Annotated in this window: 85 protein-coding genes, 1 tRNA gene and 6 pseudogenes (2 of these 92 cut by a window edge); 42 read left to right on the forward strand and 50 right to left on the reverse strand. The window is 54.4% G+C overall.

Features of this window, described 5'->3' with window-relative positions:
* From Poly59_RS26940 to Poly59_RS26955, 4 genes are all read right to left on the reverse strand, one after another.
* A protein-coding gene (locus Poly59_RS26940) for a DUF1501 domain-containing protein (protein WP_146537201.1) crosses the window boundary here: on the reverse strand, positions 1 to 1,017 show its 5' portion. The gene continues 381 nt to the left of window position 1, outside the view; 1,017 of the gene's 1,398 nt are visible here — the first part of the coding sequence; its start codon is at positions 1,015 to 1,017; its stop codon lies beyond the left edge, outside the window.
* Positions 1,018 to 1,019: 2 nt separating this feature from the next.
* On the reverse strand, positions 1,020 to 3,731 hold the full coding sequence (locus tag Poly59_RS26945; protein WP_246151961.1) for a PSD1 and planctomycete cytochrome C domain-containing protein: 2,712 nt from the start codon (positions 3,729 to 3,731) through the stop codon (positions 1,020 to 1,022).
* Between the two features lie 122 nt (positions 3,732 to 3,853).
* On the reverse strand, positions 3,854 to 5,704 hold the full coding sequence (locus Poly59_RS26950; protein ID WP_146537202.1) for a hypothetical protein: 1,851 nt from the start codon (positions 5,702 to 5,704) through the stop codon (positions 3,854 to 3,856).
* Between the two features lie 9 nt (positions 5,705 to 5,713).
* Entirely contained in the window at positions 5,714 to 6,520 is an 807-nt protein-coding gene (locus Poly59_RS26955; protein ID WP_222436179.1) for a hypothetical protein, read from the reverse strand.
* Between the two features lie 446 nt (positions 6,521 to 6,966).
* Between Poly59_RS26955 and Poly59_RS26960 the strand changes: the two genes are divergently transcribed.
* Entirely contained in the window at positions 6,967 to 8,142 is a 1,176-nt protein-coding gene (locus tag Poly59_RS26960; protein WP_146537203.1) for an NAD(P)-dependent malic enzyme, read from the forward strand.
* Between the two features lie 80 nt (positions 8,143 to 8,222).
* On the opposite strand, the gene Poly59_RS26965 is transcribed toward Poly59_RS26960, so the two are convergent.
* Positions 8,223 to 9,017, reverse strand: a complete 795-nt coding sequence (locus Poly59_RS26965; protein WP_146537204.1) for a hypothetical protein — start codon at positions 9,015 to 9,017, stop codon at positions 8,223 to 8,225.
* Between the two features lie 645 nt (positions 9,018 to 9,662).
* Here Poly59_RS26965 and Poly59_RS26970 point away from each other — a divergent pair.
* Entirely contained in the window at positions 9,663 to 10,325 is a 663-nt protein-coding gene (locus Poly59_RS26970; RefSeq protein WP_246151962.1) for a hypothetical protein, read from the forward strand.
* A 24-nt stretch (positions 10,326 to 10,349) separates the two neighbouring features.
* Here the strand turns inward: Poly59_RS26970 and Poly59_RS26975 are convergent, their stop codons facing one another.
* The 7 genes from Poly59_RS26975 to Poly59_RS27005 all read right to left on the reverse strand — a co-directional run bounded on the left by Poly59_RS26975 (position 10,350) and on the right by Poly59_RS27005 (position 17,050).
* Positions 10,350 to 10,790: a response regulator gene (locus tag Poly59_RS26975; RefSeq protein ID WP_146537205.1), complete on the reverse strand. Its 441-nt coding sequence runs from the start codon at positions 10,788 to 10,790 to the stop codon at positions 10,350 to 10,352.
* Positions 10,790 to 12,193: a protein kinase domain-containing protein gene (locus tag Poly59_RS26980; protein WP_186776547.1), complete on the reverse strand. Its 1,404-nt coding sequence runs from the start codon at positions 12,191 to 12,193 to the stop codon at positions 10,790 to 10,792. Before Poly59_RS26980 ends, Poly59_RS26975 begins: the two co-directional genes overlap by 1 nt.
* A gap of 147 nt (positions 12,194 to 12,340) precedes the next feature.
* The gene (locus Poly59_RS26985) at positions 12,341 to 13,930 is read right to left on the reverse strand and encodes a sensor histidine kinase (RefSeq protein WP_146537207.1); all 1,590 of its coding nucleotides are present in this window, start codon (positions 13,928 to 13,930) and stop codon (positions 12,341 to 12,343) included.
* Positions 13,931 to 14,053: 123 nt separating this feature from the next.
* On the reverse strand, positions 14,054 to 14,476 hold the full coding sequence (locus tag Poly59_RS26990) for a TadE/TadG family type IV pilus assembly protein (protein ID WP_186776548.1): 423 nt from the start codon (positions 14,474 to 14,476) through the stop codon (positions 14,054 to 14,056).
* Between the two features lie 63 nt (positions 14,477 to 14,539).
* Entirely contained in the window at positions 14,540 to 15,685 is a 1,146-nt protein-coding gene (locus Poly59_RS26995; protein WP_186776549.1) for a TadG family pilus assembly protein, read from the reverse strand.
* A 26-nt stretch (positions 15,686 to 15,711) separates the two neighbouring features.
* A complete protein-coding gene (locus Poly59_RS27000) occupies positions 15,712 to 16,125 on the reverse strand; it encodes a TadE family protein (RefSeq protein WP_246151963.1) in 414 nt (137 codons plus the stop codon).
* A gap of 244 nt (positions 16,126 to 16,369) precedes the next feature.
* Positions 16,370 to 17,050, reverse strand: a complete 681-nt coding sequence (locus Poly59_RS27005) for a Crp/Fnr family transcriptional regulator (RefSeq protein WP_146537210.1) — start codon at positions 17,048 to 17,050, stop codon at positions 16,370 to 16,372.
* 147 nt (positions 17,051 to 17,197) lie between these two features.
* Between Poly59_RS27005 and nrfH the strand changes: the two genes are divergently transcribed.
* The gene (nrfH, locus tag Poly59_RS27010; RefSeq protein WP_246151964.1) at positions 17,198 to 17,767 is read left to right on the forward strand and encodes a cytochrome c nitrite reductase small subunit; all 570 of its coding nucleotides are present in this window, start codon (positions 17,198 to 17,200) and stop codon (positions 17,765 to 17,767) included.
* A gap of 66 nt (positions 17,768 to 17,833) precedes the next feature.
* Complete coding sequence (locus Poly59_RS27015) at positions 17,834 to 19,402, forward strand: ammonia-forming cytochrome c nitrite reductase subunit c552 (RefSeq protein WP_146537211.1); 1,569 nt, start codon at positions 17,834 to 17,836, stop codon at positions 19,400 to 19,402.
* A gap of 98 nt (positions 19,403 to 19,500) precedes the next feature.
* Here the strand turns inward: Poly59_RS27015 and Poly59_RS27020 are convergent, their stop codons facing one another.
* The 3 genes from Poly59_RS27020 to Poly59_RS27030 form a co-directional block, all read right to left on the reverse strand.
* The gene (locus tag Poly59_RS27020; RefSeq protein ID WP_246151965.1) at positions 19,501 to 20,775 is read right to left on the reverse strand and encodes a hypothetical protein; all 1,275 of its coding nucleotides are present in this window, start codon (positions 20,773 to 20,775) and stop codon (positions 19,501 to 19,503) included.
* Positions 20,776 to 20,833: 58 nt separating this feature from the next.
* Positions 20,834 to 22,147, reverse strand: a complete 1,314-nt coding sequence (locus Poly59_RS27025) for a hypothetical protein (protein ID WP_246151966.1) — start codon at positions 22,145 to 22,147, stop codon at positions 20,834 to 20,836.
* Between the two features lie 267 nt (positions 22,148 to 22,414).
* Positions 22,415 to 23,608 carry a phosphoglycerate kinase gene (locus Poly59_RS27030; RefSeq protein WP_146537212.1) on the reverse strand — a complete coding sequence of 398 codons (1,194 nt, stop codon included), beginning with the start codon at positions 23,606 to 23,608 and terminating at the stop codon, positions 22,415 to 22,417.
* Positions 23,609 to 23,936: 328 nt separating this feature from the next.
* Here Poly59_RS27030 and Poly59_RS27035 point away from each other — a divergent pair, with 328 nt between their 5' ends.
* Positions 23,937 to 24,800, forward strand: a complete 864-nt coding sequence (locus Poly59_RS27035) for a hypothetical protein (protein WP_146537213.1) — start codon at positions 23,937 to 23,939, stop codon at positions 24,798 to 24,800.
* Here Poly59_RS27035 and Poly59_RS27040 read toward each other — a convergent pair.
* A complete protein-coding gene (locus Poly59_RS27040; RefSeq protein WP_146537214.1) occupies positions 24,797 to 25,738 on the reverse strand; it encodes an RluA family pseudouridine synthase in 942 nt (313 codons plus the stop codon). The genes Poly59_RS27035 and Poly59_RS27040 overlap by 4 nt on opposite strands.
* A 356-nt stretch (positions 25,739 to 26,094) precedes the next feature.
* Positions 26,095 to 26,217 (reverse strand): hypothetical protein, encoded by a 123-nt coding sequence (locus tag Poly59_RS30485; RefSeq protein ID WP_261343564.1) that lies wholly within the window; start codon positions 26,215 to 26,217, stop codon positions 26,095 to 26,097.
* 145 nt (positions 26,218 to 26,362) lie between these two features.
* Here Poly59_RS30485 and glgX point away from each other — a divergent pair, with 145 nt between their 5' ends.
* The 4 genes from glgX to Poly59_RS29830 all read left to right on the forward strand — a co-directional run bounded on the left by glgX (position 26,363) and on the right by Poly59_RS29830 (position 30,293).
* Complete coding sequence (glgX, locus tag Poly59_RS27045; protein WP_186776550.1) at positions 26,363 to 28,444, forward strand: glycogen debranching protein GlgX; 2,082 nt, start codon at positions 26,363 to 26,365, stop codon at positions 28,442 to 28,444.
* Positions 28,445 to 28,800: 356 nt separating this feature from the next.
* Positions 28,801 to 29,439 carry a ClpP family protease gene (locus Poly59_RS27050; protein ID WP_146537216.1) on the forward strand — a complete coding sequence of 213 codons (639 nt, stop codon included), beginning with the start codon at positions 28,801 to 28,803 and terminating at the stop codon, positions 29,437 to 29,439.
* Between the two features lie 80 nt (positions 29,440 to 29,519).
* Positions 29,520 to 30,128 carry an ATP-dependent Clp endopeptidase proteolytic subunit ClpP gene (gene clpP / locus Poly59_RS27055; RefSeq protein WP_261343573.1) on the forward strand — a complete coding sequence of 203 codons (609 nt, stop codon included), beginning with the start codon at positions 29,520 to 29,522 and terminating at the stop codon, positions 30,126 to 30,128.
* Between the two features lie 90 nt (positions 30,129 to 30,218).
* Positions 30,219 to 30,293: transfer RNA gene (locus Poly59_RS29830), tRNA-OTHER, on the forward strand.
* Between the two features lie 63 nt (positions 30,294 to 30,356).
* Here the strand turns inward: Poly59_RS29830 and Poly59_RS27060 are convergent.
* Positions 30,357 to 31,055 carry an RsmE family RNA methyltransferase gene (locus tag Poly59_RS27060; protein ID WP_146537218.1) on the reverse strand — a complete coding sequence of 233 codons (699 nt, stop codon included), beginning with the start codon at positions 31,053 to 31,055 and terminating at the stop codon, positions 30,357 to 30,359.
* 146 nt (positions 31,056 to 31,201) lie between these two features.
* On the opposite strand from Poly59_RS27060, the gene Poly59_RS27065 reads away from it, so the two are divergent.
* The gene (locus tag Poly59_RS27065) at positions 31,202 to 32,068 is read left to right on the forward strand and encodes a hypothetical protein (RefSeq protein ID WP_146537219.1); all 867 of its coding nucleotides are present in this window, start codon (positions 31,202 to 31,204) and stop codon (positions 32,066 to 32,068) included.
* 12 nt (positions 32,069 to 32,080) lie between these two features.
* On the opposite strand, the gene Poly59_RS27070 is transcribed toward Poly59_RS27065, so the two are convergent.
* Entirely contained in the window at positions 32,081 to 32,365 is a 285-nt protein-coding gene (locus Poly59_RS27070; RefSeq protein WP_146537220.1) for a hypothetical protein, read from the reverse strand.
* Positions 32,366 to 32,725: 360 nt separating this feature from the next.
* Here Poly59_RS27070 and leuS point away from each other — a divergent pair, with 360 nt between their 5' ends.
* The gene (gene leuS, locus Poly59_RS27075) at positions 32,726 to 35,509 is read left to right on the forward strand and encodes a leucine--tRNA ligase (protein ID WP_146537221.1); all 2,784 of its coding nucleotides are present in this window, start codon (positions 32,726 to 32,728) and stop codon (positions 35,507 to 35,509) included.
* A gap of 68 nt (positions 35,510 to 35,577) precedes the next feature.
* Positions 35,578 to 36,621: a Gfo/Idh/MocA family protein gene (locus Poly59_RS27080; RefSeq protein ID WP_146537222.1), complete on the forward strand. Its 1,044-nt coding sequence runs from the start codon at positions 35,578 to 35,580 to the stop codon at positions 36,619 to 36,621.
* A gap of 30 nt (positions 36,622 to 36,651) precedes the next feature.
* On the opposite strand, the gene Poly59_RS27085 is transcribed toward Poly59_RS27080, so the two are convergent.
* Both Poly59_RS27085 and Poly59_RS27090 read right to left on the reverse strand, forming a co-directional pair.
* Entirely contained in the window at positions 36,652 to 37,710 is a 1,059-nt protein-coding gene (locus Poly59_RS27085) for a DMT family transporter (RefSeq protein WP_246151967.1), read from the reverse strand.
* Entirely contained in the window at positions 37,692 to 38,792 is a 1,101-nt protein-coding gene (locus tag Poly59_RS27090) for a glycoside hydrolase family 71/99-like protein (RefSeq protein WP_186776551.1), read from the reverse strand. Before Poly59_RS27090 ends, Poly59_RS27085 begins: the two co-directional genes overlap by 19 nt.
* Before the next feature lie 202 nt (positions 38,793 to 38,994).
* Between Poly59_RS27090 and Poly59_RS27095 the strand changes: the two genes are divergently transcribed.
* On the forward strand, positions 38,995 to 39,834 hold the full coding sequence (locus tag Poly59_RS27095) for an alpha/beta hydrolase (protein ID WP_146537224.1): 840 nt from the start codon (positions 38,995 to 38,997) through the stop codon (positions 39,832 to 39,834).
* Between the two features lie 802 nt (positions 39,835 to 40,636).
* On the opposite strand, the gene Poly59_RS27100 is transcribed toward Poly59_RS27095, so the two are convergent.
* Together Poly59_RS27100 and Poly59_RS27105 are read right to left on the reverse strand one after the other, a co-directional pair.
* Positions 40,637 to 41,743: a hypothetical protein gene (locus Poly59_RS27100; protein WP_146537225.1), complete on the reverse strand. Its 1,107-nt coding sequence runs from the start codon at positions 41,741 to 41,743 to the stop codon at positions 40,637 to 40,639.
* Positions 41,744 to 41,857: 114 nt separating this feature from the next.
* A complete protein-coding gene (locus tag Poly59_RS27105; protein ID WP_146537226.1) occupies positions 41,858 to 42,022 on the reverse strand; it encodes a Lacal_2735 family protein in 165 nt (54 codons plus the stop codon).
* Positions 42,023 to 42,196: 174 nt separating this feature from the next.
* On the opposite strand from Poly59_RS27105, the gene Poly59_RS27110 reads away from it, so the two are divergent.
* Positions 42,197 to 42,823 carry an SOUL family heme-binding protein gene (locus Poly59_RS27110; RefSeq protein WP_146537227.1) on the forward strand — a complete coding sequence of 209 codons (627 nt, stop codon included), beginning with the start codon at positions 42,197 to 42,199 and terminating at the stop codon, positions 42,821 to 42,823.
* 3 nt (positions 42,824 to 42,826) lie between these two features.
* Positions 42,827 to 43,240, forward strand: a complete 414-nt coding sequence (locus Poly59_RS27115) for a thiol-disulfide oxidoreductase DCC family protein (protein ID WP_146537228.1) — start codon at positions 42,827 to 42,829, stop codon at positions 43,238 to 43,240.
* Positions 43,241 to 43,316: 76 nt separating this feature from the next.
* Here the strand turns inward: Poly59_RS27115 and Poly59_RS27120 are convergent, their stop codons facing one another.
* The 3 genes and pseudogenes from Poly59_RS27120 to Poly59_RS27130 all read right to left on the reverse strand — a co-directional run bounded on the left by Poly59_RS27120 (position 43,317) and on the right by Poly59_RS27130 (position 46,190).
* A complete protein-coding gene (locus Poly59_RS27120) occupies positions 43,317 to 43,841 on the reverse strand; it encodes a thioredoxin family protein (protein WP_146537229.1) in 525 nt (174 codons plus the stop codon).
* Between the two features lie 306 nt (positions 43,842 to 44,147).
* Positions 44,148 to 44,510 (reverse strand): annotated as a pseudogene (locus Poly59_RS29835) (DUF1214 domain-containing protein); the annotation flags it as partial.
* Between the two features lie 210 nt (positions 44,511 to 44,720).
* The gene (locus tag Poly59_RS27130; protein WP_146537231.1) at positions 44,721 to 46,190 is read right to left on the reverse strand and encodes a hypothetical protein; all 1,470 of its coding nucleotides are present in this window, start codon (positions 46,188 to 46,190) and stop codon (positions 44,721 to 44,723) included.
* A gap of 212 nt (positions 46,191 to 46,402) precedes the next feature.
* On the opposite strand from Poly59_RS27130, the gene Poly59_RS27135 reads away from it, so the two are divergent.
* From Poly59_RS27135 to Poly59_RS27145, 3 genes are all read left to right on the forward strand, one after another.
* Entirely contained in the window at positions 46,403 to 46,873 is a 471-nt protein-coding gene (locus Poly59_RS27135; protein ID WP_246151968.1) for a MarR family winged helix-turn-helix transcriptional regulator, read from the forward strand.
* 70 nt (positions 46,874 to 46,943) lie between these two features.
* A complete protein-coding gene (locus Poly59_RS27140; RefSeq protein WP_246151969.1) occupies positions 46,944 to 47,744 on the forward strand; it encodes a pirin family protein in 801 nt (266 codons plus the stop codon).
* Between the two features lie 54 nt (positions 47,745 to 47,798).
* A complete protein-coding gene (locus Poly59_RS27145; RefSeq protein ID WP_146537233.1) occupies positions 47,799 to 48,422 on the forward strand; it encodes an FMN-dependent NADH-azoreductase in 624 nt (207 codons plus the stop codon).
* A gap of 171 nt (positions 48,423 to 48,593) precedes the next feature.
* Here Poly59_RS27145 and Poly59_RS29840 read toward each other — a convergent pair whose 3' ends face one another.
* Both Poly59_RS29840 and Poly59_RS29845 read right to left on the reverse strand, forming a co-directional pair.
* Positions 48,594 to 48,746, reverse strand: a complete 153-nt coding sequence (locus Poly59_RS29840; RefSeq protein WP_186776552.1) for a hypothetical protein — start codon at positions 48,744 to 48,746, stop codon at positions 48,594 to 48,596.
* A gap of 50 nt (positions 48,747 to 48,796) precedes the next feature.
* Entirely contained in the window at positions 48,797 to 48,964 is a 168-nt protein-coding gene (locus Poly59_RS29845) for a hypothetical protein (protein WP_186776553.1), read from the reverse strand.
* On the opposite strand from Poly59_RS29845, the gene Poly59_RS27155 reads away from it, so the two are divergent.
* Positions 48,963 to 49,421, forward strand: a complete 459-nt coding sequence (locus Poly59_RS27155) for a GNAT family N-acetyltransferase (protein ID WP_246151970.1) — start codon at positions 48,963 to 48,965, stop codon at positions 49,419 to 49,421. The genes Poly59_RS29845 and Poly59_RS27155 overlap by 2 nt on opposite strands.
* A gap of 264 nt (positions 49,422 to 49,685) precedes the next feature.
* Here Poly59_RS27155 and Poly59_RS27160 read toward each other — a convergent pair whose 3' ends face one another.
* Positions 49,686 to 50,891 carry a TolC family protein gene (locus Poly59_RS27160; RefSeq protein ID WP_246151971.1) on the reverse strand — a complete coding sequence of 402 codons (1,206 nt, stop codon included), beginning with the start codon at positions 50,889 to 50,891 and terminating at the stop codon, positions 49,686 to 49,688.
* Positions 50,892 to 51,653: 762 nt separating this feature from the next.
* On the opposite strand from Poly59_RS27160, the gene Poly59_RS27170 reads away from it, so the two are divergent.
* The 9 genes and pseudogenes from Poly59_RS27170 (at position 51,654) to Poly59_RS27210 (ending at position 62,319) form a co-directional block, all read left to right on the forward strand.
* Positions 51,654 to 51,833 carry a hypothetical protein gene (locus Poly59_RS27170; RefSeq protein ID WP_146537235.1) on the forward strand — a complete coding sequence of 60 codons (180 nt, stop codon included), beginning with the start codon at positions 51,654 to 51,656 and terminating at the stop codon, positions 51,831 to 51,833.
* 99 nt (positions 51,834 to 51,932) lie between these two features.
* The gene (locus tag Poly59_RS27175) at positions 51,933 to 52,298 is read left to right on the forward strand and encodes a hypothetical protein (RefSeq protein WP_246151972.1); all 366 of its coding nucleotides are present in this window, start codon (positions 51,933 to 51,935) and stop codon (positions 52,296 to 52,298) included.
* Between the two features lie 117 nt (positions 52,299 to 52,415).
* Positions 52,416 to 54,527: an efflux RND transporter periplasmic adaptor subunit gene (locus tag Poly59_RS27180; RefSeq protein ID WP_146537565.1), complete on the forward strand. Its 2,112-nt coding sequence runs from the start codon at positions 52,416 to 52,418 to the stop codon at positions 54,525 to 54,527.
* Between the two features lie 2 nt (positions 54,528 to 54,529).
* Complete coding sequence (locus Poly59_RS27185) at positions 54,530 to 58,033, forward strand: efflux RND transporter permease subunit (protein WP_146537236.1); 3,504 nt, start codon at positions 54,530 to 54,532, stop codon at positions 58,031 to 58,033.
* Positions 58,034 to 58,072: 39 nt separating this feature from the next.
* Entirely contained in the window at positions 58,073 to 59,203 is a 1,131-nt protein-coding gene (locus tag Poly59_RS30295; RefSeq protein ID WP_246151973.1) for a hypothetical protein, read from the forward strand.
* Between the two features lie 339 nt (positions 59,204 to 59,542).
* Positions 59,543 to 59,920 (forward strand): annotated as a pseudogene (locus Poly59_RS27195) (hypothetical protein).
* Positions 59,921 to 59,945: 25 nt separating this feature from the next.
* A pseudogene (locus tag Poly59_RS27200) lies at positions 59,946 to 60,359 on the forward strand (MarR family winged helix-turn-helix transcriptional regulator); the annotation flags it as partial.
* Positions 60,358 to 61,710: an alkyl/aryl-sulfatase gene (locus tag Poly59_RS27205; protein WP_246151974.1), complete on the forward strand. Its 1,353-nt coding sequence runs from the start codon at positions 60,358 to 60,360 to the stop codon at positions 61,708 to 61,710. The pseudogene Poly59_RS27200 and the gene Poly59_RS27205, both read left to right, overlap by 2 nt.
* A gap of 102 nt (positions 61,711 to 61,812) precedes the next feature.
* Positions 61,813 to 62,319 (forward strand): lactoylglutathione lyase family protein, encoded by a 507-nt coding sequence (locus tag Poly59_RS27210; protein WP_146537237.1) that lies wholly within the window; start codon positions 61,813 to 61,815, stop codon positions 62,317 to 62,319.
* A 234-nt stretch (positions 62,320 to 62,553) separates the two neighbouring features.
* On the opposite strand, the gene Poly59_RS30300 is transcribed toward Poly59_RS27210, so the two are convergent.
* The gene (locus Poly59_RS30300) at positions 62,554 to 62,838 is read right to left on the reverse strand and encodes an LbetaH domain-containing protein (RefSeq protein ID WP_246151975.1); all 285 of its coding nucleotides are present in this window, start codon (positions 62,836 to 62,838) and stop codon (positions 62,554 to 62,556) included.
* A 480-nt stretch (positions 62,839 to 63,318) separates the two neighbouring features.
* On the opposite strand from Poly59_RS30300, the gene Poly59_RS29850 reads away from it, so the two are divergent.
* Entirely contained in the window at positions 63,319 to 63,600 is a 282-nt protein-coding gene (locus Poly59_RS29850) for a hypothetical protein (protein WP_186776554.1), read from the forward strand.
* Positions 63,601 to 63,842: 242 nt separating this feature from the next.
* Positions 63,843 to 64,082 carry a hypothetical protein gene (locus Poly59_RS27220; protein ID WP_222436180.1) on the forward strand — a complete coding sequence of 80 codons (240 nt, stop codon included), beginning with the start codon at positions 63,843 to 63,845 and terminating at the stop codon, positions 64,080 to 64,082.
* Between the two features lie 213 nt (positions 64,083 to 64,295).
* Here Poly59_RS27220 and Poly59_RS27225 read toward each other — a convergent pair whose 3' ends face one another.
* The 5 genes from Poly59_RS27225 to Poly59_RS30750 all read right to left on the reverse strand — a co-directional run bounded on the left by Poly59_RS27225 (position 64,296) and on the right by Poly59_RS30750 (position 72,950).
* Positions 64,296 to 67,259 (reverse strand): WD40 domain-containing protein, encoded by a 2,964-nt coding sequence (locus tag Poly59_RS27225; protein ID WP_146537238.1) that lies wholly within the window; start codon positions 67,257 to 67,259, stop codon positions 64,296 to 64,298.
* Positions 67,256 to 68,707, reverse strand: coding sequence for a PPC domain-containing protein (locus Poly59_RS27230; RefSeq protein ID WP_246151976.1), 1,452 nt, complete (start codon positions 68,705 to 68,707; stop codon positions 67,256 to 67,258). The genes Poly59_RS27225 and Poly59_RS27230 overlap by 4 nt, the downstream gene beginning before the upstream one ends.
* A 260-nt stretch (positions 68,708 to 68,967) precedes the next feature.
* A complete protein-coding gene (locus Poly59_RS27235; protein ID WP_146537240.1) occupies positions 68,968 to 70,308 on the reverse strand; it encodes a DUF1501 domain-containing protein in 1,341 nt (446 codons plus the stop codon).
* A 6-nt stretch (positions 70,309 to 70,314) separates the two neighbouring features.
* A complete protein-coding gene (locus tag Poly59_RS27240; protein ID WP_146537241.1) occupies positions 70,315 to 72,570 on the reverse strand; it encodes a DUF1549 and DUF1553 domain-containing protein in 2,256 nt (751 codons plus the stop codon).
* On the reverse strand, positions 72,552 to 72,950 hold the full coding sequence (locus tag Poly59_RS30750) for an HAD family hydrolase (RefSeq protein WP_146537242.1): 399 nt from the start codon (positions 72,948 to 72,950) through the stop codon (positions 72,552 to 72,554). Before Poly59_RS30750 ends, Poly59_RS27240 begins: the two co-directional genes overlap by 19 nt.
* Before the next feature lie 332 nt (positions 72,951 to 73,282).
* Here Poly59_RS30750 and Poly59_RS27250 point away from each other — a divergent pair, with 332 nt between their 5' ends.
* A complete protein-coding gene (locus Poly59_RS27250) occupies positions 73,283 to 73,582 on the forward strand; it encodes an MTH1187 family thiamine-binding protein (RefSeq protein WP_146537243.1) in 300 nt (99 codons plus the stop codon).
* Between the two features lie 534 nt (positions 73,583 to 74,116).
* The gene (locus Poly59_RS27255; RefSeq protein WP_222436181.1) at positions 74,117 to 74,842 is read left to right on the forward strand and encodes a hypothetical protein; all 726 of its coding nucleotides are present in this window, start codon (positions 74,117 to 74,119) and stop codon (positions 74,840 to 74,842) included.
* Positions 74,843 to 75,093: 251 nt separating this feature from the next.
* On the opposite strand, the gene Poly59_RS27260 is transcribed toward Poly59_RS27255, so the two are convergent.
* Both Poly59_RS27260 and Poly59_RS30490 read right to left on the reverse strand, forming a co-directional pair.
* A complete protein-coding gene (locus Poly59_RS27260) occupies positions 75,094 to 75,345 on the reverse strand; it encodes a hypothetical protein (protein WP_146537245.1) in 252 nt (83 codons plus the stop codon).
* A gap of 90 nt (positions 75,346 to 75,435) precedes the next feature.
* Complete coding sequence (locus Poly59_RS30490) at positions 75,436 to 75,558, reverse strand: hypothetical protein (RefSeq protein WP_261343565.1); 123 nt, start codon at positions 75,556 to 75,558, stop codon at positions 75,436 to 75,438.
* A 79-nt stretch (positions 75,559 to 75,637) separates the two neighbouring features.
* On the opposite strand from Poly59_RS30490, the pseudogene Poly59_RS30305 reads away from it, so the two are divergent.
* A pseudogene (locus Poly59_RS30305) lies at positions 75,638 to 75,838 on the forward strand (CoA-binding protein); the annotation flags it as partial.
* Between the two features lie 109 nt (positions 75,839 to 75,947).
* On the opposite strand, the gene Poly59_RS27270 reads toward Poly59_RS30305, so the two are convergent.
* The 3 genes from Poly59_RS27270 to Poly59_RS27280 form a co-directional block, all read right to left on the reverse strand.
* Positions 75,948 to 79,850, reverse strand: a complete 3,903-nt coding sequence (locus Poly59_RS27270) for a protein kinase domain-containing protein (RefSeq protein WP_146537246.1) — start codon at positions 79,848 to 79,850, stop codon at positions 75,948 to 75,950.
* Positions 79,847 to 80,452: an ECF-type sigma factor gene (locus Poly59_RS27275; protein ID WP_146537247.1), complete on the reverse strand. Its 606-nt coding sequence runs from the start codon at positions 80,450 to 80,452 to the stop codon at positions 79,847 to 79,849. Before Poly59_RS27275 ends, Poly59_RS27270 begins: the two co-directional genes overlap by 4 nt.
* 153 nt (positions 80,453 to 80,605) lie before the next feature.
* The gene (locus Poly59_RS27280) at positions 80,606 to 94,441 is read right to left on the reverse strand and encodes a dockerin type I domain-containing protein (RefSeq protein WP_186776556.1); all 13,836 of its coding nucleotides are present in this window, start codon (positions 94,439 to 94,441) and stop codon (positions 80,606 to 80,608) included.
* A 1,004-nt stretch (positions 94,442 to 95,445) separates the two neighbouring features.
* Between Poly59_RS27280 and Poly59_RS27285 the strand changes: the two genes are divergently transcribed.
* The 4 genes and pseudogenes from Poly59_RS27285 to Poly59_RS27300 form a co-directional block, all read left to right on the forward strand.
* Positions 95,446 to 95,859: an RNA polymerase sigma factor gene (locus Poly59_RS27285; protein WP_146537249.1), complete on the forward strand. Its 414-nt coding sequence runs from the start codon at positions 95,446 to 95,448 to the stop codon at positions 95,857 to 95,859.
* On the forward strand, positions 95,856 to 96,452 hold the full coding sequence (locus Poly59_RS27290; RefSeq protein ID WP_186776557.1) for a hypothetical protein: 597 nt from the start codon (positions 95,856 to 95,858) through the stop codon (positions 96,450 to 96,452). The genes Poly59_RS27285 and Poly59_RS27290 overlap by 4 nt, the downstream gene beginning before the upstream one ends.
* The gene (locus Poly59_RS27295) at positions 96,422 to 97,237 is read left to right on the forward strand and encodes a hypothetical protein (protein WP_146537251.1); all 816 of its coding nucleotides are present in this window, start codon (positions 96,422 to 96,424) and stop codon (positions 97,235 to 97,237) included. Before Poly59_RS27290 ends, Poly59_RS27295 begins: the two co-directional genes overlap by 31 nt.
* Positions 97,238 to 97,300: 63 nt before the next feature.
* Positions 97,301 to 97,564: pseudogene (locus Poly59_RS27300) on the forward strand (sulfatase-like hydrolase/transferase); the annotation flags it as partial.
* 2 nt (positions 97,565 to 97,566) lie between these two features.
* On the opposite strand, the gene Poly59_RS27305 reads toward Poly59_RS27300, so the two are convergent.
* From Poly59_RS27305 to Poly59_RS27335, 6 genes are all read right to left on the reverse strand, one after another.
* Positions 97,567 to 98,748 (reverse strand): ISAs1 family transposase, encoded by a 1,182-nt coding sequence (locus Poly59_RS27305; RefSeq protein WP_146537569.1) that lies wholly within the window; start codon positions 98,746 to 98,748, stop codon positions 97,567 to 97,569.
* A 190-nt stretch (positions 98,749 to 98,938) separates the two neighbouring features.
* Positions 98,939 to 100,450: an SDR family oxidoreductase gene (locus Poly59_RS27310; protein ID WP_146537252.1), complete on the reverse strand. Its 1,512-nt coding sequence runs from the start codon at positions 100,448 to 100,450 to the stop codon at positions 98,939 to 98,941.
* A gap of 829 nt (positions 100,451 to 101,279) precedes the next feature.
* On the reverse strand, positions 101,280 to 101,495 hold the full coding sequence (locus tag Poly59_RS27320; protein ID WP_146537253.1) for a hypothetical protein: 216 nt from the start codon (positions 101,493 to 101,495) through the stop codon (positions 101,280 to 101,282).
* A gap of 140 nt (positions 101,496 to 101,635) precedes the next feature.
* Positions 101,636 to 102,124, reverse strand: a complete 489-nt coding sequence (gene dps / locus Poly59_RS27325; RefSeq protein ID WP_146537254.1) for a DNA starvation/stationary phase protection protein Dps — start codon at positions 102,122 to 102,124, stop codon at positions 101,636 to 101,638.
* Between the two features lie 48 nt (positions 102,125 to 102,172).
* Positions 102,173 to 102,979, reverse strand: coding sequence for an SDR family oxidoreductase (locus tag Poly59_RS27330; RefSeq protein WP_146537255.1), 807 nt, complete (start codon positions 102,977 to 102,979; stop codon positions 102,173 to 102,175).
* A gap of 34 nt (positions 102,980 to 103,013) precedes the next feature.
* Positions 103,014 to 103,232: a hypervirulence associated TUDOR domain-containing protein gene (locus Poly59_RS27335; protein WP_146537256.1), complete on the reverse strand. Its 219-nt coding sequence runs from the start codon at positions 103,230 to 103,232 to the stop codon at positions 103,014 to 103,016.
* 160 nt (positions 103,233 to 103,392) lie between these two features.
* On the opposite strand from Poly59_RS27335, the gene Poly59_RS27340 reads away from it, so the two are divergent.
* Entirely contained in the window at positions 103,393 to 103,575 is a 183-nt protein-coding gene (locus tag Poly59_RS27340) for a zinc ribbon domain-containing protein (RefSeq protein ID WP_146537257.1), read from the forward strand.
* A gap of 126 nt (positions 103,576 to 103,701) precedes the next feature.
* Here the strand turns inward: Poly59_RS27340 and Poly59_RS27345 are convergent, their stop codons facing one another.
* On the reverse strand, positions 103,702 to 104,820 hold the full coding sequence (locus Poly59_RS27345) for an endonuclease/exonuclease/phosphatase family protein (RefSeq protein WP_246151977.1): 1,119 nt from the start codon (positions 104,818 to 104,820) through the stop codon (positions 103,702 to 103,704).
* Between the two features lie 392 nt (positions 104,821 to 105,212).
* Between Poly59_RS27345 and Poly59_RS27350 the strand changes: the two genes are divergently transcribed.
* Both Poly59_RS27350 and Poly59_RS27355 read left to right on the forward strand, forming a co-directional pair.
* Positions 105,213 to 107,294, forward strand: coding sequence for a catalase (locus Poly59_RS27350; RefSeq protein ID WP_146537259.1), 2,082 nt, complete (start codon positions 105,213 to 105,215; stop codon positions 107,292 to 107,294).
* A 935-nt stretch (positions 107,295 to 108,229) separates the two neighbouring features.
* Positions 108,230 to 108,442 carry a hypothetical protein gene (locus Poly59_RS27355; RefSeq protein WP_146537260.1) on the forward strand — a complete coding sequence of 71 codons (213 nt, stop codon included), beginning with the start codon at positions 108,230 to 108,232 and terminating at the stop codon, positions 108,440 to 108,442.
* Positions 108,443 to 108,596: 154 nt separating this feature from the next.
* On the opposite strand, the gene Poly59_RS27360 is transcribed toward Poly59_RS27355, so the two are convergent.
* Genes Poly59_RS27360 through sbnA form a run of 3 tightly spaced genes read right to left on the reverse strand, consistent with a single transcriptional unit; the run spans position 108,597 to position 112,781 of the window.
* Positions 108,597 to 110,108 carry a Y4yA family PLP-dependent enzyme gene (locus Poly59_RS27360; RefSeq protein ID WP_146537261.1) on the reverse strand — a complete coding sequence of 504 codons (1,512 nt, stop codon included), beginning with the start codon at positions 110,106 to 110,108 and terminating at the stop codon, positions 108,597 to 108,599.
* Entirely contained in the window at positions 110,101 to 111,756 is a 1,656-nt protein-coding gene (locus Poly59_RS27365) for an FAD/NAD(P)-binding protein (RefSeq protein ID WP_146537262.1), read from the reverse strand. The genes Poly59_RS27360 and Poly59_RS27365 overlap by 8 nt, the downstream gene beginning before the upstream one ends.
* Positions 111,753 to 112,781, reverse strand: a complete 1,029-nt coding sequence (gene sbnA / locus Poly59_RS27370; protein ID WP_146537263.1) for a 2,3-diaminopropionate biosynthesis protein SbnA — start codon at positions 112,779 to 112,781, stop codon at positions 111,753 to 111,755. The genes Poly59_RS27365 and sbnA overlap by 4 nt, the downstream gene beginning before the upstream one ends.
* Before the next feature lie 434 nt (positions 112,782 to 113,215).
* Here sbnA and Poly59_RS27375 point away from each other — a divergent pair, with 434 nt between their 5' ends.
* Together Poly59_RS27375 and Poly59_RS27380 are read left to right on the forward strand one after the other, a co-directional pair.
* Positions 113,216 to 115,033, forward strand: a complete 1,818-nt coding sequence (locus tag Poly59_RS27375; RefSeq protein WP_146537264.1) for an alpha-amylase family glycosyl hydrolase — start codon at positions 113,216 to 113,218, stop codon at positions 115,031 to 115,033.
* A gap of 262 nt (positions 115,034 to 115,295) precedes the next feature.
* Positions 115,296 to 115,343: pseudogene (locus Poly59_RS27380) on the forward strand (integrase core domain-containing protein) (it continues 832 nt past the right edge of the window).

Below are 115,343 nucleotides of genomic sequence, written 5' to 3' on the forward strand. Positions count from 1 at the left end.
GACGGATTCGATCAACGAACCGTGCGCTTTCTGGATGTAGTCGTGGCTGTCCCAGTTACCTGCGTAGGCTTGAACAAAGCGTACACCTTTCTCAACAAGCCTTCGTGCCATCAAACACTTGCGTCCAAAGGCATCTGTTTTGGTTCCGCCAATCCCGTAGGCGTCTAACGTACTCTGTGTCTCGCCTTCGAGATCCAGAACACCGGGAACCTCAGTTTGCATGCGGTATGCGAGCTCGTAGCTGGACAATCTCGCCTCAAGATCGCTGCGTCCTGGATGTGCGGCAAGATGTTGTTGGTTCAGCTGGGCTAACAGGTCAAGGTTTTTGCGTTGCTGCAGAGCGGTCGTTCCCGGTGGCGGATTCAGGTTAAGGATCGGGCTACCTTCGGGACGCAGCGGTGTTCCTTGGAAACCAGCGGGTAGAAATCCATTTGACCAATTTCCCGCACCGCCCTGCGGATAGCTGGACCGTGGCAGTACGACAAAGCCGGGCAAGTTTTCGTTTGACGTGCCCATGCCGTAGGTCACCCAAGCGCCGACCGCCGGATCACCGCCGAACTGATTACCGGTGTTCAATTGGTAACACGCAGTGGGATGGTTGACGGAATCCACTTGCCCGCCGCGAAAGAAACAGATGTCGTCGACGCGAGACTGAAGGTATTTCCACTCGGTGCAGATATCGGCTCCGCTTTCGCCCGCTTTGACGAACTTAAACGGACTCTTCACAAAGTATCGGTTGCCCGACGACATGGCGCTCTCCATGTCGCCGTTGCGAGTGAATGCACGCAGATGCTGCTTGGTCAGTTCTGGTTTGGGGTCAAACGTATCGATGTGAGAGGGACCGCCTTCCATCATCAGGAAAATGCATCGTTTTGCCTTTGCCGGATGATGCACACCAATCGGCGCAGCACCCTGCAAGATCGACGACAGAGCCACCGATCCAAGTCCCGCGCCGAGCCCAAAGATTGCTTCGCGGCGAGTGGGGGTCGCCAACGCGATGCGGTTAGTTTTACTCATCACTAATCCAAGTAAGCAAATTCGTTCAAGTTGAAAAGCACCAGACATACCTGGGCAAGCCCGCGAGTCTTCGCGTCCAGTTTGGCGGGTTGAACATCCGGTTGGTAACGCTGGTAGGCAGGCATCTCTTCTTCAAAGCTATAGGGCTCGCCTGTCTTTTCAGCCATCACCGTGCGATTGATCTTGGTCGGGTACGTTTTGATTTCGTAAGTCTTCTTGGATTCGTCTTCGGTTGCATCCGCCCAGTGTTTGGCACAAATCGACTTTTCGTGATCGCTTGGCAAACGCCCTAACGCCAACTCGAAGGCTCGATTGATCGCACCATCATCGTCGAGATCCTCTTTGACCACGCGAATAGCCAATCCGTACGCTCGGTCGAGCACTTCGTCCGAGTTGAAGAGGGTCAGTGCCTGAGTTGCGACTGTTGACGTTTCTCGTAGTTCGCACGACTTATCTGGACCGGGTTGATTGAACGACTCCAAGAACGGATCTCGCAAGCCACGAAGTTTTTCGGCATACAGACTACGCCGATTTCGTTGTTGGGGAAGTGGATCGGGTTCATAAACCGAGGCGGTTCCGCCCATGATTTGACGTGGTTGAAAGGCAACTTCAAAATTCATACTGGGCCGCGATGGAACGCCGCCAACCTGTCGGTTCAGTTCGCCACTTGCAAGAAGCATTGCGTCGCGAAGCTCTTCGGCGGTAAGCCGTCTCGGTACAAAGGTCGCGTACAGATGCTTGCTTGGATCCAGTTCGGTTTCGAACTTTGGATCCGGATGAATCGTGCTTCGGCGATAGGCGTCACTGCTGAGAATCAATTCGTTGAGTTGCTTGACGGACCAATCGTGCTGCATAAACCACGCGGCCAGATAGTCAAGCAATTCGGGGTGCGTCGGGATACCGCCGGTGCCACCGAAATTGTTTGGGTTGGCGGCTAACCCCTTGCCAAAGTGCCATGACCAAACGCGATTGACCATCACTCGCGCCGTTAGCGGATTCCTTGGATTGGCAATCCATTCCGCGAGCGCCAGCCTTCGCTTTCCCTTTCCACCGGGAAACGACTGCGTTTCAAAACCGCCAAGTGACTCGGCTGCGCTAAGTTCGCCAGGGCTGACAGGGTCTGCGGGCGAATAGACGCTGCCCCCGGCAAGAATGGTGTCCGGATCCATCTCGCCCTTGCCCCAGGGGTTACTGGGTAAGGGTGTCGGTGCAGTCACGTTCTTGCGCAAAATCGTGTTGCCGGTGTAGACGCTCAGCGCGATTGGCTTGGTGCGATCCAGTTCCCATTGATGACGCGAGATGTTTTTGTTCATCCTCGCAAGTGACGCTTCGTCACCAGGATCCAAGCCATTGTCGCCAACCTTGGCCTCGCCAGACTCTTGCTTTCGTTGCTTGTCGACACGCTTCTTCAGTTCCGCCTGTTGTCGCGAATAGGAATCGATCTTTGCGGTGACCCATTCATCGGATTCTTTGAATCCCGTGCGGCATTCAACCTCAAGCAAAGCAGCGTCCCGCTCGGTAAGCTGCGTAGTGGAAAATACAGCCATCATCGAATAATAATCGCGAGTCGGGACCGGATCGAATTTGTGGTCGTGGCACTTGCAGCACTGCATCGCATGGCCGAGGAACGCCTGGCCGACAGAGTCCGTGACGTCATCGAGCCATTGCTGCCGCGTTTCCTTGAAAACGCTCATGCCCGTTTGCTCCCACGGCCCCATGCGCAGGAATCCGGTTGCGATCAGTTTCTCGGGATCCTTGGCATCGATCTCGTCCCCAGCGATTTGTTCGCGAACAAAGTCGTTGTACGGCTTGTCGTTGTTGAATGCTCGGACCACATAATCGCGATACCGCCATGCGTTTGGACGGCTGAAGTCGTTGGCGAAGCCAGCGGAATCCGCGTAGCGAGCGACGTCCAGCCAGTGCGTACCAAAGTGTTCGCCATAGTGCGGCGACTGCATCAGTTTGCTGACGAAGTCACGCACCGCCGATTCGGGATTGTCGGCAAAGGCTGATAAAAAGGCGGCGGTTTCGGACGGCTTCGGGGGTAATCCGGTTAGCCCAAAACTGATTCTTCGCGCCAGTTTGCTGGATTCGGCTGATGGAGCCGGTGCCAAATTTGCGTCAAGGAGTTTTCGGTTGATGAACCAATCCACCGGATGTTCATTCTCCGGCACATTCTCAACATGCAGTGGGCGGTAGGCCCAAAGTTTATGAGCTTCATATCGACGAAACTGCCAATCGTCTGAAAGCGCTTTCGACGTCAGCACTTGTTCACCCTCGGCGTACTGATCCTGGATCTTCTTGATCTGTTCTTCGTCTGGCCAGGGTGCCCCGGCGTCGATCCAGTCGCGAAGCCAATTGAGTTCTTCGACCGATAACCGTTCTGATTCCTTCGGCGGCATTTCGGACCAGTCATCGCTTTCCCGACTCGCAGAGAGAAACAGCGGACTGTCGGTGGCATTGCCAGGCACCAACGAAGGATCGCCGCTCTCACCACCGGCCATTAATCCTGACAGCGATCGAAGATCTAATGAACCTTCGATCGAGTCCGGTTCGCTGCCGTGACAACCGAGGCACTTTTCGCGAAGAATGGGACTAATTCGACGCGAGAAAAGAATCTCAGCATCTGCCGTGGATGGTTCGTCTGCGTCCGACGCCAACCCCCACATTGCAAAGGCAAAAACGAGGGGGAAAGCCAAAACGGTCTTTTGCATCATTCCATCCTGAAATTCGTTTTCTCAAGTTCGACGCTCGGAGACCTCGGCACCAGTCGCCGCCCCAATCAAATCGGGTGCTTTCCTCTAGTGCAACTGTGCCGGGGGCTTCGTTGCTAGGTCTAGTTTAGCTGTACCGACTGCGCGGCACCGCCAACTTTTGCGTCTTTTAAGACGACCGTGTCCGGTGAGTCCGTTCCGACCTTGACGATAAAGGTTTTACCTTTCGGTGCGCCTGGAACAAATGACTTTCCGACCGTTCGAACGGTGTAAAGGATCTCGCCACTTTTAGAATCGATCAATTGGACGACGGGTGAGTCCACATCGAATGTCAATTCGCCAAGCTGTCCCCATGAAGGTGGGTTGTAGTTGTCGAACTGCGAGATGGTGCGAGGCCAACCTGGGTATTGCTTGGCCGAAGGATCGGTCACGTCGACATTCCGAGGCCAGCATTCCATCGTGATCTGACGAGTTCTCGTGTTCAGCCTTACGAAACCAAAACCCGCAGCGCGAGTATTCAGCAGGTCGCCAGCAGGCATTTTTTCGGGGTTGGCCGCAGCATAGTTGGTGACTTTGTTGTCAAAACCGTCAAGCAGATCACCCGTGTATTCGGGGCTGCCCGGTTCGCGGTTTTCACCTGGTTCCAGTGGATCCCACCATCGCAGATAGAGGTTGGCGATCGACGGAACACAGAACGACCAAATGGCGTCTCGGTGTTCATCGACGCCGTGATGAAAGATCGTGGCCAAGTGCTGGTCGCCAGCATAGTGAAACGCAAACGCTTTTCGCAGCGACCTAAGAGCGTTGTTTCGACCGGTTTGTGGCCATCCGTTGGAATCCATGTCCGCATGCAGACGACCGTTGGCAGTCCCGTGAATGTGGGCACCACCGCAGAAGATCGTCTGCGACAAGGCAACTTTCATTTTCGCAGATTTCCAATCCTGTGCCCAACTATCGATGAAATCGAGTTGTCGTTGCCCGAGCAAGATTGCGCCATCAACATCAACGCTGGCCGGATCGTAGTCAGGGTTGCGAATATGGTCGGGGCGCGGCCCTTGTTTTGGCACGCGGCCCGCAGGACCAGTTTTGAACTTGCGGTCTTCTAAGATCGCGAAGTCAATGTTGCCCCAATTCAAATTGGTGAAGTAGACACCGATGCCTTGCCCGATCTTTTGGGGGTCGACTGGATCGGGAAAGTGACTGGTCTGGGCGCGCTCGACTTCTTGGACGTAAACGCCGGGCTGGGAGTAGCCACCGTCGGCGGCGCCGCTGAGTGTTGAAATCTTTCCGCTTTCGCCCCACAGGTTGGGCTGGCCCACATCATGGTCATCGGGAAGACATAGCGTCGGCCGATCTTTGATGATATCACCGAAGTCACGGCCAAATTTCAGCCAAGCCGCGTAGTGTCGATTGTGGTCGTAAACTTGATCGCCCGAGAAGAACAAGACGTCGGCATCGACATGGTTGACGTTGTCGATTAGGTCTTGTCGAGAGATATCGCCACCGTGACTGACGTTGATCGAATTGCCCGTGAATCCGGCAACGACAATCTCTTCCTTGTCGACTGGGTTCTTACGAATGATGCCGCCATAGCTTGCTTCGGTGCCGTGCAGAACTCGGTAGTTATACGGATGTGTATCGTCCCAGTTTTCCACCCGGAACGGCGCGGTCCATCCCTGTTCGATCACCGCCGCTTGGGCGACTTCGACCCATTTGCCGTCCTTCTGGATTTCAAGACGAGCGGTTTTGGACGCGTCGGATGCAAGCGGATAGAGCTGGGCGGTCAGCTTAAGCGTCTTGTCGTGAACGGTGTAAAGCGCAAAGCAAATGACATCGCTGGGCTGTACGTCAGGAATCACCAGATCGTTGGTCTTCTGTCGTTTTCTACCGTTTTGCTGGGCCATCACTGGCACCGCGGCAAAGAGCAGCAAGAGGCTGCAGATCGCAAGTTGTGAAAAGTTTCGCAGATTCATTCGTTGTTCCTATCGATCGGATTGAGTCGTAGCTAGTGTATCTGTGCTTTCACGGGGACGTGGGCGCCGCCATAAGAAAAACAGAAACGCCGGTATCATAAAGTGGGGGGCCCGAAGTGCGGCTTCGTGTAAAAACTGGTCGGCGCCCCAGTAATTCAGCCCCCAAGACATGCCCGCCACCGGCCGTGCGACGGCGGTTAGAAATCCCCAAACGGTTCCGTATAACGCGCTCGCGCGACGAAAATAAGGAATGCAAATGCCGACACAGAACACAAAGTCAAGAACGCCAGCGATTCGCAACAGCGCCTGAGCAGTCGGATATTCAACGCCAAGAATCAGGGTTGTCATGGCGTAGAACATGCCAGGTGTAGGCCAAAATCCAAACGCATAGCAACCATGACCAGCAAAGGTCATGATCGCGGCAACGACAGCAGTGATCACCGTCGCACGGTGCCCCGCTCCCAATGCGATTGCCATGACGAGCAGAATCGGGATCAGCATCTGACCGCCATGCTCGACGAACATCGGCAGTTGGTGTTTCGAACCAACGTACTTAGCGTAGCTAAGCAGCGTCAACAAACCGCTACCACCCACCAATACGGACATTTGGAACCAGGATTTTGTTCGCACCGTGATCGTTAGCACCGTGCATACAAGATAAGGCCACCAGATTCGGGCGAGCCATTTTTGCACGATGCCATCGTCGGCACCCGAACCGACAAACTCTTCCCAACTGACGCCGAATCGATTCGCAAATTCAAAAGTGGCTTCGTGCCATAGAAGGACGCCGTAGGGTCCTTCCCAATAAAAATGCACCCAGGTCCAACCAGCGAAGCACAAAAAGGCCCCGATTCGAAGACATGTGATCGGCAATTTGTTTGGGTTCGGCTCGTTCACAATCTGCCTGAATTTTGGGCTGTCGACCAATGCGATGATGCACATTCTATTTCCAGCCGTTTCTTATGCAAAGACAGCCATCCTTGGCAACCGATTCCATCGGTGCCCAAACGTCACAGCGTCTTCAGCGATTAGTCAGCAAAAATGCTTTCGAGTCGCAATTGTTTTAGGGAACGTATTGATCCGAGGATGCTTGGTCGCTGATCGATCCGATCTGCGAATCACATGATCTTGATAGTGTGCTGGATCGTGATGATGCGTATCATCAACGGTCATCGGGATGTCGGGAAGTCTTTCCAATGACGCGACGCCGTGTCACCGCACACACGCAGCCGATGCCTGGTTCCATTCTTTAGGTAGTCAAGATGACCGATTTCTTCGAACGAAGCCTCATCGTCCACGAGCAGTTGCGGGGCAAAATCGGAGTCGTTGGCAAGATGCCGGTTGCGAATCGCGATGATCTGTCGCTGGCCTACACCCCCGGTGTCGCTCGACCGTGCGAGGTGATCGCGAACGACCAAAGCAAGGCTCGCGAGCTCACAATCAAGCGGAATAGTGTCGCAGTTGTGACGGATGGCTCGGCGGTACTGGGGCTGGGCAATATCGGCCCTCACGCAGCCATCCCGGTGATGGAAGGCAAGGCGTTGTTGTTCAAAGAGTTTGCCAACATTGACGCGTGGCCGCTATGCTTGGACACTCAAGACGTTGACGAGATTGTTGCCACGGTCAGGCGGATTGCTCCTGTATTTGGGGGTGTCAACTTAGAAGACATCTCCGCACCCAGATGCTTTGCCGTTGAACAGCAGTTGCAAGACATCGGCATTCCTGTCTTTCACGATGACCAGCATGGCACTGCGATCGTTCTGTTGGCAGCACTACTAAACGCTGCCAAAGTTTTGGGCCGCGACATCACACAAATGAAAGTCGTGATCAATGGTGCAGGTGCCGCCGGTACTGCCATCGCTCGTTTGCTGCGATGCGTCGGACACAGCCCGAACGTCTGTATCCCTGTGGAAGATGTGATCGTATGTGATACCAAGGGAGCGATTCACAGTGGACGCAAAGATTTGGTGGACTACAAGCGTGAACTGTTGAAGTACACCAACCGCACGAATCGGAGCGGATCACTTCAGGAGATGCTGGTGGGAGCAGACGTTTTCATCGGCGTTAGCAAAGGAAACATCATTTCGGCAGACGACGTTTCTAAAATGGCGAAGGACTCTATCGTCTTGGCGATGGCGAACCCGGTTCCTGAGATCATGCCCGATGAAGCGCGACGTGGCGGCGCCGCGGTGGTCGGGACGGGACGCAGCGACTTTCCGAACCAGATTAACAACGTTTTGGCGTTTCCCGGAATCTTCCGTGGGGCGTTGGACGCCTGTGCGACTTCGATTACCGAAGAAATGAAACTTGCCGCAGCACATGCGTTGGCTGACGCAACCGTTGATCTGTCACTCGAGCGTGTGTTGCCCGACCCACTGGACCGTTCGGTTGCACCTCGCATCGCAGCGGCGGTTGCTGAGGCGGCGAAAGTGGAATAGGTCAGCGAGACGCATGCGGGTTTCGCGTTGTGTCTGCGGGTTGTGTCTGTATGCCGTTGGGCATCTGCGTGCCCTTCAACTCAGGAGCAGACTTTGCAATCGCCGACTTCTTCGGCGGGCCAACGTTTGACAAGGCTGCCGTTTTGCTCGCTTTCTAGTCGCGGCTTTTGATAAGCACGTCGATGCTGCATCGTCCGCGTTAGATCAGCGTGCGAGTTGAGCATCAACCGACTCTCGCCCATTTCCCAAGGCAGAACGTAAGCGCCGGCCATCTCATCGACTTGGCGAAAGTACTGGCGACAGCTTTCAGCATCAAGTTCACGGCGGGCCAGGCGAGTAACTTTGCCTTGAATGGAATCCCATGTCTCAACGGCGGGATAGTCGTCCGGATTCGCAGCAAACCGTTCACGCACTTCAACAAGATCGTCGGCTACCAGCGCATCGGGCAGCTTCATGACCATCGCGCGAATCACCGCTGGCAGTGGAGCGATCGCTGTGGCAATGTTGCGCGTGATCGCTTGGTGCGGACATCGAATTTCAACCACACGTGGCTTCGTTGGTGCACTGCAACCATCGTGGTGATAGTACTCTGCCTGACTCAGTTTCGAGACACTCGACTTACCGCGAACCTTGCGATAGGTCGGTGCAGTACTATGAACATTTCGACAAACGATCAACCCTTCGGTTTCGATCAGGGACAAGAGCGAACCGCGATTCGCGTCCGTTAGCAAAATTTCGTGCAGGTAGTCGTCGGCGACCGCCTCGGATGCTGCATCGCTTGGTCGGTCAACCACCAACCCGAAGCCGTGCGGGCGTGAGGTTGGGAAAGTAACACCTCCGATGAAGATGGTAGTGTCGGTCGCTTGACTGCTCATTTAGCTGCTCAATTTGAAAGTTTCAATTTTGGAGGCGTGTCTACACGGGAGGGTGTCGCCGAAAGAAATGTGTCGAAGCACGCACCTCTAGGCTCTTGCGATTGCAACAGGATATCGCCGCCTTGCTGCTCAATGATTCCTGTCGACATGGCCAATCGGAGGCCGGTTCTTTTACCCGGCGATTTGGTGGTTCAGAAAGGTTCGATGATTTAGAAATGGATCGAAGCTGGAATACCGTGTCAGCCATCGCGCTCACGAGGTGTAACGTATCCGAGACCATCGCCGCCCGGAACGGGCCTCTGTGACGACGCCGAGTCCCTGAGGGCCTTGGCGAACACGTTCGTATCGCCCGCCTTATGTCACTCTCGAAGTTCAGCCAGACTGGTAAGAGTCTTGGTCGTCTGCGCGATCGCACTTTTCCAGGCAAAAAAGACAGTCGATGGCCAGGATAAGAATGCAAGATTCGTTACGGGATTTTATCCGTCTATTCATGTTCAATCAAGCATTCTGCGAACCGGTCGGATTGAGTCACCATCCGTAAGTTACCGTGAAAACTCAGGCAATTTGCCATTTTACCTTACAGAGGCGGACAGAAACCACTTAGACCAATGTTGCGATGTTTACTTGCCAATTAGAATCGATGGCATGAAAAAATCATTAATTGCTTTCGCCGGCCTGTTTGCAATCGTGGCCGTAGTTGTCGGATGGCAGTTCAAACCGATGCCTTACCGGGCGACCGGACTCGGTGACCGCGCTTTTACGATCGAATGTGATTTCGATAAGTTTCGACAAATGATGGTTCGCCTCAATGCGACTAAGGCGATCGTGAATCACGGCGGTATGGAGTTGATCAGTGAGAGCGTCGACAGCCTTGATCTTGACACGTCCAAGGATGATCGCCCGCTGCTCAACGCGATTCGTGGCACGTCGAAATCCGAACTCGATGCCACCAAGACCATCAAGGTTAGCGTCAACGATCCGCACATCGACAATACCGAGTTGACGCTTCGCCAACGGGCCAACGTATCGGAAAACAGAATTGACGTGACGACCGAATCAATCGGCGAGCAAGATAGCATCAAAGCCTATGCCACGTCATTGGTCGCAACGGCAAACGGTGATAACACGGACGTTCAACTCGATCTTCGAATGGAAATCGAAGTCTCGGTTCCCAAGATGTTTCGCAGTCGTGCAGACCAGCAGGTCACTCAGTCGGTCGCCGATGCGTTGGCCCAGCAGCAAGAAGCGATCACTCAGTTCGTAATCGAAAACTGTGGCAAACGACTGATCCTGCCGAGTCTGAAATAGTGTCGCGAACGTATTACGGTTGCATCAGTTTGTTTTGCAGGGACGCTTGACGGTTTCGAGCCAGAACTCGCACAGTCGGTCAATTGCCTGTTGAAAGTCATGAATGTCGACCGGTTTGACGACGTAGGCGTTGCATCCCAACTGGTACGAAATCATGGTATCGACCATCGAACTTGACGTCGTTAGAACGACGACCGGCAATCGCTTTAAGCTGTCATCTTTGGCGATCTCGGCCAGTACTTCTCGGCCGTCCATCACCGGCATGTTCAAGTCCAGAAGAACCAGATCTGGCGTAGGCGAGTTGGCGAATTTTTCGGTCTTACGCAAGTAACGCATGCACTCGACGCCGTTTGTCACGTGGTGCAAGCAAACTTCGACTCGAGTGCGTCGAAAACCCTCGCGTGCAAGTGCGAAGTCATCATCATTGTCTTCGACAAGCAGGACATTGAATACTTCGCTCGTCATCAGGACGCACCGTGACGATCGGCAATCGTATTGCCTTGGTGCGAGCATCGACTGAGGGTGATGAAGATGATTCGTTCGAGCAGATGCGAGGTTAGATCATTCTTACACGCAAACTCGTCAGCACCTGCTTCAATGCAGGCCTTCCCGACGATGATGTCGTCTTGTCCGGTTAGTACAACGAGCGGAACGTTGGACATTTCGGATCTTGCTTGACGGACGGTGTCGATCCCTGAACTGTCAGGTAACTGCAAATCCAACAACACCAGGTCAATTGCTGGATGCTGATGCTTTACCTCGACCGCTTCGGCGAGTGTTCGCGCTTCGTGAACCGTGACAGAATTGTTCCCTCTTTTTAGCATCTCGAGCGTCAAAAACAGGTCGTCTTGGTTGTCCTCGACGATCAGTATTTCGATGCCATGTTTTGGCGAGTCGGCTGACTTGCCAGTCCGAATCGCTTCCAGTGCAGTTGCAACATCCGCCATTGACGAGAAGCGGTCCTCGGCGTGATGCGCTACCATGCGGTTCAACACACATCTAACGCTTTCGGGGGCAATCAATTCCGACAGCTGATTGACGTGCTCGTTCTTAACTAAATTCGAGATCTTCTCGCCGAGCGTCGCCCCCCCAATGCGCGACATTCCCGTCAACAGAAAAAACCACGTTGCGCCCAACGCGTAGATGTCCGAAAGCGGGGTAGCGGACGCGAGCGATAGGGCCTGTTCCGGTGCCATGAATTCTGGCGTTCCTGCTGCCATTTCGCATCGAGTGTGAAACGCTTGAGCGGACGGCTTGCCGATGTCTTCGGTCAATACCGCCAACCCCAAGTCAGTGACCTTCGTACGCCGGCCGTCCATGATCAAGTTGCCAGGTTTCACGTCACGGTGAATCAGCCCCCGTTGATGGGCGTGTTCGAGTCCATGAGCCGCGTCGATCATTATCTGGATTGTCGACTGCCAGTTGATCGGGCCGGAGATACTGACACGTTTGTGGAGATCGGGCCCCGACATCTCTTCCATTGCAATGTACAGCACGCCGCGGTGGTCACCGACCTCGTACGAAACCACAACGTTCGGATGGGCAAGACGTTGGACCAGTTCCATTTCACGGCGAAATCGGTTGGTCGATTGAACATTTTTGATCAGCTTTAACGCTACCGTATGATTGGAAAGCGATCGATGCTTGGCCCGGTAGACTTGACCTGAACCGCCTTCGCCGATCAACGAGGCGATTTCATAGTCGCCAATTTGCGTGCCGGCTGGCAATTCAATGAACGACCATTCGTCTTCTGCCACGCTTACGAAATAACGATCAAGTTCTTCCTGAACGAGACTCAATTGAACGGAAGAAAACTGTCCACTGTTTCGCAGTCGCTGAACAATCGAATCCGAAACCAAACTCGTCACCTGGCTCTCGTAGGACGTCGAGCTAGTAGAGCGAATAAACGACGAGGGTGGCGGCTTGTTCATTTGTGTGTTGAAGAACGGATCTGGAAAGAGCCAGCCACATTCTAGGTATAGTACCGAGCTAGGGGGGGCACGATTCCTGATTTTTTAAGAGGTCTGGTCAGGTTTGTCCCCCAGAGCACCGTTTCGAACATCAGAATCACGCACCTCAATCACATCGGGAATGTCGATCCAGAATGTGCTACCACGATCTTCGGCAGAGTCGAGTCGGATTCCGCCACCGTGTCGTTTTGCGATTCGTCGGCAAACGGCAAGTCCGATTCCGGTTCCCGGATACTGCTGTTGATCGTGCAGTCGGCGGAACACCTCAAACACTCGCTCGTGATATTTGGGTGCAATCCCGATTCCGTTGTCATTGACCGCAATGGACCAACCGTCGGCATTTCGAACTGCCCAGACACGGATGACTGGTTTCCCACTGTGGTATTTGAGAGCATTTCCGATCAAGTTGGTAAGCAACTGAGAAAGCTGGGCAGGGTCGCCGTTGACAGTCGGAAGGGGTTGGGAAGTCACATCAGCCTGGGTGTCGTCAATTTGAGCTTCCAGGAGTGAAATCGCGTCGACAAAGACATCATCCAGTGAAACCTCCTCGAAGGGAGACGCTTGTGATTGGACTCGCGAGTATGCCAACAAGTCGTTGATCATCGTCTGCATCCGCTTGACCCCCACAACGATCCTGCCGATGTAGCCGTCAGCGTTTGCATCTAGCTTGCCGCTGTAGTCGACTTGTAGCAACTGCGAAAATCCCGCGATCGCGCGTAGCGGAGTTTGCAGATCGTGCGACGCAACGTAGGCAAATTGCTGCAGATCAATATTGCTTTCTTTAAGCGCCGTGTTGGCACTTTCGAGAGCAAGATTTAGTCGCTTCAGTTCATGCTCTGCATAGACCTGCTCGGTCACGTCGACATGAACACCCATCATCCGAACCGGAGCTCCGTCGTCATCGAAAACCGCGCGACCTTGTGCAAGCATCCAGCGATAAGAGCCATCACGGCACCGCAACCGAAACGACGACTTGTATTCGTCGGTGATACGAGAAAAATAGTCTTCAACTCGCTTCATCGCGCTGTCGTGATCATCGGGGTGCAAGCTCGATTTCCAATCTTCGAAGCACGTCCACTCCGTCTCGTCCGTGAAGCCGAGTTGCTTCATGAATGTCGGCGAGTAATCGACTTCCCCCGTCTTTGCGTTCCAATTCCACAGACCAACGTTGGCTCCCCTCAGTGTCAGTTCAAGTTGATCGTTCGTGTTGGCTAGGTCCGCGGTTTGGAGCGCAACCATCGATCGCGCCTGCTCTTCGCTTCGCTGAAGTTGTTCGCGTTGGTTCGACAACTCGGTCGCTAAATCTTGACTAACACGAAGTTCATGCAAGAACCGTATGCAGAAAAAGCTGGTCATCCAGATTGCTAGGATCGACAAGCAGCGGTTTTCGATTGCTTTCCAGATAGTGTCTTCGCCGAGCGACACGTACCAACCGACCAGCGATAGAACGGTAAACAAAACGGCGGAAAGCAGAACAGCCTTGTAACTGCGCGACAGATACGCAAAATAGATGCCGGCGATGTAGGCGACCGGCGCCGCTATACCAACCGGTAACCAACAGTCCATCGCAAAGATTGCGATTCCAGTCGCAATCGCGACTCCGACAAAAAGGCGAGGCGAATTTTGTTTATTCACGCGGATCCGATCGGTGCAAAAGAACCAGTGACTGGTCAGCGGTTGCTTGCATTCTAGCACGAGCGGCCGACGGTTTCTCAGTCGTGCAGAACGGATCGCAAATCTACGTTGCGGCAGTGAGCGTTACGGCCCGGTCGCTGACATGCCTGTCAGCTCGGACTCGCGTTTGAGTGAGCAAGTCGCGTGGATGGTTTTGTTCTTGAAAAACGAACAGTACGCGTACAAATTTGTCGACAGTGGCGTGTCGATGCTGACCGTGATCTCAGGAGTCTGATCAGTGATGGTCGATGGCGTCACAGTGATCACGGCGTCGAGGACACCGAGCGCGTCGATGTTTTCTTGGGCAACCTCGCGGACGGTTGCTGCTGACTTGCCCGGCAAGATTCCCTGTCGAGCGCCTTCGTACGCAGCAAGCGATGCGGTGTCACGAATGTTTTGAACACGAGCAAAGTCGATGGCGGCAAACAAGAGTCCAAACAGAACGGGAATCACTAGTGCTAGCTCGATCGCTGTGGTTCCGCGACGTTGTCGCAAAGTTCGATTCATGATGCGTTGGCTTTCTGTTCGCCGATTCATGGGTCTTGGTTTCATCACGGATTTGGGAATTGATCAATCAATCAGCGTTACGGGAAGACTAAAAGCGAGTTCGCGAAAAGCTTCGACGAGCGCGACACCGTTGCTGGCGTGGTAGTGACGCCCACCGCCCGCGTTTGCGACTGAGACCATATCAGCTTGGTCTGCATTAGCCAGAAAAGTTACCGTATGCACCGTGATATCATTACTTTTCGCCGTTTGCGCAAGCGAGACGGGGTCGGTTCCGAAATTCCATTTACCGTCGGTCATCACGACCAACGTTTTTTTCGCATGCGATGTTACGTTTGGCTCGGTCAACATATCAATACCCGCTTGCAATCCGGCGGACAGGTTTGTGCCACCAAGCATCACATCGCTGCCACGACTTTCGACGGATGATCGAATGCCAGCGAAATCGTCACCGAGGGAAACGTCAGTACTTGATGCAGGAAAAGTTCTTCCAGTGAGTCCGCCCTCGTAGGTCGATAAGTCAATTTCAGATCCAAAGCTCACTAAGCCGATTTTTTGACTCGAGTTGCGATCCTCGATTATGTCAACAAACTCGACGACGGCTTGCTGTAAGTAAGACCACCGGCTTTCCGTTGGGTCTGGCGGATAGATGACCGGGTCGTCTGGCGTTGTCGCAATCGCAGGGGGATACGAGAATTCATTACCTGTCAGGTCAAAGCACATGGAATGCGAGCGATCGATTACCACGCAAATTTCGTTATCTGCAAAGCTCGCTGTTGATTGCAAGCTGGTGCTGAATGAGTGGCTGCCGGTGATCCCGCCAAAAAACAGCGACACTGGCTGAGACGCGGTAACACGAACTGCGCTTAACGGCAATGCATCCGCGACGAATGACCATGATCCATCGGGTTGTCGTTCCGAGCGTCCAAATTGGATATCGGCGTTGGTCAAAACGAGTCCCGATCCACCAACCTTGTTCGCAGCGGCGAGAGTGATTGCGGCAGTTCGAGCGGCCGACGTCGAGTCTTCGCGGACTAGCGATTCCGCACCTGCTTTTGCGGCCGAGTCGGCAGCCGCACGCAATTCGAGCCGCGACAATTGCATGTAGCCGACATCGATCGACAACGCCGCCATCAACAAAAAAACGGTGAACGATGCCAATACCAGCACGGCGGCCGAACCGGTTCGTCGGCGGTTTGTTTTTGCCGTCACGTTGTTTCTTTTTTGACTCGCGTAATTCATAGCTTCACCATTGCAATGCTCGTCGTGATCTGACGCGGTGGCATGATGAAATTCAAACCACCCGAATTCAGTTCCGATGGAATCTGTACGGTCACCGTAACCACCGTGCCTCGACTCATCGTCGCGTTCACTTCCGGAGTGATTTGGACGGTTCCGCCATCAATGTTCATTGCATTCAAGACTTCATCCGCACGCTGTCTCGCAGCGATTTCGGTTCCGCCTGTTGAAGTCGCGAGTCGCGCGGCTTCGTAGGCAGCCGCAGTGCCGGCCTGTTTCGCGAAGATCCCGTGACTCATCTCGATCGAGCCGAATACGACAAGAGTCAGGATCGGTAAGCAAACGGCGAACTCGACGGCAGCAACTGCCCGTCGGGATCCGCTTTGGAACGTTCGTTTTTGTCTGGATATCACAATTGTGCCGGCTAGGTGGTTTGAGCATTCACACCGAAGCGAACCTTCTGGATAGAGAGTGACTAGAGATGCGTTTCTAGGGATTCTCTCAGTCAAGCCTCTGCCTCTTGCTAAAACTTAGGTCAACAATGTGCAGAAAGCTCTAGAAATCGCGATTATTCGTGGGGGGCTGGTCCCCCCTTAACCAAAGTGGCATTGTCCGTGACGTGAACTAACGCCGCTGATAAACGAGAGAGTGCAGGATTTAGGAATCCAGCTCGCTCAGTCTCGACAACCCAGTCGCGTCGATCACGCGAATGGCATGATTGGCGTCGATTTCGATCAAGCCCTGATCGCTTAGCCGGCGAAGGACCCGAGAAAATGTTTCGCCGGTCAAATTTAGATGATTGGCTAGATCCTTTTTTGGTCCGGGCAGTAACAAAGCACCGACGGAATCGACGTGGGCCGAGCAAAGGATCCGAGCAACACGTTCGGAAGCATCTCGCAGCACAATATTGTCGAGCAGTTGCACAAAGTGTTGTGTCCACATCGACATACCAGTCAACATCTGGCGACACAAAGTGTGATTAGTGGCAAGCGCATGCTGCATCGCATTGGTCGGAATCATCACGCATTGTGTCGCCTGCATCGCCATTGCGCTGGCCGGCAACTTGAAGTCCGCGAATACGGCGGCTTCGGCGAACGAATGGCCTGGACCGCACAGGTGCAAAATGTGCTGCTGGCCGCCGGCACCGTTTCGAAACACCCGGACGAGTCCAACCTTGACGACAAACAGCCCAGGACAAGAGTTGCCTTGCACGAAGATCATCTCACCCGCGACAAAGTTCTTGGAAACGGAAACAGCTGCAAGCGTATCGATTTGGCCTGGATCAAGACCGCGAAACAGTTGACTTGCCGAAATCGTTTGGGCCAGCTGCCGAATCATCGAACAATTCCGAATATTTTTGAGTGCGATTGATCTAGATCAAGACGAGTTGGTCACGAGATTGTTAAGCTGCCGGTGCAAAAAGGGGCTAGCGAGTATTGAACGACGCGTTAGGTTTCCACTCGCGTTGCACCTGAACTCGCGTCGATGCAGGAAGCATTCATGTCGGAAGATAAACATCAGTCACAATCGCCGGAACCCGCCAACAGCGAGCCGCAGGAGCCTGGACAGCCAGAATCCCCGGGGTCAAAGGCGCCGCGGCGATACCGGATGGGCAAAACGGCGGCCCTTTTCGCCATCTGCCTCGGTGCATTGGTTGGGTTGGGCGCATTCACGTTTGGCTATGGCAAGGGCGCCAGCTATCTGAGCAATAATCCACAAACCTGTGTGAACTGCCACGTGATGCAGGGGCACATGGATTCCTGGCAACAAAGCAGTCACCACACCGTCGCGGTCTGCAACGACTGCCATTTGCCACACGACTTTATTGGTAAATGGGTCACTAAAGCAGACAATGGGTTCTTTCACTCGTTGGCCTTCACCGTCGGCGGGTTCAAGGACCCGATCCAGATCAAGCCACGCAACGCTCGCGTGACGCAAGGCGCCTGCGTTTCTTGTCACAAGGAATTTGTGCATCCGCTGCTGCCCGATACGGCGGGCGGCGACATGCAGTCGTGCGTGCATTGCCACAAGAGCGTGGGTCACGCCGGACGTTAACTTCGCCGGACGATTGCGTCGCGGTATTTGATATTCTCTTCAACTCTATCCAACTAACGTTTCTCGATGACTGAAAACTCAAAACGCGGTTTCGGCTGGCTTGTACTTCTGACGGGACTGGTCGCACTGGCAACGATCGGCGTGTCTGCGCTGTTGGTCAACATATTCGAACGCAAACAGGAAGCTCGCCAGCCGTTCGTGCGAGTCGTCGAGGTCAACGAGGTTAGTACCGATCCGAAACCGTGGGGGCTAAATTTCCCGCAGCAATTCGAGGACTATCAAAAGACGGTCGACGACGATTACACGGACTACGGCGGAAATCACGCTTTGCCACCTAGCAAATTGAAAGAACATCCGTGGTTGAAACGCTTATTCGCTGGCTATGCATTCAGCATCGACTACCGCGAAGCACGCGGCCACGCGCACATGTTGGCCGACCAAGAGGTCACCAAACGAGTGACCGACGTCCAACAGGCTGGTGCCTGTCTGCACTGCCACGCTTCGATTATCCCAACGTACCGACGCATCGGAATGGAATCTTTGGGACAAGATGTCACCGAAGAATCTCTCGGCGCATCGTACAACCAAGAGGCTGTGCTGGCGGGGTTCAAGGCCGTCAGCCAAAAGACTTACGAAGAAGTCCACGCCGAACTTGAAAAGACTTTCGACGGTGTCGTCAAAGCCGAAGCCGGCGATCCTCACTTGGGCAACGCTCACCCGGTTTCCTGCATCGACTGTCACGACCCCGAAACGATGTCGATTCGCGTGACTCGCCCCGGGTTCATCTTAGGAATCGCCAAACTGGCCAAGAGCGACGATCCTGTTCCACACCTGCCAAGCATTCAAAAGTGGCGTGACGATGGTTCGAAAGGCGAATACGACCCGAACGTTCACGCGACGCGTCAAGAGTTGCGGTCGTTCGTGTGCGGTCAATGTCACGTCGAGTACTACTGTGCGAACAAGATGACGCTGACGTTCCCGTGGAGCAACGGTTTAAAGATGGAGAACCTGGAGAAAGAATGGGACGAAACGGTCTTCCCTGAGGACGCCGACGGCAAGAGCCCAGGCGAGTTCTTTGACTACGTGCACAAGGAAACCGGCACGAAGGTCTACAAGGCACAGCACCCCGAATTTGAATTGTGGAGCCAAGGCATTCATGCTCGTGCAGGCGTCAGTTGCAGCGATTGCCACATGCCCTACGAAAAGGTCGGTGCGACCAAGGTCAGCAGCCACTGGGTGCGAAGCCCGATGCAGAACATCAACAAGGCGTGCCAAACGTGCCACCATGTGCCCGAACAAGAAATCAAGGCTCGCGTGGATCTGATCCAGGACCGTACGCGATCGCTGATCGACCGCGCGGCTGACGGAGTGACGGACATGTTCGATGCCATCGTCGCCATTCAAGAAGCCGGTGCAACGGAAGAACAGTTGAAGCCGATACGCGACTTGCAACGTAAAGCCATGTGGCGTTTGGATTACATCGCAAGCGAAAACAGCAAAGGCTTCCACGCCAGCCAAGAATCGGCCCGAATCCTGGCCGAGTCGGTTGACTATGCTCGCCAAGCAATCGCAGCCTGCTACAAATTGGGTTTGCCTATCAAAGCAAAGCCGGAAACCGAAGAAGTCGCTAACTGAGTCGCGCGAGCGACAATTCAGCGAACACAAGCCCGAAGCGAAAGCGAGTGAATCAACTGGTTCGCTCGCTTTGCGGGATAACTATCGTGCCCCGCCGACTACTGATCCGCAAAGTCAGGCTTCGTCGATCGCAGGATCGCCAGAATATTTGATCGCGTTGCTTCGTCCAAGTGGCTATAGCGACCAGACGCATCGTTGCCCGTCAAAGAAAGTCGCAACTGGCGATAGATCTCGGTTCGCAAAACCGGTTGCAGCGAATTGAATGCGTCGGAGTAGATCAGGTAGCTGCAGGGATATTTAAAGATCCGCGTTTTCAGGTCAAAGTCTCGCAACGAGCGACCGAAATCGTCTTTAGGACCACGCGAGACAAAGTCAGCTTCGAATACCACCGACCCTTGAACTTTGTCGGTTAGTAGCACTTCGTCACGCAGCAGCAAGTGGTCCACAACCTCGCGTGCAACCAGATGCATCTGAGCCTGCCATTCGTCGCTGTCGAACTTCAAATCCGATTGCTCGCGATCATGGATCAACTTGCGCACCGCAAAGTCAGCCTTCGTCATGACGTTGTGCATTTGCGTCTGATGTTCCAACACCATCAACGCAACAATGTCGCTGTACGGTGACAAATATCCCGACGTGTCAAAATCGTTTCGCAAGTTCATGCGATTGGCGTTGTTCTTGGTGTCTAGCGTCGTGCCACGCAAGAACGCGTTGCCCATGTGCGCCATATCGCCGTGCAAGCCGGTCACATACCAACCGCCCCATCGCTGGCTGAACGGGCTGTGATGTCCCGACACAAACGATTCCGACTGTGAACGCACACTACCGTCGTAATTCGGGTAAACGCTGCGCACGGTGTGTCCGGGAACGCCCGCCGTCATCGACGTCGAGTGGCAACCCAGGCAATCGTAGTTTGATCGTTTGACCTTTGCCTGGGACGGCCGCATATCCACCGTGTAGAAGGCGGCGCCAAGTTTGGGGTCCGTCGTTGACATTTCGATCAGCGAGCTGCCGCGGATCCAGGCGACGTAAGTGTCGTCGTTGAAGAATACTGCGCGTGGATTGCGCCCGGAGATGTGCTGAACCTGCATGCTGGTTTTCGAAAACACCAGCGTTTGCGATGACTCGGAGATTTCGAGTGCTTCGAGCAACGATTTCAGATAGCCGTGATCGGGCGAGTAAGTGAGTTTTACTTTGCCTGAGGCAATGTCGTCGATCAATCGCGTCACGCGATTGTTATCGAGCGTGTCGGAATAACTAATCGGCGGCTTGTCGATCTCAACGCTCATGTTCAACTGCGCGCTGGCTGAACGGCTAACGCCGATCGAAGCGAGTGCGATCGAAACTAACGCTGTTTTGGCACTCAACTTCATCGGTACGGTTCTTTTTCGAAGGCCTCGGGACGCGATGGTTTTAAAACGCTCGTCACTCTCAGCGACTGGCCAACGCGGCTTTACGAAAATCAGACTTTGTGTCCCGGAGAATTCCCAAGATTTCACGGCGTAGTTCCGGCGTCAAATGAGCGTACTGCGGTGACTGGTCACGTCCTTCAAGGATGTCGGTCAGCTTCGACAGGACAAGCGAGCGAACCTCGTCGGGCAGTGCGTCAAACGAAGCCGAATGGATCAAGAAGCTGCACGGATACTTGAACAAGCGAGTTTTTAGATCCAGGTCTCGTAGCGAACGGCCCTTGGAATCCTTCTTGCCTTTCGCCTGAAAATCAGCGGCAAAGGAAGTTGATCCGGACACCGCGTCCGTCAACTGAAACTCGTCGCACATCAACAAGTACTGCAAGACTCGATTGGCCGACGACTCAATTCGCCGCGTTGCACTCTCGCTGACGTGACCAACTGGACGATTGAGCAATTCGTTCATTTGGTTGGATTGATGAATCGCTTGGCGGGTTTCATAGTTCGCGGCAATCATCGCATTGTGCATCTGGGTTTGATGTTCAAGCACCATCAACGCCACGATGTCACTGTGCGGCGTTAGGTACGAATCGGTTTGAAACCGGTCGCTCAAATCTGATTCGTTGGCGCCCGATTCACGATCAAACGTGGTTTCGTCGCCGGTGCAAAGCGTATTGCCCATGTGACGCATGCTGCCGTGGTTGCCGGTCACGTACCATCCACCCCAACGGTCTTTGAAATCGCTGGTGTGATCGGTCGTGAACGTCCCGCTGCCTAGTTTGGGCCGGCCGGCGGCGTCGGAGAAAACGCTGCGGACAAGAAAGCCAGGCACGTTCTGAGTTCGTGTCGATGCGTGGCAAGAAAGACAACCACCTTTGTCGCGCACGAACTTGGGTTCGCCCTCCTGTGACTGAGACAGCGTGTAGAACGTCGCGCCTTGATGCGGGTCCGTCGACGCAAACTCAAGCACATCTCCACGCTGGCAGTAACCAACATAGACATCGTCGTTGAAGTACAACGATCGAGGGCGGCGCGGCGAGATGCGATGAAGTTGCAGGCTGGTTTTCGAAAACACTAGCGTCTGCGAACTCAGCGGAACGTCGAGCTCCTTTAGCACCGATTTCAAGTAGCCGTAGGTTTCGTCGTAGTCGAGCTTGACTTTGCCCGATTCAAGTTTTTTAGCCAGGATCGCACACGGATCGTGAACTTCGGCGTTGAGGTAGTCGATCGGCGGGCGTTCGTAGTCGCCTTGCCCAAAAGCTCGGTCCACTAGACCAAGAATGACAACAAATGTCGCTGCGAAGTGGAAAATCGCTTGACGGTTGGTTCTGGTCATCGCGTTCGGCTCGGCCCAATATTTCAAAACGAAAGCCTGCAGGAAACAGCAGTTCTGCACGCCAGTGTATAGAATAGGCGTCGACGTGTCAACAAAATTGCTCCGGCATCATCGCCAAGGCGTCAGAAGTTGACCGAATCGTGCCGTCCTGTAACCGCCGTCGGCTGGATCCGCACGCTCACGAATCTCGGCATCGAAACACGATTCCCGGGGCGGTCGAGGCGCCGGGGAATCGTGTTGGTATCGTTTTATTCGATGCTGGGGTTACTACGCTTCGTCGAGCAGATCGACTGCTGCGAAACGTTGGCCTTCTAGCATCGCAAGGCTCGCTCCGCCGCCGGTGCTGACGTGGCTGACTTGGTCGACGAAACCGAGTTGATCGACGGCTGCGGCGCTGTCACCACCGCCGATGATGCTGATCGAGTCGCCGTCGGCGATGGCTTGAGCAACGGCCTTGGTCCCTGCGTCCATGGGTGGCTTTTCGAACACACCCATTGGGCCGTTCCAAACGATTGTCTTAGCCTTCTTGATGATCTCGGCGTAGAGCTTGGCGGTTTCCGGACCGATGTCCAAACCTTCCATGCCGTCTGGAATCTCGCCAGCCGCGACGACCTTCTTGTTGCATCCGGCGATATTGCCGAAGTCATCGCCACAGTGCGTGTCGACGGGAAGATGAAGTTTGTCGCCACCCTTGGCGATCAATTCTTTGGCCAGCTCAACTTTGTCCTTTTCGACCAAGCTGTCGCCGACTTTGCCGCCTTGTGCCAGCGAGAACGTGTAGGCCATTGCGCCACCGATCAGAACGGCGTCACAGATTCCCAGCAAGTTGTTAATCACGTTGATCTTATCGCTGACTTTCGCACCGCCCAAGATCGCCACGAACGGACGACCTGGGTTGCTGATGGCGTCGGTCAGATACTGGATCTCGCGAGCAACCAAGTGACCGACGACACGCGGCTTGCCAGCCATCGCTTCGGGAACGGCGACCATTGATGCGTCGCTGCGGTGGCAAGTGCCAAACGCGTCGTTGCAGTAGATGTCGGCCATCGCGGCAAGCTTGCCAGCGAACTCGGCACAGCCCTTCTTTTCACCGCTGTTGAAACGTAAGTTTTCCAGCACCACGACTCCGCCATCGGTCAGAGCGCCAACCTTAGCGGCGGCATCGTCGCCAACCGTATCGGATGCCATCGCGACAGGCTTGCCCAACATTTCGCCGAGCGCCTTGGCGGCTGGTGCCAAGCTGTACTTGGCCTCGAAGCCCTTGCCTTCGGGACGTCCCAGGTGGCTCATCAAAATCAGTTGGCCGCCACGGTCAACAACACTTTTGATGCTCGGCAACGCCATTCGAACGCGGCGATCGTCAGAAATGTTCTGGTTTTCATCAAGCGGGACATTGAAGTCGACTCGCATCAGGACTTTCTTGCCAGCAACGTCGACTTGATCGATTGTTTTCTTTGCCATCTTGTCTTCAGGGTGTGAGAGATAGTTGAGGGATATTCGCTGAACGATTGAATGTCGGCTTAGCCCGCGATTATCGGGAAAGCGGGTGAGGTGTCGAGTACGCCAGTTGGGCGAGAATGACCGATCGCGACGTTTTCCTCAACTCGGTCCCGCCCTGCAGCCGAATAACCCTCACAGGCCTTTCGTCCGGCATTCCGTCGGCGAACGGTGCGCAACCATCTGTCTCGGATGCCTGAGTTTCCCAAAGAGACGTAGGAATCACGAGAAAACGACCGATTGGTGGATCGGTCCGTGTTGGTTGCCAGCGAGACTCGGGGGGGAGACATCGGTGGCCGAAAGATCGAAAATCACGATCGGACGCGGACGGACATGCTGCGCGATGGCGTTGTTGGTCGTTGTCGCGGCGATGCCATCGGTAACTCGGGGCGACGGAGGCCTGTTGGGTCAGTCCCATTCGGAAAAAGAAGGTGACTCGAGCCGAGCGCAGAAAGAAGCAGCGATCAACTCGTTGCCAATGCAGCGACTCACACGCGAAGCCCAAGCTCGCATTCTGTCGATTGCGGGCAAGCCAACAATCTATCGCCGGCTGCCGACTCAGATGATTGATTGCGATCGCGACATGTTTTTGTTCCTCAGCCGCAACCCCGAAGTCCTAGTGGCGATGTGGGACCTGATGGGAATCACCAACGTCCAGATCAGTCGGACGGGTCCGTATCAAATGGAAGCCGTCGACGGCAGCGGCACGACCTGCCAAGTCGATCTGGTCTACGGCGATCCAAACATGCACGTGTTCGTGGCTTCGGGCAGCTACGATGGACCGCTGGTGGCCAAACCGATCAACGGTAACGGCGTTTTCATCTTGACCAGTCGCTATGCCGAATCGTCAGGCGGCCGCACCACGGTGACGGGATCGATCGACTGTTTTTTGCAATTGGAAAGCCTAGGCGCGGACCTGATCGCCAGGACACTCAGCGGCTTGATCGGACGATCGGCCGACAACAACTTTACCGAAACAGCGAAGTTCATCGCTCAGGTTTCGCAGGCATCTGAAAAGAACCCGCAAGCCATGCTGGACGTGGCTTCACGATTGCCACAAGTAACCGAGCCTGTGCGTGGCGAGTTTGTGACGCGGATCATGAGCGTCGCTCGCACCGGCGTCGAGCGAGACGAACGAGTCGCGCAAAAGCCCTAGCGTTCCTTCTGTCGTGCGACGCCGCCCTTCAGGAACTTCTGCATCGCTGCCGGCATTTTGGATTCGACCATCAACGGCTTTCCCGTGGTTGGGTGATCGAAACCGAGCGTCGCGGCGTGCAGTGCGATGCGTTTGCGAACCCATCTGGCGTGCATCGACTTCTCGATCTCGTAGCGAGGGTCACCAAGCACCGGGTGACCAGCGTCAGCGAACTGGACACGAATTTGGTTTCGTTTGCCAGTTTCCAAACGCACTTCGACCTGAGTCGTGTCGTCCATCCGTTTGACGACTTTGTAGTGAGTCACCGCACGTTCAGACCTCGTCGACGGGGCGGTAATGAAGACGTCCAGGTTATTTCCGGTTGCCAAATACGCGTCGAACGTGCCTTCGTCATCGGCAAGTACACCAGCGACGATCGCGGAATAAACCCGCGTTGGTTTCCGCTGCTTGAATTGATCGATCAGCGATTGGGCGGCAGTTTCGACCTTGCCCATCACCAGCAAACCGCTGACCTCGCGGTCCAGACGGTGAATCACGTGGGCCGGACGAGGTCGTTTTGAGTGCGACAGGTAAAGCGACACTCGGTCGACCAGTGTGTTCTTTTCAAAATGGTCCGTCGGGACCGTCAATGTTCCAGCGGCTTTGTCGACCACGATGATGTCGTCGTCTTCATAAGCGACCGTGAACGTGCGATCGTCCCAGCGGATTCTCTTTTTTTCGCGATATCGCTGGTTGGCATCGAATTTCAGCACGACCTCGTCGCCTTCGAACACTTCTTCGGCCACGTCATCGCACAGGTCTCCATTGATACTGACACAACCGTGGTCAATCATTCCCCTAGCCTGGCTGTGTGAAGTCTCGGAAACGGCCCGAACGAGCGCGTCGATTCGCCCTGTTTGTTCGGGTAGGACAGAAATCGAGACAGTGGTCAGCGGCATTCGAGTGGGCTCGGCGAAAAAAACGACTTCAGAGGCAGCGAATTCGCCATTCTAGCGACTGTCCTGCCGCGGTCAGCAAGGTTCTTCGAGAATCCGAATCACCCAGTAGCGGAATTGAACCCTTAAGACGTGGTCAGTGGACATTGCGAGCAAAAGCGGCGTTGGGTGGGCTGTGATTGACCATCCCAAGGCCCTTGCCACACGCTATGATGGCGTTGAATCGTCGATCAAATCGGCTGGTTAGTTTCCTAGTCGTCCGCAAGGGAGATTGGCGACGTGAAGCGTCGCTGCGACAGCAATTGCCAATGGTTGCCCATTCGGCACTGCTTCGCTCACTTGCGTGTGAGGTTTTTCCGTTAACGTTTCGCCAATCGTTTCTGTGATGTTGCTTTGCCAAGTTCTGTTGACTTGTCTCGCTGTAAATCCAGCACGTCGATTGCGCGGTGGTAGGGTTCAAATGTCAGTTCTTTTCGGTGCATCGGATGCGTCGTCACCGGGGCTGACTCAAGAAAATCCCACCTGCGAATTCCGTCCCACGTCAACTCAGTTGATTCACCCTTTTAAGTGGTTCATCTGATGGCAAAAAAACGTCGGACGGTTCGAAAATCCGGAGAAGCCCGCAACATGCTAATGCGCCAACCGTGCCCTTCCTTACAGTTTGCATACTCGCCACCTTTTGGTGCGACGATCCAGGACACCGGCGTTCAGTTTTCGGTGTTCAGTCGCTCGGCCACGGCCATGCGATTGTTGCTCTACAACAACGTCAATGATCGCGAGCCAGCCGAAGTCATCGATTTTGATCGCAACACCGATCGCTGGGGTGATGTCTGGAGCCTGCATGTGCCCAACCTTGCCGAAGGCCAACTGTACCATTTTCAAGCCAGCGGCCCTTGGGCACCCGAAATTGGACATCGCTTCGATTCAACCGCTCGCCTGATCGACCCTTACGCTCAAGCACTTGCTGGTGAATACCAAAAGTGCGCCGACGGTGTCGTTCGCCCGCCGAAGTGTGTCGTCGTCGACGGCGCATTCGACTGGGAAGGGGATCGGCATCTTCGCCGCGATGTCAGCGAGTCGGTAATTTATGAAATGCACGTCAAGGGATTCACCAAGAGCAAGACGGCCAAGGTGAAGTGCCCTGGAACGTATCTCGGTGTGATCGAAAAAATCCCGTACTTGAAAGACCTCGGCGTAACGGCTGTCGAACTGATGCCGGTCAACGAGTTCCCGATCAAGGACAGTCACGGCAACAAAATGGATCGCGCCAATTACTGGGGCTACGATCCGATGGCGTTCTTCTCGCCACACCGAGGGTACGCACACGACAAGACGCCTGGTGCGCAAGTTCGCGAGTTCAAAGAGATGGTCAAAGCCCTGCACAAGGCGGGGATCGAAGTCATCTTGGATGTGGTTTTCAACCACACCTGCGAAGGCAACGAGAAAGGCCCAACGCTATCGTTCAAGGGACTTGAAAACCAAGTCTATTACATCCTTTCCGAAGGCCAACACTACTGCAACTACAGCGGTTGCGGCAACACGCTTAACGGCAACCATCCGGTCGTTCGTGAGATGATTTTCCATTGCCTACGCCACTGGGTCCACAACTATCACATCGACGGTTTCCGTTTCGACTTGGCAAGCATTCTGTCTCGTGACACCAAGGGGAACCTGATCCCAAATCCGCCGATGGTTGACTTGATCGCCGAAGATCCGTTGTTGGCCGATACCAAGATCATTGCCGAAGCATGGGACGCCGCAGGTGCCTACCAAGTCGGCTCGTTCGGTGGTGCACGATGGGCCGAATGGAACGGACGGTATCGTGACGACGCACGTGGTTTTTGGCGTGGCGACGGTGGCACTCTTGGTGCATTGGCGACACGTTTGGCCGGCAGCAGTGATTTGTACGAACATGACAATCGTCCGCCGCACTGCAGCATCAACCTGATCACGACTCACGACGGTTTCACCATGAATGACCTTGTCTCGTACAAGGAAAAGCACAACATGGCGAACGGCGAAGACAACCGTGACGGCGACAACCACAACATCAGCGACAACTACGGTGTCGAAGGTCCGACACGCAAGAAAGCGATCACGGTCACTCGCGACCGACAAATTCGCAACATGCTTGGCACTCTGTTGCTAAGCCAAGGCGTGCCGATGCTGGTCAGTGGCGACGAAATTCGTCGCACACAAAAGGGCAATAACAACGCGTATTGCCAAGACAACGACATCAGCTGGTTTGACTGGAAGTTGGTCGACAAGAATAAAGATTTGTTCCGGTTCGTCAAATCGCTGATCGCGTTCCGATTGAAGCAACCGACCGTTCGTCGCAAGACTTACTTGACCGGACAGCCGGTTGACGGACGCTTGATCCCAGACGTGTCGTGGTTCTCGCCAGCCGGCGTTGGTCTCGAATGGAACCAGCAAGAACTTGCGATGATGGCTTACATTGCGGCCCCCAGTCGCGTGGATGACCCCGAAGGCTTGGGACGCGACCTCGTGATGATGTTCAACAGCACCGGACAGGACCGAACATTCAACATGCCGGAAATCGGCCGTGGAATGAAGTGGAATCTGTTCGTTGACACGGCTGCCGAGTCGCCCGCGGATATCTATCCGGATGCCGACGGCCCGATGCCATCGATTGGGCACGCGATCGAAATGCCATGCCACTCACTCAAAGTGATGGTCAGTGCTGAATAGACTCGAAGGCTAGACTCGAGACATAGAATCGCTCAGTCGCGATCGCGGCCAACCGTCGGATATCCCATTTGGTAACCCACGATTTGGCCGCATTTCACTTCACAGGTAGACGGTTTGGATCAAATCAAGGGACGGCTTTGACGCAAAACCTGCGTCTTTGCCGTGCTTTGCAGGACTTCGAGCCGTCTTTGTATTTGTCTGTTGCCAAACAGACGAAACCTGTAACCTGACGACTCCACTTCCCCCGCCCTTGTCAGTTTCGGGGTCAGTGGCGAACATTAAGGCACGGCAGATCGCCTGCGATCAGAGCTGCTCCGCGAAATGCAACATTTTTTCTCTTATTCGACAGACACCGAATGAATTTCCCAACGGCTCATGACCCCCGAGCACCCCAGCTCGCCGCCAGTTCTTATCAGGGTTACCAACGGCAGCGTCAACTGACGCTTGGTGACTTGCTCATGGAGAACCGGATCGTGTTTCTCCAAGGTGAGATCCATACCGGCAATGCCAACGAAATTGTGATGAAGCTTCTGTACTTGCAGAGTGAAAATCGCCGCAAAGACGTTCACTTCTACATCAACAGCCCCGGCGGATCGGTCACCGCGACGCTCGCGATCTATGACACCATGCAAATGATGTCATGCAACATCGCGACGTACTGTGTGGGCGAAGCCTGCAGTGGTGCGGCTGTGTTGTTGGTTGGCGGTACCAAAGGCAAACGCTTTTGCTTGCCTAACAGCCGAGTGATGATGCACCAGCCGATGGGTGGTGTTGGTGGCCAGGTCAGCGACATTGAAATCCAAGCCGCTGAAATGTTTCGCTATCGTGATGTGCTGAATGAAATCATCAGCAAGCACAGTGGAAAGTCCGTCGATCAAATCGCCAAAGACACCGATCGCGACTTTTTCTTGAGCGCTCAGGAATCCAAAGACTACGGCCTCGTCGATGACATTCTGGTCAAGCCACCAGGTTCAGACGAAGAAGAAGACAAGTAGCAAATGACGCGTCCGCAAGCTCCTTCGGATCGGCGGGCACTTCAGCGATTTCATTCACCGTACAAACAGTCACCGTACACATAAATCAAAGCAATAGTATGCCAGTCATTCCCTACGTCGTCGAAAAGAGTGGTCGAGAAGAGCGTGTCTACGACATTTACAGCAGGTTGCTGAAAGACCGCATCATTTTCATGGGTCAACAAGTCAACGACGAGATTTCGAACGCTCTCGTCGCGCAAATGTTGTTCTTGCAGTCGGACGACCCTAAGGCCGACATTCACTTGTACATCAACAGTCCCGGTGGATCGATTACCGCCGGCATGGCGATCTACGACACGATGCAATTCGTTTCGTGCGACGTCGCAACGTACTGCATCGGCCAAGCTGCTTCGATGGGTGCGGTGCTATTGACCGCTGGTGCCAAAGGCAAGCGATTCGCATTGCCGAACGCACGTATCATGATCCACCAACCGCTTGCCGGCATGCAGGGAACCGCACGTGAAGTCGAAATTCACGTCGGCGAGCTCCGCCGCATCAAGCAACGAATGAACGAAATCATGATCGATCACACGGGCCATTCGCTCGAAAAAATCGAGGCGGATACCGATCGTGACCGCTTCATGTCAGCCGTTGAAGCATGCGAGTACGGTTTGATCGACAAGGTCGTGTCAAAGAGCGACGAGAAGTAGTTGAAAATAGTTAACAGGCGACAGGTTTCAGGCAACAGCGTTAAGCAATTGCCCTGTCACCTGTCACCCTGTTTGCTGAAACCTTCTCCCGCCCCCTTCGTCTAGCTGGCTCAGGACGCCGTGCCTTTCCGCTCGGAAACGCTCGTTCAAATCGGGCAGGGGGTATTTCGCACTCGTTCGCGTGACGAGCGGGCAATTTGCCCACGGTGTCGTACCGTTTTGACGAATCTAGGTAACTAGTACCGCAGCCACGACAACTGCTGCGGTTTCGATTCGGTAAATCCGCGATCCCAGATCAACGCCGAGAAAACCGTGTCGGGTGGCGATCTCAATTTCCTCGTCGGTCCATCCGCCCTCGGGACCAATCGCAGTGGTTAGAACCGGCGCGTTTCGAAACGAATCCAGCGAAGCGGTAGATTGCGTCGGATGAGCAATCAGCCGTGGACCTTCGATCGTTGATTCGAAATAATCGATTGCGGAAACCGTATCATGGATTTCCATCAACTGGTTTCGCCCACTCTGTTTGCACGCTTCGACTGAAGCTCGGCGAAGTTTTTCTAAGAACGTATCCTTCGGCGGTCGCTGGGAACGTTTCCCTAAGATTGGCGTCAACGAGGCGACGCCCAATTCAGTCAATCGCTCGACCAACTCCTTTGCACGATCCGGTTTCGGCAGCGCGATCGCCATATGAACTTTACAGGCTGGTTCGCGATTGATCGCCGACGCTACTTCGGCCTGACATTGGCATTTGTTGCGTCCGAGCGAGATCACCGTCGCCTCGGCTTCGTACCCGCATCCGTCGAATAGCGTCATCGGATCATCGACACGAATTCGCATTACGCGGATGGCATGCTGAGCCTCTTCCGACGGCAACGGAACGAGTCCACCATTTCGTGGCAAATCAGGAACAAAATATCGTCGCGTCATCGGTGGCGTTTATCGCATGTGGTTAAAGAAGGTGGTTCGGTCACGCCGATCATAACGAAGTTGTCGTGGTAACGGTTCTAATCCGCCGAAACTGACCGACAGGGCGAAGTGATTGTGTTGAACGACTCTATCAGCGGGATGATCCGATGGACTACCTCACCTATTGGGGCCTGACCCGACGACCGTTCGCCCAGGACGATCAAGACTTCTTCTTCGCCGGCAGTGCCCAACGTGAAGTCATGGCCGGACTCGGATACTTTGTCGCGGGCACCTGGAACTCAGCCTTCCTGGTAGCGCCGCAGCGATCCGGTGCGACGTGGCTGCTGCGTCAGTTGAAACAGACCAGCGGATTTGGCGACTGTGCCGCCGAAGTTATTCTTACGTCGGGCGTTGCAAACGCCACTGATGGTGCCCAAGCCGCCCAAACGCTCGCCGAGGCGATGGGCACGACATTGACTGAGAATCTGTGGACTGGCGAAGATCGTGAAACTGACCCGGTTAACCGAATCAGCCGATCAATCCAAGCATCGTCACAAAAAGGTATTCGCACGGTTTGGTTGATCGATGACTGTGCTGCGTCAACGGCGACGTTAGCGCGAGATCTAGTGATGGCCGATGGCGACCTGTCTGTGGTGATGGGGACGACACCAGAGAACCTTAGCCGAATGACATCTGCGTTCGGCCGCTGTTGCATGCAGATTGAACTCGACGCATTGGACGTTGCCGAAACGTTCCGCTACATCGCGTCAGGACTCCGGCACGCAGAGTTTCGAATCAATCCAAATGTGTCGACGTCGAAACCCGATGAGCCAGTTTTTACCGATACCGCGATTGTTCGCATGCATGAAATTTCGCATGGCAGGTTAGCCGCGCTGGCCGCAGTCGCCGAAGCTTCTTTGCAACTCGGCGCGGCTTATCAGGTCAGCACCATCACGCCAAGCGTCGTCGAAACCATTATCGCAACTTCAGCGCATGCCGATTACGCGCCGGCCGCGTCTGCGAAGGCAGCCTAGCACGCTCGCCAGTTAGGACTCTTCAGCGTCCGACGTATTTGGGCGGACTTCGATCTTTGTCGTCAGATCGGTTGTGCCCGCGGTGGTTCGTGCGATTGCAAAGGCGATCGAACGCTCTTCCCAGGAATTCACGTGGCCCGTCAAGCATGGGCCTTTCTCGTCCATGCTGCAGTGCACGTCCATCAAATCATTACGACGAAGCGCAGCAACGATTTTTTCGCACAGGCTGATATCGGGATCGGAGATTGAATCGCCGCCGTTGGTGGGCTGTGTTTCGCGGTCGATTGGTTCACTCATTTATTTGTACCATTGGTGTTGTGCAGGGATTTCTAGCGTTTGATCGACCTCTCAGTTGCCACAAAGTGAGGTCAATTTGATTCCAGCACAATCCTGCGACGGACCACCTCACTTTAGCGGACGGAACGTAAACCCCCTAATCTTTTTCAAGCGTTGAACTGTACGCCTGTATTTTGAAAGACGCCAACAGTCGTGATGTCGGTCCGCAGTCGACAAAGTGAACCTCCGACTCGGATTGGTCCACCTTACCAGCCCCCGCCGATTCCTTAGAATCTGCTTCCAGCGATGGGCCACCGCGCCTGTCATCCGATGGACTGTCCCCTTTGGGCTTCGCTCTAAATTTTTTTTGGCCTCGACCTTATGCCTCGCTACAACCCCGCCGAAATCGAACCTCGCTGGCAATCTTTCTGGGAATCGGATCGCACGTTCGTCACTCCAGAACTGCCGACCCAAGCTGCTGACGGGACATTCAAGAAGCGATACATTCTGGACATGTTTCCCTACCCCAGCGGCGATGGGCTGCACGTCGGCCACCCCGAAGGATACACGGCCACCGACATAACGTCTCGCTTTTGTCGCGCTCGCGGTGAGAGCGTCTTGCACCCGATGGGGTTTGACGCGTTCGGTTTGCCAGCCGAAGAACACGCCATCAAAACCGGTGAACATCCGCGCATCCAAACTCAGCGGAACATCGACACGTTCACTCGCCAGTTGAAAATGTTGGGTTTCAGTTACGACTGGGACCGAGTCTTGGCGACGACGGACGAGGACTATTTCAAATGGACTCAGTTCATCTTTTTGGAACTGTACGACACCTGGTTCGACGTCGAACAACAGAAGGGTCGCCCGATCGCCGAACTGCCGATTCCGGCCGACGTGGCCGCCCAAGGTGACGCGGCAGTAGAAACTTATCGGGATTCACAACGACTCGCGTACGAAAGCGATGCGCTGGTGAATTGGTGTCCGAAGTTGGGCACCGTGCTTGCCAATGAAGAAGTCCAAGACGGCAAAAGCGAAGTTGGTGGTCATCCTGTCAAACGTATCCCGCTGAGACAATGGATGCTGCGAATCACAGCTTACGCAGAACGTTTACTCGACGGACTCGATGAATTGCAGTGGCCGATCGGTATCAAGAAACTGCAGCAAGATTGGATCGGACGCAGTACCGGCGCGGAAGTCGACTTCGCCGTTGGCGATCAAAAATTGCGTGTCTACACGACTCGACCCGACACGTTGTTCGGCGCGACCTACATGGTGATCTCACCCGAACACACCATGGTCGATTCGTTGACGACAGCCGATCAGTCGGCGGCCGTGAAAGCGTATTGCGAGAAAGCGTCGTTCAAAAGCGATCGCGAACGAACCGAAGGCGACAAGGCCAAGACGGGTGTCTTCACCGGCAGCCATGCCGTGAACCCAGTCACCGGAAAACCGATTCCGATCTGGATCGCCGACTACGTGCTGGCGGGCTACGGCACCGGTGCGATTATGGCGGTACCAGCACACGACATCCGTGATTTCGAGTTCGCCAAACAATACAATTTGCCGATCATCCAAGTCGTTGAGCCGCCAAAGTCGGATCCGAATTATGACGACTTCATGTCCGGCGAGAAGTGTTTCGCCGGACACGGCGTCGCCATCAACAGCGAAAAATTTGACGGACAAACGACCGAACAAGTCAAGGCCGCAGTAACCGCTTGGTTGACCGAGCAAGGCACCGGCGCCGAAGCGGTCAACTACAAGCTGCGTGACTGGTTGTTCAGTCGCCAACGATTCTGGGGCGAACCGTTTCCGATCTTGCACGAGGTCGACGCGGACGGAAACCCAACGGGCGTCAAACGTGGCGTTCCGGTAGACCAGCTTCCCGTTCGATTGCCAGAACTGGAAGATTTTAAGCCTCACGGGCGTCCCGAACCGCCACTCGCTAAGGCGGCTGACGATTGGTTGTATGTCAATCTGGATGGAAAACGCTATCGCCGCGAAACGAACACGATGCCCCAGTGGGCCGGTTCGTGCTGGTACTACTTGCGATACATCGACAACAAGAACGACGTGGCGTTGGTCGATCCCGCAAAAGAAAAGGCTTGGATGCCGGTCGACTTGTACGTGGGCGGCGCCGAACATGCGGTGCTGCACCTGTTGTACTCGCGTTTCTGGCACAAACTGCTGTACGACCGCGGCCACGTGTCGTGTCCCGAACCGTTTGGACGCCTGGTCAACCAAGGCATGATCTTGGGCGAAGTCGAATACACGGGCTACGAAAGTGAATCAGGAACACCTGTTTCAGCCAGCGATGTTCGCCGAGATGCCGACGGCAACTTGACAGGCACGAATGGCGAAAAGGTTGTCGCGAAGTCGATCAGCGAAGAGGAAGTCGACAAAAAGGGTGACGGTTTCGTCTTGAAGTCGGACGCGAAGGTTCGCATCGAGAGCCGCGCTCACAAGATGTCCAAGAGCCGCGGGAACGTGGTCAACCCGGACGTGGTTGTGCGGGAGTACGGTGCAGACTCGCTGCGACTGTACGAGATGTTCATGGGGCCGCTCGAAGCCACCAAGCCTTGGGCGATGACCGGTGTCGGCGGCGTCCGCAATTTCTTGGACCGAGTTTGGCGAATGGTCGTCGATCAAGATTCGGACGACGACGTGCTTGCCCCCGGATTGACGGATGCCAAGTGTGACGACGAACAAAACCGCATGTTGAACTTGACGATCAAACGTGTCACCGAAGACACCGAAAACATGCAGTTCAATACAGCGATCGCGAGGATGATGGAGTTCACCAACTTCTTCACCCGCTCCGAAACACGTCCGACCGAAGCGATCAAAACGTTCCTGATTTTGCTCGCGCCCTATGCGCCGCACCTCTGCGAAGAACTGTACCGACGTCTCGGAGGAACCGAATCGATCGCCAAGGAAGCTTGGCCAACGTTCGATGAAGCTGCCCTCGTCGAATCCAGCATCGAAGTGCCTGTCCAAATCAACGGAAAGATCAAAGCCAAAGTCAACATCGCGCCGGATGCATCGAAAGAAGCACTTGCCGAGTTGGCACTCAGCGATCCAAAGGTCAAAGAATTGATCGACGGCAAAACGATCGTCAAACAGATCATCGTTCCCGGACGTTTGGTCAACTTGGTCGTGAAGTAAACTGCCGCAAATTAGCCTGCCCAATTAGCGTCGCAGGTGTACTTTCGAAAACCCTAACAGAGCATCAAATGAGCATTGGTATCGGTATTGTTGGTGTTGGCATGATTGCCAACTTTCACGCTCGTGCGATCGCGGACGCCAAAGGCGCCCATTTGGTTGGTGCGACCAGTCGCCGGCCTGAACCAACCGCAGCGTTTGCGGCGAAGCACGACTGCAAGCCGTTTGATTCTTTGGAAGCGATGCTAGCCGATCCCGAAGTCCAGGCTGTGTCAATCTGTGCCCCAAGCGGTGCTCACTTGGACCCGGCGGTCGCCGCGGCTAAGGCGGGAAAGCATGTGATCGTTGAAAAGCCACTGGAAGTCACGACAGAACGATGCGACCAAATCATCAAAGCTTGTGATGATGCCGGCGTGCGTCTGGCAGTCACCTTTCAAAGTCGATTCCACGAGTCTAGCCGTTTGATGAAAAAGGCCGTCGACTCGGGCCGTTTTGGCAAGATCACAATGGGTGATGCCTACGTGAAATGGTTTCGCAGCCAGGAATACTACGACAGCGGTGCGTGGCGAGGCACGTGGGCTCTCGACGGTGGCGGAGCATTGATGAACCAAGCGATCCACTCGGTCGACCTATTGCTGTGGTTGATGGGACCAGTCGCCGAAGTCAGCGCGATGACAGCCACGATGACTCACGAGCGGATCGAAGTCGAAGACATCGCGGTTGCAACTTTGAAATTCGCAAACGGTGCTCTCGGCGTTATCGAGGCCACCACGACGGCGTACCCCGGTTCGCTAAAACGGATCGAAATCAGCGGCAGTCACGGAACGGCGATCCTGGAAGAAGAAGACATTAAACAGTGGCAGTTCGCCGATGAAACAGCGGACGACGAAGCACTGCGACAACGAATGGCTGGCAAGACAGAAACTGGTGGTGGTGCGGCCGACCCGTCCGCGATCGGACATCACGGACACACGATGCTGTTCGAAGAAGTGATTGCAGCGATCAACGAAAATCGCCCATCCGTGCTCGACGGTCACGAAGGCCGCCGCAGCGTCGAGTTGATTCGAGCAATTTACGAGAGTGCCCGAACCGGGCAGACCGTTAATCTCGCTTAGCCGACTGCCTGCGTGCTTATCGCTGGCGTTCTACTTTTTCGCCACCAAGCTGACGCCGACGATCGCGATCGCCATTCCGGCGATGTGCTGGATTGACGTGGGTTCGCCCAGTACCGCGATCGCCAGTCCCATCGTCAGGACTGGCCCGATCGATCCGATCACGGTCGTGCGTGTCGCACCGATGCGAACGATCGCTTCATTGATCATGAAGCTTGGCAACACGGTGCACACAAACGCCAACAGCAAACCGTAGACATAAACGATCGGTTTTGCTTGGACCAGACTCTGGACTGGCTCGGTAATGACGAAGTGCACACCAATGAAAAATGTCGAACCAATCATCGCCATGCTGGTGAATTCGCGACTGCCGATTCGCTGCATCGTGGGTTTCGCGAACAAGATGTACAACGAATAGCTCAGCGCTGCCCCGATCACCAACGCGACACCCTGGCGAACGTCACTGCCATCGGTCAACGTCTTTTCTTGGCCGTACATCAACAGCACGCCAAGGTAGCAAAGCACGATCGATGCGATGATTCGCCGGTCAATCGTCTCACCTAGAAACATCCAAGCCAACAACGCGACCATCGCGGGGTACGTGAACAAGGTCAATCGTTCAAGCTGGGCCGAGATCAGTTCGAGACCGGAAAGGTCCAGGTACGACGCCAAATAGTAACCTAGGAAGCCAAGTCCCAAGGAGCGCACGACGTCGGATCGACTGATAGGTTGTTCATCGCTACGGCTACGCAGCTTCCAAAATACGAGGACGTAGAATGGAAGTGCCAATGACATTCGCAGCGTCAAAAGGAACGTGGCGCCGACGCCTTCGGCAAACGCAAGTTTGATAAAGATCGACTTCAACGCAAATAGAAACGTTCCTAAGATCGCCAACGACATGCCCGACCGGAATTGCACGACTGAATCGCTCTCTTGTGCCGCTTCGCTGGTCGTTGAATCGGTCAATTGAGTCGAGTTTCGAAAGAGTGAATGGCGGATGGATTCGTCGTACACGACTGTGATGACTGATCGACGCTTGGCGTCGCCGAAAGGTTCACGCCGCGGAATCCACTCTATCGCTGACGCAGCCAAGACTTCGCCTTCGCATACTCACCCGTACCAATCCAATCGGCAACACGGTCCAGTTCGTCTTTGGTCGCACCGTTGCTCTTACGAAACTCTAGCAATTTGCCCGGCAATGCCAGCGCCGTCGGATCAGCCTGCTGACCGAGCAATTGAGTTTGCAAATGTTTCAAGTCACGATCGCCAAATTCAACGCTTGGCTCGATCACAGTTCCTTCGCCCCAGTCGTTCCAGGTAGCAATTTGCGCAAAGGCTGCCTTACTGGCCAGTGCGCGGGCAAGCGTGACGCGAAACGTTTCGCCATCAGCGTCTTCAATGTCGGGGTAGCTTTCACGCACCTTGGCTTCGCCATAGAAGTCTACAAACCGGGGGAAGACAACCGGAATCGCAGCTTCCCATTCGGGCGAGTCTCGATAGAAACGATCGACCGCATCCATCCCTGGACCAGGGATCGGCCAATCAAACGCACCGGTTGCCCCATCACGTCGATGATGCTCGCTGAAGTACGCGATCGGAAATGTCAGCCTGCCAATGCACTCGGTCCACTGCTCGTTTGAAAGTCCCGCGTTACCGAACGACAACATCGCTGGCTTGCCACCAAGTCGAACATAGTTGTCAAGCGAGAACCAATTCTTATTCAGCCACGCAATCTCCGACGCCACGTGCTCAACTCTTTCGGATTCCTTGACGAGCCCTTGTTCAATGAGTGGTCCAAGCGTTTGGTCCTCGTAGCAAATCGCAAACTTCATTCCCATCTTGTTGGCTTGATCGATTAGCGTCGTTGTGTTTCGATGCAGGATCGGATAATCGTAGCAGGGCTGGATGCCATACCAGTCGACGATCACTCCATCGATCCCAGCGACTTTCATCAGCAACAAGTGATACTCGATCACATCGACATCACTGGAATCGTACGGCCCAATCGACGGATAATACTCGGAAGCGATTGACCGCTGACGCACAGACTGAGTTCCCTTGCCCACCGCGTTGGGTTCGAATTCGTCGGGATTGAATTGGTTCATCGTCCAGTGGAATCCCCACGCTTGGTTGACGGGTTTGGCGACAAACCAAGGCATATAGTGAGCAAGCATCAAGGGACGTGGAGGTCTAGAATCGTCCGGCGATTGCGCAATTGCAGCGAAACCAAAAATCCAGCAAATGACGAATGCCATTGTGATAGCAGCCTGAACGATCTTCATAAACTGAATTCCCACGGTTGTCGAACGACTCGATTACAATCAGCCGGAATCATAGCCGAAAACCACCCCTTTCCTAATGATCGAGTACCGTTTGATGAGATCGTTTCCAACACACGGATTGATGGGCGTTCTGTGCCTGTTGATGATGACCGCAACGTCACACGCCCAAGACAATAAGCCGGTCAGGCAGACTTACACCGTCGAAGAAGACGTCTTGTACCGTGACGAGGATGGAATATCCGACCTCGCCAATAAACGCTGCCGGTTGGACGTCTATTACCCGGCCGACAAGAAAGGCTTTCCTACGGTCGTGTGGTTCCACGGCGGTGGACTTACCGGCGGGAACAAGTCGATCCCGAAGGAATTGAAGAACCAAGGCGTAGCAGTCGTGGCCGCAAACTATCGCTTGCACCCAGACGTCAAGTCGCCAACCTACGTCGAAGATGCCGCGGCAGCGGTTGCTTGGACAATCAAGAACATTGAGCGTTTCGGCGGATCAAAGTCTAAAGTTTTCGTCAGCGGTCATTCCGCCGGCGGATACCTGACTAGCATGATTGGTTTGGACCGACATTACCTTGCCGCTCACGATTTGGAAGCCAACGATCTTGCCGGCCTGATTCCGTTCAGCGGTCACACGATCACTCACTTCACGGTTCGCAAAGAACGCGGCATCAAGTCCACCCAAGCAATCGTTGACGAGATGGCACCGATCTTTCACGTTCGCGCCGATGCACCACCGATTCTGCTAATCACCGGCGATCGTGAAAAGGAAATGCTTGGTCGGTACGAGGAAAACGCCTACTTTTGGCGAATGTTAAAAGCGGTCGGTGATGAAGACGTCGAGCTGTTCGAACTCGACGGCTATGACCACGGCGGCATGGCCGCGCCAGCCTTTCCTCTGTTGATACGGTTCATCAATCAACACAGCGACTAAAAGATAGAATGACCATGTCTAGGCACCAAGTTTTGGCTGTAGGATGGAATGGTCCCGCAAGAGATCGGGCACCTTTCAATGCGACGCCGTTCTCGGCACCTCTGGGGGACGCAGAGAGTAACTACTCGTACCCCAAAGACGTTTTTGGAAACCTTGTAGCTGAGCGAAGAGTCCTAACCAGTGGATGTTAGCTCCAAGCATCACCAAGGACGCAATGCTGTGACGGACAGAATGGACCTCGGTGTCATGCCCAGGAAACGGCCAAACGAGCAGCCCTCCCTATCGAATTGCGTCACATGCGTTATGCAAGAGGCTTGATTGCAATTCCAAGCCAATCAAGGCAGTCGCCAAGCAAATCCACTTGCACAGCGACAGAACAAGACCTGAACAAGACCTGAACAATCGCGGCAAACCCGGCTTCCTCGCTGCATAGCACAGACCAGCGGTCCCTCAACCATGCTCTGATCGTTTTGACCGACAGACCGATGCGGCCCTTGCCATGTGACCGTCAGTGGTTGACACCGCAACCCCGCTCAGCCCCCTGCGATGTGGCTGCACACCACGCGACCCTAAGAATACATAACTAGGTAATTGTGACCGGCATTATTTAAGACCACACCCTTCAAACTACCCCCAAACTACCCCCAAACTTCCCACCATGACTCGGCGAGAATAGCCCGTCGCCCTCCACCTACCGACTTGGCTCCCGGGAGCCGTCGACAATTTGACTGCTCTGGCAAATTCTCTATCCGACAATCTCGCTATCGATCCCGTCGTTGAACATGCCAACGGTTCCGTTCTCCTAGTCGGTCGGAAGCATCACCCACAGTTCGGGTCGACCGACGTTGCAGTGAACCGCTCGCACTAGCATCCCCATGCACGCCCACGACACGAACAGCGTCATTCGAGCCGCATGCCAAGCGATGGGAAATGTACTTGCGGATTCGCGTCGCCGGTTGTCCACGCTAGGAACTGGGTGGAATATCGTTTCAATCACAGCCGAACGCTTTGGCTCATCATCCTGCAAACGATCGAGCGTTTGCAGGGTCTCATAGAACGTTTGCGGTTTCACGCCCCGCTCCATCAGCTGGCGGTCAATCGCGTAGGACGCTTGCCGGCTAAGCGTTGGCAGCGTCAGCAATCCAAGGAAGCTCCAAAGAGTGAATCCGCAGCACGTCAACGCTAACTCACCCACGCTGGTCACGCCCGCACCAGGCAACATGGCCGACAGAACAAAACCGGTCAAAACCCACGCAAACGCAAGCATCACCCCGCGCGTCCGGCTTCCACTTTCGATCGCTTCCAAACGTCTTGCAATCGTGATCGCCAACTGGTCGGGGGACAACTTTGACAGCGAAGACGAAGGCACAACGATCCATTCCATCCTTGGCAAACCAACGATACCGCCAGTGAAACCGACGTCATCGTGCTCGACCACCATGACCGGGCGTGGCTTCCAGCCCCACTGCGAAGCCCGCTCGAGCGCGGCACTGACAGCGACCTTCGCCTCGGCCTGCACATCGCCCCTGTCGGGCAAGGATGCCGTAAGCCGAGCGATTCGGAATTGAAACGCAACCTGGACGACTCCAATCGCCAGGATCACCAAACCAGCCCCGACCAAGCCGACCTCTCGTCCCATCGCCAGAATCAGCAGACTCGCGATCAAAAAGAAGCACGCCTGAACCATCACGCCGCGAATCCATCCCTTCACGAAAGCCCAGATCGTGATTTTGCGTGGGCTTGAGCGATTGGGCAACAAGTAACCGCCCAGAATATCCAGGGGCAGCATCACGCCAACCAAGCAGCTGATCAAGGCCACCAAACCAAACAGATCTTCGCCGCTCCACGACTGCGCGTCTGGCAGCAGTTGGAGCGGTAACCCGGAGGCAAGCAAGTACGAGCTGATCACCACGATCAACCCTACGCCAGAAATCCCTAGCCACAATCGAGAACGTGCGTAAGTAATCGCTACTACTCCAACGAGAGATTGAAACTCAAAACGGCAGACCGCCGCAAAGCCACGCTAAGACGTCTTTTCCAACTCGCCGAGCTGCTTGCCGATCTCTTCCGCCTCGGCTCGTTTCATGTCGCTCTTCTTTCGATTGACCGTGGACAGATCAAAAGATTCCTGCATCAGCTTATTGTATTTTTCCTGCAACTTCTCTTTGCTATTTCCCGATCCAAACATTGCAATGTTCTCCGTAGTTTTGAACTAATGGTAATCGTTAGATTGTGAACGGCCGTCAACAGGAAGCGATTTCAGGAGCATCCGCCTGAGACAATTCCGTCCGTGACAATACAGACAACTAGTCGCTTCGCTACACTCCACGGGGTTCCGAGGTCTTCTCATCAGGTAAATCGAATGAAGCGAAATCCAATGGTCTATATCTCGACAATCGCGGTCTTGGCTGTGATCGGTGTTCTTGTGTTTAACAAGTCCACACGAGCGGGTTACGAATCAGCCGAATACAAGGTGATCGAATCCGACGGAAACTTTGAAGTCCGCGAATATCCCGACCTGATGCTGGTCGCCACGTCCACAAAGATTGACGCTCAAGGTCGCGACGGCAGTTTCATGAAACTGTTCCGTTACATCAGTGGTGCGAACGAGTCCGAGCAGAAAATCTCGATGACGACTCCTGTGTTCATGGAAAACGACAAAGCGGACGCAGAAGTCCAAATGGGTTTCGTGATGCCGAAGGAAGTGGCCGTTGAAGGCGTGCCGTCTCCTACCGGTGCCGATGTCGATGTGCGTAAAAGAGCCGGCGGCCGTTTTGCCGTGATCCGATTCTCCGGCCGGCTCAGCGCCAAGCTCGCCAAAGAATCGGAAACCAAATTGCGAGCCTGGATGGAATCAAAAGGCCTAGTTCCGCAAGACTCGCCCGCAACGTCAGACAACTCGGGCAGCGGGGTCGAATCCGCATCTTATGATCCACCCTTCACCCCCGGCCCACTGCGTCGTAACGAAGTTCTCATTCGCTTGAAGTAGTTCATGACCAACCAACTCTTAACAACGAACCACACGGTCGAAGTCTTTTACGATGGCGAGTGTCCACTATGCGTGCGTGAAATCCAGCTACTGAAATGGCTCGATCGCAAAGACCGCATTCAATTCACGAACATCGCAGCACCCGATTTTAACGCGGCAGAATACGAAAGGACGCCGGTCCAATTCATGGACGAAATCCACGGACGCCTTCCCGCCAAGGGGAGCCAGCCCGCGCAGTGGATCATCGGTGTCGAAGTCTTCCGGCAACTCTACGCCGCCGTCGGCCTCGGCTTTCTCGTTGGGCCAACTCGACTCCCCGGTATCTCGCACGTCTTGAATTTCGGTTACCAAGTCTTCGCCAAGAATCGCCTGCGCCTCACCGGCCGCTGTACTGCCAAAACCTGTGAAGTGAAGTAGAACACTCTTCGTACCGAAGACGGCAACTCGTCCTATCGCCAGTATCAAGGGAAGCAATCAGAGAGATGCCACGGATTCATTCCGATAAATCCAAGGCCACAATCCGTGAAGAATCTTGTGAATCCGTGGCCCCTAGAAATGCGAGGAACTCTGATTGGCTCATCGATCCTTGAACTTGCTCGAGAATGTTTCCTTCCGCATCGGCGATGATGGTGGTGGGCGTAGCAAGGACCTTGTAGCGATCTAACGCCTCCAAAGATGCACCGGGTTCATTGACGTCGATCAATAGCGGTATGAATCTTGCCTCAACCACCGACGCGACCTCCTTGTCGGCCCATACTGTGCGTTTCATGATCCGACAGGGAACACACCACTCGCCCGTGAAGAAAAGGATCATGGGTTTTCCCGATTGCACCGCGACTTGCTTCGCCGATGGATAATCGGCGACCCAGGCGATTCCGTTTTTCGGGACGTAGAAGCAGTGCCATGCATAACCTAGAGAAACGACTAGCGTGACGCGCCAGAACCAACGCCACAACCAGAGACCAATTTCAGGGGACGACTGAGACGAATGCTCTGCGCGGGCCGGTGTATTTCGCATGATATTCCTCGATTCGGTTGACGGTCAGCGTCTCAGGATTCCTTTCGATCGAAGGGAACCACCACTCGTAGAGGGCTGCCTGCACACTGACGCTGAAACACGATGCCCGACAGACGTGCTCCTCTATCCTGGCAACCGCTAAATCTCTGAGCTGCCCGACAGCCAAGACGAAAAGAATGCATGTTGCGTAAAGTGCTGCATCGCCAACACGCAAATTCGCAGCAAACTGCCGCCGCAACTTTGATTCGGTCGAGCAAGGCTGCGCGCAGCCGTTGGCTGTTCTCACGGCCCGTCCAGAGCGCAGGTTCAATTGGTGATCTGCTGGATATCACCCATTGTCCAAGTTTTGTCGAAGAACTCTTGCGTCGGTGCATACAGCCGGAAGTACGGGAACCAGCCTTCGCCAGAATTGGTCTGAATCCAGTTGTTCTTCATCTCAACGGGAAGTTTGGTTGTATCCGGACCAAAATAGATGTCTACGGACCCGTCAGCGTTCGTCCGCAGCTTCTCGTTGCGAGAGTCGAGGTTCGCGTTCTTTTGCGCGGAAATGACAAACCGGCGCGAGTGCTCAGCATAAAGTGTTACTGCCCAAAACTGTTCTGCAGGAGCATTCGCCGGGACGCGAAGACGGTAGGTCTGTGCACCTTTGAGTACGTTGCCGTCCCCGTCACGCTTGGTGCATGACCGGGTTTGCTAGGTTTCTTTGACTTTGGTCTTGCGGCGGCGATGGCGGAAGCCGTCGTTTCTTTCGCCTCGGCGACTCCAGAACGCCTCCCGGTCGTGAGTCTCGCTCAGGTCGTCGGACTTGAGCTGCAGCAGTGGATCGAGGGAATCATCACGCCAGAACTTCTCCGTACCTTTGATCCGCTTGTTGATTTGCTATTGCGTTGACTCCACCGGCGACGTCGTGATCGGAAGACCTGAGCACCGATACCGGTCGTACTTCATCCGCTCGGCGTTGTTACTCAGGTAAATGATCGCGCGGCGGATCGGTTCGGGAACTTCGTCCTGGGACGACGCGATCTGCTGGAGTGCGTCGATGCCCCGCCGAACATCTCCGGCCCATATCCTGTCAAGCCAATCCAGATACAACGACCAACCCTCGTCGATCCGGCCACGCGAAGCGATCGCAGCGGCATAAACGTACGATAGCGCGTGCATTAAATCCACGATCGGTGTGTAGTGCGAAAAGTGCGTCGACCAGATCGACCAGTTCACTTTCAAACCGTCTCCCATAAACGCTTTGGACTCGGCCTTGTTGAACCCTCGTCCGAACGCTTCACCGGCAAGCGTTAAACCCAAATGGTCGTAACCACGGCGGGTCGCGACGATCGTTTTCACCAACGGATCACCGCCGCTCCAACGAGGTGTCCGTGATGACTTTGCGGTCGTGTCCAATTCGCCTTTGGCATCACAGGTTGTTTCTTGAGAATCCTCTGGCCTCGTAGCGTTTGACTGTGATTCTTCTTTCTCAGAACTGTCCACGGGAACGTGCCCGCGGTGGATTTCGTTGAGTTTGGGGACGACCCACAGAGAATCTTTCAAACACTGCGGCACGCCCGGTGTCGGGTCTTCGCCGGTGGGCTTGGCTTGGTAAGTTTGCAGCACACCGGTCTGAGTTTCTCGCCACCAACGGTGTTTCTTCCCTTCGGGTTTGTCGTTGCCCCAACAGTCGTCTCGTACCTGAACGCGACCGCCATCGCACTGAATGACGGCCACGCGGCCTTCCCAACCATTGGCCGGTGCGCCATCGCTTTGGCCGTGTTGCTGATCGGGAATGCTGGCGGCGGTGTAGGCGTCGATGCGCTCTTGCTGTTCGTCGATGCGCTCGTTGCCAATGCGAATGGCGATGCGTTGGCACTGCTTGGCGGAGACCTTCAATTCGGCCAGGTCTTCCAGGTTGCTGCTGGCTGCGGTGTAAGAAGAATCACGTGCCACTGCGATGCTGATCTTGCGAAGCACAGCGGGCGTGTGCAGGTGATCGACATCACACTGAAGAGTTCTCATCTGAGGGAAAAAATCGAGGCGGCAAGCCTCGCAGTGCAACACTTCGGTTTTGAAATTCACTTTGCCGCGTCTGCTTTGCAGCGCGCGGTGCTGGGCGGGCCTGTCGTGCATCGGGCCGCCGCATTTCGGGCAGGCGGTGACTGCGGGAGCTTGCTGGGCCTGCTTGGCGAGCAGTTCATCCATCACCAAACGCGTGACTCGATCGACCTCTTCGATGGTCCGATCTTCAATGGTCATCAGATTGGCGCCCGCTAAGTCTTCCAGGCCACCTTCGGAAATCAGCCGCTGGGCGACGAGGCTGGCGATTTCTTCGGCGGTGGGTGCTGTTTCTGCCTGATCCATGGCACTTTTCCTTAAGAGAATTCTCCAAATCCCCCAGCCATCCCGGCTGCACGCCCGGAATTGTAAACCCTACGCAAATCCACGTCGCCCCCGATCGAAGCTGCAAACCCAGTCATGCACCCTGATCCGGCCGTCTTGAGTCCTTCAGTTGACATGCCGATACATTACATGTAAAGTTTAAAGATCTGTCGTGCGTTTCCCTAGGTGCCCCCGTGACTTCTTCGCTGCAAAACGAACTGAGAAAACGTGCCCCGTTCGATTCGGTCGAGCAGGAAGCGACGCTGGCATTGATGCGGACGAGTGATTTGCTCGAAAACCGCTTTGCACGATTGCTGAGGGAAAGTGGCTTGACACTGTCGCAGTACAACGTGTTACGAATCCTTCGGGGAGAAGGCAAGGCAATGCCGTGCTTGGAAGTCGCCGACCGCATGATTCAAGTTGCCCCCGCGATCACGCGTGTTGTCGATCAACTGATCGGACTGGAACTGATTGTTAAAACACAGTCGCAAGCCGATCGCCGAGTGTTTTATATTGAATTGACGGCGGCGGCGAAACGCCTCCTGAAGAAACTCGATGGTCCGATTTTGAACCTGCATGCGAATTTGCTCGATGGAGTGCCCAAAAATCAACTCGGAACACTGATCGAAATCCTAGAACGTGTTCGTAACAGTGTGAAGAACTGAATTTTTTTGCAACATTTGTTTACATGTAAACTTTTAACTCATTCAACCCCTTCCCCAAATTGGAGCAACGGTGACCAAACCTCGCCGAAACATGGTGTCCCTTACTGCCGCTGGACTCATCCACGTCACGGCCAACCCACCACTCGCCGTCGCAGAAGAGTCGGTCGAAACCGGGTTGCTCATTCGACAAGCTGCCGAGCGAGGTCACACGGACTTGGGCTGGTTGAAGAGCTATCACTCGTTCTCGTTTGGCGGCTACTACGACCAGCAGAATATGGGTTTTCGCAGCCTACGGGTTATCAACGACGACAAGATCGCAGCCGGGCATGGTTTCCCCACTCACCCGCACCGCGACATGGAAATCATTTCCTACGTGCTTGACGGTTCGCTGCAACATAAAGACAGCACGGGCAAGGGAGCGACTATTACTCCTGACGATATTCAAATGATGTCCGCCGGTTTGGGTATCACTCACAGCGAGTACAACCCATCACCGACTCAGCCGAACCACTTCCTGCAAATTTGGATTCAGCCCGCCCTTCGCGGTTTGCAACCTCGGTATAGCGACAACAAGGTCACTGCGGATCAGAAAACGAATGAGTGGAAGTTTATCGCTGGACCTGACGGCTCAGGTGCATCGGTCGGCATCTATCAGGACGCGAACATCTTCGCCAGCAAGTTGCAAAACGGTCAAAGCCTCGACTACACGCTTGAGCGAAGCCGCCACGTGTGGCTGCAAGTCGCGACCGGCGAAATCATCGTCAACGGTACGACTTTGAAATCAGGTGACGCGGTAGCGTCCAGCCGCGCAACAGATTTGCACATCACGTCCGCGATGGACGCCGATGTGCTGTTGTTCGATCTTGCCTGAATCCGAACTAACCACAACCGTACTTTCAACTTCTTTATTAAAGGAATCCTAACCATGGCTCGACTTCTCTACATTGAATCGTCTCCTCGCAAAGCACGCTCGAAATCCATCAACGTTGCGAATGCGTTTTTAGCCGCTTACAAGTCCGCCAATCCCAATGATGAAGTCGTCACGATCGACCTTTGGGAAAAACAGCTTCCCGAGTTCGATGGTTTCACGATCGACGCCAAGTATCAAGTGCTTCATGGTGATAGCTTCGACGACGACCAAGCCAAAGCTTGGCAAGGGGTGGTCGAGGTGTGCGATGAATTCAAATCCGCCGACAAGTACTTGTTTAGCGTCCCGATGTGGAACTTTGGCGTTCCTTACAAGTTAAAGCACTACATCGACGTGATCGCTCAGCCGGGACAGACTTTTTCATTCGATCCTGCGACCGGATACAGTGGTCTCGTAAAGGGAAAACCCGCAGTCGTGGTTTACGCTCGCGGCGGAGCTTATGAGGGCGAAGCTTCTGGAATGGATCATCAGCAGCCCTACATCCAGCAGATGCTCGGCTTCTTTGGGTTCACCAACGTTCATCCCGTGGTGATCGAACCAACACTAGCTGCACCCGATGCTGTCGCCGAGACGGAGTCGACAGCGATTGACCTAGCCAGAAACCTTGCTTTGAAGTTTTAGCGATCCGCCGGTTCTCAATACCGAACCCATTGACCCAGAACGATGAATGCTTTTTGCAACACAGAAACCGATCGACATTGGCTTGCTGCTTCTGCGGATTGCTCTGGGCGGCTTTATACTCGTCCACGGTCTTCAAAAACGATTGGTTTTTGCGAGATGGCCGTGGTGTTCTTAGACCCAATCGGAATCGGAAACCGACTCAGCCTGATTCTGGCGATCGGTGCTGAAGTCGGATGCTCCGTGCTGTTGATCGCGGGTTTGCGAACATGACTTGTCTTGCTTCCACTTGCATTTACCATGATCATCGCCCGCTTTTTCGTTCATGTTGGCGATCCGTGGAAAGTGAAAGAACTCGCTGCGATATATCTTACTGACTACGTGGTACTGTTCGTAACCGGCCCAGGCCGACTGTCGGTTGACGCGAAGCTGTCGCCTGACCAATCACGATCGCAGTAAAACATTTCGGTGTGCAACCCAGAGCCGACGACGACTAGGCCATCGACTCCGTAAGAGAAGCTGGCATCAACAATTTCTTCAATCATGACGGTTAGAACAGTCGAAATTCGCATCGCCACGGAGCAGGATAGCGATGCGATTCTGGCAGCCCACATGAATGCCTTCGTCGAAGGTCCGGTGTTCGCAAAACTCGTTGATGAGATGCTCGATGATCCTTCTGGCGAGCCAACGCTATCGCTCGTCACTGAGCCTAGTACCGGACTGGTTGGCCACCTTCTATTTACGTCCGTCAGAATGGAGCCGCACTACAGACAAGTCAGAGCAAGGATTTTCGCACCGCTGGCTGTTGTTCAAAATCGACAACGTTTGGGAATTGGCAGACGTTTGAGTCAAGCGGGGTTTCGTCAGTTGGAGGGAGCTGCCGTGAACCTTATGTTTGTTGTCGGCTATCTCGACTACTACTCGCGATTCAAGTTCAAGCCCGCAACTGTACAGGTTCTCGAAGAAACGTATCCAATCCCACTGCAAGACGCAGACGCCTGAATGGAGAACAAACTGAATCCCGTAACGATTGAGAATTGCAAGGGATGAGAATTGCAAGGGAATCGTTCGCTGCTCGGAAGCCATAGACCACTCGAACTACTAGATTGAGTGAGGGCGTCTTAGTTCTTCGATGCGGACTATTTATCACAACAAGACGGGACATACGCATCTGCGTCAGTGATGACGGTTGCGCTTCATACTCTGCTTTTCCAGAGCTAACGTATATAGAGTCGATCAATGATTGGTCGATGAAACGCTTTCCGTCTACTGACATCCAACCGTTCGCTCGATGCCGGCAAGCGTGCTGGCGAGCGTTGCTTCTGTTCTGGCGACTTGGACTTGCAGTGACAAGAGTTCGCGGTACGTGGCGATCAAGTCGGTGAAGTCGGCTTTCTTGCCTTGGTAGTCGGCCGTGGTGATTTCGAGGGTTTGCTCGGTGCGAGGAATCAAACGCTCTCGAAAGAGTTTATGTTGTTCAATTGCAGCATAGGCGGACGCGACTTGGCGGCGCAGTGTTCCACGCAAACGGTCTCGCTCGGCTTCTTGACGCAGCGTTGTGCTACTTCGATTGTGAGCGGCTTCGCTGACACCCGCGTTAATCTTGTCACGCCAAATCGGAAGTGTCACACCGACGGTAAAGTTGATGTTGTCGTGACCGTTGGCGACGGGACTGATAACGTCCTGGTTGTCGCTGATAATCGAATATCCAAGCCCAAGTTGAAAGTCAGGGTATTGCTGCAAACAGGCAAGGGATTCTTTCGCACGATCTCGAGCGATTTCGGCGGCAAGCCCTCGTAGAGTCGGGTTGCATCGCTCGGCTTGGGCGACGAGCAGGTCGAGTTGTGGCACGGCTTCGTCAACATCCAAGTCGGTAACGGCAGTAGGCATGTAATCAAGCGGCATGCGAACGAGCGTGCCCAGGTCCGCACGGGCTTGCTCTTGCTGTCGACGCAGCGAGATTAACTGCTGGGCAAGTCGATCGCCTTCGAGTTCGGCGCGCAGGATATCTTGTTGGCTGCCACCGGTTTTGTAACGAGCTTCTGCAACGGTGATCAGGTCTTGGACTAGTTCGTTGTTATCGTCGACGATGCGAATCAGTTCGCTGGCGAGCCAAAGTTCATAGTAGGCAAGTCGAACCGCTTCGACGATTTCACTTTCCTTATCTGCGATTTCAGCCAGCGCCACTTGAACTTCACGAGCAGCGACCGCTCCCCGAGCATCCAGCTTGGCAGGCCAAGGCAGTTTCTGTGTGAGAGCGAACTGATGGGCGACACGTCCGCCGGCCGTCTGCAACGCTTGATCGTGGATGGGCCAGAATGTGTTGCCGACCATCGGGTCTTCCAGAGCCGTTGCTTGTGGGATGCGATGCTGGGCTGCGGCAACTCTTTGGCGAGCCGCAGCAATGGACGGATGAGTCGAGAGGGCTGTCGCGATGAGCTCGGGGAGTAAGTCTGGGCGAGGGGAAGTCACGGAGATCGGAAGAAGGGGAGTTGGAAGATTGGCAGCGCGTAGATCGCTGATTGCCATTTTGCTATCGATGCTATTCGTGTCGTTATTCTCCCCGACTCCCACTCGCCCTGACTCCCCACCTTTCGATTGATCGTCTTCACGAAATCCCACTAGCGAGACCAAAGGCCTTGCGGGTGCTTTAATGGTTGGTTTTTTGGGCTGCGAGGCAGATATTGGCGTGCTCGCGAACCGCTCGCTCCCCGCATGACAGCCCGAAGCCAATAAAATGCACAAAAGCAAAGCTCTTCGCTTTGCAATCGCCGTCGGCTTTCCTGGACTTGGTCGTGTTTCGATCATGCGAAATGAACCTAAGATTCTTATCTTGACGGTGATTCGGCTTGTACTTGCTTCGGCATACGACGACAATCAAGGCTGGTCATTCGGCTGCATTCCGTCTTGCTAACTACCATGAACCACCGAACAATCCGCACCGCCGTCACACTTTGCCTGATCGTCGCAACGATGATTCAGCCGATGTCGGCGTTGGCGTTCGGGGGGAACTGCGCGGATCAGGGTTGCGAGCAGAATCTGATGTGCCAGGGCTGTGGTTGCTGTGAAGTAGCCGAGTCGAGCGTGAAATGCTGTTGCTGTGGCCATTCGGAGAAGGAGTTTGCCCCGGCATGCGAAGAGCCGCGGGAATCCGTTGAACTGCCGTTTGCTGCCGTTTCGAGAGCACCAGAAACCGCTATCGGTCATTGCACCTGTGGCCTGACGGTACCTCCGATGAATCGCACCAACCCGCGAGACCAATTGGTTCGCGAGTTGACGTTGCGTCTGGCTTCCCTGGTTTTTGTGGTCCTGGAAGACGCCCATCCACTGCCCGCCGCACCCCGCGTGATCGACACGACGCCGGGAAGCCGAGCGGATTTCTCTCAACGCATGCTCTGCGTTTGGCGGATTTAGGGAGTCTCAACGGAGAGCGTGCGCGCTCACTGAACGAGATTTTTTAGTTTCCCCATCCAATTAGACGGACGATTTTCCGTCATCAAAAGAGAAATCAATATGCGCTATTTCATTTCATCCACAGCAGGATTGCTGCTGGTCTTTGCTACCGTTGCCGGATGCAATAAATCCGCTGACACCGCGACGACTTCACCAACTCCTGAAGCCGTTGAAGCGACCGCCGTGAATTTTGCAAATGCAAAGTGCCCAATCATGGGCGGCAAACCTTCGGCGGAACTGACAACTGAGTATGACGGCAAGACGATTGGCTTTTGCTGTGACGGTTGCCCAGAAAAATGGGCCGCACTGACCGACGAGGACAAAGCGGAAAAGTTCGCCAAGGTCAACGCTCATGCTGCACATGATCACGCGGCCGGCGAATCCGCTGCTGGCGACCACGATCATTCAGATCACTCGGACGAATAGTCCCGCCTCAACGCAACATCGGCAAAGCATGTTCGGCGGCACCTTTGATGCAAGTCAATGGTGTCGCGGCGGGCGATCCGGCCTGGAGCCAGTATGAGTGAGACAAAGAGCGAAAGCATGGACAATCCTAGTCCCAAAAAGAAGCTACTTGAGCGGCTTACCGGTTTGAAATGGCTGGGCAAGACGCTGGTGCATGCGCTCGTTTTGATCACCACCTTCATCGGCGGCATCGCCTTGATCGGCGTGGCTCAGCGATTGGGTTGGATTCGCAGCAGCGATGGGGTGGTGTCATCGGAGACGGTGACCGGCGAAACAGTTTACACATGCCCGATGCATCCGCAGATTCGACAAAGCGAACCGGGCAACTGTCCGATCTGTGCGATGAAATTGGTGCCAGCGGCCGGCACTGGGAAGCAAGAAACGGCAGTCGCGTCGGACGAACGATTCATCTGTCCGATGATGTGTACGCCACCATCGAGCGATCCGGGGCGTTGCCCGGTGTGTGCAATGGAATTGGTCAAGGCAACGGGTGGCGGCAGTGGAGACGGTCAATCGGTGACGATCGAACCGGTGGCACGTCGTCTGATCGGAATCAAGACGGCAACCGCAAAACTTGGTCCTGTCTCGCAAACGATTCGCACCATCGGTTCGATCGACTACGACGAAAGCAAGCTCGCGACGATCTCAGCGTACGTCGGCGGTCGGATTGAAAAATTGTACGCAAACTACGTTGGCGTGCCGGTCGAAAAAGACGACGATCTCGCGTTGATTTACAGTCCCGATCTGTATTCCGCACAAGTGGAATTCTTGACCGCGCGCAACGGCGGCGGCCTGAAGCGACTTGGCGGCTCCTCTGATTTTGCCGAGCTTTCCAAACAGAAACTGATTGAGCTTGGGTTTACCGAGGACCAATTCAACAATCTATCTCAGCGTGGACAAGCCGAAAGCCGTATTCGACTACGTTCGCCGATCAAGGGAACTGTGATTGATAAGTTCGCCGTCGAAGGAGACTATTTGAAAACCGGAGACCCGGTTTATCGCATCGCTGATCTTTCGACGGTGTGGCTGATGCTCAATCTGTATCCCGATGACGCGTCACGAATTCGATTTGGACAGCAGGTCGAGGCCGAAGTGTCATCGGTGCCCGGCGATGTCTTCACTGGGCGGGTCGCCTTCATTGATCCCACCGTGAGCGAGCAAACCAGGACGGTTAGCGTTCGTGTGGAAATGCTGAACGCGGATGGTGCTTTGCGTCCCGGCGACTACGCCACGGCACGTGTCTATGTCCCGGCACTTCGGCAGGACCGCGTCTACGATCCGTCGCTTGCGGGCAGATACATCAGCCCGATGCACCCCCAAATCATTCGCGACAACCCCGGTGACTGTCCGATTTGTGGGATGGCACTGATCCCGACATCGAAACTCGGATATTCGTCTCGTCCACTTCCCAGACAAGACGTTGTCACGGTGCCACGCGACGCTGTGCTGATGACCGGCAAGAACAGCGTCGTGTACGTCGAAACGGATCCCGGGCGATTCGAAATTCGTCGCGTGGTCGTTGGCCCGATGACAAACGAAGACGCGATCATCTCGGAAGGCATCGCCGTCGGCGAGACTGTGGCGACGGGTGGAAACTTCCTGATCGACTCGCAAATGCAACTCGCCGGGAATCCGTCGTTGATGGACCCCAGCAAGGCGTCGACGTATCCACCAGGACCACTCGATTTGCCCAAGCAGCAGGCGATCGTCTTGGCGGGTGATGCAGGCGAACAGTTTGACCGTGCCTATCAAGCCTACTTTACGATCCAAGAAGCACTTGCGGCGGATCAAACGCCGCCACCAGCAGCAGTCAACACGCTCGATGACTCACTCTCTCAATTGCTGTTGCTGCCGACCGTTCCCGATGAAGCTCAGACGCACCTCCAGCGTGCAAAGCGGAGTGTCGATCGGCTTGCGGGTTCGCTGGAACAGACTCGCGAGGGATTTCGGCCGCTTAGTCATTCGTTGCTCAAGACCGCCAATTCCGTTCGTGGTCCAAACACGGCGAACAAACTCGTTCACATGTTTTGCCCAATGGTTCCCGGAGGCGGTGGTGATTGGATGCAGCCCGGCGGCGATCTCGTCAATCCGTATTGGGGCAGTGAAATGCTGTCCTGCGGCGAGACGGTGAGTGACATGGCAGTGGACATAGCAATGGACGCGCAGCCCGATTATTCGGAGCCTCGCTAGCCATGCTGAATGCTCTGATTCGATTCTGTGTCAAAGAACCACTGTTGGTGGCGTTGCTCTCGCTAGCGCTGTCCATCGGCGGTTGGTTTGCTTTCAAAGCCGTTCCGATCGACGCGATTCCCAACGTGGGCGAAAACCAAGTGATCGTACTAACGCCTTGGCCAGGGCGTTCACCCAAGGACATCGAAGACCAGGTCACGTATCCGCTAAGCGTTTCGTTGTTGGCCGTTCCGGGGGCCGAGTCGGTTCGCGGCAAAAGCATGTTTGGATACAGCTTTGTGCAAGTGACTTTTAAGGACGAAATCGACTTCTACTGGGCTCGCAGCCGCGTCTCGGAACAACTTGGTACCGCGGCATCTCAATTGCCTGATGGCGTTGTGCCCCAGCTTGGCCCCGACGCGACTGGTTTAGGCCAAGTCTACTACTACGTTTTGACGCCACCGGCCGAAGGCATGGGTTTGGACGAATTGCGAAGCTTGCAGGACTTCGTCGTCAAATACGAACTACAAGCTGTCGAAGGCGTCAGCGAAGTTGCGTCAATCGGCGGCTATGTTCGCCAGTACCAGATCGACGTAGACCCCGACAAGCTTCGATTTCATGGCGTATCGCTCGACAAATTGGCGATGGCCATCAAAGGCTCGAACCTGGACGTCGGTGCCAAGACGGTTGAAACAACGGGAATGGAATACATCGTTCGTGGCAAAGGATTTCTGGGCAGCGGAGGCGACCACGGCGAAGCGATTCGCGACATCGAACAAACCGTCATCATGCAACGAGACGGTGTCCCAGTTCATGTTCGCGACGTTGCCAGTGTGCAACTTGGTCCCGACTTCCGCCGTGGAGCTCTCGATTACAACGGCGCCGAAGCGGTTGGTGGCGTGGTGGTGATGCGATACGGCGAGAATCCTCGCGAGGTGATCGACCGCGTCAAAGCAAAGATCACTCAAATCGAACCCGCACTCGACGGCGTCAAAATTCATGGCGTCTACGATCGCAGCGGTCTGATTGATGAAACGATGGCGACGCTAACGCATTCACTGCGTGATGAGATCATTATCACGGCCATCATCATCTTGTTGTTCTTGCTTCACATCCGCAGCAGCATCGTCGTGGCGATTTGTTTACCGGCGGCGGTGCTGATGTCGTTCATCGCCATGCACTTCGTTGGCGTTGGTTCCAACATCATGTCACTGGCCGGAATCGCGATCGCGATTGGCACGATGGTCGACATGGCAATCATTGTTTCGGAGAACATTTACCAGGGGCTGGCAGAGTGGGAGAACGGTGAGCGTAAGAAGACGCGAAACGAGGTCATCTATGAAGCCACGATCGAAGTCGCTCCCGCCGTCATTACTGCCGTTGCAACGACGATCGTTAGTTTCCTACCGGTCTTTTTCCTGACGGGTCGCGACTACCGGCTCTTTTCGCCACTGGCGTACACGAAAACGTTTGCGATCGCGATGGCCATGCTGACCGCGATCACTCTCGTTCCAGCACTCAGTCGACTACTCCTAAGAAGTGCGGGCTATCGCAAGCGGTCCGCATTGGTGGCCGCCCTCGCACTGACGACTTTGCTGGCCGCGACCTCGCATTTCCTGTGGGGCGATGATCTGGCCGGCCACTTTCAGATCCAACAATGGGTCGTGACTTGTGTTGCGGCACTGGTCGGCTTTGTTGTCGGCTGGCAACTCCTACGAGAACGTATCCGTCCGATCGAAGAGATCCCGACCAGCCGTTTTGTGCATTGGATCTACGCCGCTCGGCTTCGGCAGGCACTCAGTCACAAATTATTCGCGTTATCGTTTCCGGCGATGCTGCTAGTGCTTGGATTAGGCGCGTATGTCGGGTTGCCAACCGTGCTGAAGCCCATCGAAACGGCAGCAGGCTATGTCGGCGCCGACCTCAATTCATTGCCAGGCTACGTTAACGCCAAGCATGTCTTTACGGGATTGCAAAGCGATGATTGGATCGCGCTGGACGAAGGCAGTTGGTTTTACATGCCGACGCTATACCCGGCAGCCAGCTTTTCGCAAGCGATGCAGGTTCTGCAAACGCAAGACGTATTGATCGGCCAGATTCCCGAAGTCAAAGACGTGCTCGGAAAGATCGGCCGCGTCGAATCAGCACTTGACCCCGCGCCAGCCTCGATGATTGAAACCTATGTCATGCTCAAGCCCGAATCGGAGTGGCGAGATGGCGTGACCGCACGCGATGTTTGGGACGAGATCAATCGTGTGGCGACGCTGCCGGGCGTCACGCCAGCGTCAGCGTTGCAACCGATCGAAGGCCGCGTCGTAATGCTGCAGTCGGGAATCAAAGCACCGATGGCGATTCGTATTTATGGCGATGACTTGGAAATACTCGCTTCGGCGGCAATGTATGTGTCCGCCGTCCTGAAGACATCTCCCTACGTTAATTCGGGCACCGTCAATCCCGACATCGTGCTCGGCAAACCCTACATCGAATTCACGGTCGATCGCGAAGCCGCATCTCGTTATGGCATGAGTGCGTCGATGGTCAATCAAGTGATCGAAACCGCGCTTGGTGGAATGAACCTTATCAAGACGGTCGAAGGTCGCGAGCGATACCCAGTCCGCTTGCGTTACAGTCGCGACATCCGCGAGCATATCGAAAGCCTCGGTCGCTTGCCGGTGGTCACTCACAGCGGCGCGATCGTGCCGTTGGAGAAACTTGCGAAGCTTGAAACGACTTGGGGGCCTGGTGCAATCAATAGCGAGAATGGTCGCTTGATCGCGCATGTCGCGTTCATGACGAATGGTACGGTGGGAGCTCTCGAATCGGTCGCGGCAGTCGAAGAACAGCTTCGTCAAGCTCAGGCATTGCCAGAAATGGACCCTAATCGACTTTCCCTTCCCACCGGTTACTCGCTTGAAGCTGTCGGCAGCTTTCGCAACCAGATCGAAGCCAACCTGCGATTGATGTGGATCATTCCCGTCGTGATGGTGATCAACTTGCTACTGATCTACCTCGAATTTCGCAACCTGCCGATCTCGTTGGCGGTCTTCTCAGGAATTCCCGTTGCATTCGCGGGCGGAATGATCGCGGTGGCGTGGATGGAAGTTGAACTCAATACCGCCGTTTGGGTTGGCTTCATCGCTCTGTTCGGTTTGGCGGTTGACGACGGCGTCGTGATGGCGACTTACATTCATCAACTCTTGCAACGCCGCAAGATCAGCACCGTTGAAGACATCCGCAACACGGTCTACGAAGCCGGCCTGAAACGTATCCGTCCCTGCATGATGACGACCGTCACGACACTCGCCGCTCTGGTTCCCGTGTTGATCGCAACCGGACGCGGCGCCGACGTGGCGAGGGCGATGGCGATCCCAGTCTTTGGCGGAATGCTGGCCGAACCATTCACCTCGTTCATAGTGCCAACGCTGTACTGCGGCTATCTCGAACTGAAGATGCGATTTGGCGTGCAAGACGAACTCTGGAAGGGCACCGAAGAGATGCCCGAAAAAACACAACTCGAAGTAGCTTAGAAGACTGTGAAAGAACCCGTTACTCTTTGGAGAATTAGAATGGATCGAAATCTACCACTGGCACTTGTCATCAGGCTGTTTGGGTTGCTTTTAATGGCACACCCGGTTGCCGCCCAGGAAACGTCGGGCACAGAGGCGATCACACAACCAGACACCGACAAAATCACACTCAAACAGGGACCACACGGCGGAGCGCTTCGCCAAGTTGATTCGTTGCAGGTGGAAGCGTTCGTGACGCAAGCAGGAATCGAATGCTATGTCTTCGACCTCAGCGGCAAGGCTGTCGCCGTTGGTTCGGCACGAGGCACCGCGTCCGTGCGACTGGCAGGAAACGCAAAACGCTATCGCTACGATTTAATGCCAAACGAACGAGGCGGCATTACAGCAAGTGTTGATCTATCCAAGTTGGCCGGAAGACAGTTGCGAATTGAAATCCAGCTAGTTGGCCTGGTGACTTCCGATTCTGGTAATCTCGAGTTCCAAGAAGTCGCAAGCGTACCACTCAACAAAAACCAACTCGACGCCGACGCGATCGCACGCCAAAAGATCTGTCCGGTCAGTGGCAAGCCACTGGGCAGCATGGGCGATCCGATCGCCGTCGATTTCGACGGCCAGAAAGTCTTCGTTTGCTGTGCCGGATGCGTTGCCACCGTTAAAGCCGATCCTACAAAATACGCTGCTGGTCGGGCACAGATCACGGTCACCACATCCACTCTGGCCGACGCGGCAGCAATCGCCGCGCAGAAAGTTTGCCCAGTCATGGACGAACCGCTCGGTGGCATGGGCACGCCGATCAAGGTGATGGTTGGCAACAAGCCGATCTATCTGTGCTGCAAAGGCTGCATCAAGAAGATTCAAGCTGAACCAGCAAAGTACCTGGCCATGGTCTACCCAGCTGGAAAAACTGCAAGTGTTAGTGCTGGGACAGAACAGGTACGCGAGGGCGTCTTCAAGGTCACGACAGTCGATGCACCATTCATTGCTGCGCAAAAGAAGTGCCCCGTCATGGACGAGCCGCTTGATGCGATGGGCGGCCCCTTCAAGGTCAACGCGGCCGGCAAAGCGATCTACATCTGCTGTCCCGGTTGTGCAAAAAGGATCGCATCAGAACCAACCAAGTATCTCGTGATTCTCGCGGAACAAGGAGTCGATGCACCGTCAATCAAGTAGTCGATTGAATCGAAAGACGACATGGCCGATGAGACAGAATCCCGGAACAATTGAGAACTACAGAGGAATCGTTCGCTGCTCAAAAGTCTTCGACCATGCGAAATACTGGATTAAGCGAAGAACGTGCCCGATAGTTCATTCGCAAGCATTGACCCGCCGGCAAATGCCTGAAATACACAGGCATTTGAGTACTTGCATCCATCCCACGAATCAGATGAACAGACATGCAACCTCAACTCGCATATACCAATTTCTATGCTTCCATTTGAAACACGCAGCGTCTGACTTCCACGTCTCGCCTTTGCGACGCGGCTTCTTTTTGCACTCTTTCTGTTTGGCATGGGGATCATGACGATGGGCTTTGCCGTGAATGGGGGTCCGGTTGGCGGTCCGCCGAGTGAGCTCGACCAATTCATGACTGCTCTTTAGAAAACAGCCTATCTGATCTTTTGGGTCGGCTTTCTCAAGACAGTCGCTGGCGGGCTAATGTTCTTCCCTCGGACTGCGCCACTCGTGATCCTGATGACGCTGCCCTATGCGTTCAACATCCTGCTGTACGTGATCTTCTTCGCTCATCGGTACCTCGTCATCGGGCTTCTTGATTTTGCAGCGTGTGCTCTGCTGATTTACTGCTACTTTGATTGGTACCACCCTGTCTTTGCTGGGCCGACGCCAAACTCGACTCAGAAATTGCTTAGAGACGAAAATGCACTTTGATTATTAATCATCGCCGGGATTCGCAATTGGTCGCGTTGCTTATCAGATTCGTTCCGGAATGGCCGCTGTGCTGAAGGGTGCCGCTTGCCCGTTTTCGCCGGAGGAAACGCAGACACTGATAACCGTGTCGGACGCGAACGCACCGCTGAGCATGAACGAGTTGGCATCGTCGATGATTCGTGATCCAACGACGGTGAAACGCCAATTGGATCGACTCGTCCAGCATAAGTTTGTTGTGCGGAGCGTATCGAGTGAGGACGCTCGTATCGTGATGATCGGATTGACTTGTCGCGGCAAACAGAAACTTAGAACCGTGCTCTCGCTATTGGACGACATGCGAAAAACGGCGCTCAAAGGTATTTCAAAGTCTAAGCTGGAAGCGACGCAAAACGTTTTGCGGAAGATGCAGAAGAACCTAACCGAACACATTTCAAAGGGTGAGTCTCACGGAAATACTCATCACTGCTCTCTGCTTTCTGACGCTCGGTGCGAGATTGAGCCAAGGCCAGCAAACGAACAATGCTACCCAGCAGTTGAGAAATCAGAGCAGCCAGTTTACCGAGCAGATCATCAAGGTTGCCGACAGTGTCTATGTCGCGGTTGGGTTCAGCGTCTCGAACGTCTCGATGATCGTTGGTGATGACAGTGTGGTGATTATCGACACCGGGATGATGCTCGATGATTCCGAGCGAATCGCGACGGAATTTCGCAAAGTCACGGACAAACCGGTCAAGGCGATCGTCTTCACGCACGCGCACGGTGACCACACTGGCGGAGCGGCGGCATTTCTCGGCGACGAACGTCCGCAAATTTGGGCGCATGCGAATTATGGCAGCGAGGCTCGTTCGTGGACGTCTGGCAACCTGACTGTTCAAAACTCGCGGGGCGCGAGGCACGCGGGATTCAAATTACCCTCCGAACAACGAATCAATAATGGCATCGCACCGGTTCGATATCCCAAACGCGGCGGCGCAGTTTTCGCAGCATCTCACGCCACCAATCCAACACATTTTCTTAGAAGCAAACGGCAAACAATTAGAGTTGCCGGCATCGAGTTGGAACTTGTCTTATCACACGGCGAAACCAACGACCAGATCTTTGCTTGGTACCCAAGCGGAAAGGTGCTCTTCGCCGGCGACAACTTCTATCGGTCGTTTCCAAACTTGTACGCCATTCGTGGCACGCCCAACCGTAGCGTTCGTTTATGGGCCGAGAGTCTCGGAAAGCTAGCCGTTTGTGGGGCGGAGGCTCTGGTAGGCGGACATACGAATCCCATCATGGGTGCTGCCAAAGTCAAGCAAGTTCTGACCGACTACCACGCTGTCGTTCTGTACATTCACGACAAGACCGTCGAAGGAATGAACAAAGGTCTCACGCCCGATAAATTGGTCGAATACGTGCAACTTCCTGACGACCTGGCCAGCAAAGATTACTTGCAACCGTTCTACGGACATCCGGAATGGGGAGTGCGCAGCGTATTTAGCGGCTACCTCGGCTGGTTCGACGGCAATCCATCGAATCTGTTTCGACTCTCACTAAAACCAGAAGCGGAACGTGTCGCGAAACTGGCCGGAGGAACAGACAAGCTTTTGAAATCTGCCCGCGATGCGCTAGCGTCAGACGACAATCAATGGGCTGCGCAGCTCGCCGATCACCTGCTTGCAATCAATGCTGATGACAAAAACGCGAAACAAGTCAAAGCAAACTCGCTAACCAATCTCGCCAGTAACATGGTCAACGCAACCGCCCGCAACTACTACCTCACTGTCGCCCGCGAGCTGCGGGAGTAGCGGTACTATGTCCACTGTCACCGGTCGTGTCTGCAGGTACGATTGGGCTGAAGTTTAGAGACAACGCGTTCACCAATTCGACACTCGAAAGAAGAGCCAAACATGACCTATCCGCGAACTTTTTCCCACATCGGAATTTCCGTCACTGACCTGGACCAGGCAGTCGACTTCTACACGAAAACGCTGGGATGGTACGTCATCATGCCCCCGACCGAAATCGTATCGGATGACTCGGCGATTGGAGTCATGTGCGATGATGTCTTCGGAAAGGACTGGGAGCGATTCCGAATTGCTCATCTAGCAACCGGCGACCGAGTCGGCGTGGAGTTGTTCGAGTTTAGAAACGCCGAAAAGCCTGCGGACAATTTTGAATATTGGAAGACAGGGGTATTTCACTTTTGCGTTCAAGACCCTGATGTCGAGGGCCTCGCAAAAAGAATTGTCGCGAATGGGGGCAAGCAACGGATGCCAGTTCGCGAGTACTATCCCGGCGAGAAACCTTATCGCATGGTCTACTGTGAGGACCCTTTCGGGAATCTCATCGAGATCTATTCACACAGCTATGAACTGACGTATTCAGCCGGTGCCTACCAATCCGATTCTGACTGAGGGATGATCAGCGTTGTCAAAATGAGAGCATTGGCCTCAATTTTAACTCGCGCGTGGCTACGCGAGCTTGCGAATTATCTTCGCTAGATTGCCAGCCACAACTGTTCCGAATGGCACGTCCTTTGTTATCACGCTGCCGACACCGACGACGCTGCGATCGCCGATCGCAACGACAGGTCTGATGACCGCCTTGCCGCCGATCCTGACCGGCCTACCGAACTCATGCGTACGGCGCTAGTTCGCGTCGAGCGGATGCGTAGCGGCATAGATGTGAACGCCGGGCGCGATAAACACCTTGTTCCCGATCCGCACTTCGCAAACGTCCAAAATTACGCAATCGAAGTTGAAGTACACTTTCTCGCCCAGATAGATATTGGTCCCGTTATCGCAGCGAAAAGGTGGTTCGAGCCAGACGGAGTCTCCACCGCTGCCGAACAGCTCTTTCAAAATGCTGCACCGTAGCTTCGCCGCACGGGGCTCAGTTGTGTTGACCATATGGCAATGCTGCCTTGCCATCATCCGATGGCTTCCACCAACTCTGGATTATGGGATCGTACAGGTCGCCTGCCAGCATCTTGTCGCGTTCACTCACCATGTTTCATCAATCCCAAGTTTTACATTGCCATTGTGAATCGTTTGACAATGGTTTGCCGTTCCCTTGGCTAGTCCTTGATGTCATTCGCGGCGATCTGGGTACTTGTGCGTTTGGTACCAAACTCTGGACCGAAGTCGGCCGTGACCTTGTACGCAGACATGCGCCTTGGGAAGACTCACGACAGCAGTGATTGGCCCCGCTTGCATGTCCAGGTTCTCTGACGCCGAAACACGATGGCATTAAACCGCATTCGATGCGAACGCCATTGATTTCGCCGTCGATTCGTAGACGCTTCGACTTGCCGAAGTCCAACTGCGAAATAATGTGCCAAGGCAAGAAAGCCAGCGTCTCGGTGATCTTAACGTCAAAGTTGCAAGGATTGTCACTCATGTTGTTTCCAGTTGTTGGCCCATAAGTTAGATGCCGTGATTCTGGTCGATCGAGAAAAGTTGCTCGAGCCCAGAACCAAACAACGAATCGAAACGAAGCGATCATTTGACCGCCGACAATCATCTCGGATTAGTACGGAAGACGCGATTGGAGATCTGCATCGCTATGAACTTCAAGATCGTTATCTCGAACTGACCCGAATGGAGCTACCTGCCCAGGCAAGACTCGGCGGTTGGATCGTGAAGTACGATCATTGCGTCATGCGAATTATCTACGATCAGTGGTTTCAGGGCTGATGGTACCAACCTCTCGATCAACGCCTTGTCGCCCACACACAACTGAACGACGAAAACCTCACCCAAGCAATCGCAATGGCCGAAACCTTTCTGGCCGGCGACACCGAAACACTGGCTCGCTGGAACCGCGAAAGTCGGTTATGGCGAGGCAAACTCAAACCAAACTGAATGACGTCCAATCCCAAACCCGTCGAATCCAGCGACGAACTCACGCGAGGCCAAGTTCGCTGAAACCAATGCTGGTGAAGAGTCACGCCGTTTCCGAGGCAAATCGCAGCGAGGCTAATGCGATGGCGAAGATCAAACGCATTCGCACCAAACCGTGTTCAAAATGCATCGAGAGGAACGACGTGCTCTACCGCGTTCGCATCGAGGAAGACGGCGACTGGATCTTCGTCTGCCCGGCCTGCCTAGAAATGGTCAAGCCAGCCAACCCACACTTTCAATACGGCGGCACCTGGAAGAGTAAGAAGCGGCACTGAGAACGTCGGGCAATTTCGCCGTTCTCACGCATGGACTGTTCCAGAAACGTTTTCATGAACGATTTCCGGTCTTCGGCCAACGGTTGCTCGCCAACCGTTGATCACGCGAGTGATATACCGCAACTCGAAATCCCTCAAACGATTCAGGGTTTGACGCGATTCGCAAACAAATTCCCGCCCGCTAGGAAGTCGGTTTGGGGCGTTCGCCAGACGTCAATCCGCCTTGCCGCTGTACTCAAGCAGTTGCTTGCCCGCCTTGTCGACAATAACCGCGACACCGTCAGCGCCGCCAACAATGAATTGACTGCCGTCACGATTGGAATCCAATGCATACAGATATCCGCCCGGGACCTTCGAATTGGTCTCTCTGGCTCCGTTGTCAGTTCGATAGACACGGAAGTATCCGTCACCGCCCACGACGCCAATTCGATCCTCACGCCCAACAAAGACTAGCCCAGTGACCTCGGACTTCAAGCCACTGATTGTTTGTGTGGACTGCCCAGAACCGATATCCCAAACTTTGACCGTCGCATCCGCCGAACCACTTGCAAGTTGGCGAAGATTCACGTTCCAAGCGATTGCGGTGACGTGATGCGTGTGCCCTTCAAACGCCTTGATCAATTTTCCAGTTTCGACATCCCACAACTTGATCATCCGGTCGGCACCTCCGGTGGCCAGCGTTTTTCCGTCGGGCGAAAAACGGACACAAAAGACCGTGTCGCTATGCGAGTTCTCAATTTTGCGAATCAACGAACCGTCGGAAACTTTCCAGAGCATCAGTTCCCCTGACCGAGAGGGATCGCCACCGCCGGTGGCCAGTACGTTTCCTGTGGGATTAATGTCCACACACAAAACGCGATCGGCAAATGGACTCTTACCGGTCGATGTTCCGATCGCTTTTCGATGTTGCCAAAGACGATCCGAACTATTCAGCGCGTGAGTGTTGCCGTCGGCTCCTTCGATAATGAGACAGTTGTCACCAGCGGCAATTAGTTTTCCGCCGGCAGGCATTCCTGGCATCGCGGCCAACCAATCTCCGGCGCTGGACCAAAGACTCCATGTGTCGGTCGTGCCGCCATCCGAACGGGCACCACGGGTGACGATACGTGTGCCCGCCGACATGACAGCAAGGGTTTGATCGGCGGCGAGCGATTGATCTCGCAACAATTTGGAGGCGGCCTCGTTCGACTTGCGGGTTTCATGATCCGCTTTGATTTGCTCGAGTACTTGTTTGTGACGCTGCTGCTCGGCATTCAGATCCTTTAATCGAGACTCGCCGCGAACCTTGGTTGCCTCTGCCAAACGCAGGGCAGCAACAGCACTTTCAAATTCGCTGTCCGCCTTATTCGCGACTTGATCCGCTTTGGTCGCCGCCTCCGTCGCTGCTTTAATGGCATCGGCAAGTTTCTTCGCGTCAGGAATCGCGGCCAACTGTTTCTTGGCATCGGTCTGTTCTTGCTTTAGCTTTTCGAGCTGCTTTTCCAGTTCCGATACTTTTGCCCCAAGTTGTTTGACGGACTCCGCCAACTCAATTCGTTGTAGGTTGCTGGTTTGCTCAGCAGACTTCGCTTCGGCAAGTTTCGCGGCCGCCGCTTCAGCCGATCTCTTGGCTTCGACGATACTCGCTTGCTTTTCGTCTCGTTGCTTCGTTTTCGATTCGATCTCTTTGGCGAACGTCTCGATACTCTTCGTTTCCGCTATCACATTTGCCTCAGCCTGCTTGACGTCTTTGTCATGCATGGTGACTAGCTTTTCTCCGACGAGTGTTTCCCAGTTGTCCCTCGCCAATTGAGCCTCTGCGATTGGATCAGACTTAGCGACTTCGACATACTTTTGGTCGGCAATACGATAGTGCCCCAAAGTTCCCGTTTTGGATGTCATCCAAAGTGTGGTGCCCGTTGGTGAGAGCGAAGCCGATACGGCAGGTGAGGGCAGCTTCCCGGCTTTGTCAAAGGCGCCGGTCGTCTCATTCCAATTGGCAACCCTGCCTGACACGTCGATCGCAACCAGGCGACTTGGGTCTTGTGTCGCCGAATAGAGTCCCAGGACTGCTTGATCAAAAACAGCGAATTTCGTTTTCTTCCATTCGTTTCCATCTCGTTTCCAAAGCAAGACGTGTCCTGTCGTGTCCGCCGTCGCGAGTTGATCTTGGCCGCGCCAAATCATTGAAGTGATCGCGTCATCTGCATCGATCGCCTGAGGTTCTTTTCCATCGATACGTACAATGCGAATCGTGTTACCCCACGCAATCGCGGCCTGATGACCGGCTACGCCAACGGACAATTGAACCATTGATTGATCGCCGCTAACCAATTCCAAGGGGATGTCAAAACTTTTCATCCATTTCCAACGATCGGTTCCAATTTCGCCGACACTCAATTCACCTCGACGCGACAACACCGCCAGCTGATCGCCGCACCCATTGATCGCGATTGCCAGCACGTCATCAAGACTAAACTGGGGAAGCAATGCGGATTCGAACGGGACCAGTTCCCAAAACTTGACATTGCGAAAGCCAGCAGAGACGACGTGGTGTCCCGTTGAATCGATCCAAAGGTCTTGCACGAAATCCTCATGAGCCGGTTTCGTTTGATTGTCGGCCTCGATTTCCAATGCCCCGACGGACTGGCCCGACTTTGCACCAAACATCTGAATCCGGTTTCCGAAACTGATCGCTGACAATCGCCCGTCCGCGGTCATTGCCGATCCGTAGACGGTCTGCAAGGCAGAGGGAAGTGGCTGCCACGCGTGATCCGTTGCCTCGATGGATGCTTGATCTACCACGGCCCCCGACTCGATCCAACGTCGAAGCAAAGCAAGTTCCATTGCATTCAAATTGGATGCCGAGACATCATTGTCATCTGGAGGCATCACGGGCTCATCGGCGTGCGATGCCAGCAGGAAAAGTCGGCTTGTGTCTGGTTTTCCGGGAACCAAAAGATCTTCAACGTCCGAGGACTTCATTTGCTCAGCGGATTCCAAGTTCACACCGCCTTCTGCATTGCGTGCGTTATGACAAGCAACGCAGTTCGTCTTCAATACCGGCGCAACATCGCGGCTGAAAAGCACTTCACGGTCGATTGGTAATTCGTCAATCGGCAGCGTGTCTGCACGCGTCTGCGTCCAAATGCCAAGGGCCAGAAAGACCACCAACGTTGTCCCTACCTTGTCCATCATGGTTTTGGTTCTTCCGTCGATATCGGTGGAATGGTTAACCAGAATTCAGTGATAGAAACGGCGGGTCGCAGTTCGAAACGTGCGGCAGTCGTGTCTGCCGAGGGATTCCCGTCGGCATCGATCTCTGCCCCAACAATTCGAAAGCTCCCGTGCCCAGGTGTACTTTCCCCAGCGATCAACTTTAGTTTGACCGATTTCGACGTGTCGCCCTTGGGTTCGGAAAGTACGGGTTCGCATGTGATGCCCTTCGGTAAACCCGTTGCGGCAACTTGCACCTTTTCATCGAAGCCGGATGTGCGAGTCACCGTGACCGTTAACTCAAGCGGCTTGTCTTTCTTGACCACGAAATGCTCTTCTGAAACCGAAAGACTACATTGCGGTTCGGAGGGATAAATCGACAGTTGATAAAAATGCCGCGGACCAAAACCGCCCAGCGTTTCAGTCACAACGACTTCGACGAGACCATCGTTTGTCATGGTAAAGTCGACTCCCGCGTCGTAGATTCCACGCGAAACATCATCGTTACTTGCGAGTGATTTCCCGGACTTCTGATCGATGACGGCCAATTTTGAATCGACCAGGAACCCACCCGACTTTGAATTGACCTCCGCACGATACTTGATTCCTTTACTTGCAGAAAACGCGTAGCTGTGCGATTCATCGGGTTTGGTAAAGTGCCCGAATAGAACTGCTGGCAGTCTGCCGTCAAACGGCTTGCCGGGTAAAACCTGATTCACAACATTCTCGACAGGCGAAAGCCAAGACCATCCCATCGCGTCTCGAAACGTTGCAACCGGCGGCGATAGTGCCTTCCCCTTTTCAGGCTCCGACAGGACTGCCGCCCAATGATTTTGCGGGTCTAGGTTGTAACCAAACGGTACGATCGTTTTCCCGTCGCTAGCGATGTGATCGACAAAGGGACCCGTGGTCACCGCTAACGAGTAGATGAACGCGGCCGAACCGGCAAAGCCAATGGTGCTGTTGGGCGTCTCGGGAAAGGCAAAGATCCGTATCAAAACGTCTTGATCAGCATCGGCGGTGAAAATGATCTGAGGATCCAACCCGCGTGCGTCGTCGGACTGCGCGAGCACGTTTCCACGTCGGTCAGCCAACTGCAAGACGGCGTCCATCGGAGACTTCAGCAATTGATTTGCCGTCGCCGAGACCACCAGCGTCTGGCCAGCCTTGATCGACACTCCGTAAGCATCGCTATCGCCGTTCTTGGCAAGGCGTCCAACGACCACAGCGGGAATGGTGATCGAAATGGCTTCAGACCGTTTGTCGTTGGGTTCCGTTTCAGGGAACACGTCGACAGACGAAAGGACAAGTGGCACCAGCGCACTGGCCGATTGATCATCGAAGAATCGAACCCAAGCGACGCCTGGCGAGGCGTCCTCGGCGACCTTCACCGTTAATTTCCCGGACTCTTTCCCGAGCAAAATAGACACTCTCTCAGAATCACAGTCGACACTGGGCGGCCAATTTGGAAATTTGCCTTCCGCGGTAACTTCCGTCTCCCTACCGGCAACAACCACTGGCGGGAACAAACGCTCTAGATTGATTTGAGCGTGCGCCCCATGTGCCAAGCCACACCACAGAATCAGCATGCAAAACCATCGTCTACAAACGCTGATGAAACTCACCTGCTCGAAACACTCGACTGCGTGTTTCGTCACATGGTTCATCGATGGTCTCAAAGAGTCTTTCACTAGCTCATCAACTCTTCGATCGGGTTCGCATCGCTGACGAGGTGAACGGGACGCCCTTCACCTGAATACATCACTTGCCCAGGATCGATTCCCAGTTTTCGGTAAATTGTCGAAACAAAATTCTCTGGCGAAAGCACGCGTTCAATTGCCGCATAGCCTTGCCGGTCGGTGGCACCGACGATTTGTCCGCCGCGTGTCTGGCCGCCGGCAAACAGGACACTCATCGCATTGGACCAATGGTCGCGCCCCCCGCGATCATTAATCTTCGGAGTCCGGCCAAACTCGCCCAAAACAACGACTAGGGTACGTTCCAGCATTCCTTGTTGTTTTAGGTCAGAAATCAACGCAGCGATCGTGGCTTCGAATGGCGGCAACTTTGTGTCTAGGGACTTGAAAATATCGGCGTGATGATCCCAGCCGCCGTGATAAAGCGTTACGAACGGAACGCCGGCACCGACCAAGCGTCTGGCCAACAACGCTTGCTGTCCAAACGTGTTCCGGCCATATGCATCACGAACGGCGTCGGACTCTTGATGTACATCGAAAGCCGCCTGTGCTTCTTTGCTGCGGATGATCTGCATGCTTTGCCGGTAGAACTCGTCCACCGCCAACGTCGGGTCGGCGACAGATGCGTCGTTGAATCGCAGCATCGTATCAATCTGTTGGCGAATCTCTTGCCGTGAACCGAATCGACCTTCGGTGAGGCCACCAGGAACCGTGACATCACGAACACGAAAACTGGAACTGTTCGGGCTATCGGGAACAACGAACGGAGCATACTTGCTGCCCAGGAAATTTGGCCCGCCAGAGCGAGACATGCTCGGCAACGAAAAGTAGGCGGGTATGCCGTGCGGCGCGCCGATTTCTTTGGAAACCACACTTCCCATACTAGGGTGAAAACTGACGAAGGCACCGCAACCCACGGGAATGCGCGGCGGAGCGCCTGTCATCATGTAGTGATTGCCGGCACCGTGATTTCCTTGGTCATGCCGAATCGAACGCACGATTGCCAGGTCATTGCTGATCGCCGCCAACTTCGTCATCGGTTGCGCGAACTGGACACCAGGCGTCTGGGTCGCGATTGGTTGATAGGCCCCGCGAATCTCGACGGGTGCGTCAGGCTTTGGGTCAAATGTCTCATAGTGACTCGGACCACCGTCCAGCCAAACCAGGATGCATGCATCCGCTTGTGCATGACCACGATGCGAAACGGATTTCTCCGAGGCTCTTGCTTTTGCCCCGAGTGCACCCGAAAGCCCTCCGGCGATCAGTCCGCCGAGGCCCAATTTCAGACCGTCGCGGCGCGTCAGTCCTTCGCAATTTGTCCAGGTTTTCGTCATGGCAATTCAATTCTGAATAATGAACTCGGGCGAATTGATCATCGCCCATATCAAATCTTCGATAACATCGCGCCGATGATCCGCGGATGCACTGATCAGTGCCTCGGAGTAATTTTGCTCGTCGGTGGTCGGCACTCGGGAAAAAATCGCTAGGTACAATTCCGTTACGAGATCAGCCGCCGGCAAGTCGCTCTTTGCCAACCGCGCTGCACGACTCGAATCACTACGAATGCGTCCGTCAATCTCGCGAGAGTTCATCAAGTGCAAGGTTTGCGTTACTGAAGAATCCGCGACTCTCTCACATGGCGGATCCTTGTTTTCATCTGGTCGACCAAACGTATCCAGAAAGACCGAATCGATCCGGTGCGTCCAAACTTGGTTGGCTCGCGAATCCGGTGCAAGTGCCGAAAACGACTCAGACGTTTCGGTGACATCCGCGACCGCGTCGGCCAGCACCTCGGCACGCAACCGATGGCGATAGTGACGAGAATAGTTCAGTCGATCGCCTACGTTGGTTTCGTTGGGCTGGGAACTGAGTGAGTAAACATTGGAGAGCACGATCGCTTTGATCATGTCTTTTTGATCGTATCCGGATTGTTGAAAGTGAGCGGCCAACGCGTCCAGCAACGCCGGATTGCTGGGCGGATTCGTGCTCCGCAGATCGTCCACCGGATCGACGATTCCCCGTCCCATCAATTGAGCCCAAACTCGATTGACTTGGACTTTCGCAAAGAACTCGTTCTCGGCAGAAGTGATCCAGTCGGCCAGAGCCTCGCGGGGATCCGAATCCACGGCCACGACGGCTTGACCAAACAAAGGCGCTGGGGCGAGCACTTCATCGGTCACAGGATGTTTGACATCGCCGCTTGTTGACGCGAAGACAATTTCTTCGCCACCGGAGATTGGTGGCGACAAACCGGTTCCTTTCCGGCCGACTTTCCCAAAGTACGCTGCGAAAGAATAGAAGTCATGCTGACTCCACTTTTCAAAGGGATGATGGTGGCACTTCGCGCACTCCAATCGGACGCCGAGAAAAAGCTGGCTGACCATCGTCGCAAGCTCATCGGGCGTGCGTCGATCACGATACATCGTCGCTGCACCGTTCTGCCAAGTGCTGCCCTTGGCCGTGATCAGGCGACGTGCGAATTCATCATAGGGGATATTCTCACGATACTGTTGGCGAATCCAATTGTCATAGTTCAGGACCGCCTTGATGCCAACTCGATACGGATTTGGACGCAGTAAATCGGCCCACTGGTTTGCCCAGTGGTCGATGTACTCGGGTTGATCCAGCAGACGATCGACCAACAACTCACGCTTGCGCGGATCCTGGGACTTGAGAAACCTGCGAACTTCTTCCGCAGACGGAAGGCGTCCGATCACATCGGTGTAAACTCGACGCAAAAAAGTCGACTCACTGGCCGGGTCAGAAACTCGAATTTGCAGTTGGCTAAGTCGCTCGTAGACGAGATCATCAATGAAGTTCGCACGTGGCTTTTGGTCATAGTATCCCTCGGGCAGCATCACCACTCGCGGAATGCTGACGTTTGCGACACAAATGTGATTCATGTAGCGAGCCATAACCGCGGTCTCACCTGGGATCGGCCCCGCGCTAAGCACTCCCGAGGCATCAACCGAGACAATCGCTGAATCATTGGAAAGGTATCCGGTCAGCGAAGTGACATCACGCGTGGTTCCGTCGCTGTAATGCGCCATGACCGACAGTGTGGCATCTTCCGAAGGTTTCAACAGAAATTCGTTCTTTGCAAGCTCAACAGAATTCAGAGTCGGTTCATCAGGCACGCGTCGTGGAGCACCTTGGCGAATCCAAGCGAGGAGTGTCTCGTGCGCCGCGGAACCGACATCAAATTTTCGACCGCCACCATGAGGCAATTCTGCCGTTGCTTTTTGGACCAATAAGCTGGATTCGGGAGATCGGATGGTTAGCCGACGGCCCCGAGCTTGTCTCGCGATCGCGTCATAATCGAAGTCCGAATCAAAACCGAGCAACGAGAGTTGGAAGCCGTTCTGGCCACGCTGCTTTCCATGGCAAGCCCCAGCGTTGCATCCCTGAGCAGCCAAGATCGGCTGAACGTCTAACTCGAAACTGACTGGCGTCTCAAAACTCACCCGACGATCAGGTGCCGTCTCTTCAGCGAATGCGATACATCGATCGAAACCGTTTTGGCAAAGCACCACCGTCAACACCGTCGCAACAGCAACGCTAAAGCTCGACAACCTGACTAGAAGGCGATCGCACATGGTGGGTCGGTAGGAAGGTGGGATCGAGGAGGAGGGGCTGACAGTATAGCCGATGTTGAATCGGTGTTGGAATACAATGGAGATCGATTGCAAAAAAAGGTTTCTTGGCTTAAATGACACCAGTGGACCTCGCTGCGTCCCGCAGAAAGACCAGATTGTTTTAACGCCAAAGAAATCCCGTTCTCGATAAAAACGTTTGCCACCTTCAACCGAATTACTTCGGTGATATTCCGTTTTGTTTCGTCGAAGAAAATCATCGCCTCGTAGTCAAGTCCGTTCGTGTGCCGGAATGCGGAGAAGTGTTGCCACTTCGACGGAAGACAGATTTCTGCGAATGCAAAACGATAGCTTGACTGCAGCAAGTTGAGAAACGGTCTCACCCAAGCTGTCTGATCGGTTCACGATGCCAAAGCCACAGTCACCTCATGAGCATCGCAAAAGTTTAAAATCATGAGTCTTTCCGATTAGAGCGTAACCTGCCGATAGCCGAGGTCATAGAATCAATCATCAAGCTTGCGAAACCGCGGCGAGAGACAATCACACCGAGTGCATCCGCAGTCCCAAAGCGTGATGTAGAGGTCAAGGACGATCAGTTTGGCAAGCGTCAGAGTCCGTGATTCCAACTTTCCAGTGGAGCTGTTTGCCGGAAAGCAATCGCTTACACTCGGACGTTGAATTACGCACGCAGTGAAAAATGAAGGATGCAAACAGCATGAAAGTGATCGTCGATTTATGTGTCGTCCCGATTGGTGTTGGCGTTTCGGTGAGCAAGTACGTCGCTGAGTGCCAAAAAGTATTGCAGGAAGCAGGACTGAAGCACCAGCTTCACGCGTATGGCACCAACATCGAAGGTGATTGGGACGAAGTGTTTGCTGCCATCAAACGCTGCCATGAACGTGTTCACGCAATCGGAGCGCCGCGAATCACCACCAGCATCAAAGTCGGAACACGCACGGACCGCGAGCAGTCAATGCAGGATAAAATTGACAGCGTGATCAAGAAGAACCTGTAGACACGTCTAAAATTCGATCCCATTGCAATCTGTAAAGCCCTTGAAGGCTCGGAGAAGATGATCGTCTCCAATGGGCGTCTTGTCCTTTTTCATGCTTCACAAAACAAGCTTGGTTTGTATGAACCGTTTGAAAAATTTCAACATTGGGTTCACTGCCGCGATCGCGACATCCATCTTTGCGTCATTCTCAAGCAACGCTGAAGAATCAGGCAGATAGCCGACGGGCAAATTTGAAATCGTTGTCGATCTCGATACCGAGGTTGGCGAAATGTACAACATTCTGGAATGTCGATCCCGTCACCGACTAGTCGCCTTTTCTCGACGAGCAACAATTCGATCAATTGCAACAAAAACCGGTATGCGAAGTACATCAATTGTGTCCGGTTACTAGGCGGAATAGACAGGACGAAAAACAACTACTTTCGTGGTGTCGATGACCGGGGAGAAGCAGTCTGCGATTTATCCGAAGCAATCGCGATACTTACCGGGATTCGGAAATGCGGATTCACGCCGTGGATTGGAACCGAACGAGATTTGAACCCAGGCCAATGGACGGGCACCAAAGAGCAATGGCTGAAACACTACGACTACACAGTCGCGGCGGTCCGAAGCGTGTTGCCCGGCGCGGAGATCGGTCCAGGGAACGTCGTTGCAACGCTGAAGGCACACAGGCAAGAGTCGTGGGCTCCGGCAATCATTAACCACTGTGCCAGCGGTACCAATCATGTTTCGGGCCAGACTGGATCTCCGCTCGATTTCTTCGGGTCGTTCTGCTACACGACGGTGGGAAGGACCGACAAGAACTTTGAATACATATTTAGGTTTTTGCGCAACAGGCTCGACAGCCGTCCGGAATCTTCAGGCATTCCCATCGAGATTCAGGAGTTCGGAATCCTGAGCGAAGGCGGTAAACGAATCATCGGTGAAAGCGTACCCGTCCAACTCACGCTCGATCAAAAATCGCTAGCGAGCAAAGACTGGACTCTCACGCGGGCCAACCTTATCGACGGCGATCATGCCGAGTTTATTGGCAAGCGAGATTCTGACGTGAAGAAAACTCTCTCCAAATATAGGGACCAGCGAAGGCCTGATGCGGTTGCCTTGAGAAGAGCCATGGCAGTCAACCGAAACGAGTATGAGTTGATGAGCAATCTGCATTCGCTTGATCCGCTCCCGAAACCGACTCGCGACTCCTCAGGCCAGAGGCATTTTGATCTGACGATGGACGGCCATACCGTGCTCTTACTTCGCTTGGAGTGATCGATACGAAAGGCATGTCTCTCGATAGCGTCGAGCTCTTCTTCCAGCGTTGCATTCTTAAATAGCTAAGCCGCTATCGGCGGCGAGCAGGCCCCACGTCGGTTCCAAACAACGACGCGACCTGCATTAACCCGGCGACAGCACAGACGACTAGTCAGTCGAGCCAATGGTTGAAAGACATCCTCGATCGTCCGATCTGTGGTTGTCGAATGATGCACCGAACGACAGAGAGCAAGTCGAGCGTAACACCGCTATTCCGATTTGCCATGGAATTTGATTGTAGGAAGTCCTGTTTTGGCATCCGCGTTACCGAAACTGTTCGACTCCCACAGCGGGCGATATTCAGCATTAGCTTGCCACGTCGCTGAGCCCCTGGAGCCGGCTGATGGCAGCGCTTCTGCCAAGTTTTGCCAGGAGACAACACGAGAGTCGCCATCGAGTTGAACGCCTTGGCTCGATTCGAACCACATGGCCAGATTTTCCTGCTTCGGAAGTTCTGTCATTGAATCGGGCTTGGCAACCAGATCCTTGGCTCGATCCAGAATGCGAATAAATTTTTGGGGATTGGCAGGAATTGATTCGGCCGTTGATCTTTATTCGTTTTGGATTCGAGTGCGCATCGATTCGGTCAAGCGTTGGGTTTGATTGTTGTTCAAAATCATTTCGACTTCGCCTTTAAACACGTACGTTTCGTTGATTCCGTCGGCATCAACCATGACTCAAAACTCGGTTCCGTGATCAATATGGCGTTGGCTTTGCGAATGCGATCCTTTCAACCGCTCGCGGATAATGAATTATCCGGAAATCGCAGACCTTCCCATCGTCCGCGAATCGCTTTCATTCATCACGCCACCAGAAGTCACCCTGCAAGTCATCACGGATGCCATCGCAGCCGGATTGAAGCGCATCTGGATGCAGCCCGGAGCCGAGGACGAGCAGGCTAGCCAGTCCGCACGCGTAGCTGGCATCAACGTCATCGACGACGGACATTGCATGCATGGTGCTATTGGCCCGCCGCCCGTCAACGGCGATCGGGATCATGCAACCAGGCGAATCATGTAACGGACGGTGGATGAGTCCGCGGTCTTTCCTGCGAAATCGCTCGCTATTCTCTCGGGCACTTAATTTTTGCGAGGGACTCGACTGCTCGTAGTTCGAGCGACTTGGCATTCTGCTTCTTGGCGATTTCGACAGCCCGGCGAAACCACGTTATCGAGACGTTTTCTCCGTCTCCATTTCGCATGGCAACCTCTCCGCGAAGTCTGGCAATTTCTGACTCGTAGAATCGTTCCCCCGTCTCGTCGGAAAACTGCTGTGCTTCGTTAAGCGCTTCGGCGGCGCGGTCGGTGTCACACGCGTTGATCCAGGCTTGCGCGAGCAGTGCAAACAGGTAGTGACAGCCTGCGGCGTTCCCGGACGCTCGCCATTGCCGGATTCCTTCGCGCATGGTCGTTGTCGCCGCCAAAGAATCACCGCGCGCGTCTTGAACCCAACCACGGATTGCCAGCGTCCATGCATTCCAAAATGGAAAACCGTATTTCTCCCCAAGTTGATCCGAGAGGTCACACGTCTGCTCGGTACGATCCACATCGTTTCTGAATTGGTGCAGCCATTGCGAGAAGCCTACCGGAAGTATGTAGGCCGTAGGATGTTTTAACTGCTGACCTTCAGCGATTGCTCGCTCGCTCTCCGCCAAAGATCGTTCGGTGTCCCCCATCAGCCATAACGCCCAGGCCAAATAGCTTCGGCTCGTTACCCAGAGATCCACGACATCGATTTTGGCAACTTCTGCTCTCAAGTCGGCAGTCGCCTCCATGGATAAGACCTGCTCAAGATGCTTACGGGCGCGAAGTAGTTCTCCCTGGTAGACGAGTGTCGAACCAATCGCACGATGGGCAACGACAATGTGACTTGCACGACCTGTCTGCGAGGAGAGTGCTAGCAGTTGGCTTGCCAGTTCGTTGGCTTTGTCCAGTTGTGACTGCAACATGAAGTAGCGAAATAATCCATACAGTACTGGAAACTTCTCCAGTGGGTCATTCAGTATTTCGCACAGCTCCAACGCCCGTTCATAGTTCTCGCGCACCTCGGGAGCGATGTAGCCATGGATCGACTGTAGGTGAACACCAAGCAAGCTTCGTATCTGCACCTCATTTTTTGCACGTGCAACGGACCCCTCCAGATTCGCCAGGCTTTCCAGAGCAGATCGCAGGTGTCTTTTCGCCTCCTGGTGCGCAGCGCGACTCGTTGCATTGACAGCAGCCTGCCGTGAGTAATCCACTGACTTTTCCCAGCAGCGTGCCTGAGCGAAGTGATGGGAAAGCAATTCGGGGCTATGGTTACACAGTTCAGGAAACTGTTCTTCGCAGACAGTCGCGATCTTCAGATGCACGTTTCGCCGATCCTTCTTGATCATCGCTCGATAGGCAACGTCTTGAATTAACGCATGTTTAAATACGTATCTCGTCGATTTCCCATGTCCATAACGATAGACCAAATCAGCTCGTAGCAGGCGGTCGAGTTCGCTTTGAAATTCCGACTCTGGGATTCCCGACACTGCGGTTGCCAAATCGAGTCGAAACTCTCGCCCGATTGCTGCACCAAGCTGGACGACTTCCATGTTGCTTTCCACTTGGTCCAACCGTGCCATCAACAATTCTTGCAGCGTCTCGGGCACGTCGCTAATGGTCGCCGAGCCAGACAGGATCATCGACGCGAATTCTTCAATGAACAATGGGACGCCATCGGTACGCTGCGCCAACAAACTTTCCATCTCGGCGGGGATCGCCTCCATCGACGAACATTGCAGAATCATTTCGCTGATATCCTGCTGTTCTAGTCCACCTAGCTCAATCCAGTTGACTTGCGAGTCAGCTTGCCATTGCTTCTGGAACTCAGGGCGAAAGGTCGCCACGAGAAGAATTCGATCGTCCAGTCCAGTCGAAATCAATCGGTCGAGCAGCTCCAGACTGGATGGATCGATCCAGTGCAGGTCTTCGACGGCAAAAAAAAGAGTTGACCTCTGTGCAACTCGCGAAAACCACTTCAGCACCAATTCAAGTGTCTTCTCCTTCTTCTGTTGGGGAGACGATTCGAGTGGTGGATAACACCCGGCAAGCGGTATCGATAGCAGCGAGGCCATCAGTGCAACTTCCTCGTCGCCCTCGATCCCCAAATCATCCAAATGACGGACGAGCTTGCTTAGTTGTTTGATAGGTGGAATTTCTTCGCTAAATCCAAGCAAGAGCTTCAAGGAGCGGACGGCCGGATACAGACTGGTGGATTGACGCTGCGGATCAGCAGACCAGTCAAGAATCATCGCATGCGGCGATGCTCTGTGAACATGTTGCTTTAACTCAAAAATCAGTCGTGATTTTCCGATTCCCGCTTCGCCTTGAATAAAAACCGCTTTCCCTCGACCGCTGCAAACACTCGACCAAGTCTCGGAAAGCATGTTCGTTTCGGATGCACGACCGACCAGTCGTGTCAGTCGTCCGTGCACTCGCGCAACATCAAACCTGCTGCGGATGCGTTCGGAAGCGACATGATGCAAGAGCATCTCTTCGCCGTCTCTGAGTCGGAGTGACTCGGTAGACTGAAAATCAAAGAATCCCTTCACCAACCGGTGCGTGTCCTCGGTTGCCACGATCGCGCCAGCCCCCGCAGTCACGCCCATTTGATTAACGACTGTAAGTATGCGACCGGACAATGAAACGGTTTCGTCATCGATGGTTCGCAGGATCGCTTGGTCGGTGTGAATCACCACAGAAGCCGAGAGCCGGACACCCTTCTTTCGATGAAGTTTTGCACTGAACGCTGTGATTTCTTGTTGAAGCTCGATCCCCGCGCGAACGGCGCGCTGTGTCGAATCTTCAACGGACACTGGGAATCCAAAGCACGCCAGTAGTCCTTGATCAGTCATCTGGACGACCTGCCCCAATTGACGCGACACGATGTCACGACAGAGTGCTTGGAATGCTTCCAGAATCTGAATTTGCTCACCCAGTTCCAAACGCTGGAAGATCTCGTTTGAGTCAAACACGTTACTGTTGAGCTGCACGACGGTGACACGTCGGCGTGTCGCTCGATGCGATCGAGAAGCGGACGAATCAGTGCGAAGCGAATGCGTCGTAATGAGTTCGGGAGGCGGAATGGTTTTGTGCAATTCTTGATTCGGATTCTGCAGTGCTTGCCGAAGATGCGATGCAAAATCATCCGCCGTGGTGTAGCGATCGGGAAAGTCCTTGGCCATCGACTTCATGCAAATCGCCTCAAGCAGCGGCGGTAATGCTCGCATCAATTGTCGGGGCGGTTGAGGATCGTCTTCACGAATCTGCTTCATCAACGTGCTCGACGGATTGGACCGGAAAGGAGTCTGACCGGTCAACATTTCGTAAAGAATGACGCCCAAGGCGTAGATGTCCGTCCTTCCGTCGATACGATGCCCTTCACCGATGACCTGCTCGGGAGCCATGTAAGCATGTGTACCGGCAACGACGCCTTTTTGACGCCGCTGCAATTCATGAGGCACATCATTGATGGCAAGATTAAAGTCGATGATGACGGGGGACCGTCCGCCAACAAGAATGACATTTTCAGGTTTCAAATCACGATGAACGACTCGGTGTGCATGGGCGTGAGCCAGCGCGTCAGCCAAAGCAATCGCGATCCGAATCGATTCGGTGACCGTTGGCCGATTGCCCTGCAAGTACTCTCGCAAGCTTGGCCCTTTGAGATATTCGGAAACGATGTAGCAATTTCCGTTGTTTGTTCCGACATCCTGTATCGACACGATCCCCGAGTGGGAAAGCTGGCCAAGCGAGCGTGCTTCGTTCAAAACATCAGGCTGTTGATTTCGGTCGACTCGGGGCAACTTGAGAGCCACCTCTCGCTCGCCATCCAAATCGAAGGCAAGGTAAACGGACCCGAAGGCACCTTGCCCCAAACGCGATCGGATGACGTAGCGACCGATGTTGGATGGCAGATCAGGTTCGTGTACCGTCGTCATTCACTTTCCCCTTCGGCCGACCAGATCTGCCGAATCAAATTGAGCCTTCGTTCAACGCTTCGTTTTGACAAGTCAATTCGTGCGGCGATCTCATCCACTGAGTAGCCTTCGATTCTTAGTAGTGCGATTGTTTGCAAAACGTCGTCTTCGAGTGTATCCATTAAGTGTTGGCAGTCCGCAGAAAACTGTGCCAGCGATCGTCCGGTATCCGGCATCTGGTCAAGACCACGGCTCCCTGTGTCGGCGAACGCGGATTCACCACTGACCTTGCCACCGCCGCGTTTTTGGCTGGACTGTTCCCGTCGGTAGCCGCTGGCCTTGCGTGACGAAATACAAAACAGAAGCCGCCATAGCTCGTCTTCACCCAAAATCTCGCCAAGTGAGCCTCGCGTCGCACCGGCACAAAAGCTTTTGAATGCGCTGAGCGCAACGTCTTCCTCATCCAGTACCCGTCGCAGGTGGCGGGGCAATTTCTGGCGGGAGTACGCAAGCAGCCGAGGATAAACGTACTCCCATAGCTCGGTCGTCGCGGTTTCGTCGCCCTCCTCCACTGCGCGAAGGCAGCGACTGACGTTTTCTGGCGAATCGGAAAGGTTGGACATGCCGAATAAGTCGCGACGGGAGAGAATGTTACCGTCGCAGTATATCGCAATCCCAGCATGTCGATTCGCTTCTTCTGCTCGCGTTCACCGCGACGCGTAAATCGCATCAGTGAGGGGTCGGGAAACTGCATGGAAAGATTCCTGCACCGCTGTTCAGCTCAAACCATTCAAGTCGCGAGCAATGAGGTCGTAACAACTTTCGTCATCCTCGTCGTCGTTGTCCTCGATGCCGCCCATCCACCATCCCAGGGCATCAGTCTCGCGCTCGCCTTCCGGAAGTGTGTTCGTTTTCACGTGTTCACCCGAACTGGATGCTTGCCTTGCTAAATGATTGATCACCCGCAAAGCATCCAGAGCGGAAAGTCGTCCGTCGCCCGTCACATCATAAAAAGGCAATGTCGACCGATACGGTCGCGCACCAAGCCGATCCGAATTTCGTCGTGCGAGCTCGTTAATCACAACCAATGCGTCGATTGCAGAAACGGAATCGCTCTGGTTGACGTCATAAATCGACCCTGGGTTCTGCCAGACGAGATCGTTGGATTCGATCGCAATGTCAATCAAATGCGTCACCTCGTGTTGCCGTGATTGTGGATCAGTCAAAATGACTTGGATCTCTACCGATTCTCCCTCGTCCGTGCTCAGGAATTCGCCCGATTTCAATCCGAGCGTACCATCGGCATACTCAAATCGCGGATCACTGATTGAAGCTTCTGGAGCATCGACACCGTGAAGACGTAGCGTGCTGACTGGGAGGCCGCTGATGTTCTCATCCGCAATCGTCTTTATTCGATGGGTAGTTTCGCCGGGACCGGACGTGGATACGATGACATTGCACAACTCGACTCGCGAGATTTCATTGTTTCCAGACCCGGCGTCGATGGTAAAGCAACCTCCTTCGACGACAATCCTGTCATCGCCTTCGTGGGTTTCCACTCGCAACAATCCGGACAAAGATTTCGGCTTGGCAATGACGGTGTCGTCACCGACGGTACCAGCCACGACCGTCTCGGCAGCGTCCACTGTGCCCAGAATCTCGGAACGCTGAGAAACGAACCGGAGCAATTGCGCTGATCGAATGGAAACTCCCTCTGGCAAATGAATTGCCGCTGCTCCGCTCAGTAGTATGTCGTTGGCGGTAAGTTCTTCGGCGATCGCAATCGATTGACTCGAATAGATCGACAAGTTGCCCCCTGCAGCCAATCCGCTAGCGCCTTCCGCACGCGTCGGACTCGCACCAGCCCCGGCCTCTTCGCCTTCAGCTATCGCGGGCGAGTCGACAACGCCACCGATCGTCAGGTCACCTGTGTTTTGCAGATAAACACCACCGGTCACGGATGCACCTTCCAACGATCCGGCAGTCATTTCAATCGGATTGTCTTGCGTTCCAATCCGATCACGAGCGAATAACCAAAGCTTTTCAGTTTCGATCGCTTCCTGACCAATCATAGGTGTCAGAATGCCCCCGGTCAGAGCAGCGAAGAAAGTGGTTTGCCCGGTTTGAGCGCCGCCAAGATAGAGGTCACCTTCGGTTTCATTGACGTACGTGTTCAGTAGACTCGCGACCTCCAAGCGCGGCATAAGATAGTCGAGAATAAAGACTGAGCCTTCGCCACCGGAATTCGTGCCGATTTGATTGATATCCAATTCATTAGCAGCTTGCCCAATCGTTCCGCCCAACGACTGTAGCTTGATCCACGAACCAACGATGTCGGCCACCGGGTTGCCCGCAATACCGGGAGCATCGACAGCGGTCGGATCCATCGGATCGACAACGTCAACCGCATCGATAATTGACCCATCGGCACGCAAATGAACTGGACGACCGTTGCTTGCATTCGGATTGGTCACGGTGCTGATCTGACGGACGTTCAAGTCCCCGTTGTTCTCCGAGAGCAAGATGCCGTTGTCCGCGATCGCCGTCACACTGCCGCCGACTTCAATATCCAGATAGTTCTCGCCCACGACAAAGCCACTGATGCCGTCACCCATTTCGCCGATTCCACCACCAGATCTCAAGAACAGATCGCCCGCGGCTTTGATGTTGGTTTGCGGAGAATCCCAAGCGTCCGCGATTCCAAATTCGGTCGTCACGTCGATCAGCGACGTCGCCGAAAAGAGTTGGTCGATGAATAAATCTTCGCGTCCGAGGAACGGTACCGGATCGGATTGTTCTTGCTGGAGAACGATTGCACCTTCGGCACGCACGGTCAGTGTGTTGTTTCTCGTGACGTCAAAGAGAAGCGGAGCACCTGTTGTACCAACGTTTCCCTCCGCCGATTCCAGCAGCAGATTTTGACCGCGGACATGAGCGACATCGACTTGGTTCGGTTCACCGAGCAGGTTGCCGTCGATCTTGATCCGCAGGCTGCCAACCCCGTCGTCCCGAAGACTATGCACGCGGCCAATCGTTAGATCGTCCATCGACCCCAGGTAAATGTCGCCACTGGCGATCGCATGGATCGCACCGTCGGTTTGGACGTCGATGTCCTCGCGGCGAGCCACTCGGATATGCGTCGCGTCCTCGCGATCGATCTTTGGCGAGAGCGTTCCTTGGCCCAAATCGCGATAGCTAACTTCGGTACCTGATTCTGAAAACGTCTCGAAGATCAGCGTGCGGCCGCTGTCTTCCATCCGGCGCACTCGGTACAGACCTTCGTAATACCGATCGGCAAAGTCGTTCGACAAGTCCAGGTACACTTCTTGACCGGCGACAACACCGCGCTCGCTCCATGTGCCGTTGGCGTCATTGGTCAGCCGGAGCGCGACGACAGTTGCATCATTGCCATCCTGATAACCTCGGCTTGATCCCGTTACGTCAATCGGGGCGGTCGACAGGTACAGCAGATCCGACTGGCGGGCCGCGGCAAGCAACGCTTGCTGTTCGATGGAGATGGTTCGTGTTCCGCCTTCGCTGGGCAATTCGACAAAATGGGGTTCCCCTTGCAAGCCAATGCTGGCGTTTTCGCCAGGCGAGTCTAATCCTGCGCTCAGTCGGATTTCCGATGCGATGATATTGGGTTGCTCCACGACAAATTCGGTGTCAGTCACCTCCACAAAGTTGAAGGTATTTTGCAGTTCGTCGATCGTCCACTTGCGCATCGTCGCGTCGATCTGCGCTAGGTCATCGCCCGTGGCGGTATATCGGAAATTTGGATCGAACGTATCGCCCAATGATCCGTACTCATCCTGCAGCACGTGGTACTGAGTCGTGCGTGAAGTTTCGAGCGTCGCGATGACCTGCGGATCGTCATAAAACGGACGTTCAATAGGGCTTAGTTCGATCGAGTGCGTTGGGTCGTAGAGAGTTGGGTTTTCTTGCGTATTTCGCAATCTCCAATAGGCGTTGTATTCCAGTGTTTTGGCATTTTCCAGCGTCTCAATCCGAGCAGTTCGCTTGTTTTCAAAGCCAATGTCGTTACTGATCGCGTCATCACTGGTCAATTGCAGAGACTGCCAAACCTCCCGTAGTTCAAAGGCGTCACGATCATCGAGATCGTCCGAAGTCCGTTTGTCGACAACGCTGGAGCCGCCAAACGTTTCAATCGAAACCAGACCGCCTGCCTGGATCGCGTCAACGGGAAGGTCGGTGTAGCGGACTTCCAGAAAAATGTCGTCCCGCGCTGACCCATTGAAAGCATCGATTGCGGCAATCAGAAGTGGACTTTCCGCTGTACCAATGCTTCCACCACCAGCGATTAATTCCACACGGGTTCCGACAGCAGAGCCGAAAACAGTTTCTTCGCCAGAAGGCAGGTACGAGGGCAAAATTGAATCGGGGGCTTCCAGCTTTAGACTGCCCGAACCCGTCCCAACGCTATAGACGAACAGGTCGCCAGTCACCTCGCGAACGTTTGCTGACGCAGCGTCGATATCGAGCGATGGAATGAAACGGTCGGGTTGCCACAAATCGCCATTCGCGAAATCGGTTTGCGAATCGATTTCCAAGCGTGTACCGCGGAATCGATAGCGCTGACCGACCACTCCGCCCCCTTGGTGCTCGGGTGCGACCATCACAGTCTGCCCCCCGTAAACGACGGCATCGCCCGAGGTGTGATCAAACACTGCGTCGTTTGTCTGTTCGATCCTAAGCGGATCAGCCTCCGAACCGAGCTCCGAATGTCCATTGAGAATGACACGGCGACCGCCAATGATTCCGAAGCGATCTCCTTGAATCGTTCCACCAGTACTTTCGGTCGAATTTACTCTGGTCAAGCCCGTCGGATTGACCACCCGACCTGCAAAAAACACGTCGCCTGCAGATTCAATGACGACAGAGCCTTCCTGGTAGCCGACGAAACGGATTTGAATGTCACGGTCAGCTTCGATCGAATGCGTGCTGATTCGCTGAGTCAGACTCTCCTCGACAGTACGCGTGTAATAGTCTTTGTTCCAATTTAGGAACCCAGACCAATCCGTCCATCGGTCGACCACTTTCTCGCCGCTGGTCGTTGTAAGCTTCCGACCCGAATGCAGGTAGTTGGCGGTACTATCATCGAAAGTAAAGTAGCTGCCCGCATCGACGACTTCCGCGTCGTAATTCCTTACCGTGGTATTGACGGTGTTGTTTTCGCCGTCGGGAGCAAAAGCATCAATTGCGCCCAGCCAACTGGAGGTTTGATAAACTCGATCCGTTCGAGTGCCCGTGTTCTCGGCGATGGACCATTCGTACCGCAATCCATCGGCGGGTTGATAAGCGATGTCGGAAAGATCTTCGTAGATCGTCTCGGTGCCTTCGACATCTTTCACCACGACATTTCCCTCCTGGCGATAAATGGTCGTTTGAGATAATTCGGGGCTGTTCAAAGGCGTGCCAGGGATACAAATGTCACCAAACAATCCGGTGACACACCTTTCCGGCATTGGCCCCTTGGTCTGATCGTTCAAGATGATCGTCCCGGCGCCGCGATCACCGACGTCGAGCCGTCGTATCTCAATCGGGTATTCGGTTTGGTTGTCAATTTCGAGATGCGAGTATCCGCCCAGCACACGGATTTCCCCGCTGTGCGTATTGGCAATGTGGCCGTTAATCTCCACGAACCCGCCCCCGGCCCGTAGTTCTTCGACAACGATTCGGCCGCTTTCGGGGTCGTACCAAACCCCAAAATCTTCTGACCCGCCGAGATGATCGTTCGGATCAAAGTCAATCCGTTGGTTCAACGTGTTCGCCGCAATAGCGCTCGCCACATCGTCGCCAAGCGTCAATTGGTAATCCTGTTGGCCGCTTTCGATCAGGCTGTTGATATTCACGTACTGGGCGGAGATAAAAATGCGATTTGCGTACAGCCGACTTTCGGGGTAGCCCGTCTCGATGAAGGCGTTGTACTCGGCTGGTCGGAGCCATTGCCGCGTCTCGCAGGGAACAAATAGGTTGGTGATGCAGCCCGCAGGCAATTGCTCGGTGATCCCGTCAAGGATCGGCTGAATCCTCGCATGCTCGGTGGCGCCCTCGAACGTGGCTCGTCCGCTGGACAAATCGATCGTCAACGTGCCTTGGTTGCCCGCCGTAATCGTTTGCGAGAACACTTCGATCGGTGCGTTGATAATGATATCTCCAGCTCCGGAAGCCGGATTCATCAGGGTCAGGTTACCGCCCAGGCTTTCGATGGGACCACTGACCGTGATCGACGGCCACAGAACAGGTGCAACGCCAACTCGCAGGTCTTGTGCCAAGGCCCGATTCTCAATCAGGATCACCGGGCCGGCGGTTGATGACGGGGTTTCGTCGCCATTGATCGTCACGCCGCCGTTCCGCTGGGGAATGAACAGCCCGGTGGTTTCAATGAAGACGCCCGAGTGGTTGATGATCTCAATTCCCGCGTCGCCTGGTGCGTCCAAGTCGCCAGTGCCGAGAAACTCGCCAGCGGTGATTGTGATCGATCCCGCACGCGCTTGGATCGGATCGAGCACTACGGTCAACTTTGTTTGTTCGATCCGCTGTGGCGCGGAAGCTCCCGTCGGTGTCTCTGACAGTCCTTGAGCGGCCAATTGCTCTTCCATGCGATCGATTTCGTTTTGGTATTGATCGACCAACGTCTGGTTGTGCTGGTGATCGACCATCAACGACCTCAAGCGGCGGATTTCCGCGATCAACGGCGACGTAACATCTGACAACTGAAGCTGGTAGCTAATGTCGCCAGCCGAATCATCCGACAGAGTCAACGCAAAACCGGCGTCGGCAAGTTCGTCCGGTTGGACCGATAGAATTTCTAGGCGTTTGACTCGGTCCAGCCCGGTTCGCACCGTTCCGTCGACAATCACTTCGCTCAGAGTCGACTCGATCGCATTTCCGGCTGTTTGCTCTTGGCCCCCTTCGCTAAACAGACCCTCCACAAAATCGACTGCGCCGCTGACCCAACTGACCGACTTCGCCGTGGCTTTCGGATCATTCCGCTCGGAGTCTTCCGCATCCAAAACAATGTCGCCCCCGCTTTCAGTGACCGCCCCCGATCCGATTTCGATACGGTTGGTCGTGACGAGCGTTGCCATGGCGGTCGAATCTTGAATGGGGATCAAGCTGGCCGCGAACGCGTCCAATCGCGAAGTGATGTCGTGACGATCCGCGTGGCCTGCCAAGTTCGTTCCAGCCAACAAGCGAATATTGCCCGCCGCAGTTAAGCGTCCGTCAATTGCCAAGGTGTTGATCGGTCGCAACTGCACGGTCGCATCTCCGACTTCGACCGACAAAGCTCCAAAGACTTCGGTACTTGCCTGAACGTGTGCATTGCCCACGCTGCGTGCCGAAATGGTCAGAGCAGCCAGCGTATCGACAGTCGCGTTGGGAGCGATCGTGATGCGCGCGGTGTGATCGCTTAAACCAGGAAACAAATCAGGGAACAGACCGGAGGCAATCGACGATCGTACGCCCGCGCCACTGGCCAGCCCGCCACTGCGTACCGTCAGACTGTCTCTCGCATCGACTTGGTTCAAAGCGTGCAAGTTTACCTCTCCGGTCGCATCCACATCAGCGGAATCGTTCACCAGCACCTCGGTCGTCAAATCCAATACCGTTTGGCTGGTGACGCCCAAACCGCCAACGATCGCACCAACGGTCGCATTGACGTTATCGCGGTCCTGCGAAAGAAAACTCGAAGTTGATTTTTCGATCCGGTTGATGGCAGTGGCATCCACTTTGCCTGCCGACACGACGGCGCCTTCACCGAACTCGCTGCGCACGACCGCGCTGGCCAGATTGTCCAATCTTCCGCCAGCTCCCGAAACAAACCCAATACCCGTCGCCGAAAGCACGGTGTCGAAATTGGCAAGGTGATTCGCACGCATCCGAAAATCACCGGACAACGTCAATTCCGCTGCGTCACCGATACTCGAAATGGTTTCGGTATCGCTGGTCGTTTTCGCGGTCGCCGACGCTGCCGATCCGATGCCTCCGCCACCTGCGACCGAATCGGCAAAACTACGATCGATCGAAGCCGCATTGATTGAAAGCTGGTCGCCTGTAATCACCACATTGGAACCAACTCGCGCGATGTCGCTGCCACGGTCGGTCGTGCTCGCTCTAGTCGAACCAACCGCTACGCTTCCCAGCGCCAAACCGCTCGCCTCGGCATAGTGTTGTGAGCTTCGGCGTGCGAACATGTCGATGTCGTCCACCATCAGCGTCGATCCATCCGCGATCTCGGCCAGCACGTCGATGGTGTTTTCAACAAATGCAGTGCTTGCGTCCACGCCCAATAGCAAACCACCACTTGAGCCCTGTGCCATCGCTTTGGACGCGACAGCTTGGTTCAGGTCGGCCCGTTGCCGCAGTGTGCCCGCCTCGAATCGCTTCCCGTCGGAATCAAGCAAAGCGGTCACGGAGCCGGACAGATTCACGCGGGCGGATGAAACCCCGACGGCGGCTCCGATTCCAATGTTGACCGACCACCCGGAAGCCCGCGCGAAGGCCGTCGGATTGGCGGTCGCGATGATATCCACCTGACCCGCTGACACATCGCTGTGAACAATTTCCGCGGTGGCGTTGGGAGTGATGTTGCTGACCGCCACGGACCCACCAGCAGCCAGGGAGAGGATCGCCAACGAGCCATTCCACGCGTGCGTTTCAGCATCGGAAATCGAGGTGTTGGTTGAGAGGACTTCTAAGGCGGAATCGGGAAGGTTCAGGTCGCTCGACGTCACGGCTGCCCGCGTGGTCGACGCGATGACACTGTGACTTTCCGCGCCGCCTCCTGAGACTGAAAAAGAGGCAAACGATAACGCCAAACCTACAGCTCCTGCGTGAGCGTCCGCCTTTGAAGTTGCGTTTTCACTTGCAACCACGCTTAACGACTGACCGTCTGCCAATTCCGATAGCGACGTGTCGCTAAGCGAGGCCGAAACGTTGTTTTGAATTTCGGTCACCGCTCGGGAGACGGCAATGGAAATCGCAGCCGCACCGCCGGCCCCCGCTGATGCGGTCAAGGCCAACGAGTCAACCCGGGCAACCACGTCGCTCGTATCGTCTGCGCTGACAATCGCACGGTCGGCCGTGATACCGCGCACACCACCAACAGCGCGTTCGCCGTCGACAAACGCCGATACGTCACTGCGAAGTTCGTTGAATGCGCCACCACCCGCACCCGCACCGGCGACACCAATGTTGCCTAGTGCCCCGGCCATGGCATCGGACTGTACAACAGCGTCGACGTCATCGTTGCTAGTTGAAAGAACGGAGAACACCGAACCGGCATCGATCCGGCTGTCACGAACAAACGCCTGGATTTCGGAACGATATTCCGGAGCGTCGTCAATCGGGTCCAATGACACAACTTTGTTCGTGGCGATCGAGATGCCGATGGCCGCCCCACCACCGATGTTGCCGCCTGCCAAAGAAGTCGCTTGTGACAAAATATCCGCTCGAACGGTAGCGTCTCGCCTCGCATCGACGGTGGCATCGCCGCCGGCGATGACGGTGCTGTTACTCACGCGAGCCGCTGTCGATGCGGACAACCAATTCTCTGCGGCCGTCCCCGCACCCGAAACCGCGATTCCTGCGCCAGCGGCGATCCCGGCGGCATAAGATGCCGCAACCGCTTCGGCAACAAGATCGGTATCGCTGAACGCCTTCACCAACACGCTTTCGCGCGCGTTGATGAAGGTCGCAATGTCGTTTGCGTTTGTCACCGCAGCTTCCACCGTGTTGCGGTTCTCGTTCTTAGCAATGGTGATTCCGATCGGAACCGTGACTCCGGCACCCCCAGCCCCCACCGCGCCGACGGTGGTTCCGAGTGTTCTGGCGGAGAGTGATGATTCGTCATTGGCTTTCACGCCAACGTTCGCTGATTCCACCTGACTCGATTCAATATGCGCAGTGATTGCCCTTTCCATGTCGTTATGTGTTCCCGACCCAGCACCCGCCAGTGCAACGCTAACGCCGGCGCCAACGGCCGCGCCGCCAGAGACGCTGTCTGCATAGGCCGTCAAATTCGTAGAGTCCGTAGCGTTTACTTCTAAATCGCCACTGATCGTCAACGCCGAATCCGAGACGCTTGCGAACGTTTGCCCCCGCACCTCGTTGAAACTCAAACCGATGCCAAGCGAAACCCCGGCAGCGATTCCAGGATTTGAAGTCACGCCAATTCCGAAGCCGGTCGAATTGGCGATGACCGTGCTTTGGTTCTGAGCGGAGACAGTCAAGGCCGCCGCGTTGATGTCACTATTCATTACATCAGCGATCACATCTTGCTCTACCCAATTGCGTGCCGCCGCGCCGGCCCCTCCCAGCGATCCACCCGGTGTAGCACCACTGCGCAGCGACGCTGCGCCGGCCAGTGCATCGCTTTGAATCGTCGTTCCCGTCAGTGCGATCGCCTGGACATCACCTGCTGTGCTCGAACCATTGTGAATCCGACTGTTGTCCAATCGAGCCAACACGTCGGAGTCGACGTCGTTGATCCCGACACTAACGCCAAACGATAGTGCGACTTTACTACCAATGCCTGCCGAGACGGCCAAGCCACCAGCGTCTGCTTTGACCGAAGCGGATTCGACTGCCTTCACTTGCGCGTCGCCGATGGCCTTGATCTCGCTGTCACGAATCATGGCAACCGTATTCAGATCGACATCATTGACGACGACCGCTCCCGCGGCGGCAAGATTCAACTTTGCATTGGTTGCCAATTGCAAGGCAAACGATCCGCCGATCACCATCGCGTTGACTTGCAACGAAGCATCCGAGTCTTCATCACCCGCATGCACGGAAATCGACTCAGCAGTCACATTTTGATGGTCAACGAGGGCTTGGACATCGGATGACACCGTGTTGATGGCAACGGGAACAGTTAACGCGATCGCGCCAATCGATCGTCCGCCATTGGCTTTGCGAGTCGTCGCTCCGCCTTTTCCGTTCTCCGGTTCCGCTTCACCGATACCCTGCAATGCACCCGAGATCGTGAGCGCAGAAACCTCACCCGCAGCGATTGCATGGACAGACACATCGTCGGTTACTTGGATGGTCGCGTCCAATGGTGCAGTGAGTGCCTCTTGGTCGATGCCGTTCTCACGTCCGATGAACGCCGCGACGTTTTGATCGACATAATTGACGGCAACCGAAGTTCCGACCCCAGCTTGTTTGCCCTTCAGGATCGCACCTGCATACGCCACTCGATCGACACGATCCAAGGCATCGACGTTCAGCGATGCTGCCTCGATGATGGCACCATCGTTGATTGCGGCCGTAGTACTTGTCAAGAGATTGGAGTTGGCGATCGCGGCTGAAAACCCCAGCCGTGTTGATCCGGTTCCGGTTTGCACAAAAGCGAAGTTGTAAAAGTCCGACTCGGCGATGACATCGATCTCGCTCCACGCGTCGACGCGTGCGTTTTCTCCAATCGTGGCTGACGTGGTGTTGTCCGCTGACGTGATAAGCAGCGTCCCGCCTGCTGCATCTTTGCCTGACACCCCAAGCGGATTCACCAGATCGGTCAGAAAGTCGGTGAAGCTGGATTCCGTACGAAGTTGGTTTCGCTGGATCGCCTCGGCCAGTCCCGGCAAGCTGAGATTCAGTGATGCCATTTGGCCGGCCTCCAACAGGAAAGCGTCCAAGCCAGCATCGACCAGCACCGATTGCCCCATGCTTTCTTGATTCAGTGAGGCACCACTTTCGATCCGAGCGATCGAACGATTCGTGTAGTCGGTCACGACCACACCGACCGCAAGCGACAGTGGACTCTTGCTGCCATCGGCCAGCGTTCGCGTCTGCACGTTCAGCAAGTTCGACAAGCCAAGCGTGCCATCGATCAATGCCTGGACCGTGGACATGCCGCCCGCGCCGACGGTCGAAGCAAAGTTGACCCCGTCGCCACGGTTGCCGACCAAGATCGGATAACTGACGTTCGAGCGAACCGCGGTCTGCCCAGACGCGTTGGTACTTTCGCTGGCCATGATCGCGATCGCTTCGTTCTTGTAGACACCAACGCCGATCGACGAAGCGTACTCTCGATCGTCGCTTTCTTCGTTTAGCGCGTTGCGAGTCGATTCGGCAACGGTCGACAGCCGAGCCCGTTGCACGATCTCGGCATCGACTTCGATATCGCCCTGTGATCTCAGAACTGCTGTCTTGGTCACGGTCGCATGAACTTTGTGATCGAAGTACGCGACGGCGATGCTGCTCGCGACATCCACACCTTCGTCAGAGTCCGCATCGGTTTCAGTCGACTGCTTCGCTGGGGCAATCGAGTTCGTGTTGAGCTTCGTGCGTAATTCGTCGATGAAACCATAGCCCGCAGCACCGATGGAATCGACTTGGCCCTGAACGGCTCCCGAGATCACAGCAGTCCACGGCTGTTTGCCGCTGGTCAAATTGACGCCCGCATCGACCCTATTGGTCGCGTCGAGCGATGCGTTGATCGAAATGCCCGCCGGGTCTGCTCGTAGGAATGAGGCATCTCCACTGCCGGTGACCAGGTCAACGACCTGAGCTTGCAGCGCCCCCGCTTTGGACGTTGCCAAACGAATCCGATCCGGATCGTGCGAGTCGACGACCACGTAGTAACCGGTACGCGTTTGCAGACCGCGAATCGGCGCGTCTGGCAACATGATCTCACCAAGCAACTCGCTTTCAATAGTGATACTGCGATTGGGATCGGTGTCGTAGAAAACGAGATCACCGGTCACGAATCCATGTCCAGGTGACAGTTCGATTGAATCACTGTGCCGATCCACCACGCCATCACTAGCAGGAACGAAGTTTACGCCCGGCTCTTCATAATAGAATCCGTGGTTCTCCGTATGACTTGGAGTGATGAAATCGATGAATGCCGAATCACCCGGAAGCCGCAGTTTGTATTGATCACCAACCGCCACCACTTCGTATTCCTGGTTCTGTGTTAGGCCCGTGATGCCTTCTAGCATCGGTTCCTCTTCATCGGCCTCGACATCCGGACTCTCCGGCCCCAGATAGATCACTCGCGCAATACCGCTCGGCAGCGACATGGTGATCAATCCGTCGCCGCTTCCCAACTCGCTTGCGATGGAGGTGGTTGCAACCGAAGCAACCATGGGACGACTGAGTGAATGCACGCTATCGGCGGGAACCTGCCTCGCGTCGATCGAAAGGCTGCTCGCTTGGATCAAGCGAACTCTTTGATCGACGGTCCCATCCAGATTGTCGATGGGATCGGACACGCCATGAACGAGATACGTGACGCCGTCAATGAGCCCAAAACTGCTTGCTGCATCGGCCGTATACGTCAGTTGTTCACCGACTTTCAGCGGGCGTTCGATCGGCGACGTTAACGTTAGTTCATCAGTGCTTGCATTCACAATCGCGGCGTCCAACGAAAGAATGTGGTCGCCGCTTTCCGAGTTGCTGGTGATCGCACCAGCGACTTCGGCGGTTACTCTCGCGTTGTCCACACCTACGACGGCTGAAAAGCCCAGCGTCCCATCGTCAAAGACAGCCGCCGTCGACTTCACTTGGTTGACGACTTCTGCATGAGCGTCGATCGTGACGTCCGCAGCCACGATCTCAACCGACGAGTCCACCGTGATCACCGAAGTCTCATCCGTGAGCGCGAGTGCCATGTTGAAGGCTGTCTTGACGCGATTGGATGGTGTCGCGCGCGAGTTTGCTTCGGTTCGTGAAGTAACTTCAGCGGTGCTAGTGGCATCGGTAAAGATGTTGACCGCTCCACCAGCGTGAACCATTGATCCCGACATCAACTCGATGGTCGCCGACGAATCCGAATGACTAAATCCGACGGACACCAATACGGAAGCGTCATTTGCATTGATCGCAAGTGCATTGAACGAAGCATCGGCTACTGCTTGAGCATCGATCGTGACGTCACCCGAACTCACGATCAAAGTGTTGTCGACTAAAATGTGCGCGGTTGCGGCATGCACCTTCGCTTGTCCCGACAACGGGCTAATGGAGCTGATGCCGACTTGCGGAATCGATTGCAGCTGATTCAAGAGTTCCCCTGCAATCACGTCTTGATAGCCGGCCAGTTCGTCCCATCGGGAGTTTGTGCTACCGTCCGCGGTGATCAGAACTTCGCTGCCCGAAATCATCGAACCCCGCATTACGATCGATGCATCACTATTGGCAACCGTCGCCGGAGAACTTCCTTCGCTGAAGAGATAGTCAACGAGGTCTGGACGGTCCGCGGCGCTAAAGGCAATCAAGCTGTCGGACATCAAACGTGCCCCATCGATCACGATCGAAGCCGCCAAGACCTCAAGTCGTTTGCTGCCCAGATCGATATCGGAATCCACTAGCAGCGAGCCGGCACGAATGTCGATCAGCTCTTCAATTTCATAAATCGGAGTTCGCTGAATTTCCTGTGGGATTTGCCCAGCGACGACATCTGTCGCAACGACGATTTCATCGTTGTCTCGCCAAAGCTCCAGCGCCAAATCGGGCCGATTGACGACGAAATCGGCCGCCAGCAACCGCCTTTTTTCAAGCGTCTCGAATTGCCTCAGAGTTCGCCTGCGACGCCCAGGAGTGCGGAGTTTCGAGATTCTCGCTCGTTCTTGACGATTCAACATCGATCTGGCTGGAAATGGGACGCGGATCAAGGCCTCGAGCAACGAGGCTCTACCCACCGTGTGACATTCGCACTTTCCAACCCGCCAACAAAATAAAAGATATTTTTGTTCCCGCCCATTTCGTGTCGCTTCGCCACCTTGGTTTCGACGGAACGACAGTGACATGGCTCAGTCACTCCGAGTCCATGTGTCCTACAGCAACGTTCTTCCACGAAACGCAATTTGTTCCCGACGAATTCGACGTTTCAGGACCATTAGCGCGGGTAGCACTTGTTCCTGGCGGGCGACAATTTCGATAGCTCCTTTCCAAACCCGCGGAAGCCGAACCCGTTTCAAAAGCTCTCTTCGCACAGTTTATCCACTTTGGAACACTGACTGCCCTCACGCAAAAACGTCGTCAATGCCAGGCGAAAACAGCCCTCTACTGAATGGTTGCACACTACGCGATACGGCGATTTCATGGCTCAATATCGAGGCCGGCATTCTCACGATTTCAGCAGAACGCTGACTTGTGCAAAAGGAAGTCAATCGGAGATTCATTCACACGATCGCGACACTGACGGCTCGGAGACTTCTTGCCAATGCATTTGATGGCGTTGTTTTCCGGGTGTCTCCCAAATTTTGGTGAGTTGGTTGTATAGAAAGAACTCGCGACTTCGTAGAGATAATAAGACGTACAAAAGCTGATCTTTCGCGATTGCGGTCAGCTTATGGTTCATCGAGTCCTTTGTCTCGACCAGAATCAGGCAAGTGCGAGCATCGAGAGCAGACGGAGACGGAGACGGGACTTAATCGCGGCGAAGCTGTCTGTACACAAGGTGTCGAACGAAATCTTGGTTTCGATCTCAGTGTCCAAAGATCGGACAAGATGGACGGCTGAGTCAATTTAGATCAACGGTGAGATGTTAGACGCAAAAGAAATCACGACGTGCATGTTGCGAGAACGGGTCGGGCTGACCGCGTTCATTTATACGGTGACAAGAAATTAACATCTTGCCGAGGACGTGTACCAAGAAACCTGCATCAAAGCGCTGGAACAGGCGGGGGCTGTCGAATCCAAACAACACCTGCTGCGGTGGTTTCACAAGGTGGCCCGAAATCGAGCCATCGACATTCTGCGAGCGCGTGGTGAGAACGTGATGCAACTCTCGGATCAGACTTTGGCGATCTTGGAAGAGGATTGGGACTCGCGAGAGAATTCTCGCCGTGCTGATCTGATTGATGCGCTATCTCGCTGTCTGGACGTGTTGACTCCTCGAAGTCGCGAAATGATGTCGCTGCGATACTTTCAAGATCGATCGGGGGTCGAGATTGCCGGGATGACCGGTACGAAAGTGACCTCTGTCTACCAGACCATCGCGCGTGTCCATAAAGCATTGGCTGAGTGCCTGCGAGAACAACCGGAGTACCAATCTTGATGGATGATCAGTCGTATCAGCGATGGCTCGAACAAATCGCCGCTTATCAAGATGGTTCGCTTAGCAATGAACAACTGCGGGAGTTTGATCAAGCACTTCAAGCGGATGAGCAGAAACGTGCCATTTTTATCTCAGTGCATGAACCGACGATTGGAGTGATGGAGGTGCTGCGAGCACGGTTCGTGGCGAGCGAGGAAAGCAGTGCTACTGGATCGGGATTGGTTCCTGGTGTTTCGTTTTCGCCTCGCCGCTCGACGCTCCTACTTGCAAGCGGAATCGTACTTTTTCTCTTGATAGGCTTCTTTTGGTGGGCCATTCACGACGACGCGTTTTCGGGGCAGGTGGCTGAAGTCACTTACGAAAAACAAGCTGTTTGGCAAACGGCTTCTAGCGACAAGTCCATTCGCGAGTTGACTTATCTGCAGCCAGCCACCAACTACATGCTCCGTTCAGGCATCACTCGAATCAAGATGAGCGATGGTGCAGTTGTTTCCATGACCGGTCCGGCAGCCTTCACTTTGGTCAACGGTCATGAAAACAGCTCGACTCCGGAAAAATGGCCGTGCGATTGCCGAATGAACAAAGCGCTCTGACGGTCCAAGTCAGTGACTTCGAATTGCGTGACTTGGGCACGTCCTTTGGTGTGACCGCCGCTCCCGAGGGTCGCGTCGATTTCGCGGTACTCGACGGCAAGGTCGCGGTCACGAAACGTTCGGAGTCGCCGCGACCGCAGGAGCAGATTTTTGTCGAAGGCGAGGCCTTTTCAGCGTCAGCCGAAAACTCTGTTCGCAACAAAATGCCCTTCGAGCCTGAACGGTATCAGGACATCTGGCCTCTTACCGTTGGAATCAACGAACTGTCGAACGTCATTGATTTCGTCGTCCCTGGTGCCACGAATCCACTTGGCGATTTGACAGATGATCACAAACTCTTCTTGATTCCAGAACAGCTGAATTGCCGGCTCGACCGCCCTGTCGAACTGTCTCTCATCCGGCCAGGACAGACTTGGCCTCAAGCGTCCGTGTCGCCGGTAAAGCTACCTTCCCGAGAGAACATCCGTAGCTACCTGCTGGTATACCAGCCGCAAAGCAGTCGCTTTGGGAAACGAATTTCATTGAGCGGCAGTGTGGAGTTCGAGCGACCGATTCTCGGTGTCGCGGCAACTCGATCACAGCTTGAGTCCACCGATGAACCATTCGGCCTGAAGACGATCGACAATGGAAAGCTGGCCTACCGGTATTTGGAAGAGCGGGATTCGGAGCGAGGCGAACTGCCTGCCGACACGATCTCGATTGACCCGAGCGGCCATCGACTCTTCTTTCATCTCAGCGTTGGTGCCGGCAAAGACCACTTGCGAGTGCTGGTGCAAGGCGACTGAGCGACACTTTTGCTGCACTCACGAAATTATCTCCAACTCCCCCATCATACGAATCATTTCCGCATGAGATCACCTTGTTTTATCCTGGTCGCCGTTTTGACGGTCGTTCCCTCGCTGGCTCAAGCGGAACGCCCCAACATCGTCCTGATCATGGCTGACGACATGGGCTATTCGGATGTCGGGTGCTACGGCGGTGAAATCAGCACCCCGCACATTGATGCGCTGGCCGATGGCGGGTTGCGGTTCACTCAGTTCTACAACACAGGCCGCTGTTGTCCGACTCGTGCGTCGTTGATGACGGGACTCTACCCACGGCCATCGCATCAAATTTAGGCTGCGAACAATAGTTTTTCGAGAAAGTCGGTGTTCCAGCCTGCCTTTTTACGCTTCTGCTTGAGACTTCGCTTGGTAGTGTCCCGCTTCAGAAGCGTCGTGACATACCGACGGGTAAACGTGAAATTGGCCGTCGCGTTTTTCGTGCGGATGCGGCTTGCATCGTCGTGGAACACAACGTCCATAACCCAATGCATCGACTCCACACTCCAGTGGCTTCGCACGCTCGTGGCGAACTCACTGACCTTCGCCGGTCGGCTGATCAGAAAGTAACGAACCTCCACGTTGCACTTGTCACCTTCTTCGATTTGGGTGATCGCTTGGCCAATGCTCGTGGCCCCTGCCCACAGATCTGTCATCGCCTTCATCTCCGACGGAATCGCACACACCGCATAGAAACGCTCTTCGCGACGAGCTCGTTTCTCATCGATCGTCTTCTTCGATTTCACGCCGTGTTTTGTCAGTCCCATCTCATGCACCAACTCGAAGTGATCGCGGATCGCTTCGGCCAGCTTGGGATGGTTGTCTTTGATCGCCAAGATGTAGTCGCCACCCTCGTCATGAATCTTCTTGGCGATCGACTTCTGAGCACCGATGGCATCGAGCGTGATGATCGTCCCGCGAACATCGATAAAATCGAGCAGCTCATCAATCGCCGTGATTTCGTTGGTTTTCGAATCGACTTCGGTTTGTCCCAGCGTGACACCATGCTTGGATGCCCAAGCCGATACGAAGTGAATCGCGTTGGATTTTTCGGCGTTGGTATAGGAACCCCGTGAGGTCTTTCCATCAATGGCGACGTGAACTGGCTGGTCGTCGGAGTCGCCCGCTTCATCGGCCTGGTTTTCGGCATCGTGATGCGTCCGACAAAGTTGCGTATGCCAGTAGAGTAACGCTTGTTGAAATTGGTCCGGTTTGATCAGCGATAAGACACGTCCAATCGTGTCGTGCGACGGGATTCCTTCGGGAAAGTCAGCAAAGCGACCGAGCCCGTCGAGCCGTTCGTTTCCGAAGCATTCGATCTCTTCGGGGCCATCAGCATCCGCGATCGTCGCGGCAACGACTAGAAACAAAATTGAACTCAGAGGGTGTATCGTTCGACCTGAAACACGCGGGGCATCGACTTGATCAAAGCAGTCATGAAACACATCGACTTGCGAAAGCATTGCCATCTCCATTGCAGGGCATGATTCAAACGAATTCACGCAATCTTTCGCCGGCGGGGTTCACCAAGGCAACCCTCGACCGAATACTTCGTTAGGATTTTGATACGATGGCCGTGGCGACGGTGCCGAGACTGATTTTCGTCTACGCCGAGCGTCACTATATACAGACTCGCGTTTTAACAACTCGTTGTTTTCTATTCGATCAAGCGAGCGGCTTTGTCATCGCTGAAACCTTGGCCGCGTCATCCAGAGGGCGATTTGCCTGTACGTTTCTGGCGATCCCCTTAAGCATCACGGGGAAGACGAGTCCATGCAACGGCAAGACAGCGTACCAGTAGGCGAGCCCCAAGAGACCTCGCGGGCGAAATCGAGCAGTCATGACAATCTTCGTTCTGTCATGAGATTCTTCCTCCAACTGAAATTCGAGTTCGGCCACGCCCGGCAACTTCATTTCCGCACGAAGAGTCAGCTTTTCATTTTCAACCAACTTTGTGACTCGCCAAAAATCCACCGGTTCGCCGTAGTGGAGGTCGCGCGGGTGCCGGCGGCCACGACGCAGACCGGGGCCACCGACCGCTTGGTCCATCCAGCCGCGAATACGCCACAGATAACCGGCTCCCCAATAACCCTTTGCTCCGCCAATGGATCGAATTTCCGCGAACGTCTGCTCCGCTGATCCGTGCGAGATAATTTCTCGTCGATCCACAAACGTTGTCCCACCCGCCCAATCAGGATCGCCAGGGATCTTTCCTGCCGTCGACCACCGAGTTTCGATGTCACCACTCTGAGTGCGACCAAGTGCGGCCTCGATCGCTTCCTCAATTCCAAGGCATTCTCCTGGCATCAGGTGAACCGCATCGTCATTGCGGCAAACCGTTCGGTTTTTCAATCCTTCCGCCAGCGGCCGCGCAATGCTACTACTGACCGGAGTCACCAAACCGATCCATAGACTGCTCAAACGCGGAGTCAGGACTGGAACCGGAAAAATGATTCGCCGTCGAAGTTTCAGCTTCTCCGCCATCACCTGCATAACGCTCTGATAACTCATAACATCGGGGCCACCAATGTCGATGGTCCGGCCTGCCGTTTCATGAACCTCAATACACTCAACGAGATACCGAAGTACATCGCGAATCGCAATCGGCTGAGTCTCCGTGTTCACCCACTTTGGCGTCACCATGATCGGCAGCCTCTCCACCAGATAACGCAACGTCTCAAATGAAGCCGAGCCTGACCCGATAATCATCGCCGCTCGAAAAACCGTCGCCGGAACGGGACCGGCTTGAAGTATTTCTGCGACCTCATGTCGACTATCGAGATGTTCTGAAAGGTCAGGCCCCAACTCGCCAAGGCCGCCCAAGTAGACGATTCGCTGGCAAGATGACTGCTCAACCGCTTCTCGGAAACTCGTAGCGAGCTCTCGATCTCGCTTCGCATACTGTCCCTTCGCTGACTTCATCGAATGGACAAGATAGAACGCAATGTCAACATCTTTCAGCGCTCGACCGATTGCTGTCGCGTCCTCAAGTTCCCCCGGCACGATCGTTACCCGTGCATCGCGGCTCCAAGCGAACTTTGTAAGCTTTTCCGGGCTGCGGACCAGACAGTTCACCGAATAGTCACGCTCGAGCAGGCGTCGGATCAGTCTACCTCCGACATAACCGGTTGCACCACAAACGAAAACACGACGGGAAGATGGTATTGATTTCGTCATACGGTCCAAGATTTCGGTGGGGAGCGACTCCGAGCAGAGCCTACCGGCAGCGCCTGCTCTGTTAGTGTCCCGGAAAGTTAACGCTGGCCATCATACGACGTAACCGATCCTCCAGACGACCAGCACCGCAGAGCGAAATCGCTTTGGAGAAAAAATCCAATGAGCACCGAACTTTCGGACGAGCTGATGTTGATCGCACCATCATGATGGCGTGAGACAACCGATTAAGACTTGATTGCATTCGCATGCGGCATGATCTCTCTTCCGGCGGTTAGCCAAGCTGAAGCGATCCGATACAACCGCACGCTCGTTTAAACTATGGCGGCATAGGATTCGCGGACGACTAGCAAAGCGAGGCACGATTTTCGTACTTCCAAGTGATGAAAAGAGAACTCGACAATTTCGCTGCGAATCACAGCGTGGTTGACGCTTCAATGCGTGACCTGCAAGCACGCAGCATTGCTGGTCATGCCACGACTGCGGTTTCGGGATAAATTAGACCCCAAGAATCCACCCACGAAGAATCGTCAACCAGTGAATAGACCACTGAGGGGAACGCGTTCGTCCTGGACTCAATTTCGCGAGCTCGTTTCCGGAATGCTCGACCACGATGCTTTGTCCAGTAGAGGAAACGAAATGTCTCGACATAATTCGCGCCTCCCTCAGCTCGCGCCAGCTCACTCGAGGAAATCCGGCATCCGACGAAATTCTAACTGTCCCGTTACTCTCGGTAGAGATCGAAAAAGATTGACTAGGGGAGTGACGCCGTGTCCGTGTCACCTTCATATCAACGTCGACGGCTAAAGCCTCAAGTCCTGGCAAAGGCCGCTCAGCCATTGGACTGACCAACATCTCGCGTCCGAATCTTCAACACTCCGTTCAGCTTCCAGTGAGCGTGGTTTACGTTTTCACCGCCAGTACTGGCAGGCACGTAAACTTCCATCTGCTGAAAGTCGTAAGTAATCTCTGCATTTCGCCCAGTTAGGGCATCATAAAGTCCCGCAGCCAGTTCGGGCCAAGTGTTCGTTTCTTTAACGCTGTTCATGGTAAACCCATTTCCTTGAAGTCTTGATAAAATCAGACACAGCACACTGATGCTGCCGCGATATAGTACCGAGCCATCAAGCCCCGCAGATCTAAACTGGAAGGCTGGTCGTCTCTTCTACTGGCGAATCAACAAGGCGTTTAGCCTTCTTGCGCTTGCAACATCCACAAATGCTTTTCCATCGGCCCAGAAATCGCGATCAGCATATCTTCGCTGATAGGATCGAGGTCACCAAGTTTTGCAATCGCGTCTCGCAACGAGTCAATCGTCGTCTTAGTGGCGTCAGCCACTCGGGTAATGGTTTCTTTCACGTTAACAAAATCTCGCGGATAACTTTCCAATTCGCTCGCTTCTGCTACCGTCGATGACCGGCCGTCCGCAGGAATACCGAGGGCGGCAATTCGTTCAGCCACCTCGTCGCTGGCATCCCGAACCGTCGCGATGATTTCGTCTAAATGTAAATGAATACTGCGAAAGTTTGGACCGACGACATTCCAATGGGCTTGCTTCATCAGCAAAGCGAGGTCGATGAGATTGGTCAGATTTCCTTGCAGAATTCCAGTAACTTTTTCGTTCGTTTCAGCTTTTAGGATTTCACGCTTGAATTGATTTTTGGTGGCAGTTGCCATCTTGTCTCTCCGTTTCTTGGGAAGTTTCTTTGAATTGAATTCAGAACACTACTGTTTTAGATATGCTTCTCGGTACGCGGACGCGGCGAGAGGCGTCGCGACTTCAAAGCCACCGTCTACCGGCCACCGCACGCCCGTTACAAAGCCGGCCTTGTCGCCCGCTAAAAAGTCAATTACTGCGGCGACCTCGTCGGGATGCCCCGTTCGGCGCACCGGCATTGCCGGACGATCCGTGTCATCGAAGTCGCCCGGATCCATGTCATTCATCGGCGTTGCGATCTCACCCGGAGCCACCGCATTGACCGTGATGTTTAGCGGCGACAAATCCAAAGCCAGGCATTTCACTAATCCGCCGAGCGCGTGCTTGGTCATCGTGTAGAGCGTGTCAACAGGACTTGCGATTTCTTCGTGAACACTCGTCACCACGATGATACGTCCAGGCGTTTCACGAGGCTTGCCATCCATTCCACCGGGCAGCATGTGGTGAACAGCACGCTGAAGCACCATCATCGCGCCGAAAGTGTTGACGTTGAAAATTTTGTGCGTTGACTCAAGGTCAATGTTCGGCATCTTCTTCTTGACCATCAAACCCGCATTGCTGATGGCGACATCCAAGCCACCCAGCTCGTCAACCATTTCGTCGACGCAATGTTTTGCTGCATCGGGATCGGACAAATCAAGTTGTTTAACGACACAGCTTACGCCTTCCGCTCGAACCAACTCTGCGGTTTCCGCTGCCTTTGTTTCGCTAGAGGCATAGGTAATGGCGACATCGTGACCTGATCGTGCCAGCGCGATCGCCGTCGCACGACCAATACCGGTGCTGCCGCCAGTGATAATTGCTTTACGTCTCATGGTATTCCTTTCCGAGGATTTAATGCGGTTTTGATCAAGCATCGCTTAGTTCGGTCTCACTCTTTAGCACCTGATCGCCGTTTTCCTGCTCGACCAAATAGGCAGGTTCTTCGTCAGTCGCGTTCCGAGTCACTTCGGTGCCCTTAATCGTTCTAGTTACTTTTTGCTTGAACGATTCCTTGATCTGCCCTTTGGCAGTACCGCCGCCAAAGTTCCACTGAACGTACTGATTGGCTTGGAATTTCTGGCTCACGATTGGCTCCTTCGATGCCTGAGTGCAATGACTTTAGGTCTGAGTCAAATTGCAAACATTGGGCCAAACTCATGACGTTGCTTTGGCTTGGCGATTGCACACACTTGACCGAACGCTTCTGCGTAAGCAATTTCCGCTGTTTAAAATAGAGAAGGTAAACATGTCAAAAACGAAAATCGATACAGCTCCATTGAACAAAATTCCCTGCCCCAGTTGTGGGAAACACGTCGATGACCGGGCTCCGGCTTGCCCCAACTGCGGCGAAAAGATCTACGTCGAACATCCTGGCGGTATCACGCCGACAAAGCATCCGCAGATCCCAACAAATCGAGTCGATGAGTGAACGGCCGATGCGAGTGGCAGGCAATCGACCCACCTGGTTGCTCGCCGTCCATGCGATAAAGCCAAGCGTTGGGGAGGCTTCGAGACCATGAGCAAGAAGTAATCGCTGACTAAACGCCTACGCCGCCTACTCTGGCTCCTTCAACGCCTCTGGATCACGAACCGCCTCGACCGCGTCTTGCGCATCTTCTTGGTCACCGACATCCAGCTGCGGACCTTCCTGTGTGAGCTTTGCGGCAGGTTCGTGGCTAATTTCCACCAGCAGCGGGAAGTGATCCGACCCGATTGGTGGAAGTGTGCGAATCTCGGCGACGCGGAAGTCATCGGAGTGGAAGAGATGATCGAGCGGATATCGCCAAATCGAGGAGCGCGCATTGAACGTAGGATAGAGACCGCGTCCTTTTCGTGGGTCGAGTAACCCACTGACCTCTTGAAACAAGTCTGTGGTTCGCGACCAGCCGACATCGTTCATGTCGCCGAGGACGACCGTGCTCTCGCCATCCTTCACCTCGCGCCCGACCAGGACTAACTCAGCATCCCGTTTTGTCGTGTCTTCACCTGGCCGTGGTGGATTCGGATGCACAGCGAGCAACCGCACGGGATGACCGCTCCGAAGGCGGATGACCCCGTCAATCGAAGGGATCGATTCTTTTACGAACGCCCGCACTTTCGATCGTTCGATCGGAAATTTGGAATAGATGGCGATTCCATACTTATTTTCTAGCGGATGTAGGACTTGAAATTCAAATGAATCATCGAGGACCGTCAGGTCGTTGACCCAACGCGAGTTTATTTCCAGCAACACGACAACGTCGGGTTGCTCCGATGCAATCAGCCGCAACAGGGCATCGGCATCTTCGTTATCCTGCAAAACGTTGGCCGATAGGATTCTTAGCCGCGCATCAGAATCCGACGACTTGGCTGCCTGAACTTGATGGGGAGCGACGGGGAGGTAAGGAAAGATCCAATAGAGTTGCGTCAGAACCCCGCCAACCAGAAGTACGGCAAGCACCTTCGCCAGCCGGCGTTGGTAAAAAGCCAGTATCACAACAATCCCGATCAGGTAGAACACCAAAAGCTGGACTCGAGGAAAGTCGCCGATCCGCACCCACCACGTATCAACAGGCAAGAGGGGAATGTAGGCGGAGAGGATCAAGCCAGTAGCCAATAAACATGCGATCCCCCAAGCCGATCGCTTTAGAAATAACTGTTCGTTTGCCGACTCGATTGGTTCTTTCGCGTTCATGTTGGTCTTCATAGCACGATGCGGGCCAAAAATCGTCGCATAGGCTTCCAGCCTGCGATTAAACCTGGCGAAACATCAATCACAGGTTTGAAGCCTACGCCACGTCTTTCTTTCGGCACACCAGTTGCGTGAAACGGTTTGAAAGAATCCGCGTCATTCTCGCGGGTCGCGAAAAGAATCCCCCTTCAGTGAGAGATCGTTATGTACATCGGCGGCGGAATCCTCGGCACAATTCTGGTCATCCTAGCAATCATCTACTTAGCCAAACGAATTTAGTACCCAGCGCTACTAGCGGTACCTCTATCGTGGCCTCGGCATCCGGTTTTCGAGACACCTTACTCGCAGGTTGGACGTGTACGCCACTCTTTCATAACCCCTTTCCAAAATTGAACATGGCAAACAGAAAGAAATCTTCCGGTAGTGAGACCGCAGGCCACGGCGGTGAACTTCATCAAACCGCAACTGGTCAAGACCCGCGTCTAACAACCAATCAAGGTGTCGTCATTTCCGACGATCAGAACACCTTGACCGTCGGTCCGCGTGGACCGCAGTTGCTGGAGGATTTTATTCTTCGTGAGAAAATCACCCATTTCGATCACGAGCGGATTCCCGAGCGGGTTGTTCACGCGCGTGGATACGCCGCACACGGTTACTTCCAAGCTTACGAAGGTAACGCGAAGTTGACGAAAGCTGCGTTCTTGCAGAACCCGTCGGAAAAGACGCCGGTCTTTTGCCGATTCTCAACTGTTGCGGGTAGCGCCGGTTCACCCGACACCGCACGCGACGTCCGAGGATTTTCGGTAAAGTTCTACACCGATGCCGGAAACTACGATTTGGTCGGCAACAACATTCCTGTGTTCTTCATTCAAGATGCGATCAAATTTCCTGATCTGATCCACAGCGTCAAGCCTGAACCCGACCGTGGCTTTCCCCAAGCCCAGTCTGCGCACAACACGTTCTGGGATTTTGTCTCTCTCAATCCAGAGACAATGCACACACTGATGTGGGTCATGTCGGATCGAGGGATCCCGCGTTCGTTCCGAATGATGGAAGGTTTCGGCGTCCACACTTTCCGTATGGTTAACGTGGCTGGAGAGTCAAAGTTTGTCAAATTCCATTGGCGACCCCGGTGCGGCACGTTCTCACTGATCTGGCCCGAAGCCGTCCAAGTTTCCGGAGCCGACCCCGACTTCCACCGCCGCGACCTATGGAACTCGATCACGTCCGGCGACTATCCCGAGTGGGAACTGTCTGTGCAAGCATTCTCCGAAGCGGAGGCCAACGAGTTCGACTTTGATGTTCTCGATCCAACCAAACTTGTCCCAGAAGAATTGGTACCGCTAACTCCAATTGGCAAAATGGTCTTGGACCGCAACGTCGATAACTTCTTTGCCGAGACTGAGCAGGTCGCATTCTGTCCGTCGCATGTCGTGCCCGGCATCGACTTCTCGAATGATCCGCTGCTGCAGGGTCGACTATTCTCGTACCTGGACACTCAGCTTTCTAGACTCGGCAGCCCGAACTTCCATCAAATCCCGGTCAACAAGCCGAAGTGTCCCTTCGCAAATTTCCAGCGTGATGGTCACATGCAGATGGAAGTGCCAACCGGACACGTCGCCAACGAACCAAACTCACTTGATGATGGCAGCCCACGCGAATGTCCCGAGACTGGATTCACCAGCTTTTCCTCGGAAGAAAGTGGCGAGAAACTGCGTATTCGTCCGAAGAGTTTCGCCGATCACTACACGCAAGCACGCTTGTTCTGGGTTTCGATGACTGAAGCAGAACAGCGTCACATTGTCGGAGCATTTTCCTTCGAGCTAGGTAAATGCGATAAGGTCAAAATTCGTACCCGGATGCTCGGCCACCTGGAAAATATCGATTCGGATCTCGCAAAGAAGGTTGCTGAGTCGCTCGGTATGGAAGGCAAGGCGGACGCGATCAAGCCATTCGTAGCCGTTGGCGACCCGGAGCCATCACCGTCGCTGTCGCAATACGACAAGGCCCCCAAATCACTGCGAGGAAAGACGATCGGTTTGCTCACGACGGACCAGGTGAAGTCTTCGATCTACAACGCACTGGCAAAGCTAGTCAAAGATGAAGGTGCGATGTTAAAAGTCATTACACCGAAAGCCGGCCCGATCAAAACAGACCACGGCAAGGAGATCACGCCAGACCACTTTCTATCCGGTGCTCCATCAGCCCTGTTTGACGCAGTCGTGATTGCTCCAGCCGAATCGAATGTCGAGTTATTGGCTGGCGAAGCAGCCGCCGTTGACTGGATTCGCGATGCCTTCGCACACCTGAAAGTGATCGGGTTCACTGACGTGTCGAAACCGTTGTTCAAGAAAGCCGCTGTCGATACTGATGCCGACGAGGGGTTAGTCAACGTGACCGGCAGTGTGTTTGAGAAATTCACGTCCGCGGCAAAGAAACACCGCATCTGGGATCGCGAACGAAAGGTTCGTCGCTGACCGTAGTCGCGAGCCAAAAACTCGTGGGAAGGATACTGCGAGTCGGTGGTGAAGGCTTTCAGCTGGCGAAACAGCTTCTGACCACGAGTGTCAGGCAGGATAGCTGAATCACGTATCAGCGTTTTTCAAAATCCTGCCGAAAACCGACGACACTGATTTCGGTACCCTCGAAGCTCATGAGATCGAGGGGCTTTCCGTTTTCTTGTCCCACTGCATTCCCGGCCGCAGTGATGACGCGAGGAGCCCAATGTCAAAACGCCACCCATTTCGATCGAATCTTCCCTGCATGTTGTCGGCTCAGTTCCGCGGCGAGAACGCTGCAGCCGATAGCGATGCATAGTTCTAACTGCCCCAACTCCAAAGATCATCCATATACCCACCGATCAAAAGGTTGAGACGGCAATCAGGCCGTGTGGGCTATACAGCATCAAAGCGCGGAACATCTGAAAGGTCTGGGAGTCGCTCTCGGATGGTCACAGAGGTGTTGTTGCAAACTTCCGAAAAAAAGCGAAGTTGCGGGGCCTGGGGCGTAGCTGCGCCGACGTCGTTCTAAAGATCGCATTTGGAATCGACACCATCGCCGTGGATCCGCATGCGCAGCGTGTCAGCAATCGAGCCGGCTTGGCGAGCGGCAAACTGAAGCCCCAACGGCCAAGCAGGTCGATTAGCGACCACCCGGGTGGTCCAAGCACAAACGTCACTTCTGGCTGAGCGAATTCTGAGAATCGTTTTTTTATCGTGACTGCCATGGTGGGAGGTTTGTCCGGTCGAGCATCTTTTCCGATATTTCCGCATCCACGGAGCCCCCGCCTAAAGACGATCACATTGCGGCTGATTCTTCCGGAACGCGAAAGAACCGCGGCTCGCGCAATTGGCACGCAGGTTGCTAAATGTTGGCGGCAACAGTCAAGACGCTCATTCACTAGGAATCTTTCATGGCACCATCAGAACTCAATCAATCCATGGCGGAAATTCGCGCAGCTTGGTCTGCAGATGAACTACGAACGCGTCGTCAAGCCGCACTGCGCGCACAGTCGATGCTTCGAGCGCTGGTCTGCGACATCGTATTCGACGCTGACCTAAAGTCGAGCGTCTTCGCGGACGATGAAAACGCGCAGACGAGAGAAACGCTGGGAATCGCGGGATGATTGGCACTTTCCATTCGCGGTCACCGAGGTTAGTAATCACGAAATTGCTTGGTCTTGGTCGATAAGCGTGACGTACGCGTCATGCCCGCGATCGTTCATCAGTTGGAAATCGCAGGCTAAGTCAAACTTGAAATCACGTGCAAGCAGCACGCACCTAACAGTCGATCCCGTCGAGGGAAACCGATTGTTGGCCTTCGCCGATGACTACGTTCTTTGCCAGCGGAAGTTGATGTGACCTGCTTTCTAGGAAGTGCATCAGATATCCGGCTGTGTTGGGAAATGCGATCAGGTCACCTCGTTCAACGCCGTTGGGGAAGGTTAGTTTACGAAGGGAAATCATCTCGGATTCCGTGCAATATGCCCCGACCAAAAATCCAGTCTTCGATTCGCTGGTGCCGCGACTCGTCGGGATGTGAATCGGGTCAACGAGAAAGTCATCGCTCGACGTTCGACACTGGGTACGGTTCATCGACAGTCCGATTAGCCAATCGCCGTCGGCGTTTCGTTTGCAGAATTCGACGCGGGCGACCGTCATGCCGCAGCCATCCATCAAACACCGGCCTGGCTCGCATCGAAGTTCGACGTCTGCATTTCGGATGAGGTCCGCGATTGATTTACCGTTAAAGGAGTTGTCGAGAATGGTTGCAAGCCAATCACCTCGCACAGTCGCTCGATAATAGGGATAACTATTCCGCTTACCGAGGACTTGTCCTTCATGGACCAGGAGTCCGAGACCATGATTCCGATAGGTGATCGGATTGCGTTCACCGAGCAAAGCCTGCTCATGCTGCTGCCAAAACGATTCCCATTGGTGAGCGTCTTCGAGATAGCTGATTGGAAACCCGCCACCGATGTCGATGAACGTCGGAGTATGGCCCGCGGCTCGAAGCAATGCAATCCACTGTAAAGCGTTGACGATTCCAGTCCCCCGCTGCCCCGCGTCATAACCATCCAGATGAAAATGAATGCCCTGAACGTCAACAGGTAATCCGCTCAAACTTTCAACAATATCAGTGTCAGTCACCGCGTCGAAGCCGAATCGCGTGGCCAGTTTCTTGATGTGGCGTTGGCTTCCAACTTGCGAGTGCTCAGCATTGGACACTGGAATCCTCCGGCACGTATCCTCGTGCATGAACCCGCCGATACGTAGGGCGATCTTCGCCGTCTTACCAAGCGACCGACTTCGGTTAACAACGGCATTGAGTTCATCACGGTTGTCGATCGCGATGCAAACCTGATGACTAACGCAGCAGTCAATCAGAGAATCAGATTTGACCGCTGCCGTGCAAATGATGTTAGCTGGAGAGACACCGCGATCTAGGCACTGACGCAATTCGTTTTCGCTCGCAGTATCCAGCCCTGCATCACAACGTATCGCTTCGTCAATGAACACCAAGCACTTGTTCGATTTGCGAGCGAAAAAGATCTTAGATCGAAGCCCATGAGAATCCGCCTTGGATCGAATCTCTCCAATGTTTCGCACCATGGGCGAAGTGCAAATGATGTTCAGTGGCGAATCGAATTCGGTAACGGCTTGAGCAATCATCTCGCTACCAAGGAACTCGCACATCCAAGGTTCTAGTCGAGCAGATAGTGGCGGGTCGCCCGCACAATTCGCTCGTAGCGCAGCTTCATCAGCTATTGTCACGCTGGATGAACTATTCATTTCTACTCAATTTCACCATTCGGGTTGCGAGCGAATGCGACCATTGTTCGATATGATCGTGCAGTGTTCGCGAGAGGGTATCATTGCCAACGACCCATCCCTCGGTCGCTCGCCCAAAAATGTAAAGCCCGGAATTTGCGTTGTTTGTCCGAGATTGGATAGCCTCACCTGTTGCATCGACCTTAACCGCTCCCGTCGTGTCATCAAGTTCCACCAGCCCTTGGGAGATCAACGACGCAAGTGGACCGTTTGACGAAGGTTGATGCGGCGCGGCAATCACTGCGTCGATGTGCAAATCGAATTGACTCGCGGCAACGTCTTCGTCCTGGTTCGTCAACACCACGATTCCAGCGTCAACAAGCGATAGTACTTGACGTACCGACTGGGAAGGAGGTCCGAACGCGATTCGTTCCATCTCGGAAGCAACGCTTAGAAATCTTGGCCATTGCGATTTGGACAAACCGCCATAGCTAATCGCTGCGACGATCTCTGGATACAGTTTTCGCCACGCCTCACCGAGTGCGCTGGCAATGTCACGCGGTCGTTCGCCAATCGACACTAAGAAAGATTGTTGCATCGCATCCAATGCTTCGGTCAAACTCATCCGATAGCGAGCCCAACCGCGATACCACTGGGCAACGTCTCGTGCCGAGACCGAATCACCAGAGTGGCTAAGCAGTTCCGCAGCCGCTTGATGAACGACACTCCAAATGTCACTTTGGAAATTGATTGAACCTGACAAGCGGTCGAGTGGTGCTAATCGCACGCGGAACTTATTCCAGAAATGATCCGACACCTGTTCAATCGCAGCGGTCGGCTTGGCGAGCATCGGGCGACCACTTCGACTGTGGAGAACCAGTTTCGCGGGTTCCCGACCGCTGGGTTGATAGGTCCGCGATGGCGAGTTCGAGAACGAGCCGCCTCGTCCTTCCGTCATCGCCAGGACCGCGTCGATGGCTGTTAGCCCGAATCCTCGCACGAAGACACGCGACTTGGGCGGAAAATTTTTTTCCGAGAGGTTCGTCTGCACGGGAAACACAAATCGGGCTGCCCCGTTTCGGTTAAGACTTTCCGATCGACGAAAACCCTCGTGCCCCGTTGTGACAACGACTAGGTCATACCGATTTGCCCCGATTTCCGTCGTGACCTCCCAGCATGAGTTCAAGCGCTGAACGCCACCAACTTGCTCGTTAACGACTTCGTAAGACTTCGCACCCCCGAGCTTTCTCTCAACTGATGCGTAACATTCGTTCAAATACTCGCCCACAATCGCCCGCGGGACGTATTGATCGTCTGCCGCAAGTTTTGGGTAGTGATCGCGCAGCCAACCGATCAGCGAAGTCGACGCAAGCGTAGTTGAGTCGGCGTCTGTCTTCCAAAAATCGATGTTCTGCGAAGCGAAATTCATCCGCAATACGTGCGGCTGCTGCGGATCGTAAACACATCCCGCTCCTAAGGTCTTGCAAGGCTCATAAACGGTGATATCAAGCCGAGCGAGCATATCTTCTGGTAGATTCCGACACACAGCATCAAGACACTGAAGCCCGCGTGGTCCACACCCAATGACAGCCAACCGAGTCAAATCTCCCCCGACACCAGAGTGATCAAGACGTTTCGATGTCCTATGAATATCAAGAAGATTACTCATGATCGGCACCCGAAGGTTTGTGCGTCTCTGTCAAAATTGATCAGTGTTTGAAGTGCTGCCGGATCGCAACCAAGCGATTCTTCAATCCACTGGTCGTTGAATACGGTTCGTAGATATCGCGTTCCGGAATCGTGAAGGATCGCAACACAACGTTTTCCATCGAGTTCCGCCTGCATCCGTGATGCGGTCATCAGAACGCCACCCGCCGAGCCACCGACGAGCACTGCTTCGCGTTGCGCCGCCCGCCGGCAACCAACGACACAATCGAGGTCGGACACGCGAACGACGTCATCGAACCGCTGCCCCGTCGCGAGCTTTGGCTCTTTGCCTGCACCGAGCCCAGGAATGTGCCGAGGACCTGCGGAGCCTCCGAACAATACGCTTCCCTCCGCGTCGACTGCGACCACACGGACTTCCCGGCCTCGCGCACGCAAGTAATCTCGACATCCCTGTGCCGTACCCGTGCTGCTGGTGGCTACCAACAATACGTCGAAGTTCCCGTGGAGTGCCTCGTCAATTTCACGAATCGTGCCTTCGTAGTGCGACTGCGGATTGTCAGGATTAGCGTACTGGTTGGGCCAGAAGCTGTTGGCATTGTGTTCTAGCAACTCGCACACTTTGGCGATCCGTGCCGCAAGGAAGTCTCCACCAAGCGGTTCGGCAACCATCACGACCTTGCCGCCAAATGCTTTGATCACCTCTAGATTCTGTTGCTGAGCACGTGGATCCACAACACAGATAAACTTCAGCCCATGGTAACGACAAGCTTGAGCGAGACCGATGCCCATGTTTCCGGACGAGGACTCGATCACCGTTGAATCGCGATGAAGATCACCGCGACGCAACGCCTCTTCTAGCATGAATCGAGCAGGGCGATCTTTTGCGCTGCCACCAGGATTCGCCGCCTCTAGCTTTACCAGCAGTTCGACGCTGGGGTTGGCAAGAAATCGCTCAAACCGAATCAGCGGTGTGTTCCCTATCGCGTCAAGCACGTTGCTGGCGACGCAGTCATACCCTTGGTGCATATCCAGTTCCTCGATCGTCTTGCATTAAACCTCTGAACCGGTCTAAGCAACTGTCGTGCCGGTAAGTTCGCCTCGGATTACTTCATGTGATTCGTGATAGAGAGATAAACCAACCGATCACCCCGGACTGGTCGCTGATGGGAAAACGACCAAGCTGTTCGATCGCAGCGCCGCGGCGCGAGCATCCAGCTTACAAGTCGTACTATGAAAACACGCTGGGCGATTATGGCTACGGTGATTGAGACGGAAGATAGAACTCGTGTCTATCGTTCTTTGAGAGTTCGGAAACCGAAGCCTGGAAGACCACTACACATCCTTTGGAATCGTCGAAAGATTTTCGCAGTCGTTTTTTTAAATTGGGCATGCGTTGTGCTATGTCAGATTGTGCTATGCCAAGACGAATCCAAGATACGAATCAATAAACAGAGAACCACATGAACGAAAACTCCGCTGTTCTGGAAAGTCACGACTCCCACACTCGTCCGCAAGGCATGGGCCCAATCCACCATGCGTCGGGAGTTGCATTTCGCGTTTGGGCGCCACACGCCGACGCCGTTAGTTTAGTTGGATCGTTCAACGACTGGAACGCGGACACCCACCCGATGCAACGTGAACCCAATGGCCATTGGTTTGTAAATGTTGATCATGCGAAAATTGGCGATGAATATAAATTCCGAATCACCAACGGCGTGAATACTTTCGACCGCATCGATCCACGAGTTCGCGAAGTGACGAACTCGGTCGGAGTTGGCATCGTTCACGACCCGAACTTCGATTGGGGAGGGGACGATTTTCAAATGCCAAACTGGAACGAGTTGGTCATCTACGAAGCCCACATCGGGACTTTCCATCGCGCGAATTCTGATCAACCCGGCGGTTTCTATGACTTCGCGACGAAGTTTCAGCATTTGCGGCGACTTGGCATCAATGCAGTCCAAATCATGCCCATTGCCGAGTTTGCAGGCGACGTTTCATGGGGCTACAACCCCGCTCACATCTACGCCGTCGAAAGTGCTTACGGCGGTCCGGCGGCATTTAAGCAATTCGTCAAGGAAGCTCACGCAGCGGGCTTGGCTGTGATCCTAGACGTCGTCTACAACCACTTCGGCCCATCCGATCTGGACATCTGGCAATTCGATGGATGGAGTGAGCACAATAAGGGCGGAGTCTATTTTTACAACGACCACCGCAGTTCGACGCCGTGGGGTGACACACGACCGGACTACGGTCGACAGGAAGTGCGATCTTACATTCGCGACAATGCGATGATGTGGTTGGAAGACTTTCATGTCGACGGATTGCGGTACGACATGACGCTCTACATTCGTTCGATCGATGGAACGCCTTCAAGTTCGATCCCTGAAGGATGGGGACTGACGCAGTGGGTCAATCGCGACATCCACGCTTTCAAACCTGATGCAATCACGATTGCAGAAGACCTACAGAACGACGCGTATCTGACTAAGTGCGACCAGGAAGGCGGTGCGGGATTCTCGACTCAGTGGGACGCAGGCTTTGTGCATCCAATCCGCGAGGTGCTTACTGCGGCAGAAGATAACCACCGGTCGATGGCGATGGTTCGTGACGCCCTGTATCACGAATATAACGGAGACGCATTTCAGCGAGTCGTCTACACCGAATCTCATGACGAAGTTGCCAACGGCAAGTCGCGTATTCCTAGCGAGGTCTCGGAGTGGGACGAGACCAGTTGGTATGCGCAGAAACGCTCAACACTTGGGGCAGCCCTGGTGATGACCGCACCGGGAATTCCGATGCTGTTCCAAGGGCAAGAGTTTTTGCAAGCCGGATGGTTTGAAGACACCGAGGAGCTTGATTGGGACAATACGGAAGAATTTAGTGGCATCGTGCGTATGTTTCGTGACCTAATCGCTTTACGCCTAAATTCCGATGGCATCTCGAAGGGGCTGACCGGTCAGCGAATCCATGTCTTCCACCTCAACGATGACGATAAGGTGATCGGGTTCTGTCGCAGTGATGGCGGCGAACAATCGAGCGACGTTGTCGTCGTGGCAAACTTCTGCTCGCAGCCGAGAAGCAATTATAGAGTTGGCTTCCCCTCAGCAGGCGTCTGGAAGCTGAGATTCAACGGAGACAGCGGGATTTATAGTACCGACTTCGCGAACACCGAATCAGCCGATGCTCAGACAGAATCAATTGCTTACGACGGCTATCCTGCGTCGGCCGAAATCGTAATTCCGCCGTACACCGCGCTAATCTTCTCACAAGAATAATTCCGTAGCTGAGGCTTCTAGCCTGCGTTAATGCGGAACGCAGGCTAGAGGACCGCGTAATGATCATAAATGACTGCGGAAATTCCGTAGGTCTCTTAGCTCTCTATCATCATCAAACTGCATTACCCTTGCCCCTTCTTCGTCGCCAACGCCGAGCATCGTGATGTTCGACTAGTTGGTGACCTGCACCCAAAAAACTGGGCCAAGCAAAGTGGGGAAATCGGAGTAAAATCTAGTCGGCGTTTCCAAGGAGAAACCGCCGATGAAGAAGTCGAAATTCACAGACCAGCAGATTGCCTTCGCGCTCAAG

Origin of the sequence: Rubripirellula reticaptiva (genome assembly GCF_007860175.1) — a bacterium.
Classification (GTDB): Bacteria; Planctomycetota; Planctomycetia; order Pirellulales; family Pirellulaceae; genus Rubripirellula; species Rubripirellula reticaptiva.

What these genes read in the sequence shown, in the direction of transcription:
- Poly59_RS27340 (WP_146537257.1), top strand. Translation starts at nt 103,393, where the DNA reads ATGTCAAAAACGAAAATCGATACAGCTCCATTGAACAAAATTCCCTGC.
- sbnA (WP_146537263.1), bottom strand. Translation starts at nt 112,781, where the DNA reads ATGCACCAAGGGTATGACTGCGTCGCCAGCAACGTGCTTGACGCGATA.
- Poly59_RS27275 (WP_146537247.1), bottom strand. Translation starts at nt 80,452, where the DNA reads ATGTCCAACCTTTCCGATTCGCCAGAAAACGTCAGTCGCTGCCTTCGC.
- Poly59_RS27120 (WP_146537229.1), bottom strand. Translation starts at nt 43,841, where the DNA reads ATGCGAAATACACCGGCCCGCGCAGAGCATTCGTCTCAGTCGTCCCCT.
- Poly59_RS27170 (WP_146537235.1), top strand. Translation starts at nt 51,654, where the DNA reads ATGAATCGCACCAACCCGCGAGACCAATTGGTTCGCGAGTTGACGTTG.
- Poly59_RS27070 (WP_146537220.1), bottom strand. Translation starts at nt 32,365, where the DNA reads ATGAGTGAACCAATCGACCGCGAAACACAGCCCACCAACGGCGGCGAT.
- Poly59_RS27305 (WP_146537569.1), bottom strand. Translation starts at nt 98,748, where the DNA reads ATGGAGATGGCAATGCTTTCGCAAGTCGATGTGTTTCATGACTGCTTT.
- Poly59_RS27180 (WP_146537565.1), top strand. Translation starts at nt 52,416, where the DNA reads ATGGACAATCCTAGTCCCAAAAAGAAGCTACTTGAGCGGCTTACCGGT.
- Poly59_RS27145 (WP_146537233.1), top strand. Translation starts at nt 47,799, where the DNA reads ATGGCTCGACTTCTCTACATTGAATCGTCTCCTCGCAAAGCACGCTCG.
- Poly59_RS27225 (WP_146537238.1), bottom strand. Translation starts at nt 67,259, where the DNA reads ATGATGGACAAGGTAGGGACAACGTTGGTGGTCTTTCTGGCCCTTGGC.
- Poly59_RS27235 (WP_146537240.1), bottom strand. Translation starts at nt 70,308, where the DNA reads ATGACGAAAACCTGGACAAATTGCGAAGGACTGACGCGCCGCGACGGT.
- Poly59_RS27015 (WP_146537211.1), top strand. Translation starts at nt 17,834, where the DNA reads ATGACTGAAAACTCAAAACGCGGTTTCGGCTGGCTTGTACTTCTGACG.
- nrfH (WP_246151964.1), top strand. Translation starts at nt 17,198, where the DNA reads ATGCAGGAAGCATTCATGTCGGAAGATAAACATCAGTCACAATCGCCG.
- Poly59_RS26960 (WP_146537203.1), top strand. Translation starts at nt 6,967, where the DNA reads ATGACCGATTTCTTCGAACGAAGCCTCATCGTCCACGAGCAGTTGCGG.
- glgX (WP_186776550.1), top strand. Translation starts at nt 26,363, where the DNA reads ATGCTAATGCGCCAACCGTGCCCTTCCTTACAGTTTGCATACTCGCCA.
- leuS (WP_146537221.1), top strand. Translation starts at nt 32,726, where the DNA reads ATGCCTCGCTACAACCCCGCCGAAATCGAACCTCGCTGGCAATCTTTC.
- Poly59_RS27095 (WP_146537224.1), top strand. Translation starts at nt 38,995, where the DNA reads ATGAGATCGTTTCCAACACACGGATTGATGGGCGTTCTGTGCCTGTTG.
- Poly59_RS27040 (WP_146537214.1), bottom strand. Translation starts at nt 25,738, where the DNA reads ATGCCGCTGACCACTGTCTCGATTTCTGTCCTACCCGAACAAACAGGG.
- Poly59_RS27060 (WP_146537218.1), bottom strand. Translation starts at nt 31,055, where the DNA reads ATGACGCGACGATATTTTGTTCCTGATTTGCCACGAAATGGTGGACTC.
- Poly59_RS26990 (WP_186776548.1), bottom strand. Translation starts at nt 14,476, where the DNA reads ATGAATCGAACTTTGCGACAACGTCGCGGAACCACAGCGATCGAGCTA.
- Poly59_RS27210 (WP_146537237.1), top strand. Translation starts at nt 61,813, where the DNA reads ATGACCTATCCGCGAACTTTTTCCCACATCGGAATTTCCGTCACTGAC.
- Poly59_RS27270 (WP_146537246.1), bottom strand. Translation starts at nt 79,850, where the DNA reads ATGACGACGGTACACGAACCTGATCTGCCATCCAACATCGGTCGCTAC.
- Poly59_RS27365 (WP_146537262.1), bottom strand. Translation starts at nt 111,756, where the DNA reads ATGAGTAATCTTCTTGATATTCATAGGACATCGAAACGTCTTGATCAC.
- Poly59_RS30490 (WP_261343565.1), bottom strand. Translation starts at nt 75,558, where the DNA reads ATGGTTGATGCCGACGGAATCAACGAAACGTACGTGTTTAAAGGCGAA.
- Poly59_RS27025 (WP_246151966.1), bottom strand. Translation starts at nt 22,147, where the DNA reads ATGACCAGAACCAACCGTCAAGCGATTTTCCACTTCGCAGCGACATTT.
- Poly59_RS27080 (WP_146537222.1), top strand. Translation starts at nt 35,578, where the DNA reads ATGAGCATTGGTATCGGTATTGTTGGTGTTGGCATGATTGCCAACTTT.
- Poly59_RS27320 (WP_146537253.1), bottom strand. Translation starts at nt 101,495, where the DNA reads ATGAACAGCGTTAAAGAAACGAACACTTGGCCCGAACTGGCTGCGGGA.
- Poly59_RS27175 (WP_246151972.1), top strand. Translation starts at nt 51,933, where the DNA reads ATGCGCTATTTCATTTCATCCACAGCAGGATTGCTGCTGGTCTTTGCT.
- Poly59_RS27375 (WP_146537264.1), top strand. Translation starts at nt 113,216, where the DNA reads ATGAACGAAAACTCCGCTGTTCTGGAAAGTCACGACTCCCACACTCGT.
- Poly59_RS27050 (WP_146537216.1), top strand. Translation starts at nt 28,801, where the DNA reads ATGAATTTCCCAACGGCTCATGACCCCCGAGCACCCCAGCTCGCCGCC.
- Poly59_RS27185 (WP_146537236.1), top strand. Translation starts at nt 54,530, where the DNA reads ATGCTGAATGCTCTGATTCGATTCTGTGTCAAAGAACCACTGTTGGTG.
- Poly59_RS27020 (WP_246151965.1), bottom strand. Translation starts at nt 20,775, where the DNA reads ATGAAGTTGAGTGCCAAAACAGCGTTAGTTTCGATCGCACTCGCTTCG.
- Poly59_RS27250 (WP_146537243.1), top strand. Translation starts at nt 73,283, where the DNA reads ATGAAAGTGATCGTCGATTTATGTGTCGTCCCGATTGGTGTTGGCGTT.
- Poly59_RS27110 (WP_146537227.1), top strand. Translation starts at nt 42,197, where the DNA reads ATGAAGCGAAATCCAATGGTCTATATCTCGACAATCGCGGTCTTGGCT.
- Poly59_RS26945 (WP_246151961.1), bottom strand. Translation starts at nt 3,731, where the DNA reads ATGCAAAAGACCGTTTTGGCTTTCCCCCTCGTTTTTGCCTTTGCAATG.
- dps (WP_146537254.1), bottom strand. Translation starts at nt 102,124, where the DNA reads ATGGCAACTGCCACCAAAAATCAATTCAAGCGTGAAATCCTAAAAGCT.
- Poly59_RS26975 (WP_146537205.1), bottom strand. Translation starts at nt 10,790, where the DNA reads ATGACGAGCGAAGTATTCAATGTCCTGCTTGTCGAAGACAATGATGAT.
- Poly59_RS27330 (WP_146537255.1), bottom strand. Translation starts at nt 102,979, where the DNA reads ATGAGACGTAAAGCAATTATCACTGGCGGCAGCACCGGTATTGGTCGT.
- Poly59_RS27130 (WP_146537231.1), bottom strand. Translation starts at nt 46,190, where the DNA reads ATGGATCAGGCAGAAACAGCACCCACCGCCGAAGAAATCGCCAGCCTC.
- Poly59_RS26950 (WP_146537202.1), bottom strand. Translation starts at nt 5,704, where the DNA reads ATGAATCTGCGAAACTTTTCACAACTTGCGATCTGCAGCCTCTTGCTG.
- Poly59_RS27350 (WP_146537259.1), top strand. Translation starts at nt 105,213, where the DNA reads ATGGCAAACAGAAAGAAATCTTCCGGTAGTGAGACCGCAGGCCACGGC.
- Poly59_RS30300 (WP_246151975.1), bottom strand. Translation starts at nt 62,838, where the DNA reads ATGATGGCAAGGCAGCATTGCCATATGGTCAACACAACTGAGCCCCGT.
- Poly59_RS27105 (WP_146537226.1), bottom strand. Translation starts at nt 42,022, where the DNA reads ATGTTTGGATCGGGAAATAGCAAAGAGAAGTTGCAGGAAAAATACAAT.
- Poly59_RS26965 (WP_146537204.1), bottom strand. Translation starts at nt 9,017, where the DNA reads ATGAGCAGTCAAGCGACCGACACTACCATCTTCATCGGAGGTGTTACT.
- Poly59_RS26970 (WP_246151962.1), top strand. Translation starts at nt 9,663, where the DNA reads ATGAAAAAATCATTAATTGCTTTCGCCGGCCTGTTTGCAATCGTGGCC.
- Poly59_RS29840 (WP_186776552.1), bottom strand. Translation starts at nt 48,746, where the DNA reads ATGAACGAAAAAGCGGGCGATGATCATGGTAAATGCAAGTGGAAGCAA.
- Poly59_RS27115 (WP_146537228.1), top strand. Translation starts at nt 42,827, where the DNA reads ATGACCAACCAACTCTTAACAACGAACCACACGGTCGAAGTCTTTTAC.
- Poly59_RS30485 (WP_261343564.1), bottom strand. Translation starts at nt 26,217, where the DNA reads ATGCACCGAAAAGAACTGACATTTGAACCCTACCACCGCGCAATCGAC.
- Poly59_RS27310 (WP_146537252.1), bottom strand. Translation starts at nt 100,450, where the DNA reads ATGACGAAATCAATACCATCTTCCCGTCGTGTTTTCGTTTGTGGTGCA.
- Poly59_RS27005 (WP_146537210.1), bottom strand. Translation starts at nt 17,050, where the DNA reads ATGATTCGGCAGCTGGCCCAAACGATTTCGGCAAGTCAACTGTTTCGC.
- Poly59_RS27065 (WP_146537219.1), top strand. Translation starts at nt 31,202, where the DNA reads ATGGACTACCTCACCTATTGGGGCCTGACCCGACGACCGTTCGCCCAG.
- Poly59_RS29845 (WP_186776553.1), bottom strand. Translation starts at nt 48,964, where the DNA reads ATGATTGAAGAAATTGTTGATGCCAGCTTCTCTTACGGAGTCGATGGC.
- Poly59_RS27155 (WP_246151970.1), top strand. Translation starts at nt 48,963, where the DNA reads ATGACGGTTAGAACAGTCGAAATTCGCATCGCCACGGAGCAGGATAGC.
- Poly59_RS27260 (WP_146537245.1), bottom strand. Translation starts at nt 75,345, where the DNA reads ATGACAGAACTTCCGAAGCAGGAAAATCTGGCCATGTGGTTCGAATCG.
- Poly59_RS30295 (WP_246151973.1), top strand. Translation starts at nt 58,073, where the DNA reads ATGGATCGAAATCTACCACTGGCACTTGTCATCAGGCTGTTTGGGTTG.
- Poly59_RS27240 (WP_146537241.1), bottom strand. Translation starts at nt 72,570, where the DNA reads ATGTGCGATCGCCTTCTAGTCAGGTTGTCGAGCTTTAGCGTTGCTGTT.
- Poly59_RS27360 (WP_146537261.1), bottom strand. Translation starts at nt 110,108, where the DNA reads ATGAATAGTTCATCCAGCGTGACAATAGCTGATGAAGCTGCGCTACGA.
- Poly59_RS27030 (WP_146537212.1), bottom strand. Translation starts at nt 23,608, where the DNA reads ATGGCAAAGAAAACAATCGATCAAGTCGACGTTGCTGGCAAGAAAGTC.
- Poly59_RS27355 (WP_146537260.1), top strand. Translation starts at nt 108,230, where the DNA reads ATGGCACCATCAGAACTCAATCAATCCATGGCGGAAATTCGCGCAGCT.
- Poly59_RS27090 (WP_186776551.1), bottom strand. Translation starts at nt 38,792, where the DNA reads ATGCTTGCTCACTATATGCCTTGGTTTGTCGCCAAACCCGTCAACCAA.
- Poly59_RS27280 (WP_186776556.1), bottom strand. Translation starts at nt 94,441, where the DNA reads ATGTTGAATCGTCAAGAACGAGCGAGAATCTCGAAACTCCGCACTCCT.
- Poly59_RS27345 (WP_246151977.1), bottom strand. Translation starts at nt 104,820, where the DNA reads ATGAACGCGAAAGAACCAATCGAGTCGGCAAACGAACAGTTATTTCTA.